Source organism: Halostella limicola, from assembly GCF_003675875.1.
In the GTDB taxonomy this organism is placed as follows: Archaea; Halobacteriota; Halobacteria; order Halobacteriales; family Natronoarchaeaceae; genus Halostella; species Halostella limicola.
In genome coordinates this window covers 948317-1058424 of sequence record NZ_RCDI01000002.1, presented here as the reverse complement: position 1 = coordinate 1058424, position 110108 = coordinate 948317, and the positions used below count along the sequence as shown (strand labels likewise).

Sequence of the window (110108 nt, the reverse complement as noted above, 5' to 3'; positions counted from 1 at the left end):
CGGGCGAAACGGTCAGCGGAAGCGGATTACCGACCAGAAAGCAGCAATCATCACCACCAGTGGAATGCTGTCTGGGGGCCCTGCCATGACCTATATTCCTGAGATTCGATCGAATCCAATGAACAAAGTCACGATGACTGGCTATCAGGTTGAAGGGACTCCCGGGAGGAACCTCATAGAGTCAGGCAGCGCTGAGATCGATGGTCGCGTAATGCCTGTCAGCGCGAAGGTAGAGCAGTATGACTTTTCAGCACACGCTGATCGCAATGGGCTCTTTGAGTTTCTCGACTCGTACGAAAATTCTCGCATCCTGATAAACCACGGCGACCGTTGCGAGCGGTTTGCTACTGAACTTCAGGAGGCCGGCTTTGAGGCAACTGCGCCTGAAGTCGGCTCTGTAGAGACCATGTGAGTAATCAACCTGGGCAAAAATCCGACTTGTATGGGTACATTCGTTGGTGTAGACTGAGGAGGGAAGAGATGGGTTACAGTCGAGGAGCGTGATAGCACACTCAGTTTTGCGACTGAACCGTCTTTTCAGGCAGTGTGCGACAGACATGACGACGCCGACCTACTCCTCGTGGACATCCCGATTGGACTCTCAGATGGTTCGGATATGTAGCTAAGAGGCTGCGACGAAGCAGTTCCGCAAACTTGTCATCAAGTATGTCGTTCACATCTCGAACGAAGTGTCGCCATTTCTCACGAGGAGTGCGAGTATCCGTGAATCAAAAGGAACGGTTGCTAAATACAGAAGTCGAATCCGTCAGGGTTCCTTCTTGGAGGTGTGACCCGCCCTATGCCTCGCCACCGTCCGCGGCGGCCGCTGGGGCGACCTCGATGTGCTGGGCGATCTCCTTCGGGAGGCTTTGCTCGCCCGCCTGCGTCTCGACGGTCACCATCCCGAACGGCGCAATGTCGACTACCGTGAGTTCGACCTCCGGACGGACGCCGGCGTCGGCGAGGTAACGTAGTTCCGCATCTCCTTGGTTGCGAATACGCCGGACGGTTACGTGCTCGCCCTTGTCGGCGTCGGCGAGGCGGGTGGTTTCGCTCTCATCGGGAAAGGACAGGTCGGCGTCGGGAATCGGATCGCCGTGCGGATCGACTGGGGGGTTGCCCAGCGCCTCGGCAATGCGATCGGTCAGTTCCTCGGAGACGTGGTGCTCAAGTCTGTCGGCCTCGTCGTGGACGTCGGCCCAGTCGTAGTCAAGCAGTTCGGTCAAGAACGCTTCGAGAAGACGGTGGTGCCGAAGGATCTCGAGAGCGACGAGTTCGCCCTCGTCTGTGAGCGTCACACCCTTATACTCCTCGCGGTCGATCAGGCCGCGTTCTTCGAGCTTTTTCAGCATGGAGGAGACGGTCGGCGCCGTGACCTCGAGATGGTCGGCGAGGGCTGAGGTCGACACCCGCCCGTCGCTGTCGCTCTCAATGGCGTAGATCGTCTTGATGTAGTCCTCCATGACCGCGCTCAGCATTCCTGTCGATACATTCGGCTGACTTCCCTTGTTGCTTCGGGTGCAACCGTCGTCTGGCGAATCGCCATTGCTGGCTGCGACCATCAGTCATCCCCTCTCCCGGTGCCGACATCGGCGCTGTCGGCCTCAATGCTGCCCATGTCGGGCGTGGCCTGTTCACCACGGATGGACTGGATCTTGCCCAGCACGACGGCGCAGATATAGATCCCCACGGCGACGAGGACAATGACTCCTCCAGCCGTGACACCGCCGTAGTAGGCGACGGCGATACCTAGCAACACCGCGAGTTCCGCGAGAACGACCGAAACAACAAGCGATTCGGAGAAACTTCTGGACACCTGAGTCGCGCCCGCTACTGGAACCACGAGCATCGCCGCGACGAGGATGACGCCCATGATCTGCATCGCGCCGACGACGACCATCGCCGTCAGCATCACCATCACTCGGTTGTACCAGTTGACGGAGAGACCGGAGACAGCGGCCGCGGTCTCGTCGAAGGTTACGTACAGGAGTTGGTTGCGCGTCACGGCCACTGTCCCAACGATGACGGCGAACAGCACCAGGAGGATGGCCGCGCTCTGGGGCGACACCGTGGAAAGGTTGCCAAAGAGAAACTGGTTGACGCCGACGGCGAGCCCGCCCGCGTTGAGGCTGATGAGCGTCGTCCCCAGCGCGAATCCCGTCGACAGGACAATCGCCATCGAGACGTCGTTATAGGCGTCCGTGACCTCAGAGATGAGCTCGATGAATAGCGCGGCGACCATCGCCACAATGACTGCGGTGAGGTAGGGTGACACCCCAAGGTCGATGACGGCATTCAGGAACAGCCCGACGGCTACCCCGGCAAATCCGGTGTGAGCTAGTGCGTCTCCGATGAGCGCGAGCTGTCGGTGAACGAGGAACGTCCCGATGAGCGGCGCCATCACGCCGACGCAGAGCCCGACGAGTATCGCCCGGTGCATGAACCGGTAGCGCGGATTCAGCATCTCCAGACCCGTGAAGTAGTACACCCAGTCCATCAGCCAGTACCACTGCTCCAGAAACCACAAGAGGATGCCGAAGACCAAGTCGCTGACGGCGCCTAGCCCGCTCTGTAGTGGGAGCACGAACGACGGGTCCACGGTGGCAAGAATACTCGCCATGAGCGTGGCTGCCCCGTCTGCGCTCATTCGCCCACCCCCGTGAGAAACCGTGCCTCGGTTCCGAATGCCCGTGCCAGCGCGTCGCTTTCGACGAATTCGTCGGTCGGACCGTCGAAGTAGACCTCGCGGTTCAGGCAGACGACGCGGTCGGCGTGCTCGACGACCGCCCCGAGGTCGTGCTCGATGAGGAGGACGGTGATGCCCTCGGCGTTGAGCGCTGCCAGCAGATCGTAGAAGGCGTCGACCGACTCGGCGTCGACGCCGACGGTTGGCTCATCCAGCACGAGTAGGTCGGCCTCGCTCGCCAGCGCCCGCGCGATGAATGCGCGTTGGCGTTGGCCACCCGAGAGCTGCGTGACGCGCCGATCGGCGAACGCGCTCATCCCGACGGTCGCGAGTGCGTCGTTGACAATGGCCCAGTCCTCGCTCGACAGGCGGCCAAACCCGACGTGCGGGAACCGACCCATCTTCACCACCTCGCGGACGGTGATAGGCATCTCCTTCGCGGCGCTGGCCTGCTGAGCGACGTAGCCGACCCGTTCGCCATCGTCGAAGCGGTCAGCGCGCTCGCCGAACAGATTAGCTGTGCCCGCGTCGGGCTTAAGCAGCCCCAACATCAGCTGCATCAGCGTCGACTTTCCCGATCCATTCGGCCCCACGACGGCGACGTACTCACCTGGCTCGATGGTCAGCGAGATGTCCTCGACCACCGGTGTCGCCGTATAGCCGAAGGTGACGTCCGTGAGGTCGATAACGGGCTCGCTTGCCGTGGTGTCCAGGTTAGTCTCGCTGGATGCCTGCTCGCCGGTGCCAGCCGCCGTCGTGGGGCCAGTGTCCTGCATTCTCATACTGGTTTGAAGTTCCGCCACTGTTCGACCCACCCCTCCGACGGGGCCGCCTCCTGGGGCGTCTCGTTCCCGACGACGATCTCGAACGTCGGCATATTGATCTGGTAGGCGATCTCCTCGTAGCCCCAGTTCTCCTCGACCCACTCTTCGCGGACGCCGGCGTACGGCGTCACGGGGAAGTACGCCTCCACGGCCGTCTCACGGACGAGCTGTTGGGCCGGACGCTGGGATTCGAAGACACCGTTGGCGATGTACTCGATGTCGTTCTCGCGGATGACCGCCTCCGCTTCGCGGATGTCCGCGGGTTTGACGTCGCCGCTCGCCGCGAGGTTCGTCACCAATGGTCTCATCCGAACGCCGTATCTGACGCCGATGTACTGGAAGGCATTGTGCGCAGCCAGTTGAACGATGTCGCGTTCGGCTCGGTCGAAGATGGCCTCGTAATCTGCGTCGATGCGGTCGAGTACCTCTGACTTGTACGTCTCGGCGTTCTCGCGGAACACGTCGGCGTACTCGGGGACAACCTCGGCGAACCCGTCGGCGATGTTGTCGACAGACTGCTTTGCACGCCGGGGGTCCAGCCAGAAGTGCGGATCCTTTCCGCGCTGAGCGCCGACGCCCTCCTCGTCGCGGTCGAGGGTCGCGGCGAGGTCCACTAGGTCGATGTCCTTGCGGGCGTTGATGAGTGCCGTATCGATGTTGTCACTTTTGATTGTTTGAATGGCGCGGTCGGCCCAGGGTTGGAAGTCCTCACCGACATGGACGAACGCGTCTGCCTCGATGATGCGCTGTGTGATACTGGCGTTGGGCTCCCAACCGTGGCCGTGCAGGCCCGCCGGGACGAGGTTCTCCACCGTCAGTGGGGACCCATCGGCGATCTGCCGGCCGAAGTCGGAGAAGCTGAAGAACGAGGCCACGGCAACCGGCCCGTCGTTTTCGTCATCACTGTCACTCCTGGCCTCTACCGGTGGGCTCGGCAGCGCCGTGCACCCAGCCAGCCCCGCCAGCGCCGTCGCACCGCCGGCCCGTAGCGCGTCCCGTCGCGTCACCGGTCGTTCGTTGCGTATATCTGATAACATGGGGGTTCCCAAACTAATTGATTAGGTGCGTCTAATCCATAGTTTTCCCTGGCCACACCTATATCTTGCGTCCTCAAAAACAGTAGTAGGGGAGGCACGACCACCAGAGGGATGCTGTCTTGTCCAGTGCGGCTAGACACCGCTACACAACCGGCGACGACGGCAGGTTCGTGGGGGACTATGCTTCCGCCTCTCTTGACAGTTATCCGGATACTTTGAGGAGACACTCGACAACTACGCGAGATACAGTTGTGACTCCCGGACGTAGCTGGCGAATCGGGTAACAGGGTAGGATCGCGATCGCCGGCAGACTACTTGCACATTTTCGTTTCCGATGCTCTCGGGCGGCCCGGCGATGACGTACGTCCCCGCGGTACGGTCGACCCCGACGAACGCCATCGTGCTCACGGGCTATCAGGTCGAGGGGACGCCGGGCCGCGAGCTGCTCGAATCGGGACGGTGCGAGATAGACGGCCGCGTGATGCGGTGAGCGCGGGCGTCGAGTGGTTCGACTTCTCGGCTCACGCAGACCGCGACGGCCTGCGCTCGCTCCTCGACGACTACCGGGACGCTCGCGTGCTGGTGAACCACGGCGACCGGTGTACGGACTTCGCGGCGGCGCTGGCCGACGACGGGTTCGCCGCGTCGGCGCCCGCCGTCGGCGACGAAGTCGTCGCGTGAGGGTTTCCTCTCGAACGGCCGATAAGTTCTTACGTGTCTTGAAAAAATCACTCCGTAGACGAACGTCGGGAACGATACCGTGATCCAAGTCCTCTACGTCGACGACGACCCGAGCCTCCTCGGTCTCACGAAGGAGTTCCTGGAGACCCGAAACGACGACTTCTCGGTCGACACGGTCCGGGACCCGCGGGAAGCGCTCTCGCGCGTCGAGGGCGACGGGTACGACGCGGTCGTCTCCGACTACCAGATGCCCGAGATGGACGGCCTCGAACTGTTAGACGCCGTCCGGAACGACCTGGGGTCGGCGATCCCCTTCGTCGTCTTCACGGGGAAGGGGCGGGAGGACGTCGCGATGGAGGCGCTCAACCTCGGCGCGGACCGCTACCTCCAGAAGGGCGGCGACCCGTCCTCGCAGTACGGGATGCTGGCCCGGTGCATCGAGCAGGAGGTCGGCCACTACCGGACCCAGCAGCGCCTGCAGGAGCGGGAGGAGAACCTCCGCATCATCCTCGAATCGATCGGCGAGGCGGTCGTCGCCACCGACGCGGACGGGGTGATAACCCGCTTGAACGGCGTCGCCGAGGAACTGACGGGGTGGGACCGGGCGGCCGCGGTCGGAAAGCCGCTGGACGAGGTGTTCACCGTCCGCGACGGCGATTCGGGAGAAGCCATCGAGGGCCCCGCCGGGACGGTGCTCGCGAACGGCGCGACGGTCTCGTTCGCCGAGGAGACGCTGCTCGTGGACCGGGACGGGAACGAGCGCCACGTCGCCGAGAGCGGCACGCCGATGGAGGACGACGAGGGGAACGTCGTCGGCGTCGTCGTGGTGTTCCGGGACGTCACCGAGGAGTACCGCAAGCAGCGCCGACAGGAGCGCCAGCAGGAGGCGCTGATCGAACTCGCCCACGACGAGGACGTTATCAGGGGAAACGTGCCGGCGGCGCTGGAGACGGTCACGGCGCGGGCCGCGGAGACCCTCGACGTCCGGCGCGTCGGCGTGTGGCTGCTGAACGAGGCGGGCACGGAACTCCGGTGCGAAGTTCTCTACGACCGCGCGGCGGGCGAGTATTCGTCGGGGATGACGATCGACGCCGACGAGTACCCCGCCTACTTCGACGCGCTGGAGAGCAACCGCTCCGTGGGCGCGGCGGACGTCCTCGCGGACCCCCGGACGAGCGAACTCGCGGCGTACGCCGAGGAACACGGCGTCGCGTCGTTGCTCGACTCGACCGTGCGCTCGGGCGGCGATACGGTCGGCGTCGTCTGTCACGAGCACGTGGGCGAGCCGCGGGCGTGGCGCGACGACGAGGTCCGCTTCGGCGCGGAGATCGCGGACCAGGTGCTGCACGCGCTGAACAACCGCGACCGGCGCGAGCGAAAGCGCGAACTCGCCCGGGAGAAGCGGTTCCTGACGGCGACGGTCGACGCGCTCGACGACGCGTTCTACGCGCTGGACCGGGACCGGACCGTCCTGCGCTGGAACGACCGGTTCGAGTCGGCGACCGGCTACGACGCCGAGGAGATAGTTGGCCGCACGGTAGTCGATTTCTTCGAGGGGGAGGACGCGGAGCGCGTCGACGCTGCGCTCTCGCGGGTCGTCGAGGGGGGCGAGCGGGTCACCGTGCGGGGCGACCTCGTCGCGAGGTGCGGGGAGACGCGCCCGTACGAGTTCTTCGGCGTCCCCGTCGAGGACGACGACGAGGTCGTCGGCGTCGCGGGGCTGGGACGGTCCCTCGACGGGACGCGCGAGTCGGAGTGAGTCAGGCGTTCGGCGCGTCCTCCTCGTTCCAGCGCTGGACGACGAACTGCTCGTAGTCGCCGTGGGCCGCTTCGAGCGCCCCCATCCACCAGTTCCACCGCTCGGCGGGCGACCCCTCCCGGCAGTCCGCGAGGTTCTCGATGACGACGTCGGCCGTCAGCTCCTCGCCGCGGTCGTCGGCGATCTTCCCCGAGTCCGCCAGGTCCGTGGCGGCGCGGGCGACCGTCCGGCGCTCGGCCGGCGTGCCGCCGAACGCCTGGCGCAGGTGAAGCATCAATACCTCGCGTTCCATACGCCGCCGTACGGACCCCCGGGGCTTGAGTCTCCCGCTCAGACGTGTCAGCGGCCTAACTCCACGCCCTGCGCGGGGACCTCGCGGCGCTCCCGGAGACGCTCCTTTTCGATGTGCTTTTTAGGCGCGACCGACTGGTTCGACGCATGGCAAGCTTCAAAGTCGTCGTCTCGGACCCCGAGTCGGGCGAGACGTACCAGCGCGACGCGGACGACCAGGACGCGAACCGATTCATCGGCCGATCCATCGGCGACGAGGTCGACGGCGGCGCCGTCGGCCTCGACGGCTACACGCTCGAGATCACCGGCGGCTCCGACGACGCCGGCCGCCCGATGCGCGGCGACGTCCCCGGCCCGAACCTGCAGGAGATCCTCTCCGACGGCGGCACCGGTTTCCGCCCCACCCGCGAGGGCGAGCGCAAGCGCGTCACCGTCCGCGGCGCGGAGGTCAGCGAGGCCGTCTCCCAGATCAACGCGAAGATCACCGATCGCGGCGACCAGTCCGTCGAGGACCTGTTCGGCGACGGCGACGAGGAGTAAGCTCCCTTTCTTTCCGCCGGATATACGAACTCCCCAGCCCTTGGTCCGCGTATGGCAGACCGCGTTCCGAGCGACCACGACTCCGTGCACACCGTCCGCGCCGTGCTCGCGACCGCCGGGTCCACGCGCCGTCCCCGCGTCGAGATCCCGGCCGACGAGGCCGACCGCTTCCCCGCCGACGAGGTCGTTCGCCTCGTCGTCGACGGGACGGAGTACCACGCCCGCGTCGAGACGGCGCTGACGGACGACACCCGCGTCGTCGCCGGCGCGTACGACTCCCCCCGGTTCGCCCGGTCCCCCGGCGACGCGACGAACCGCCTGCTGGAGTGGATCGAGAGCGCCGACGTCTCCGTCGGCGGCTCAGTGCTGCTCGACGTGATCGAGGACGAGTTCAAGTACGGCGTCCGCCAGTCCGGCGAGCGCGTCGTGTATGAGGCGACGGAGTCGCCGGACGACAGCCTGGCGTCGATCGCGGAGCAGTTGGAGGGCCGGTGACCGCGCTCGCCTCGCGCCGTCCGCGCTCTAACGCGCCCTTTTTCCCGCTCGCCCGGCAATCGAGCGTATGACCGATTCGAAGCGCGACGCGTTCCTCGCGGGCGAGCGCCCCGAGGACGTCGCTTTCTACCTCGCGGAGGACGCGGTCGACGACCTGGGAAAGCTGGAGGAGTACGGGGAGTCGGTCCCCGGCGGCATCGTCATCGTCGTCGACGGCGATAACGGCCGGAACGCGTTCCAGGCGGCGACGGGCAAGGACCCGATGGCGTTCGCCAAGCAGGCGATGGCCGAAGAGGGCGTCATCAGTACGACGCTCACCGGCGGCGACTGTCCGGAGGGCGAGGGCCCCGAGCACGGCGCGCGGTTCGTCTTCGCGTTCGCCGAGGAGCGAAACGAGGAGGTCGGGGGCCTCTACGCCGAGGGCGACGTCATCCACGCCTACGCCCAGTGCGAGTGCGGGACGGCGTACTCCCAGAAGTGGGTCGCCGGCGAGCGATAGGGCCGGCGGCCCCGCTCCGTTTTGGTCGTTCGCACCCAACCACCGCTATGCTCGACGACTACGAGCGAGTCCCGATAGCGGACTGGGCAGCGGTCGAGGACCACCTCCGGCGGTTCGCCGAGGGCGGCGAGCTCTCCCGCAGCGACGAGGGCGTCGCCGTGACGGTCGGGAGCGCCCGGCTCACGGTCACGCGCGACGGTCGCGTCGAGGCCGGGATGCCGCTCCACGAGTTCGAGGACGGCGGGGTCGAGGCGCTCTACGTCGACCACGACGGGGGAAGGATCAGAATCGAGGGCGGCGACCGCTCCTACGAGTTCCGCAAGCCGCGCTGAGGCGGCCGGCCGCGCGGACCGGGGGTCGTCGCGCCCCTCACTCCGTCGTCTCGATGTCGTCGTCGAGTTCGCCGCTGTCCTCCTCGTCGCCGTCTTCCGGCACCAGCTCGAGGAACGCCTCCAGGATCACCTGCTTCGTCACCGCGCCGCGGGTGGTCCAGTGGTTGGCGTAGTCGAGCATGTCGTCGTAGATGTCGGGCTTGCAGCCAGCCGCCTTCGGGTGACCGCCGCCGTTGACCTGCCTGGCGACCTCGTGGCAGCGCTCGAACGCGTCGGTGCCGCGGATGCTCGCGCTCCCCGCGGGTTTGACGACGACGGAGGCGTCGGCTCCCTGCTCGCGGAGCGCTTCGGCGACCTCGTTCTGCGAGCAGCGACCGTAGGTGACGCCGACCGTCCACGGGCCGACCTCACGCATGTCGGCGCGGTCGACGGCGCGGTCGATGAGCGCCTGCTTCTCGACGCGCTGCTCCTCGACGAACGCCAGCACGTCCTCGGGCAGGTCGGGGCCGTGGCGCATCACGGTGTCGACGTACTCGCCGGCGCCGCTCCAGTAGGAGTAGTCCGCGAGGTCGTCGCTCCGGGGGTCCTCGCGGATCCAGAGGTCGTGGTCGCGGGTGACGGACGCGAGCTCCTTGTAGCGCCGCGGGAAGTCGTGGTCGAGTGAGCGCAGGGCCACGTCGGCCGAGCACTCCTCGTCGCTGTCGCCGACCACGAGGTCGACGCCCGCCTCGCGCACCCGCTCTGCGACCTCGTCGTCCCACTGGTGGTGGTCGAACCACCGGACCGTATCGGCCCGTTCGACGGCGGCCTCCAGTTCGTCCTCGACGTACTCGTAGCGGTCCGGACAGAGGTCGCAGACGAACAGGTCGATCCCCTCCGCGCCGTACTCCGCGACGTACTCGATGCCCTCTTCGAGGTCGTGGGGGCCCGCCGGCACGAGCGCTACGTCGCGCGAGACGCGGTCGGGAACGTCGTCGACGACGTCCACGTCGGCGGCGAGGCCCGCCTCGGAGTCATCGTCGGCGTCCGTTTCGTCGGCGGGTTCGCCCGCTTCGGTCCCTTCGGCGGTCTCCGCCGTCTCTTCTGGCGGATCGTCGCCGTACAGCTCCCTGACGAGCGCGACGCAGGCGAGGCCGTCGGCGTCGGGGTCCGCGACGACGGCGACGCTCGCGCCGTCGAGGGCCTCCGCGGCGGCCTCCTCCTCGTGGCTCTCCTCCAGCGAATCGGGCACGAAAAAGCCCTCGCCCGGGATGACGGACTTGCGTCCGAGCGAGAGGTCCTCCGAGTCGATGAGCGAATCGTCCATACGTGACGGTCCGTCCCGCGAGGCAAGAACCCGCCGATCCGGCGACCGGATCCCTCGCCTACTCGCCCAGCTGCCGCACCGTCAGCACCGGGGTGGGGCAGGAGCGGACGACCCGCTCGGCGACGCTTCCGATGAGAAACCGGTTCTCGCCGTGGCGGCCGCGGGTGCCGGTCGCGACGAGGTCGACGTCGTTCTCCCGGGCGTAGGTACAGATCTCCGCGGCCGGGCGCCCCTCCCGGACGACGGTTTCCACCTCGCCGCCCGCGCGCTCCCGGACGTCGTCGAGCGCCGCCTCACCGCTCTCCTCCAGCGCCTCGCGCATGTCCTCCCGGATCGCCTCGGGCGAGGAGCCGACCTCGCTCTCGTCGACGACGTACAGCGCGTGGACGGCCGCGTCGAACCGCCGAGCGAGATCCAGCGCGACGTCGACGGCCCGCTCGACGCTCTCGGAACCGTCCGTGGCGATGACAACCGTCTCGATCATACCCGTGGTTTCCCCGGGCCGGGGCTTTAAACCTCTGACTGCGCCGCTCCAAAAGAACTATGAACTATTTCTTCCCAAATTCATACGGGTCGTCGCGGCGACCGAGGCCGTCGCCGGCGTTGCGGACCAGCGTGGGCCGTCGCGGCCGAACGCCGGCGCGTCCGCCTCTGTGAGAAGCGGTCGCCGCCGACCGCGACGGCCGGTACTACGCGGTCAGGACCGTCACCGGTCCATCGAACTCCAGCGCGACCCGCTGGGCACGGTCGCCGAACAGGGCCTTTCCGGTCGGCGAGCGCTGCCGCCCCTGTACGAACACGTGGTCGCACTCCCGCTCGGCGGCCGTCGAGAGGATCACGCTCACCTCGTCGCCGATGCGGCCGATCGCCTCGAAGTCGACGCCCTCCGGCAGCGCCTCGCGGCCGATCTCACGGGCGAACTGCGTCGCACCCTCCTCCGCCTGCCCGATACCGTAGGTGGCGTCGAACCCGCTTATCTGGGCGAGGGACTCCTGCCGGTCGGCGAACTCCTCCTCGCTGGTCACGTGTAGCAACAGCAGTTCCGCGTCCACCCCGGCGGCGAGTTCCCCGGCCTCGCGGACGAGTTCCTTCGTCGATTCCTGACCGTCGACGACGACGAGCGCACGTCGCATGTGCGACACGTCCCCGCCGAGGACAATAAACCCCTCTTCGAAGGGAGAGGGTTTTTGCTCCCCGCCTCCGCACGGTGAGGTATGAGCACGGATTCGGTTTCCGAGGGCGACGGGCCGCTGACGGTCGAGACGGTGCTCGTCCCCGTCGACGGGAGCGAGTCGTCGGAGCGGGCCGTCGAGTACGCCGGCGCGGTCGCCGACCGCTACGACGCCGCCGTTCACGCGGTGTACGTCCACGGGCAGGAGATGGTCCGGGCGATAGAGTCCGGCGCGGTCGACGAGGACGAGGCCGCCGCAGAGGCGCGGTCGTTCATCGACGACGTCCGCGACCTCGTGGCCGAACACGGCGTCGAGCTGACGAACTCCTCGGCGTACGGCTTCTCCCCGACGAGCAAGACGACCCACCCGGGAAGCGTCGTCCTCGACACCGCCGACGACGTGAACGCGGACTTCATCGTCGTCCCGCGCGAACCGCTGTCGGGCGAGGAGGGAGAGATACTGTCGAAGGCCGCCGAGTACGTCCTGCTGTACGCGAGCCAGCCCGTCCTCTCAGTGTAGGCGGAGCGACATCTCCAGCTCGAAGCTCTCGGCGTTGCTCGTCTCGAACCCCATCTTCTCGTAGAGGCCGACGGCGGCGCGGTTCCAGCGCTCGACGGTCAGCCACACGCGCTCGACGTCGTTTTCCTCGCCGTGTCCGAGCAGACACTCCATCAACTGACTCCCGATGCCGGCCTCCTGGTACTCCTGCAGGACGAAGATGGCGAGTTCGTACGTCTCGCCGTCGTCGCCGTCCGGGACCAGCGTCGCGTGTCCGGCGGCCCGGTCCCCGTGCCAGGCGACGACGTTCAGCCCCTCGCCGATGAGCGTCTCCAGCCAGGTCTCGATCCGGTCCTCGCCCGTCGGCGGGATGCCCTGCGCGCGGTCGGCGGGGTCGAAGTCGGCGTACATCTCGGTGACGGCGTCGAGCTCGTCCGGCTCGAACGCGCGGATCTCGATATCGCGGCCCTCGCGGTCCTCGAACGACAGCGGCGGCGGCTCGAACCCCCCGGTCGTCTCGTCGGGATAGATCCGGTCGCCGCTCATCGTACCAGCGTCACCGACACCTGCGCGTTCAGCAGGACGAACTCCGTGATCGACCCGAGCTGGATCTTGCCCATCGGGCTCCGCTGGCCGCCCCCGATGACGAGTCGGTCGAATGCCTCGCGCTCGGCGATCTCGACCAGTTCGCTCCCCGGATCCCCGGAGACCCGGCGGATGGTCGCGTCGATCCCCGCGTCGTCGACCATCTCCCGCGCCTGCGACTCCAGGTCGTCCGCCGACCGGTCGTGGTCGGCCCCTTCGAGGATCGCGATCGTCAGGTCGTCGCCCGCCTCGGCCGCTCTGTCGACCGTCTCCCGGAGCGCGTCGTCGCTTTCCTCGCTCCCCGCGATGCCCAGCAGTACGTTCATGACGAGCGTGTTCCGCGCGGTGTTTCAAAACAGTTGGGACCGTTCACACCGCTCTCCCGGCGCGTTCCCCGTTCGACGCGCCGGCTGAACGGCAACGAGCACGATCGCCCGGCGTGGCAATCCTTTTGCCGGCCGCTTGGTAAGTGAGCGGCATGAGCGACGACGCGCCGAAGACGACTCCCGACGGAGACGACGACCGACGCTCGTCGGACCCTCGCTCGCGGGACCGCGAGCGATCGGCCGCGGACGAGGCGTCGACCGAGGACCCCCGGCCGGACGCGCCAGAGGACGACGGCGCGACCGACGACGACCCGCAACCCCGCGTCCCGGACGACGTGCGGAAGTACGACCGCTTCCAGAAGATGGACGGCGCGCAGTACGACCGCGCCAACGAGTTCCTGCGGGACCGCACGTACATCACGGCCCGCGAGTGGGCCATCGCGCGGCTCTGTGCGGACTTCCGAACCGAGACCGGCGTCGAGATGACGAAGATCGGCGAGAACCTGCCGGAGCTCGTGCCGTTCATGACCGACACCTACACCCCGCAGGCGGTCAACCAGGCCCGCGCCTCGTTCGAGGAGAAGGTCCGAAAGGCCGGCGCGACCTTCCTCTACGGCGCGATGAGCGACTTCTTCACCGCGGAGGAACTCGACGAGGTGATGTACGAGACGACCGAGGTCGCGAAGTTCCTGCTCGAAGTCGAGGGCGTCGACCTCTCCGTGGAGGAGGAACTGGAGGCCGAGGACCGCATCTCGGCGGTCATGCGCGAGGTGCGCGAGTCGAGCGAGCAGTTGCGCCACGAGGGGACGGAGTGTCCGCACTGCGGAGAGGAGATCGCTGCCGACGATTAGTCGGTGAGCCCTGTATGGGTGAACAGTGATCGAAGTGGCGGCCCTACCCTCGTGGGCAAGCCGTGATCGCGGCGACGGCACGTACCCTCGTCGGGTTCGTGCTCGCGATCACGACCGCTGCGGGCGTTCTCGCGGGGCCGGCCCTGATGTACGCCCGACGCCGCGCACACGACCGACGATCAGGTGCCGACGCCAAGACCGGCGCGGCGTAGATCGGGACCGCGTTACCCGTCGAGCGCTCCGAGAACCGCGGTCGCACGGAACGACGCGTTTCGGATCCCCGTCCACCTACTCCCCGCTCGGCGGGAACAGCGGCGTCGGGTCGTCCGGTTCGAAGGTGACGACTTCCTCGTTCGACAGCGTCCGCAGGTGGACCGGGAGCGAGCCCCGTTCGCGCGCGCCGTCGATCGTCTCCTGGGCCTCGCGGACGCCGTAGAACGCCGGCACGAGCACGACGCGGCCGGTGGCCTCGTCCCGCACCGCGACGACGAGAAAGACCGTGCCGGCGGTCGCCGCGCGGAACACTTCCACGTCGTCGAACGCCGCTTTCTCGGCCTCCACGGCCTCGCGCACGGTCTCGTACTCGTCGTCGGGCACCAGCACGTCCAGCCCGAACCGCTCGTGGTCCGGCGGGAGCGCCGTCACGTCGCCCGGGTGAAGCTCGATCGGGTTCCAGCCGTTCTCGCGGTACTCCTCGGCCGTCGCCTCCATGTCGTCGACGACCTCGTCCCAGAACTCCAGCACGCTGTCGTCCGTCCCGCTACTCGCCATACCGGTACGGCGACGGCGGACCGCCAAAAACGTTCCCGTCAACTCCCGCCGTTAATCGTGTAGAAAGTTATTTGACGCCACGGGGTGGGAATTGGCAAATAGTGCCAGATCTACTGTCCATCTCAGACTTGCGTACGCAGTTCGCCACGGACCGCGGCCGCGTGAAGGCGGTCGACGGGATCGACCTGACCATCCGCGAAGGGGAGACGGTCGGTCTCGTCGGCGAGAGCGGGTCCGGCAAGAGCGTGACGGCGCTGTCCGCGATGGACCTCGTCGACGACCCCGGCGAGGTCGTCGGCGGGCAGGTCGAGTTCCACGACCCCGATCTCGCGCGCCGCCTCGCCGAGGAGTATCCAGGCCGCGCCGACGAGTTCGTCGACCGGAGCGAGGGCGTCGTCGACCTCACGAGCGCGCCCGAGGCCGCGATGCGGAGCGTCCGCGGCGGCGAGATGAGCATGATCTTCCAGGACCCGATGACGTCGCTCAACCCGGCGCTGACGGTGGGCGAGCAGGTCGCCGAGAGCCTGCAGCTCCACCAGTACGGCGGGCGCAAACCCGACAACTGGTGGAACGCCGTCAGGGAGACGCTCCCCTCGCTCCGGGGCGGCGGCATCAGCGAGGAGGTGCTGAACGCGACGGCGGAGATCCTCGCCGAGGTGGGCATCCCCGAGCCGGAGGCGCGTCTCGACGACTACCCCCACGAGTTCTCCGGCGGGATGCGCCAGCGCGTGCTCATCGCCATCGCGCTCGCCTGCCGGCCCCAACTGCTGATCGCCGACGAGCCGACGACCGCGCTCGACGTGACCATTCAGGCCCAGATCCTCGACCTGATCAACGACCTGCAGGAGGAGTTCGGGATGTCCGTACTCTTCATCACCCACGACCTCGGCGTCGTCGCCGAGACGTGCGACCGCGTCGCGGTGATGTACGCCGGCGAGATCGTCGAGGAGGGCCCCGTCGAGGAGATATTCCACAACCCCAGCCACCCCTACACCTACACGCTTCTGGAGTCGATCCCGAGCGAGGACAAAGACCGCCTGACGCCGATCGAGGGCAACGTCCCGGACCTCATCGACATGCCGCCGGGCTGCAACTTCGCCCCGCGCTGCCCCTGGGCCCAGCCCGAGTGCACCGAGGGGGAGATCCCCTACCTCCAGCACGGCCCCGACGACGTGAACCACCGCGCGAAGTGCGTCCTCGAGGAGTTCGACACGTCCGAGTACGGCGACGACGGGGCGGGCGTCAGCGCCGAGAGCGAGGTGTTCACCGGCGACCCGCTCGTCTCGGTCGACGGCCTGAAAAAGCACTTCTCGCAGGCCGACGACCTGCTCGACAAGTGGCTCGCGGACGAGCCACAGGCGGTCCGGGCGGTCGACGGCGTCGACTTCGACCTCTACGAGGGGGAGACGCTCGGCCTCGTCGGCGAGTCGGGCTGCGGCAAGTCCACGACGGGCCGGGCGCTGCTGCGCCTCGTCGAGCCGACGGACGGCACGGTGCTGTACGCCGGCGACGACCTCGCGACGCTCGACGACGACGCCCTCCGCGAGCGCCGCAAGGACATGCAGATGATCTTCCAGGACCCGCTGTCCTCGCTCGACCCGCGCATGACCGTCGCCCAGACGATCATGGAGCCGCTGAAGATCCACGACCTGCCGGAGGAGAGCGAGCACGGCGACCGATCGGAGCGACGGGCGCGTCAGGAGCGGGTGGACGAGCTCATCGAGGCCGTCGGCCTCGACCCGGACCAGCGGGACCGTTACCCCCACGAGCTCTCGGGGGGCCAGCGCCAGCGCGTCGGCATCGCGCGGGCGCTCGCAGTCGACCCGGACTTCATCGTCGCGGACGAACCGGTCTCGGCGCTCGACGTCTCCGTGCAGGCCCAGATCCTCAACCTGCTCGAGGACCTCCAGGAGGAGTTCGACCTGACCTACCTGTTCATCGCTCACGACCTCTCCGTCGTCCGGCACATCAGCGACCGCGTCGCCGTCATGTACCTCGGGAAGATAGTCGAGGTCGCGGAGACGGACGAGCTGTTCGCCGACCCGAAACACCCCTACACGCGGGCACTGCTCTCCTCCATCCCGGAGCCCGACCCGCTCGCCGACACCGACGACCGGATCATCCTGGAGGGGGACGTGCCGAGCCCCATCGACCCGCCGAGCGGCTGCCGGTTCCGGACGCGGTGTCCCGAGGTCATCCCGCCGGAGGACCTCGACGTCGACCAGGCGACGTACCGCGAAATAATGGACTACCGCGAGCGCGTCGAGGACGAGGCCATCCCCGTCGAGGCCATCGAGGCCTCCTCCGCCGACGTGGCCGACGCCAAGGCGGCGACCGACGGCGGACAGACCCCGGTCGAACCCGCTGAAACCGACGCGACGCGGGCGTCGACCGTCGCCGACCTCCGCGAGCGCCTGTTCGACAGGCCGCCCCGCGGCGAGGCCGGCGACGTGGTAGACGAGTCGCTCCGCCTCGTCGTCGACGAGGAGTGGGACCGGGCCGCGGAACTCCTCTGCGACAACTTCGAGAGCGTTTGCGAGCGCGAGTCGCCCGAACTCGGTCGCGACCGCCACCCGGCGGCCTGCCACTTATACCCCGACAGTTAACTATTCTCGTAGTGAACGCCCGCCCACTTTCTTTTCGCAATTTGTGCCGCAAGTCCGTTATATTTATACGGGGTGTCACCGCATACCTCGTTTATGCCGCGTGACATTGATCGCCGAAGCTTTCTGAAGGCGGCGGGCGCCGCCACGGTAACGACGTCGATGACTGCCGGCTGCATCTCCGGTCTCGTCGGGGAGGGCGACGGCGACGGCAACGGCGGCGGCGAAGGGGGTACGCTCACCTACGGCCGCGGGGCGGCGTCGGACACCCTCGACCCGCAGGGCTCTACTAGCGGCGAGGTCGCCAAGGTGACGAACCAGGTGTACGACCAGCTGATCGGGTTCGAACCGGGCGGGGCCGCGCTCGTCGAGTCGCTCGCGACGAGCTTCGAACTCGACGGGACGACGGCGACCCTGGAGCTCCGCGAGGACGCCACGTTCCACAACGGCGACGACTTCACCGCCGACGACTTCATCGCCACGTACCGCCGGTACCTCGACGAGGACTACGAGTACTACAACGAGGACGGGTCGATCTACGGCCCGTACCTGCTCGGCTACGTCGACGACGTCAGCGCCGATGACGACTACACGCTGACGTTCGAGATCGAGAAGCGCTACGCGCCGTTCCTGGCGAACCTGGCCGTGTTCGCGCTGGCCGTCCTTCCCAAGTCCGAGATCGAGTCCGGGACCGACTTCGCGACGGAGATGGTCGGCACGAGCGCGTTCCAGCTCGACAACATGGACGAGGGGAGCGGCCGCATCCGTCTGGCCGCCTACGACGACTACTACGGTGAGGGCCCGCACGTCGACGAGGTCGTCTTCCGTGTGGTCGGCGAGAACTCGACGCGCGCACAGTCGCTCAACGCGGGCGAACTCGACATCATCGACGGTCTCGACTCCCAGACCGTCCAGCAGGTCGAGGACGGCGACGCCGAGGTTCGCCGGATCGACGGGATGAACGTCGGCTACATGGCGCTGAACGGCGCGCAGTTCGAGCCGTTCCAGGACAAGCGCGTCCGGCAGGCGATGAACTACGCGATAAACACCGAGGAGCTGGCGAACAGCATCTACCAGGGCATCGCCACGCCGGCGAGCCAGCCGATCACGGAGGACATCCTCGGCTACAACGAGGACCTCGACCCCTACCCGCACGACCCCGAGCAGGCGCAGTCGCTACTGGAGGAGGCGGGCTACGGCGACGGGTTCGAGCTCGAACTCGCGACGTTCCAGAACCCGCGGGCGTACAACCCCTCGCCGGTGCAGGCGGCCGAGACCATCCGCTCGTACCTGCAGGAGGTCGGCATCGACGCCACCATCGAGCAGAAGACGTGGGAGACCTACCTCAGCTACACGGGCGAGGGCCGCCACGACGCCTGTTTCCTCGGCTGGATGACCGACAACGGCGACCCGGACAACTTCTACTACGCCCTGCTCCACCCCCAGATCGACGTCCCCGAGGACCAGGACTTCGCCGACTGGGACGCCGAGGGGTACAACACCTCCAACCGCGCGGCCTGGGCCAACAACGAGTTCATGCAGCTCATCGAGGAAGGGCAGGCGACCTACGAAGACAGCGAACGAGCGGAGATCTACCAGCAGGCGGCCGAGATCTTCCACGAAGAGTGTCCCTGGGTGCCGCTCGTCCACGCCGAGGAGATCCGCGGCGTCGGGCCGAACGTCAGCAACTACACCGTCGAACTCGTCGGGGGGCCCTTCCTTGACCAGGTCCAGCTGAGCTAACTCTCCCGATCTCTCTCGATGATTAGCAAGCGCTACGTCTTGAAGCGGCTGCTGCTGTTGATTCCGGTTCTGGTCGGAGTGGCGACGCTGGTGTTCTCGATCCTCCACCTCTCGCCCGGTAACCCCGCGCGCGTGATCGCCGGCGAGCGGGCCAGCAAGGCGGCGGTCCGGGAGATCGAGCGCCAGCTCGGGCTCAACGACCCGATCTGGGTGCAGTACGGCCGGTTCCTCTGGGACCTCCTCCACCTCGACTTCGGCGAATCGTACATCATCCGCCGCGGGCAGCCCGTCTCCAGCGTCCTGCGCTGGAAGTTCCCCATCACGCTGGAACTCGCGGTCTTCGGGCAACTCGCCGGCATCCTCTTCGGCATCCCGATCGGGATCATCAGCGCCGTCAAGCAGGACACGATCACGGACCACCTCGGCCGGTTCGGAGCGCTTACCGGCATCAGCGTCCCGATCTTCTGGAGCGGCCCGCTCGTGATCCTCCTGTTCGCGGTCGAACTGGGCTGGTTCCCGACGAGCGGCCGGATCGGATCTGAGTACGCGGTGCCGCAGCTGACGGGGCTGTTGACGGTCGACGCGCTGCTGCTCGGTCGGTACGGCACGTTCGTCTCGGCGGCGAAGCACCTGTTCCTGCCGTCGCTCGTCATCGGCATCTACTCGATGGCGCTCATCTCCCGGATGATGCGCTCGTCGATGCTCGAGGTCGTCCGGCAGGACTACATCCGGACCGCGCGGGCCAAGGGACAGGGCGCGAAGATCACCCTGATGAAACACGGGTTTCGGAACGCGCTCATCCCCGTCGTCACCGTCATCGGCATCCAGTTCGGGAGCCTGCTCGGCGGCGCGGTGCTGACCGAGACCGTCTTCGCGATCCCCGGCATCGGCCGCCTGCTCGTCGACGCGATCCAGGACGGGGACTACCCGATCGTGCAGGGCACCGTCCTAGTGTTCGCGTTCGTCTTCACGCTGGTGAACCTGCTCGTGGACCTGACCTACTCCTACCTCGACCCGAGGATCCAACAATGAGCACGGAAACCGCCGCCGAGGAGCGTGCGAGTCGCAGCCTGCTGGACCGGCTGCGGGCCTCGCCGTTCCTCACCGAACTCCTGTCGAATCGCCTCGCCGTCTTCGGCCTCGGCATCATCCTCGCGATGGTCGCGATGGCCGTCTACGCCCGTCTGTTCCTCGATCCCGCGGCGCTCGCGACGACGCAGCTCTCGACGAATCCGCGCCTCGCGGGCCCCTGCGGGGACCCGACCGTCCTCGGCGCGCTCGGCAACGTCGGCTCCTGCCAGTTCCCGTTCGGCACCGACATCCAGGCGCGGAACATCTTCCTCCGGACCGTCTACGGGGCCTGGCTGGCGATAAAGTACGGCACCATCATCGTCACCGCCTCGACGGTGCTCGGCGTCGGCCTCGGCATCGTCGCGGCGTACTACGGCGGGTGGCAGGACAACGTCATCATGCGCACGATGGACGTCCTGCTCGCGTTCCCGTCGCTGCTGCTGGCGCTCGCGCTGGTGGCCATCTTCGGCGTCGGACTCTGGAAGGCGGTCATCGCGCTGACGCTCGTCTACACGCCGCGGTTCGCCCGCGTCGTCCGCGGCGCGGCGCTGAAAGTGCTGGAGGACGAGTACATCGACGCCACACAGGCGCTCGGCGCGCGGGACGCCCGCGTGCTCGTCCGCCACGTGTTGCCGAACTCGCTCGCTCCCATCACCGTCCAGAGCACGCTGAACTTCGGGCTGGCGATCATCGACCTCGCCGCCCTCTCCTTTCTGGGCTTCGGCGCGCAGGCCGGCACCCCGTCGTGGGGGCTGATGCTGACCAACGGCGTCGACAACGGCCTGCTCACCGGGCAGTGGTGGTGGTCGTTCTTCCCCGGACTGTTCCTCGCGGTGACCGTCCTCGGGTTCAACCTCCTCGGCGACGGCATGCGCGACGCGCTGGACCCGCGGATGCGGGAAGCGGTCGACTGACGTGGCGCCCGACCGCCTCGTCGCGGCGACCCGTCGCTTCGTCGTCGCCGGCGCGGTCGGGGCCGGTCTCGGCGCTGTCGGCGTCGTCGCCTTCACCGCCGACGCCGGCCTGCGGACGGCGACCGAGCGGACATTCGCGCTTGGCGCGCTCGCCTTCGGCGTCGGGCTGCTCGGCTGGTCGGGGTCGGTGATGGCCGGCCGCGGCATCGAGAACATGCAGCGGTACATGGAGACCGGATCGAACTGGACCGAAGCGGACTCCCGGCGGGCGATGAGCAGAGTTACCGGGTTCGGCCTCGGCGCGATGCTCGCGGCGTCGCTGGCGACGGCGTGGCTGTAGGTTTATCAGAGAAGCCGCGGCCACCGTCCGTCGTGATCTGAACGCCGCCCCGCGGCGGTCAGCGGTCGCGCGACGCGTCGCCGCGGGTTCTCCAGCGTCGCCTGCTCGCTACTCGCGCACGTTCTCGCCGACGGCGTCGCCGAACGACTCGCCGTCGCGCGCGTCGTAGACGACCTCGCCCCGAACCAGCGTCAGCTCCGGGAACACGCCGGTCCGGCCCGCGAACGGCGTCCACCCGCACTTCGAGTGGAGGTCCTCGCCGCGGATCTCTCGGGCGTCGTCGGGGTCGAAGAGGACGAGGTCGGCGTCGCGTCCCTCCTCGATCTGACCCTTCGCCGGCAGGTCGAAGATCGCGGCGGGGTTCGCGGCGACCAGATCGCGGACTCGCTCGTAGGAGAGGCGTCCCTGTCGCGCCTCCTCCAGCAGGAGCGGGAGCATCGTCTCGACGCCGGGGACGCCGCTGGGGGCGTCCCAGACGCTCGCGTCCTTCTCCGCGCGCGTGTGAGGCGCGTGGTCAGTCGCTATCACGTCGACGGTGCCGTCCGCGACGCGCTCGTACACCGCCTCGCGGCGCGCTTCGCTCCGGAGCGGCGGGTTCATCCGACCGAAGGTCCCGAGGTCCGGCAGGTCCTCGCGGGAGAGGAAGAGGTGGTGAGGCGTCACCTCGCAGGTGACGCCGGCGTCGCTCGCCGCGTCGATCCCCTCCGGCGTGCTGGTGTGGGCGATGTGCAGGGCGGCGTCAGCGTCCGCGCCGACCTCGACGGCGCGCTCAACCGCCGCGGCCTCGGCCTCGGCGGTCCGGTAGGCGCTCCACGCGTCCGCGTCGTCGCGCTCTCTCGCTCCCTCGTCGAAGAGCGTCGCGTCCTCTGCGTGGACGGTCACGGTCACGTTCTCCGCGCCCGCCCGCACGACAGCGTCGGCGAAGCGGTCGGCGTCGATCCCCATGTCGCCGGTCGAGTCCGCGAGAAACACCTCGCCGAGCGCGAACAGCGGTCGCTCGAACAGCGCGTCGGGGTCCCAGTCCGGCGTGACGCCCCCGTTGACGCCGTAGTCGACGAGCGACGCCTCGGCGAGGGCCGCCTTCTCGTCGAACGCCTCGCCCGTAACCGTCGGCGGGTCGGTGTTGGGTTGGTCGACAACCGTCGTCACGCCGCCCGCGGCGGCGCTCCGACTGCCAGTCTCCCACGTCTCCTTGTGCGGGAAGCCGGGCTGGCGGAAGTGGACGTGAACGTCGATCGCGCCAGGGAACAGCCGCTTTCCGGTCGCGTCCACGTCCGGATCGCCGAGGTCGTCGCCGACCGCCGCGATGGTCCCGTCCTCGATGCGTACGTCTCGCTCGCGACCGTCAGGCAGGGTCGCATCGCCGATGAGCATGTACTGTCGGTCGTACGTCAGAGAAAAGGGTTCTCCGGTACGTTGCGGCGAATCCGCGTAAACAGTTACGACCGACAGTACGCTCACTCGACGCGATCCGGGCGTAAGTGCCCCGATCAGTCCACGCGCTCGACGGCCGCGTCGGCGTCGCCGACGAACGCCCGCTCTATCGCTCGCTGGACCGCTTCGGGGTCGCCGGTGCCGCCAGCGGTGGCCACGCTGCCCACGGAGTCGGGGTCGAACGGGACGCCGAGCGCATCGTACACGTCGTCGAGGACGGCGGCGATCTCGTCGCGTGCGTCGACGATCGCCACGCCGGCAGTGAGCGCGGCGTCCTGCCGGACGCGCTGGGCGATGCCGACGATCTTCCCGTCGCGCTGCAGGGAGTGAGTACCGGGGCAGAACGAGTCGTCGGGTTCGCCGCGTTCGGTCTCGACGCCGACCTCGCGGAGCGCGCGCTCGACGGCCGTCGTCGCGCGCTCGTAGCGCTCGTCGAGGCCCTCGCGCAGGTCGTCGATCGGTTCCGCGAGCGCGAACGCCAGCGTCGTCCCGGCGTACGCGACGGCGCGGCCGCCGACGCTGCGCTCGACCGGCGGGAACCCGCGGTCGCTGGCCGCCTCGCGGGCTGCCTCGTACCCGTCCTCGCGGGCGTCGCGGCGGCCGAAGGCGACCTGCCGGTGGGGCGTCCAGACGCGGACCGCGGCGTCGCCGTCCTCTCCGACTGCGGAAAGCATCTCGGCCGTCACCTCGCGGTCGGCGTCGATCGACGCCGCGCGGCCCCGGAGTACGCGCATACCGGGGCGTGAACCCGAGGCGACTAAACGCCTCGGACCGAAGGCGAGAGCGATGGCCGTCACGCTGCCGGAGTCCGTCGTCGAGCGGTACCCGCGGTTCTCGCTGTACAACTCGCCGTACGACGCCCACGACGAGGGATGCGCGATCGACCTCTACCCCGAGTCGAACGACGCGCCGAGCCCCGTCGCCGGCGAGGTGATCGACACCCGGACCGTCACCGCGCCCGAGAAACCCTACGCCGTCGAGCACGACCACCTGATCCTGATCGACTGCGGGGACCGGATCGCCCGCGTCCTCCACGTCCACCCCGCAGTCTCGGCCGGCGATGAGGTAGCGGTCGGCGACTCGCTGGGCGAGATGGTGCGCTCGGGCTTTTTCGCGCCGTGGGTCGACAACCACGTCCACCTCGGCTTCCGCGACCCGGACGCGAACCCGTACCGGGCGTCGGGGTCACTCCGGATCGAGGTCGACGCCGACCTCCGCGCGCTCCCGTGGGACGGCACCGGTACCGTCGTCGGGACCGGCGAGACGTACGCGGTGCTCGACGCGCCCCGCCACCCCGACCCCGGCGCGTACTTCGCCGGCATCGCTGCGGACGCAGTCGGGCCGGCGGGAGACGACGCCCGGGTCCTCGACGGCGGTCTCCCGCACTACGCGGGCGGCGGACTGCTGGCCGCGAACCGCGGTAGTCCGCCCGATGACGAGCGAGACGTTGCGCTGCTCGGTTCGCGCGTCGGCGTCGCGAACGGACGGACCGTCACCTGGGACGACGTCACCGTGCTGGCGAACGGCGAGCCGATCACCGGCCTCTCGCTGTTTCTCGCGCGGGACGCGGGGTTCGGCGCGAAGCTGATCTGTCCCGACGCATCGTTTCCCGAGGGCGAGCGCGTGACCGTCGCGATCCGGCGCTGAACGGAGCGGCCGTTATCGCTATAGGGTGAGAGCGTCTGGTTTGCCTCATATTGCTGGTAGTTTACTCTCCCGCGGTGGCCGCTCTTCTGGCGGGCACTCTCGCCGCGACGCTCTTGGCGGGTGGTCTCGCGGCGGTCACCTGGAAGCGTCGCGAACGCCGGGGTGGCCGCTACTTCGCCGCGATGATGGCCGTGAACGCGCTGTGGCTCCTCGGGTTCGCGGCCGAAATCACGGCGACGGACCTGGCGGCCGCGCTCTCGTGGTTCCGGTGGCGATCAGCCGTCATCGCGTTCGTCCCGGCACTGTGGACGCTGTTCGCTCTGGAGTACGCGGACTACGAGGATCGGATATCCCCGCTCGTCGTCGCCGCGGTCGCCCTCCCGGCGACTGTCACCGCAACGCTCTCGTTCACTAACCCGATCCACGGGCAGTTCTGGTCGGACGCCGCGCTGGTCACCGAGGGACCGTTTCGGCTTCTTGTCGTCGAGTACGGCGTCGGCTGGTGGGTGAGTGTCGCCGCAAGCTACCTCTTCGTCACCGCCGGTATGATCCTCATCGCGGGGGTCGCCGTCCGGTCGTCCGGGCTCTATCGGAAGCAGTCACTGCTCGTCCTCGGGGCGTCGGTCGCGCCCTGCGTCGCCAACGCCTCGTACCACCTCGGCGTCTCGCCGGTGCCGCACCTCGACCTGACGCCGTTCGGCTTCGTCGTCAACGGCGTCGTGGTGTTCTGGGCGCTGTACGACTACCGGTTGTTCGACCTCTCGCCCGTCGCCCGCTCGGCGGTCGTCGACCGGATGGACGATCCGGTAGTCGCCGTCGACGGCGGCGAGCACGTCGTCGACGTCAACCCCGCGGCGCGCGATCTGTCGGCCCTCACCGCCCCGCTCGGTCGGCAGTTTCTCGAGGCGTTCCCCGAAGTGGCCGCCGCCGTCGACGTCGACGCGGCCACGACGAACGAGGTGGTCGCGTTCGATTCCGGCGGGGGCGTGCGGTACTTCGAACCGCTGGTGACGCCGCTGGACGACGGGCAGGGCGCCGTCGTCATCCTCCGCGACGTTACGCGGCGGCGGAAACGGGAGCAGTCGCTAGAGGCGATACAGTCGGCAAGCCGCGACCTGATGCGGGCGGAGACGCCCGACGCCGTCGCCGAGCACACCGTCGACGCGGTCCGCGACGTCCTCGACCTCGAATACGCGGCGATCCATCTGGCCGAGGACGGCGAACTGCGTCCCGCCGCGTACACCGACGCGGTGCTCGATCTGTACGACCCCGTCCCCGCCTTCGACGTCGGCGAGGGGTTACAGGGATCGGTGTTCGAGACGGGCGAACCGATCGTGTACGGCGACGTTCGGGAGACGAACGCCCTCCGCGACGACGAGACGCCGGTCCGTGGCGTGGCGGTGTTCCCCCTCGGTGACCGCGGCACGCTGGGCGCCGCGTCGACCGAGCCGTTCGAGCCCGACGACGCGCTCGTCCGGCTGACGTCGGTGCTGGCCGACAACGCCGCGGCGGCGCTGACCCGGGCCGAGCGCGAGGCGGAGCTCCGGGAGCGCGAGCGCGAACTGGCGCGCCAGAACGAACAACTGGACGAGTTCGCGAGCGTCGTCAGCCACGACCTCCGTAACCCGATCTCCGTCGCCGACGGCTACCTGGAACTGGCTCGCGAAGAGGGCGACGTCGACGCGCTCGACCAGGTGGCGGACGCGATAGACCGGATGGAACGCCTGACCGACGACCTCCTCGAACTCGCCCGGTCGGGACGCGTCGTCACCGATCCGGCGGCGGTGTCGCTGTCCGACGCGGCCGCGGAAGCGTGGGAGAACGTCGACACCGGCGGCGCCCGCCTCGACGTCCGGGGCGACGCTGCCGTCCGGGCTGACCGCCGCCGCCTCCTGCAGCTGTTCGAGAACCTGTTTCGCAACTCGGTGGAGCACGGCGCGCCGGAAGAGACCGCCGAGGCCATCGGTGAGGACACGTTCTACCGATCCGCGGCGGACGACGCGACGAGCCGGGGGACCGCAGACGGGCCACTCTCGGACGACGCGGCGGCGGAGGGGGCCGTCGGTGACGGCGCGAGCGCCGCCGCCGCCGAGCTTTCGGTCACCGTTGGCGTGCTATCGGGCAAGCGGGCCGTCGATTCACGGTCCTCGGCGGACCGAAGCTCCCCTGTCGGGTTCTACGTCGAGGACGACGGGCCGGGGATCCCGCCGTCGGAGCGGGACGCGGTCTACGAGTGGGGGTACTCCTCGACGAGCGATGGGACGGGATTCGGCCTCGCCATCGTCCGCGAGATCGCGGAGGCGCACGGCTGGTCGGTGCGGATCGCGGACGCCGACGGGGGCGACGAGCCTTCGGCCGGCGGGGACGGTCGGGACCTCTCCGGCGGCGCTCGCTTCGAGATCACCGGCGTCGCCGTCGAGTGATCAGGCGAACTCGATCTCGTCGCGCTCCGCGACCTCGCCGAACAGCCAGTCGGCGTGGTCCAGCGCGTACGCCCGGTGGTCCTCCTCGATGAACCCGACGGCGTCCTCGGCGAGGACCGGCCGGTAGTCCCGAAGCCCGGCGCTGCCGGCGGTGTGGAGGACGCAGACGTTCGCCAGCGTCCCGCAGATCACCAGATCGTCTATCCCGCGGGCCGACAGCCACCCGTCGAGCTCCGTCTCGTAGAACGCGTCGTAGGTGTGCTTCTCGACGACGTGGTCGGCCGTCTCGGTAGGGAGGTCCTCGACGATCTCGGCCTCCCAGGACCCCTCGACGACGTGCTCGCCCCAGCGCTCGAACTCGTCGTAGTAGTGGGCGTCCTCGAACTGTTCCGGCGGGTGGACGTCGCGGGTGAACACGACCGTCGCGCCGGCCTCGCTGCCGCGCCGGACAAGTTCGCCGATCGGTTCGATCGCCTCCTCGCTCGCGGGGGCGTAGAGACTCCCGTCCGGGTGCGCGAAGCCGTTCTGCATGTCTACCACGACTATCGCGGTGGTGTCCGGATCGAGTTCCATGTCCGACGCTACTCGCGGGCGCTCAAAAACGGTTACGTCGCCAACCTGTCCCCGGTGGGATCAGGTTTCCAATCTTTTTTACACGTCGGCGAAAACCCCTAATTACCGCATGCGAACTATCATCACCCTACTGATCACCGGCCTGCTGGTCGCGTCGGCCGCGACCCCCGCCGCGGCCGCCGCGTCGCCCGAGCCGACGACGGCGACCGCGGACGCGTCGCCGGCGCTCGATCAGGAGGACAACGACACCGCCCCCGCCGACCCCGACGAGGACGTGATCGGCTGGGAGAACGGCTACTGGCACAACGAGAGCGTCGACGTCGACCGCAGCGACGGCCTGAACGAGAGCGAGCGGCGGAAGGTCGTCAACAGGTCGATGGCTCGCGTCGAGGAGATCCGCGACCTGGAGTTTCAGGAAGACGTTCCCATCGAGGTGATCTCCCGCGACGAGTACCGGAACGTCTCCATGGAGCGGTTCCGGAACATGACCGCGGACGAGCGCCTCCACCAGAACGTGAAGTGGGAGGCGACGTTCTTCGTCAACGAGAGCACCGACGCGGTCGAGGTACAGTCGGCGAACTTCGGGTCGAGCGTGCTCGGCTTCTACAGCCCCGAAGAGGACCGCATGGTCATCGTCTCCGAGAACCAGACCTCCCCGCGACTGGAGGGCGAACTGACGCTCGGACACGAACTCCACCACGCGCTCCAGGACCAGCAGTACAACCTCTCGTCCATCCGCGCGAACACCACCGACGGGAGCAACGCCAACAGCGGCCTCATCGAGGGCGACGCGAGCTTCGTCGAGTACCGCTACGAGCAGCGCTGCGGCGAGGAGTGGGACTGCCTCGACAGCCGCTCCGGTCAACAGGGCGGCGAACTGGCGAACTTCGGCCTGTATCTCGTCTCCTACCAGCCCTACAGCGACGGCGCCGCGTTCGTCCAGCACCGCTACGAGCAGGGCGGCTGGGAGGCCGTCAACGAGGTGTACGACGCGACGCCGGAGAGCACCGAGCAGGTCATCTACCCAGACCGGTATCTGGAGGACTCGCCGACGAACGTCACCGTCGAGGACCGGAGCTCCGACGAGTGGGGCGTCCTCGAACTGAACGGGAGCATCGACTACGCCTCGTTCGGTGAGGCGGGCATGTTCACGATGTTCATGTACCCGTACTACGAGTCCAACCAGCGCGATCAGCTCATCGACGCGCGCTCGTTCTTCAACTTCCAGGACGGCTCGCAGGAGCTCGACCCCATCGACCCGCTGAACTACACCCACCGGTACACGGAAGGCTGGGACGGCGACCGGCTCGTGCCGTACGTCGCCGACGACTCCGCGGAGACGAACGAGACCGGCTACGTTTGGGCCTCCGTCTGGGACTCTGAGGCCGACGCCGAGCAGTTCGCCACCGGCTACCGCGAGCTGCTGGAGTACCGCGGCGCGGAGTCCGTCGAGGGCTACGAGGGCGTCTACCGGATCCCGGACGACGGGGAGTTCGACGACGCCTTCTACGTCGAGCAGCGCGGCGACCGCGTCGTCGTCGTGAACGCGCCGACGCTCGACGACCTGAGCGCCGTTCACGGCGCCGCGCCCGACGTGAGCGAGTCCGACTGGTCCGCCGGCGACGGCGGCGAGTCGTCCGACGGCGAGACGACGGACGGAGAATCGACCGACGTAGACGGTAACGACACCGACGACGGCGAGTCCGCCGAGGACATGCCCGGCTTCGGCGTCGGCGCGGCGCTCGTCGCGCTGGTCGCCGCGGTGCTGATCGGCCGCCGGGCGTAAGCCCACCTTTATTTTCTCGCGGGCCTCCCGTAGGCACGATGCGTCTCCGAGCGCTGGCCGTCGTCTGCTTGCTCGCTATCGCCGGCTGTACCGCCCCGACCGGAACGACCGGCCCGGCGGCCCCGCCGGACCACGACGAGGACCCCCTCGGCTGGGAGGACGGCTACTGGCACAACAGCAGCGTCGCGGTCGACGCGAGCGACGGCGCGAACCGCTCGGAACTGCGCGCGGTCACTTCGCGCGCGATGGCGCGGATAGAGGTCATCCGCGGCCTGGAGTTCACCGACTCGGTGTCCGTCCAGGTGGTCTCGCGGGAGGAGTTCCGCTCCGGCGGCGGCCTCGGCCGGAGCTACGGCGAGTGGGACGACCAGGTGTGGGAGGCGGCGTTTCTCGTCGGCGAGGAGACGACCGCCGGCGAGGCGTTCGGCGAGGTGTACGGCGGGTCCGTCACCGGGTACTACGCCGGCGGTCAGATCGTCCTCGTCGCCGACGACCCCGACGCGGTGGCGGTCGACCGCGCGACGCTGGTGCACGAACTCGTCCACGCGCTCCAGGCCCAGCAGCTCAACCTCGGGGAGCGTCGGAGCAGTTTCGACGGGCGCAAGGCCGTCACGTCGGTCGTCGAGGGCGACGCGAACTACGTGATGGACCGGTACCAGGAGCGCTGCGAGGCGGAGTGGGACTGCATCGAGCAGGTCCCCCGCACGGCGAGCGACCGGTCGTACAACCGGGGGCTCTTCCTCGTCACGTACCTGCCGTACTCGGAGGGGCCGGAACTGGTCGGCGACCTGCGCGACCGCGGCGGGTGGGACGCCGTCGACGACGCGTTCGAGGACTACCCGGCGAGCACCGAGCAGGTGATCCACCCCGAGCGGTATCCCGACGAGACGCCCGCGAACGTGACGGTTCCCGACCGGTCGTCCGACGACTGGGAGCGCTTCGACCGCGGCGGCGAGACGCTCGGCGAGGGGGCGCTGTACGCGACGTTCTGGCAGAACGGCGTGATCCCCGAGGACCACCTCCGGTCCGACGAGCGGCGGTACAACTACTCCCACCCGATCACCGATGGGTGGGCCGGCGACCGGGTCGTCCCTTACCGGAACGGCGACGACAGGGGGTACGTGTTCCGGACGAAGTGGGACACCGTCGAGGACGCCCGCGAGTTCCGGGCGGCGTACCTCGAACTACTTGACGAGCACGGCGCCGAGGCAGTCGGCGAGAACACCTACCGCGTCCCCGAGGAGAGCGCGTTCGACGACGCGTTCCGGGTCGTCCGCGACGGGCGCACCGTCGAGGTCGTCAACGCGCCGACGGTCGAGGACGTAGACGGCGTCCACGCGAGCCGCAACGAGTAGCTTTTTCGAAGTCGGCGGGCTATCGCCGGTATGACGAACCCGTTCGACACGGTGTCGGCAGAGGCCGTCCTCGACGGCACGGCGACTGACGCCTACTTCGAGCGCACGGAGCGGACGCTCGAACACGCCGACAGGAACCCGCACGTCGTCGCCGAGGTGACGGCCGACCAGTTCCCGACCGGCGAGTTCGAGGTCTTCGGCGGCGTCAAGGACGTCGCGCACCTGTTCGAGGGGCGGGCCGTCGACGTGGACGCGCTGGCCGAGGGACAGCTGTTCGACGGCGGTCCCGTCCTCCGCATCGAGGGGGCGTATCTGGAGTTCGCGCGCTTCGAGACCTCCCTGCTTGGCTTTCTCTCGCAGGCGAGCGCGTTCACGACGAACGCGCTGCGCGCACGGAAGGCCGCGCCGGAGTCGCTCGTCCTCTCGTTCGGCGCGCGCCACGTCCACCCCGCGATCACCCCCGTCGTCGAGCGCGCCGGCCTGATCGCCGGCCTCGACGGCTTCTCCCACGTCGCCGCCGGCGAGGTGTTAGGCCGCGAGGCCGGCGGCACGATGCCCCACGCCCTGATCATCTGCTTCGGCCGCGGCCAGCAGGAGGCGGCGTGGGCGGCGTTCGACGAGGCCGTCGACGAGGACGTCCCCCGCGTCGCGCTCTGTGACACCTTCACCGACGAGAAAGACGAGACGATCCGCGCCGCAGAGACGCTGGGCGACGCCCTCGACAGCGTTCGCCTCGACACGACGGGGTCGCGCCGCGGCGACTTCCGACACATCGTCCGCGAGGTGCGCTGGGAGCTCGACGCCCGCGGCCGCGAGGACGTCGGCATCTTCCTCTCCGGCGGGCTGACGCCCGTCGAACTGCGCAACCTCCGGGACGTGGCCGACGGCTTCGGCATCGGGAGCTACGTCACGGACGCCGACCCGCTCGACTTCGGCCTCGACATCGTGGAGGTCGACGGCGAGCCGATCGCCAAGCGCGGCAAGCTCTCGGGCGTGAAGGACGTGTACCGGACGCCGGACGGTACCCACCACGTCGGCCTCGCGAACCGGGACGGCCCGGAGGACGGCGAGGCGCTCCTGAAGCCGCTCGTCCGCGACGGCGAGATCGTCCGCGAGTTCGACATCGACGAGGCGGCGGCGCGAGCGCAGGCCGACGCCGAGCAGGTCGGTTTCGAGTGAGGAGAGTCCATCACGAGGGCCGGGAGCGCAGGCTGTCCCGCAAGCACTGCACCCGCGAGTGAACGGACGCGGCGCGTAGCGCCGCGAAGAGCGAACGATCGGTCCGACGACTGAACGGAGCGTAGCGAAGTGAAGGAGGAGTGATTCTGGTGGAGCTTTTGCCGACTCTTGCGAACGTGTCCGCCGCTGGCGGACCGTTCGCAAACACGCAGCGTAAAAGGTCGTCTTACAGCTCCTCGATGCTGCCTTCGGGCTCGCGCTCGCGGAAGATCTGGCCCTCGAACAGCGTCACCATCACGTCGTCGTCCTGCCAGGCGGTGGGGTTGAGGCCGGCCTTGCGGCAGACGCGCGCGAGGTACTCGGCCTCGGACCAGTCGTTCTCGACGGGGACCGTCGGGTAGAGCCAGCCGCTGTCGCCGCCGGCGTCGACCGCGACGCCGTGGGTGCCGAGATCCATATCGGCGACGGGGTCGTCGGTCAGCACGACGTTACGGACCGCACAGACGGAGACGGTGAGGTTCGACAGCTCCGCGGGTGTCACCTCCGATCCGCAGGAGTCGTCGCTCGCGGCGCGGATGGCGGAGTCGACGATGACGTGGCCGAGCTGGTCGTCTTCCTGATACCCGCCGGAACACCCTCGAAGGCTCCCCCGCCCCCGCGTCGACTCCAGACGAATGAACGCGCCGGTGCGCGCGTAGAAGGCGTCGCGCATGCTGCCCGGCTGCTCACGTTGTCCGTTGCGAACGTACGATTCGACGGCTTCCCGCGCCAGTTCGACCGCTCGGGCGCCGTCTTCGTACGAGAGATCGACGCTCTGTACCTGAGACATACAACTCCCAAGGGGTAGGACGACCTTCAACCCTTCCCTTCTACCGGTCAGAGATTACATAATTCGACCGATAGAGGGTCCGAAACGAGAACGTTCGGCTTTCCCAACCCGTTTCGGCGGCGGCGCGACGCCGTCGATACACCTCTCTCCGACGCCACCGCATCCGCCAGAGCACCGGCTGGGAAAGCCACCGTTACCCGCGTATCAGGAGAGAAACGCTTCACTACTGCGGGTAATCTCTTGCTACCCGCACTCGGGCGAAGGGGTGACCGATCCACTTAACCACGGGAGCGACCTAGGTAAAACCGGTAGAGAGAGTCCGGCCGCCGCGGCGTTCGGGTCGGAAACGACCCGTTCGCACGACGCGGGATCGCCCCTCGGGGCGACCCGCGCCCGCGAGGAAAGTCCCCCCACCGTCTGGGCAGGTGACCGGACGCAAGTCCGGAGCGGGAGACCGCTGGCTCTGGAACAGAAACGACACGTCTCGGCCCGACCGATGAGGCGCGCGAACCCGACCGCAAGGGAGGGGAGCTAACCCGCCGAGGGCCGCGCGGTCGCAATTGCGACCGCGCTCCGGGCGGCACACGCCGTCCCCTGGGCCGAGGAGCGATGGAACGGCGAAACCTCACCGGTGCAAGTCCGCGCCACAAGGTAGCCCGGACGCGGCGCGGACGCTCAGCCGAATGCCGGACCGAACAGAAGGGGGCTTACTCCTCTCTGCCAGTTTCCGTGCGGAGCGACAAGGTTCATATCGGAGAGCGTTTTATGGCTCGTCAGATGCATCGGGCCTGGGCCCTCGCTCTCGTGATCGTTCTCGCGGGCTGCGTCGCCGGCGTCGGGGACGTGACGGACTTCGAGAGCGAGGGATCGACGGCGGACGCGTGGGGCGACGGACCGATCGTCGTCGCCGTCGACGGCCACGGCGATCGGAACTACACGTCCTTCGTTCGAGAGGCCATCGAGTACTGGGAGGCCAACGGGAGCGAGTACGCGACGTACGACGCGGAGTTCGTCCTGAGGCCCGACGCGGAAGACCCCGACCTCGTCGTCGACTTCGTTCCGGAGGTCGGGGAGTGCGGCGACGTGCAGGGTCCGGCCGGCTGCGCGCCGCGGCTGTCGGCCGACGACCGGGTCGACGCGCCGCTCACGGTCGAGGTGCAGTCGGACCTCTCGAACGACTCGGCGGTGTTCGTGACGAAACACGAGTTCGGCCACGTCCTGGGGCTCACCCACGACGACGACCCGCAGGACGTGATGGCCCACGAGACGACGCTCGCGACGGTTCCGAAACCGAACGCGACCGAACGCGCGCTCCCGTGGAACGACTCGACGCTCACCGTCGCCGTCGACGCCGAGAACGCGTCGGACCCCGACGGCGCGCGCGAGCAGGTCCGCCGCGCCCTCGACTACTACGAGGGCGGCGCCGAGGGCACGGTGCCTGAGAACGTCTCGTTCCGCCTCGTCGAGAACCGGTCGGCGGCGGACGTGGTGATCGACTTCGCCGACGAGTTGCCCTGCGACGACGGCACGGGCTCCTGCGGCACGCGTGGCGGCGTCGACGTGGACGAGGACGGCGAACTGGAGCGCTACGACCGCCTGCGGATCACGGTGTCGGGCGTCGACACCGAGGCGGTCGGCTGGCACGCGGGGTACTGGCTCGGGTACGGCTTCGGCTTCACCGAGGAGGCGGAGTGGCCCTCTCCCTTCCGCGACGCCGAGGGCGACGACCGCCGGGGCGAGTGGTGGCGGTAACACGGCCTTAGAACCAAACGAACGACCCCGTGGACGTTGTACAGCGCGCGTGTCAACCGCTCGCTCCGTCATCGACCTCGCGCGGGATCGGAACCTGACCTATCTGGCGGCGGGGATCGCCTACTACGCGTTCGTATCGATAATTCCGATAGTGTTGTTGGCGGTCGCGGTCGCGTCGTTCGTGGGCGGACAGGCGCTGGCCGAACGCGTGGTCAGCATGCTCAGCCAGCAGCTCTCGTCCGCGGGGCAGGACATCGTGACGCAGGCGCTGACGGCCACGAGCGGCCGAGCCGGAGCGTCGATCGTGGGGTTCGTCGCACTAACCTGGAGCGCCCTGAAGCTCTTCCGCGGCCTCGACCAGGCGTTCGACGAGGTGTACGCGGACGAGATGGAAGCCTCCCTGCTGGACCAGGTTAAAGACGCTCTCGTCGTCGTGGTCGGCATCGCGCTCGCCGTCGGCCTCGTGGTCGCGGTCGGTGCGGCGCTATCGATACTGAACCTCCAGATACCGTTCATCAACGTCCTCGGAACGGTGGTGCTGGTGGCCGTGCTGACGCTCGCCTTCCTGCCCATCTACTACGTGCTTCCGCCGGTCGAGGTGTCGGTGAAGGAGGTGCTGCCCGGGACGGTGGTCGCCGCCGTCGGGTGGGTCCTCCTGCAGATCGGCTTCCGGATCTACGCCGCCAACGCGGGGAGCTACCAGGCGTACGGCGTCATCGGTGCAGTCCTGCTGTTCGTCACGTGGCTCTACTTCGGCAGCATCGTGATACTGCTTGGCGCGGCAGTGAACGCCGTCCGTCGCGGGCCGAAGACGATGTCCGCGTAGTCGTTCGCGCTCGCTCCGCCCGCTCGTCCCTCCTCCGCGGCGCACGCGACGCTCCGCTCAGCCCTCGCTCTCTTCGAACCCGTCTTCCCACCTGAACGTCCCGTTGCGCTGGACCACTTCCCCGTCGACTTCGAGCCGGGAGTCCTCGCTCACGTCGGTGATCATGTCCTCGTGGACGGCGCTGTCGTTGCCGGACTCGCCTTCGGGGAGGTTGCTGTCGTACGCCCGGCCGAGAGCGAGGTGGACCGTGTCGCCCATCTTCTCGTCGAAGAGGATGTTGTCGGTGACGCGGTCGATGCCGCGGTTCATCCCGATGCCGAGTTCGCCCAGCCGACGCGCCCCCTCGTCGGTGTCGAGGATGTCGCCGACGACCGCCTCGCCCTGCTCCGCGGCGTAGTCGACGACCTCGCCGCCCTCGAAGGTGAGGCGCACGCCGCGGACGGCGGACCCCTGGAGCGTCATCGGCACGTCGAAGTAGACGGTGCCCTCCGTGTCGTACGGCGCGGTGAACACCTCGCCGCTGGGGAGGTTGTGGGAGTCGTACGCGACGGAGGCCGCGCTGTTGACCGCGGTACGGCCCTCGATGGACATCGTGAGGTCGGTGTCCTCCTTCACGAGGCGGACCTCGCTCCCCTCGTCGAGGATTTCCTTCATCTTCGCCATCTCCTCCGCCAGTTCCTCCCAGTCGCGGAGCACGGCGTCGTAGACGAAGTCCTGGTACTCCTTGAACGCCATCCCGGCCTGCTGGGCCAGCGACCGCGTGGGGTGGACCGTCGACACCCAGTCGGCGTCCATGTACGCCTCGCGGACGCCCCGCTCCGCCTTCCGACTCGCCTGCCGGCGTTCGCTCGGCACGTCCGCGGTGGCGGCGGTGTTGCGCCCGCCGCCGAGCGAGAGGACGGCGTCGGCGTTCTCCATCAGCGCGAGCTTGTGGTCGGGGTCCTCGTCGAAGTCGCCGCCGTGGGCGCGGAGATACGCCCGCGTCACCTCCCCGGAACTGTACAGCGTGACGGGGTTCGCCCCGCGTTCGCCGAGCTTCTCGGCGACCGCGACGGCGAGGTCGTGGGCGTCCGGGCCGACGTCGACGACGACGTCATCGCCCTCCTCGATGCGCGCGCTCCAGTCGACGAGCACTTCGGCGTGCTCGTGCACTCGGTCGTCCATACCACCGCTGTCGCCGGAGGTGTGAAAAGACCCGGCGATCGACGTCGACCCCGCATCGGCAGAAACACCCAACGAGCGGAATGTTTTATAGACATGCCCCACATGTTCACGATGGACTATGACAAATCTTGTCAGGAACGTCGGCGCGGTAGCGGAGGAGCGGCCGGAGGGGACGGCCGTCCACTTCGACGGGACGGACGTCTCCTACGGGGCGCTCTGGCAGCGCACCGGACAGTTCGCGCAGGCGCTGGCCGACCACGGGATCGAACCCGACGACGCGGTCGGCGTGTACCTGCCGAACCTGCCGCAGTTCGTCACCGCGTTCCACGGGACGCTCCGGGCCGGCGGCGTCGTGGTACCGATGAACCCGCAGTACAAGTCGCGGGAGATCAGTCACCTGCTCGGCGACAGCGGGGCCAAGGCGGTCGTGGCGCTGGCCGACCTCGCGCCGTTCGTCGAGGAGGTCCGCGACGAGACTGAGGTGGAACACCTGATCACGGTCGGCGGCGAGGCGGAGACGGGCACGCCGTTCGAGGAGTTCCTCGCCGAGGGGACCAAGGACGCGGTCGAGCGCGGCGACGACGACCTCGCCGTTCAGCCGTACACGAGCGGGACGACCGGTCAGCCGAAGGGCGTCCAGCTGACCCACAACAACCTCAAGTCGAACGCGGAGGTCGCCGCGGACCTGGTGCCCGAGGGGATCCGTCCGGACGACAAGCAACTCGGCGTCCTCCCGCTGTTTCACATCTACGGGATGACCGTCGTGATGAACGCAACGCTGTTCAGCGGCGGCGCGTACTACCCGCTCCCGGAGTGGGACGCCCAGCAGGCCGTCGGTCTCATCCAGTCCGAGGGGCTGACGCTGATGCACGGCGTGCCGGCGATGTACAACGACATTATCAACCAGCCAGACGCCGAGTCGTTCGACCTCTCGTCGCTGCGGCTCTGCGGCGTCGGCGGCGCCGGCATCCCCGTGGAGGTGCTCCGGCGGTTCGAGGAGCTGTACGACGCGACGATCTACGAGGGGTACGGCCTCACCGAGACCAGCCCGGTCACGCACTTCAACAGCCCCGAGGCGGGCCGCCGCGTCGGCAGCATCGGCAAGACGCTGCCGGGCGTCGACTCGATGGTGGTCGACGTGGACTTCGAGGAGGTGGCGCCGGTCGAGGAGGGTCCCGTCGACGAGGAGTCCGTGAATCTCGACGATATCACCGGCGAGATCGTCGTCAGCGGGCCGAACGTGATGAAAGGCTACTCCGGGCTTCCGGAGGCCAACGAGGAGGCGTTCACGGAGAAAGACGGCAAGCGGTGGTTCCACACCGGCGACATCGGGTACCACGACGAGGACGGCTTCTTCTACGTCATCGACCGCGAGAAGCACATGATCGTCACCGGCGGGTACAACGTCTACCCGCGGGAGGTCGAGGAGTTGCTGTTCGAGCACGACGCCGTCGCCGACGCCGCCGTCGTGGGGATCCCGGACGAGCGCCGCGGCGAGACGGTGAAGGCGTTCATCGTCCCGACGCCGGACGCGGACGTGACCGCCGAGGAGATCAAGGAGTACTGCCTGAGCAACCTCGCGGAGTACAAGCACCCCCGCGAGGTCGAGTTCGTCGACGAACTGCCGCGGACGACCACCGGCAAGGTCCAGAAGTTCGAACTGCGCGAGGCCGAGGAATGAGCGACGAGGCGGTCCACCTCACCTACGAGGACGACGTGGCGCGGATCACGCTGGACCAGCCCGGGACCAGCAACGCGCTCACTCACGAGATATCGAGCGAGCTGATCGACGCCATCGACGAGGTGGAGGACAGCGACGCCCGCTGTCTCGTCGTCGAGGGGGAGGGGAACACCTTCTCCGCCGGGGGCGACATCAACTCGATGATCGAGGGGCTGACCGGCGACGTGCCGACCGACGAGAAGGTGCGGCTGGTCATCGAGCAGACGAGCCGCGCCGTCGCCCGCGTCGCGGAGTGCCCGCTCCCGTCGGTCGCGAAGATAGACGGCGCGGCGTTCGGCGCCGGCGCGAACCTCGCCATCGCCTGCGACCTGCAGGTCGCCAGCGAGTCGTCGTCGCTGAGCTTCGGCTTCCGGCAGGTCGGGCTGGCCGTCGACTCCGGGACGTCGTATCTCCTTCCCCGGATCGTCGGCGAGAACGTGGCGAAGGAACTGGTGTTCACGGGCGAGCGCATCTCCGCCGCGGAGGCGGAGGATATCGGCCTCGTCAACCGGGTCTACCCGGACGACGAGTTCGAGGAGTCGACCGCGGAGTTAGTCGAGGAGATCGCGTCCGGGCCGACGGTCGCGCTCCGCACGTCGAAGCGCCAGATCAACCGCGGCCTCGAACGGTCGCTCCGCGAGGCGATGGAGTGCGAGGCCGACGCCCAGGGCGCGGTGTTCGAGACGCGCGACCACCGCGAGGGCGCGGAGGCGTTCATGGAGGGCCGATCCCCCGAGTTCGAGGGGCGTTAGAGGCGCTGCGCGACGACCTCGGCGGCCTTGACCGCGACCAGCGGCAGGCCGACGAAGACGTTGGCGGCGCCCAGCGCCACGACGACGGCCTGCAACGCGGGGTTCGCGGGCAACACCGCCAGCGCGACGGCGACGGCCGACGCCGCGGCCGCGCCGAACAGCGCGGCGACGAGCGCGGCGGCGACGACGCTGTCCGGCACCGGGGGCGGCCGGCGCTCGGCCAGCGGCGAGCGGGAGTACGCGTCCGCCGCGGCGGCGGACGCGCGTTCGGAAGCCGATGCGACACTGTCGGACCACTCGGCTTCGGCGACCGAGTGGGCGAGTTCTCGTAACATCGTTCTGGGTCTGATCTGTCTGTCGGGAGGCGGTGCGTCTGCGCGGTCGGTCACTGCCGTTCGGCGGGTCGGGGCGCGACGGCGGCGCCGGAGCGGTCGTCGGGTCACGCGGGATCGCGGACCTCGACGACCGACACCTCGCGCACGCCGAAGCCGTCGGCGAGCGCCTCGCGGGTCGCCGCCGCGGGGTCGCCCGCGCCGTCGAGCCGGAGCGTCAGCCGGACGTTCGCGCCGACCTGGAGGTCGTTCAGCGTGGGCGTGACGCCGGTGAGCCCGTCGACCTCCGCGCGGTCGACGGCGTCGAGCCGTTCGAGGACGGTCTCGGCGTCGCGCTCCAGGGCGTCGCCGTCTCGGGGCACCCGGATCTCCACCTCGGCGGTGGCGGTGACCGTGGGCGTTCGTTGTGCTTGCATGAGGCCCCCGGCGCGAGTCGAACGCGCCCGTCGCGCGAGGCGACGGTCCGCCGCGGTCTGGGCCGCGGCGGGGGCGGATCGGTCGTCTGCGATATCGGTAGCGATGCCTCTCTCCGTTGCCGTACCACCCCGCCGGCGCGGAGAACGCCGCCGGGGTCGGGGCGTCAGCGGGACGCGGGCTGCGTCGCGGGGCGTCCCCGCGACGATCATCGCGTGCCCGGGTCTCGCCGGTAAGGTGCCACCGAAAACGACGGATGCGTCGGAGAACCGCGCTCGGCCCCGACACCCGTCGGGGACGGACTCTCCCCCGGCGACGTGGAGTCCCGGAGAAACGGTCCGCCCCTCGGCGACGCCTTACGCGGCGAGGGTGCCGGACCGAGCGCGCGGGCGAGTCACGACGACGCACCCATCACGGCCCGCCTCGCCGTCGCCGGCGACGACCGGGTCGGCATACCCGGCGGGAGTGAACGCGCCGCTCGTCGCGGGAGCGGCCGTCCGTGATGGTAGTGCGATGGTCATCGTGAGTCACCCTGTGTCGCCCGGAGTACCGGGCGTGCGATGTAATTCAACCTGTGAACGGTTGGGAAAGTAAAACTTGTGGTGGCATGAGTGAGACACTCACGCATGATTTATTCGTTGCGGGTATGGTCCTCTCCGCTTACATTACCGAAGCGAACCATCGAACGGAACTTCACGACGATCTTCCCTGCAGGATCGCTTCTGCAGGTCCGGCCGCGCGCTCGGCGCGATGCGGGTTCCGGGCTCGACGGGCGTCCGGCGGTTCGTCGGCCACGGGCGCGGACCCGGATCAGCTCTGCAGGTAGCGGAGGACGCCGCGCACGTCGCCCGCTATCGTCGGGCTTGACGCCCACCGCGACGGCAGGTTCGAGACGACGTCGTCGGGGTCGCCGTGCTCCTCTCGCAGCTCGTCGACCGCGTCGACGAACTCCGGGAGGATCGCCGCGTACTCGTTCAGGGCGTCGATCGCGTCCTCGCGGGCGCCGAAGTGGCCGTACAGCACGGCGTCGGGGTCGCGGTCGCGCAGGCGCTCGGCGGTGTCGACCGCGTCTTCCAGGTCGAAGTCGGGGCCGGGCGTGGTCGGGAACAGTTGCCCGCCCAGCCACGCGCCCGCGGCGTCGCCCGCGAACAGCGTCCCGTCGTCGCCGAGCAACGCGTGCTGGTGGGGCGCGTGTCCCGGCGCGTCGATCGCTTCGAGGCTGCGGTCGCCGAGGTCCACGACGTCGCCGTCCCCCAGCGTCTCGCACCGCTCCGGCGGAACCGGGTCGGGTTCGCCGTACGCCGCCGCGACCTCGCCGACGGCCCGCTTCGCGCTCTCGAACAGGGCGTCGAGCTTCTCGGGATCGATCAGGTACGGCACGCCTCGCTCGTGGACCAGCACGGTCGCGTTCGGGCAGGCGTCGGCGAGCGAGCCCGCCGCGCCGGCGTGGTCGAGGTGGACGTGCGTCGGGATCAGGTACGCGACGCTCTCGGGGTCGATGTCCAGTTCGTCGAGCGCGTCGAGAACGGGACCGGTGGCGGTGGCCGCGCCGGGGTCGACGACGGCGGGTCGCTCCGCGTCGACGACGTAGGCGGCCATCAGCCCCGGGGAGCCGAGGAGTTCGGTGTCGACGGTGTACACGTCGGTGCGCCCGTCGGTCGGTTCGACCATCGAGGTCGCCTTAGATGTAGTCCTCGTCCTTGAGGTTCTCGATGACGTCGTCGACGAACGCCTCGGGCGAGTCGTACGGGAAGTCGCCGCCGGGGAGCTTCGTGTTCAGTTCCATCGCCGTCATCGAGAAGTCGCCGGACTCGAACTTCGTCCCGGGGCCGTTGGGGAGCGCGGGGACGAGGTCCATCGGGCTGGAGATGGGGTAGTCTGCGCCTTCGAACGCGTCGATCATCTGCTGTCGGATCTCTTGTTCGTCTGCCATACGCTCCCCTTCGGGGGCATAAATATTAAATTTTGGTGTAGTTTTTCCGACTGATAATCCTACTCGATCCGCGTCAGCTCCCCGACGCTCGGCAGCTCGGCGTCGCTATCGGCGATCTGTGCCATGCGGTCGGTGTGGCGCTCCGCGGCGTACGTGACGAGTTCGTCCTCGCCGAGTCCGGCCGAGTCATCGTCGGCCGACGCACTGACGATAGACTGGGTGAGCGGGACGAGTTCGCCGACCGTCTCCCAGAGCCGTTCCACCGAGACGCTCCCGTCGCCGACGAGGCCTTTCAGCTTCGCCATCCCGAACCCCACGTGGCGCCCCTCGTCGCTCCGAATGTTCGAGAAGCCCTCCACGAGACCGGGGAGGGTCGGTAGCTCCGCCACGTCGCCGCCGAAGTTCGTCTGCACGCCGTAGTAGCCCGTCTGGGCCAGGATCCCCTCGATGGTGAGGTGGTAGTGGCAGTACGCGTCGGCCCGCGCCTCCGGCGAGTCGTCCGTCAGCAGGCGCGCCATCGCGCGCTCGTTGCGGTCGAACAGCTCCACGTAGGCGTCCGAGAACCACCGCGGGTCCGACGGGTCGCTCCGCTTGACGCCGAGTTCGTCCTCCGCGCGCCGGATCACCCGTCGCCAGTTCCGGTCGAAGAAGTCCGCGTGCTTGGCCTCCTCGTAGATCTGGCTCGCCACGAACGCCTGGTCGTTCGGGTCGTCGAGCGCGGCGGCCAGCGGCGCCAGGTCCTCGGTGACGGATTGCTCGCCGGCGCCGAACAGCGCGAGCGTCCGCCGGAGGTCGGTGAGGCCGCTTTCCGAGAGTTCGGTGACCCGCTCGCGGTCGGTCGAGAGGTCGATCTCGCCGGGGTCCCAATGTCGCTCGACGGCGTTCCGGTAGTACCGGTAGCTCCGGTCGTCCGGGTCCAGGGAGAGCTTCGGGGATCGCGCCATGCGTTACTCGTTACCACCTACCGAAATAAATCCCGATGCAACCCAGCGGCGGCCAGCGCTCGCGACGCGAGGTGCGCCGCCGCTGACCAGCACGCCGCAGCGCCTGAAACAGGCAATCCGGGGAAAGTTTTTACATCGCGCTTCCCATGGCAAGTGCCATGGACTACCACGACCCGGAGCGCGGGCGCGAAGTGGCCGAGCGGACGCGCGAGTTCGTGAACGAGGAAGTGATCCCGGTCGAGCGCGAGCTGCTGGGGAACGGTCCCGTCGACGAGTCGACGGTCGCCGACCTGCGGGAGAGGGCCCGCGAGTACGACGTGTACGGCCCGCAGATCCCCGAGGAGTACGGCGGCCTCGGGCTGGACTTCCGCGAGATGCTCCCCATCTTCGAGGCGGCCGGCCGCAGCCTGCTCGGCGCGACGGCGCTGCGCTGCGACGCCCCAGACGAGGGCAACATGCACACGCTGGAACTCGTCGGCACGGAGGAGCAGAAGGAGCGATGGCTCCGCCCGCTCGCCGAGGGCGAGATCCGGTCGGGCTTCTCGATGACCGAGCCGATGCAGGGCGGCGGCTCGGACCCGAAGATGATCCGGACGACCGCCGAGAGAGACGGCGACGAGTGGGTCATCGACGGTCACAAGTGGTGGACGACGCAGGGCACCGAAGCCGACGTGCTCATCGTGATGGCCCGTACGGACGAGGACGCCCACCCATACGAGGGCTGTTCGATGATCCTCGTCCCCGCCGACGCGGACGGCGTGAACGTCGTGCGCGACATCCCGCACGTCGGCGGCGAGGTGACGGGGACGGGCCACGCCGAGATCAAGTACGAGGGCGTCCGGGTGCCCGAGGAGAACCTGCTCGGTGCGGAGAACGCCGGGTTCGCCATCGCCCAGCAGCGGCTGGGCCCCGCCCGGCTCACCCACTGCATGCGCTTCTCGGGCATGGCCGAGCGGGCCCTCGACGTCGCGAAGGCGTACGCGAGCGAACGGCAGGCGTTCGACGGCCCCATCGCGGAGAAGCAGGCGATCCGCCACCGCGTCGCCGACGTGGAGATGGAACTGCACGCCGCCCGGTCGATGGTGCGCCACGCCGCCCGCTCCATCGCCGAGGGCGAGGAGGCCCGCGTCCCGGTCGCCATGTCGAAGGTGTTCACCGCCAACACCGTCCAGCACGCCATCGACGAGTCGATCCAGCTCTGCGGCGGCAACGGCATCGGGAAGGACCTCCCGCTGGCCGACTTCTACGAGAACGTCCGCGCGTTCCGCATCATCGACGGGGCCGACGAGGTCCACCGCCGGGTGATCGCGCGGGACGCTTTCGCCGACGTCGACGAGTCCGCCATCGAGGGCGTCACGCGCTACGACGGGTAGGCCCGAGCGCCCCGAGGAGAGGCGCCGCCGGATTTTTTCGGATTGCGCGCCTACGAGCGCGCATGAACCAACGGGTCGACGCGGTCGCTCGCGCGCTCGCGGACGCCGACGTCGCCGTCGCGCTGACCGGTGCGGGGGTCAGCACCGCCTCCGGCCTCCCCGACTTCCGCGGGGACGACGACCTCTGGGAGCGCTACGACGCGGACGACTTCCACGTCCGGCGCTTCCTCGCGGAGCCCGGACCGTTCTGGGAGGACTGGCTCGACCTGCACGCCGAGATCCGGGGCGACGTGGCGCCGAACGCCGCCCACGAGGCGCTCGCGGACCTGGAGGCGGCCGGCCACCTCGACGCCGTCGTGACGCAGAACGTCGACGGCCTCCACGGCGACGCGGGGTCGGAGCGGGTGATCGAACTCCACGGCAGCGGCGACCGGACGGTCTGTCGGGACTGCGGCGCGACACAGGACACGGACGCCGTCGTCGAGCGCGTCGCCGACGCCGCCGAGCGGCGCTCATCGGACTCTGACTCGTCCCGCGCGGACGGCGAGACGCCGCCGCGCTGTGACTGCGGCGGCCTCCTGAAGCCCGACACCGTCCTCTTCGGCGAGCGGCTCCCGGAGGCGGCGCACGCGGAGGCGCGGATGCTCGTCGGGAAGGCTGACGCGGTGCTCGTCGCGGGCACGTCGCTCACTGTCGAGCCCGCGGCGAGCCTGCCGCGGCGGGTGGACGACGGCGCGACGCTCGCCGTCGTCAATCACGACCCCACATCGGTCGAGGACCGGGCGGACCACGTCTTCCGCGGGGACGTCACCGAGGTGCTGCCGACGATCCGGGACGCGGTCTGACGCGAGGCGGGGGACGCATAGAGCGCGGTCCGTGCGTCGTCGCCTCGCCGTTGCGCCGCTACTCCAGCGCCGCCGCCAGCTTCTCGACCGGGTGGGCCGGCGCCTCGCCGCCGTCGCGGTCCTTCAACTGCGTCCGGCAGGACGCGCCGGGGGCGACGACTTCCTCGCCGTCGCTGTCCTCGACCTGGTCGAACAGGATGGAACCGATCGCCTGGCTCATCGAGTAGTGCTCGGCCTCGTAGCCGAACGAGCCGGCCATCCCGCAGCAGGTGGAGTCGAGCGGGTCCACGTCGTAGCCCGCGCGCCGGAGGACGCCGACGGCGTGGTGGTCCTTCTTCGTCGCCTTCTGGTGGCAGTGGCCGTGGTAGGTGAGGGCGCCGCCGGCGTCGGCGTCGAGCGCGTCGTCGAGGCGGAACGCGTCGAGGTACTCGCAGACGCCGTGGGCGTTCGCGGCGACCGCCTCGACGGGCGACCGCGGTGCGTCACCGCTCGCGCTCACTGAGGCGCTCTGCCTCCCGCTGCCCGAGAGCAGATCGAGGTAGTCCGACTGGAGCATGACGGCGTCCGAGGGCTCGACGACGACCACGTCCCACCCGTCCGCGACGCGGGGCGCGAGTTCGTCGACGGCGTCGCGCGCGGCCTCGCGCGCGGCGTCGAGGAAGCCCTTCGAGTGGGCCGGCCGCCCGCTGTCGGTGGTCTCCGCCAGATCGACGTGCACGCCGGCGGCTTCGAGCACGCGGACGGCCGCCTTCCCGCGCTCGGGGTAGCTGTAGTTGGTGAACGTGTCCGGCAGGAGGACGGCCGTGCGCTCCGCCTCGGACTCGGGCACCGCCGCCCCGCCGCGTTCGTCGAACCAGTCCCGCAGCGTCTCCCGGCGGAACGTCGGGAGCGAGCGCTCGCGGGCGATGCCGACCGCCTTCTCCATGGCGAAGCGCGCGCCGGGCACCTTCGTGAGCCAGTTCGACACCGGCGCGGTCGCGCTGCCGAGCGCCGAGAGCGCGTCGACGTTCGCGAACGCCCGCTCGCGGAGGCCGGCCCCGTCGCGCTGGTGCTTCTGGTGGGTCACCTCGACTTTCAGCTTCGCCATGTCCACCTCGCTCGGACAGTCCTTCGCGCAGCCCTTGCAGCCGATACAGAGGTCGAGCACCTCGTCGAGGAACTCGTCGGAGAGCTGTTCCGCGGCGTCCGCCTCGTCGTCCTCCTCGGCCGCGAACCTCTCGTTCCGGTCCGACGCGGCGGCGTCGGCCCCGTCGAGGTCGCCGCTCATCGCCTGCCGGAGCGCGTTCGCCCGGCCGCGGGTGCTCAGGATCTCCTCGTCCTCGGCGCGGTAGGTGGGGCACATCACGCCGCCGGTGGTGTCCTGGAACCCGCGACAGCCGCCGCAGCCGTGACAGAGTTCGGTCATCCCCTGGAAACCGTTGTCGTTCTCCCAGTTCAGGTCGGGGTCGAAGCCGGCGTCGAACTCGTAGTCGCCGCCGTAGCGGAGGTGCTCCGTCATGTCGTGGTCGCCGCAGACGTTGCCCGGGTTGAGGAGCCAGTCGGGGTCGAACGCCGACTTCAGGTCGCGGAACGTCTGCCAGAGCGCCTCGCCGTACAGCTTGCGGTTCCACTGGGTGCGGGCGCGGCCGTCGCCGTGCTCGCCGGAGACGCTCCCGCCGTACTCGACGATGAGGTCGGTCACGTCGTCGGCGATGGACTCCATCGTCTCCGCGCCGAGGTCGGTCTTCGTGTTGATGAGCGGCCGGATGTGGAGCACGCCGGGACCGGCGTGGGCGTAGAAGCTGGCGAAGGTGTCGTGGTCCGCCAGTATCTCCTGGAAGTCGGCGACGTACTCCGGCAGGTGTTCCGGCGGCACCGCGCAGTCCTCGATGAAGCTGATGTGCTTCTCGTCGGAGGTCCGCGATAGCAGGATCGGCAGGCCGGACTTGCGGAGCTTCCAGAACCTCGCGCGGTCGGGTTCGTCGTGCGCTTCGAGCGCGTCGACGGCGTAGGGGTCGGCGTCCGTGACGGCCGCGTCGTCGGGGACGGGGGCGCTCGCCTCCGCACCCGGCACGCGGTCCGCCAGCAGACCGGCCACCTTCTCGCGCCCCTCGGCCTCGTCCTCGGCGTAGAACTCCACCAGCAGGACGGCGTTCGTCCCCTCGGGGAGCATCGTCACGACGTCCTCGAACTCCGCCGTGTCCCGCGCCAGATCGATCAGCACGTCGTCGACGAGTTCGACCGCCGCGGGGCCGTGTTCGAGGATGGGCGCGACGTCCTCCATCGCGTCGACGACGCTCCCGTAGGAGAGCAGCGCGAGGCTCTTCGTCTCGGGGATCGGTTCGAGGCTCACCTCGACCTCGGTGACGACCGCCAGCGTCCCCTCGCTCCCGGCGAGCAGTTTCGCGACGTTGACGACGCCCTCCTCCGACTGGTCGGCGAGCACGTTCAGGTTGTACCCCGAGACGTTGCGCTTGAGTTCGGGGTAGCGCGCGTCGATCTCGTCGGCCTCCTCGTCGATGATCCGCAGGACCTCGGCGTAGATCCGCGATTCGAGGTCCCCCTCGCCGGCGAGTTCGCGGGCCCGCTCGACGGTCACCTCGCCGAACCGGGTGACGGTCCCGTCGGCGAGCACGACCTCGGCGGACTCGACGTAGGCGTCGGTCTTGCCGTACTGCAGCGAGTGCGCGCCCGTCGAGTTGTTGCCGACGGCCCCGCCGATGGCGCTCTTGTCGCCCCACGCGGGGTCGGGCGCGAACTTCAGGCCGTGGGGCTCCAGCCGCGCGTTGAGGTCCCCGAGGACCGCGCCGGGCTGGACCCGGGCGTGGCGGGCCTCCGGGTCCGTCTCGATCACGGCGTCCATGTGTTTCGTGAAGTCGAGGACGACCGCCTCGTTGACTGTCTGCCCGGCGAGGCTGGTACCGCCGCCCCGCGGAAGGACCGGGATCTCCCGCATGGCGCAGTACTCGACGACGGCCGACACGTCGGCGGTCGACACCGGGAAGACGACGCCGATCGGCGTCATCTCGTAGGCGCTGGCGTCCGTCGCGTACAGCTGTCGGCTGTACTCGTCGAACCGGACCTCGCCGTCGACGACTTTCTCCAGGTCGTCGACGAGCCCCGGGCGGTCGACCTCGCCGCCCTGATAGTCGTAGTCGGCGCGGCCGTCGCGGCGGGGGTCCGGCCCCGACGCGTCGAGGTCGCCGTGACTCGCCGTCACGCCGCCACACCTCCAGAACTCGTCGCAGGCGTCCCGAACGGTTGCATGACAACGTGTAGCGTCCCCCGGAACGTTAGCGTTCGGATCGCGGCGCGGGCTACCGGGCGCCGGAGCGCGAAGACCGCGTCACCGACCGCCGAACGACGGCCGAACGCCGACCCGCCCGGCGACCACCGCGGCCCCGTAGACGCCGATGGCGGCCAGCACGATGGTGCCGCCCGCGGCCGTCCCGTAGCCGTACGAGACGGTGACGCCGAGTAGGACGGCTATCTCGGCCGCGACGACCGAGAGGACGAGCGACCCCTTGAACGTCCGCGCGACCTGCGCGGCGGCCGCGACGGGCACCACGAGCATCGCGGCGACGAGGATGATCCCCATGATCTGCATCGCCGCGACGACGACGACCGCCGTCAGCGCGACGAGCAGGCGGTTGTACAGCGTCACGTCGATACCCCCGACCCGGGCCGCCGTCTCGTCGAACGTGACGTAGGTGAGCTGTCTGTACGTCACCCCGACGACCGCCGTGACGAGCACGGTCAGCGCGACCAGGAGGCGGACGTTCTCCTCAGTGACGGTGGCGAGGCTGCCGAACAGGTACTGCTTGATCCCGACGGAGATCCCGCCGCCGAGGCTGACGACGACGCTTCCCAGCGCGAACCCGCCCGAGAGGACGATCGCCATCGACACGTCGCCGTAGGCGTCCGTGCGTTCGGCGATCGCCTCGATCAGCAGCGCCGAGAGCACGGCGACCACCAGCGCGGACAGCTCCGGGGAGACGGGGACCGCGAACGCCGAGCCGACGAACAGCCCGATCGCGACGCCGGCGAACGCGGTGTGGGCGAGCGTCTCGCCGATCATCGCCATCTCGCGGTGGACGAGGAAGGTGCCGACCAGCGGCGCGACGACCCCGACGCAGATCCCTGCCAGGAACGCCCGCTGCATGAACCGGAAGCCGAGCATCTCGACGAGGTCAATCATGGTCGTGCTGGAGGAGCCGCTGATTCGCGCCGTACGCACGCGACAGGGCGTCGCTCTCGACGAACCCCTCCGGGTCACCGTGGTACCGCAGCGAGCAGTTGATGCAGGCGACGCTCGTCGCGTGGCCGGTCACCACGCCGATGTCGTGCTCGACGAGGACGATCGTCAGCCCCTCGTCGTTCAGCCCCGCGAGCAGGTCGTAGAACGCCGAGCGCGACTCGGCGTCGACGCCGACGGCCGGCTCGTCGAGCACGAGCAGGTCCGCCTCGCCGGCGAGCGCCCGGGCGATGAACGCCCGCTGTCGTTGACCGCCGGAGAGGTCGGCGATCGGCCGGTCCGCGAGGTCGTCGACGCCGACGGTCGCCATCGCGCGCCGCACCGCCTCGCGGTCGGCGTCCGAGAGGCGACCGACCCCGACGCGCGGGTAGCGACCCATCGTGACGACCTCCCGGACCGTCACCGGCATCCGGGCGGGCGTCCCGCCGACGTTCTGGGCGACGTAGCCGACGCGCTCGCCGTCGCCGAACTCGTGGGCGGGTTCGCCGAACAGGCGGACCGATCCGCTGTCGGGTCGACGCAGGCCGAGCACGAGCGACAGGAGCGTGCTCTTGCCGGAGCCGTTCGGCCCGACCAGCCCGAGGAACTCCCCCGACTCGACGGACAGCGACACGTCCTCCACGACGGGGCGGTCGCCGTAGCCGAACGTGGCGTCCTCGACGTCGACGACCGCCGTCATTCGGCCCCCAGCGCCGTTGCCAGCGACGGCAGGTTCAGGTTCTCCTGCACCTCGACGTAACCCCAGCCGTCCGCCGCCCAGTCCTCGCGCTGCCCCGGCAACGCCGTGACGGGAAGCACCTCGGTCGCGTCGGTCTCCTCGACGAGCTGCTCCGCCGCGCGGTCGGACTCGAACACCGGGGCGAGCACGTGCTCGATCCCGTGGGCGTCCACCACCTCCTGCGCCTCGCGGACGTCGCGCTGCGAGGGCGAGTCGTCCGGCGAGAGACCGGTCAGCGCGTGCACCTCGAACCCGTACCGCCGCGCGAGGTACCCGAACGAGTCGTGGCCCGCGACGAGCACGGCGTCGCGCGATGTCGACGACAGCGTCGACTCGAACCGCTCGTCGAGCGCCGCGAGTTCCTCCCGGTACGCTTCGGCGTTCTCGGCGTACGTCTCCTCGTTGTCCGGGTCGACGGCCGCCATTCCCTCGGCGATGGTCTCGACCGCCGTGGCCGCTCGGGTCGGATCGAGCCAGAAGTGCGGATCGGCGTCGCCGTGGTCGTGGTCGTCCTCGCTCTCGTCGTGTGCGTCTTCGTGGCCTCCCTCGCTCTCGTTGTGGTCCTCCTCGTGGCCGTCTTCGTGGTCAGTATCCCCCTCGTGGTCCCCGTCGACCGGCAGGAGGTCGACGTTCTCCCACGCCGCGATCGGCTCGACGTCGGCGTCGTCGGACTGCACGTTCGCGACGATGTCGTCGGCCCACGGCTGGAACCCCTCGCCCACGTAGACGAAGGCGTCAGCCGTCAGCACGTCGCGCTGGAGCTGCCCCGACGGCTCCCACCCGTGGCCGTGCTGGCCGACCGGCACCAGCGTGTTCGCGTCCGCCGCGTCGCCGGCGACCCTGTCCGCGAAGTCCCCCAGCACGAAGAAGGAGGACTGGACCGCCGTTCCGTCGCTCTCGCTTCCACCCGAGACGGCGCCGAGACAGCCGGCGACGCCAGCCGCGAGGGTTCCGACGCCCGCTCTCAGCGCGTCGCGTCGCGTTAGCTCGTTCGTCATGGTATTAAGACTGGGGTAGAAGTTAATAAATACTGCTATCGAATTGCTATCCGATATTAAACAGCCGTCGCGAGCGCTACCCGGTAGTCTCGGCGTGACGAGCGCGAAAAACCGACGGTACCGACGCTCAGGACTCGATCTTCTCGACTATCTCCTCTGCCTGCTCGCGGGCCTTGTCCTCGCCGGCCTGTTTCTTGATCAGGACGCTCTGGACCTCCCAGTCGTCGCTGCCCTGCCGTTTCCCGGTGCGGACCTCGCTCCCCTCCGAGACGGAGTCGGACGCCTCCTCCGCCCAGTCCGGGGTGCGGATCGTGTCGAAGTCGTCCGGGTCGCGGTACCGGACGTGGTAGTAGTCGTCGCCCTCCTCGACCGTATCGATGCTCGGGGTGTCGGCCATGGGTCGTCCTCCCACGTGAAGCGGCAAAAGGGTCGCAGTCAGTCGCTCGACCGGTCCGAAACCGGACGATTGTGCGGGGTCAGGCGGGCGCGACGCGGTCGCCCTCGCGCTCGCGGACCGCGCCGACGATGGCGTACACGAACGGCGTGTCGACGACGGCGATGGCGAGTTTCAGCAGGTACTGGCCGACCATCAACTGGGCGATGACCGCGAGCGGCAGCGCCTGGCCGACGCCGAGGACGGTCGGCGCGACGAGGAACGCCACGGCGACGAAGATGACCGTGTCGATCGCCTGACTCGACGCCGTGGACGCGACGTTGCGGAGCCACAGCGCGTCGCCGTCGGTGTAGTCGCGGATGCGGTGGAAGACGACCACGTCCCAGTTCTGCGAGACGACGTACGCGAGCAGGCTCCCGAGGACGACGTTCGTGCTCGCGCCGAGCGCCGTCTCGAACACGTCGGGGTCGACGCCCGAGGCGGCGGCCGGCGCGGCGATGGTCGACCACACCAGCGCCAGCACAACGAAGTTCATCGCGAAGGCAACGTTGACCACGATCTGCGCGGCCCGTCGCCCGTACAGTTCGGCGTAGCAGTCGCTCGCGAGGAAGGTCACCGCGTAGGCGAGGGCGGCGCCCGGCAGGACGAGCGTCGCGCCGGTCACCGGCAGCGAGAGGGGGATCTGAAACGCGAGGATCTTCGTGGCCGTCAACTGCGCCGTCACCAGCGCCGTGACGAACAGGGCGATCAACGTCACCTGTCCGACCGTCGGCGTTCCGGGGTGCGTGTCGCTCATAGCGTCGGGGACTCGCGACTCCCCCTTCAGTCTCCCGGATCCGCCGTACGGCGGCTCGGCGGGCGCGCGAACGGCCTCAACTGGTCGCCATCGCCGGCACCTCGACGCGGTCCAGCACGTCGGCGACGACGGCGCCCTTCTCGACGCCGTTGACCGACGCCTCGGTCGTGAGGACGAGGCGGTGGTCGAGCACGGGGTGGGCGACCCGCTTCACGTCGTCCGGCGCGACGTACTCCCGGCCCGAGAGGACGGCGTGGGCGCGGGCCGCCTCGAACAGGCGCTGGACGCCGCGCGGGGAGACGCCCACCTCGACGCGCGGGTCGGTGCGGGTCTCGCGGCAGAGGTCGACGACGTACCCCCGCACCTTGTCCTCGACGGTCACCGTCTCGGGCACCGCCTGCAGGTCCGTCACGTCCGCGTCATCGATCACCCGCGTCACGGAGGGGGCCTGCTCGTGGCGGTTCGCGCGGCGCTTGAGGAGTTGGAGTTCGCCGCCGCGGCCGGGGTAGCCCATCGCCGTCTTCACGACGAAGCGGTCGCGCTGGGCCTCGGGCAGTTCGAACGTCCCCTCCTGCTCGACGGGGTTCTGGGTCGCGATGACGAAGAAGGGGTCGGGGAGGTCGTGGGTGTCGCCGTCGACGGTCACCTGCCCCTCTTCCATCGCTTCCAGCAGGGCGGCCTGGGTCTTCGGCGGCGCGCGGTTGATCTCGTCGGCCAGCACGACGTTCGCGAACACCGGCCCCTCGTTGAACTCGAAGGATCCGTCGGTCTCGTCGTACACGTGCGTGCCGGTGATGTCGCTCGGCAGGAGGTCCGGCGTGAACTGGATGCGGTTGAAGGAGAGGCCGAGCGCCTCCGACATCGAGCGGGCGGTGAGGGTCTTGCCCGTCCCGGGCACGTCCTCGAGCAGGACGTGGCCGCGGGCGAGCACGCCGAGGAGGACGGTGCGGAGGAACTCTCTGTCGGCGATGACGGCGTCGTGGACCGCGTCGAGGACGGCGGCGCACTCCGACGCGGCCTCGTCGACGGTGAGTTGCGGGGCGTCGCTCATCACCTCCCCATAGCGGCGGCCCCTACGTATGTGTTCGGCTTGACCTATCGGGCGACGGCCGACGACCGACGAGCCACAGCCTACGATCGACGAGCGACGGCCGGAGGGCTAGCCGACCGCAGACGCCGACGAGCACGGTCACTCGGCGGGGTCGCCGCCGGGCCGCGGCGGCTCGTCCGCGGTGCGGCGCTCACCACCCGCGAACTCGCGGGTGAGCGACGGCGCGCCGACGGCGGCGATGCCCGCGGCGGCGAGGCCGAACGCGACGACGCCCGCGACGCCGACCGGGCTGGCGACCAGTTCCTCCAGCGCGGCGCCGTCGCCGACCGCGTGGGCGACGACGAGCCCCGCCGACCCGTTGAACACGCCGTGGAGCAGCGCCGCGGCGAGCACCGACTCCGCCTGGAGGACGAGGTAGGTGTACAGCGGCGAGAACGCGACGCAGGCGACCGTCATGGCGGCGACGCCGACCACCGGGAACGAGGGGTAGTTGTAGCCGTCCAGGATTATCGGCGCGTGCCAGAGCCCCCAGACGACGCCGATGACGGTCGACGCCTTCCAGAACCCCAGCGGCGCGAGTTCCCACAGCAGGTAGCCGCGCCACCCGAACTCCTCGCCGAAAGCGAAGACGGCGTTGACGGTCGCGCCCAGCGCAAGTGCGATCCCGAACGTCGCCGCGACGCCGAGCGGCCCCGACGGGAGCGCGACGCCCGGCAGCGGATCGACGCTCGGGTCGAACGCCACGCCGGGCACCGCGACTGCGACCGCGAGGGCGATCGCGACCAGCGGGAGCGCGACCAGCGCCGCGACGGCGAGCCAGCGCGCCCGGCCGACTCGCAGGCCGACGGTCGACAGCGGGACGCCCCGGACGAGACAGACGACCAGCCCGGCGACCATCGGCGTGAACATGTACAGCGCCGCGAGCGTCACCATGCGCACGTCCGCGAGCAGCGAGAATGCGACGAACCCGGCCGCGAGGCTGACCAGGACGCCGAAGAACAGCCCGAGGCGTCCGCGGTCGGGGTCAGCCATCGCTCATCACCGATCGCGGGGGTCGGATCGGACGCGACATGTTCCGGCGTTCTCGTTCTCTAATATAAATAGTTCCGCCGCGTCGTCCCCCTCGCTCCGACCCCGCGCATTTGCGCGTCGCCGTCGTAGTCCGGTGGACATGGCTGAAAGCGACTCGGAACGGGCATCGGACGCCGCAGACGAGGCGGACCTCGGCATCTCCGACGACCGGACCGCGTTCGCGGGGCTGACCGGGGAGTTCTACCGCGGCGAGGTCGACCGGACGGCGTCCTGGCGCGCTCGACTGGACCAGACGACGAACTGGGCCGTGGTAGTCGTCGCGGCGATACTGACGTGGGCCTTCTCCAGCCCGGACAACCCTCACTACGTGATGATCATCGGGATGTTCGGCGTCACCGCGTTCCTGATCATGGAGGCGACCCGTTACCGCGAGTACGACGTCTGGCGGAACCGGGTCCGCATCCTGCAGAAGGACCTGTACGCCGAGATGTACTCGCCGGACCAGACGGTGCTCAGCACGAGCGACCGGGACTGGCGGGAACAGCTCAGCGAAGAGCTCGGCGAACCCACGTTCAACATCTCCTTCCGCGAGGCGCTCACACACCGGCTCCGGCGGTCGTACCTCCCGCTGCTGCTGATCCTGCTCGCCGCGTGGGTCGCCCGGGTCACGGTCTTCGAACCGTCCGAGTCGTGGCAACAGACGGCGTCGATGGTCGTCGTTCCGGGGGAGGTCGTCGTCGCGGTCGTGGGAGTGTTCTACGCGGTCGTCATCCTCGTCACGGCGTGGTCGGCCCGCGGGAAGCGAGTGCGCGAGTTCCAGGAGTGAGCCGACCGCGGTCGGTGCCGGTCGCCGCTCGCCCGGCGGACGGCCGCTCACCGCAACCGCGACAGCAGGAGTAACGTGCCGACGAACGCGGCCGACGCGCCGGCGGCGACGAGCGACGCCTCCGGGACCGTCCGCCGCATGACGCCGAGGAGGGCGAACGCCGCGGCGACGCTCGCCGCGCCGACGGCGACGCTCGCCAGCCCGTGGGCGAGTTCGCCCTGCCTGCTCCGGGCGCGGCGGCCGAGCCCCTCCGCCACGCCGACGCCGTACTCGCCGAGGTCCCAGGCGACCGTCGCGGCGGCGACGCCGCCGAACACGACGAGGGGGCCGTCCCCGACCATGCCGGAGACGGTCCCGGCGAGGAAGAGGCCGGCGCTGGCGAGGGCGACGGGGGCGACCCGGTCGGTCAGGAAGCCCCACCGGCCTAGCAGCGTGAGGACGCCGACGAGCGCGACGAAAAGCACCAGCGTCCCGGCCACGACGAGCAGGGCGACCGGCGTCTCGCCGACGACGCCGACGAGTTCCTCGAGCGCCGGCGCGGCGACGGACGGGATCCGCGACCGAACCCGCCCGAGTACGAGGTCGGTGAACGCCCACACGCCGCCGATGAGCGCGACGCCGGACGCGAAGGGGACGACCCGGGGCGCGACGTCCGACGCGGCGGCGGTTCGCGCCCACAGCACCGCCTCGACGGCGACCGCGGCGACGGATCCGGCGACCGCCGCCGCGACGAGCAGGACCCGGAGGACCTCCGTCTTCGCCACGCCCGCGAGCAGGTCGACCAGCCCGCCGGGGAGCGCGCCGTACGGCCCCGCGCCGGCGAGGTGGAGGACACCGAGCACGAGCCCCGCCGGCGCGCAGACCCGGTAGGTCGTCCGCAGGACGTCGACGGTGCGCTCTACCTGCGCCGCCCGCCGGGCGGTGTCGCGCTTGCTCGCGAGTTCGGCCACGGGCAGGCGCTCAAGCGCCGCGCGAACGGCGAACCCGCCGACCGCGAGCAGGAGGAGGAAGTCGGCGATCCGCGGCGCCGGGGCCGTGGGCGCGACGAGTTCGCGCCACAGCGCGTCGAGGACGGGCCCGCCCGCGGCCGCCGCCGCGTCGGTGCCGACGTTCGACACCATGGCGGCGAGCGCGGCGAGCGACAGCGGTAACAGCGCGTAGCCAAACCGCGAGGCGCCGACGGTCAGCGTTCTGTTCCCGACGATGCCGGTCCAGCACGCGGCGACGCCGAACGACGCGACGACCAGCGCGACCGCCCGGAGCGCCCGCACCGGCGGCCCGCCCGCGATGGCGATCAGGTCGCCGGTGAGCGACGCGGCGGCCGGCGCGAGCAGCAGACTGCCTGCCGCGAGCGACTCGGGGTCGTCGTCGTTCAGCAGCGACAGCGCCGCCGCGACGACCAGCCCGGTCAGCGCGCTCTCTATCACCTGTCCGAGCACGGCCGTCGACGACCCGACGAACAGGACGCCGAGGCCGACGACCGCGGTGACGAGCACCCGGCTCGTTCGCGGGGGCGTCGCGTCGCCGTTCGACGCCGACTCCGGAGTGACGAAGGGGACGCTCATCGCACCCCCTCCAGCGCGTCGGCCAGCGCGGTCGCCAGCGGCGCGTCGGGGTGCCAGTCATTGACGGGGATCCCCCGGTCGCGCACGTCGGCGAGCCGGACCTCCCGCTCGACGGCCGCCATCCGCCTCCCGGTCGTGTCCGCGCCCGTCACGTCCGGGGAGACGACCGTCACCGCGTGACCGTGGGCCGACAGCGTGCGCGTCACCTCGGCCGGGTAGTCGTCCGCGAACGGGCTGACGAACAGCACCTGCGCGTCGCCGCCGAGGCGCTGGCGCAGTTCGGTGAGCGCGTCCGACGCCGCTCCGTCGCCGGGAGCGCCTCCCCCGTCCGCGACGCTTCGCTCCTCGGCCGGCGCGTCAAGCACGCTGTCGAAGAGGCGCTCGGCGCGCGCCCGGAGCTCCGGGCCGCTCGACGGCTCGACCCAGGCGATCCGCGGTCCCGCCTCGCCGTCCTCGACCGTCGCGACGCCGACCTGGTGGTCCGCGTCCGCGAGCGTTCCGACCAGCCGCGCCGCGGCGTAGACACCGAGGTCGACGCCGGTGGGGGAGCCGGACCGCCGCGCCACGTCGCTCGCCGCCCGGGCGTCGAGGACCACCACGATGCGGGCCGCCTGCTGGCGGCGGTAGTCGATGGTCGTCAGCGACCCGCTCTTGGCGAGGTGCCGCCAGTCGATACGGCTCGGCGGGTCGCCGGTCCGGTACTCGCGGGTGGCGTAGAACTCCACGCCGCTGCCGCCGGTGTCGGTCGGCAACTGCCCGGTGACGCCCGTCGTCTGCTCGTGGAGGGGCACCTCGTCGACGCCTACCTCGCAGGTGATCCGCGCGGCGCCCGCGACCGGAATCGCGGTGGTGTCGTACCGGGTCCCGCTCACGTTGCGGGTCCGCACCGACGGGGCGTCGAAGGCGTACTCGCCGCGGCGAGCGACGACCGAGTACGACAGCGTCGTCGACTCGCCCGGCCGGAGCGCGAACCCGCCCCGCGGCGTCCCCGCGACCACGCGGAGGGGGTCGGGGACGCCGTCCACGACGCGCACGTCCGGGAGCGGCCGGTCCGTCGGATTAGTCACGGTCAGGTCGACCCGGACCGTCTCGCCGGGCATCGGCGCGTCGGGGCGGACCGACCGCTCGACGCGGACGCTCTCCGCGGGCGGCGTCGTCGCGAGCGCGCCGTAGCAGACGAACACGAGCGGGACGACCGCCGCCGCGAGCAGGACCTGCTCGCCGCTCGCCACGCCGGCCGTCGCTAGCGCGGCGCTCCCGGCCGCCGGGCCGCCCCACCGTGGGACCGACCGCATCAGCGACGCACCTCCCCGGCGTCACGCGCCTCGTCGCCCGTCCCGTCGCTCGGTCGCCGGTGCCACCGCTGCTCGTGGCGCTCCAGTTCCCGCCCGAGCGCCGCGACGGTCCGCGCCGCCCGGCGCTCGGTCTCTCGCTCCGGAGCCAGCCACGCCCGCAGGCGCTCCCGGAACGTCCACCCCGGCGCCCGCTCGTCGCCGAGGAAGGCCGCGGCGACCCGGTCGTCCGTCCACGCGCCGGCCGCGATCATCCCCTCGACGTCCGCGTCGTCGGGACGGGTCCGCGAGAGCACCGTCCGCGCCGTCTCGCGGAGGCGGGTCGCCGGCTCCCCGCGCTCGACCGCCCCCGCCGCGAGGTCGCGCTCGCCGACGCGCTCGACCGCGGCGTCGAACTCGCCGCCGGCGACGGTCGTCTCCGCCGTCGCCGCTTCCGGCGGGGTCGCGGTCAGCGGCTCGGCCCCGGCGGCGTCACCGTCCGACGACCGGGCGATCCACAGCGCCGCGGCGAGACCGACCAGCGAGACCGCCGCGGCGGTCAGGTCGTCGCCGAGCGACTCGACCGCGCTCCGCGCCGGTTCGCGCACCGCGCGCGGCACCGCCTCCGGCGCGAACGCGAGGCCGACGCCGACGAGCAGGCCCGCGGCGCCGAGCGCGACGACGGTCCGTCGCCGGTACGTCATCGGTCCTCCGTCCGGTCCCGCAGTCGGTCGAGCGCCCGTCTCGCGGTCGAGAGGCGCTCCTCGTCCGGCGGGTCCTCGCCGTACTCCGAGCGCCGGAACGCCTCCGTCAGCCGGTACACCGGTCCGTCGGGGAACCCCTTGCGGACCGCCGCCCGCGCGACCTCGCCCGGCGTCCGCGTCCGCCAGTCTCCCGGCGAGACGATCCGGACGAACTGCCGCCAGAACCGCCGGAGCGACCGCTGCTCTTCGGTCGCGGGCTCGTCGGTCGTCGCGCGGACGCGGTCGTCACCGCGCCCGTTCGCGGCCGCCTCTCCGGCGGCTCGTCCGCCCGCGCCGACGCCGAACAGCTGGAGGACGCGGCGCACCGCCGCGACCGCCGTCGAAACCGCGTTCACGGCGGCGACGCGGGCCGCCAGCGTCCGGAGGCGCTCGGGCACCCAGTCGAAGCGGGCCAGCGCTCGCCGGGCGAGTCGCGCCGCCTCGTCGAGACCGTCGCTCAGCGCGAGCAGTCCGCCGACCGCGGCGCCGGCGAGCCACCGCAGGCGCACCCGCACGTCGGCGAGCGTCACGTCCCGCCGGCGCGCCAGCGCGGCGACGCCCGCGAGCGCACCGACGGCGACGGCGACGCCGCCGGCCAGCGGGACCAACAGCCAGTCGAGCGCCGTCTCGGTCTCGCGCCCGTCGACCGACGCGACGAGCGTCGCCTCGTTCGAGAGGGGGAGCGAGGCCGTCAGTTCGCCGTTCGCGTCGGCCCGCCCGACCGCCTCGCCGTTAACGGCCACCGAAGCGTTGGGTACGGGCTCGTCGCCGACCGTCACCACGACCGTTGCGGGCCGGCCCGCGACCGCGAGTCCGTCGACGCGCACGTCGAGTTCGCCGAGTTCGACGATCGCCTCGCCGTCCACCGACCCGCGCTCGACCGCCACCCGCATCTCGTCACCCGTGTCCTCGGGTACGGTGACCGTGATCACTCCGTCCTCGTCCGTCTCGCCGACGCGGTCGCCGTCGACGCGCACGGTCGCGTTCCGCATCGGCTCGCCGCCGGCGGTGGCGAGGAGGTCGACCGTCGCGCCGGGCGTGGGCGTCCCCGCGACCTCGACGGAGACGTTCGTGTCGACCTCGTACGTCCGCGTCTCGTTGTCCGCCGCCTGCGCCGGGGGCGCGCCGAACGCGAACCCGTCGGCCGACTCGTTCGCCCGCGGCCTGACGCTCACCTCGAACGTCTCCTCGTAGGGCACCGTCCCCGTCACCTCGCCGTTCTCGTCCGTGACGCCGACGCGTTCGCCGTCGAAGGAGACGACCACGCCCTCGACGGGGGTGTCAGCCTTCGTGACGGTGACGGTCACCTCGCGGCCCGGCGCGGGGTCGGGGGACACCTCGACGTCGTACGGCGGCCCGGCATTCGAGATGCTGTCGTTGCCCGGGTCGAACGTCTCGTTCGGCCCCGTCTGTACCTCGTGGGCGTACGTCTCGCTCTCGTTCGTCTGCTCCTCGAGCGCCTGCTGCTCCGCGGTCTGGCGGTCCGCGGCCGGCGTCGGATCGAACTTCACCCAGCCGACGCCCTCGAAGTACACCTCGACCCAGGCGTGGGCGTTCATCCCCCGCACCTGATAGCGGTTCTCGCCGACGGGCTCGCCCTGGCTGTAGCCGACGACGTACCGCGCCGGGACGTCCTGCGAGCGGAGCATCACCGTCATCGCCGTCGCGAAGTACTCGCAGTAGCCCTGCTCCATCTCGAAGATGAACTCGTCGGCGACGTCGCCGCTCGGGTCGTGCGAGGCGTTCAGCGAGTAGCCGCGGTTCTCCTCTAACCACCGCTCGATGGTCCGCGCCCTGTCGTAGTTCGTCTCGTCGTCGGCCGTCAGCCGGTCGGTGAACTCCCCGACCCGGTCCGGCGTCGAGTCCGGCAGCCGCGTGAACCGCTCGACGGCCGACGGGTAGTTGTCCCCGGCCGCCCGGAGCGTCGACGGATCCGTGTCCTTTCGGTGGCTGGAGACGGTGTACTCGGTTCCGGCCGGCAGCGGGTCCTCCACGGCGAGGCCGAGCCGCTCGGCCCGCACCTCCGCGTCGACCTCGACGTCGTACGGCTGCCAGGCCGCCGGCAGCGCCGTCGCCGGCCGTTCGAGTTCGACGGTCTGTTCGACCTGCCGACCGCCGTCGTACCGCCCCGGGCCGAGTCCGCTCGTCGCGCCGGACTCCCACCCGTCGCCCGTGTAGACGCCGTACGCGCCGGTCCGCCAGTACGCCGGCTCCTCGCTCTCGACGTAGAAGTGCGTGGCCGCGGACTGGTTGCGCAACCCGCCGTCCTGCCCGCCGAGCGACCCGCCGACGCTCGTCCGGTCGCCGGGGTTCAGTGCGCCGAGTCCGCCGCCGGGCCCCTCTCCCCCGCCGGCCTGCCCGCCCGGCGCGCCGCCGGACGGGTCGAAGAGCCCCTCACCGAGGCTCCCGCCGGCAAGCGGCGCCGCGAGCGCCGGCAGCGCCGTCCCGGCGACGGCGAGCCCGAGCGCGCAGCAGATCGCGAGCGCCGCCGTCCGGAGGTCGCGGTCGTCGGTCGCGGCGCTATTCGACGCGTCCTGTCGGTCCTCAGGGGGTGATCCGGCCATTGCTCGGCTCCTCGGCCGGTGCGGGGACGCCGGCCGGTAGTTATTCGATCCAAGCCCGTCGTCGTAATAAGTCTTGGAGTCGCGATAGGACGGGGTGAGGGCGGTGGTCCGTCGCGGTCGGTCGCGGCGGGGATCCGCTCGTCACAGACGTGGGTCCGCTCGGATTCGAACAACGCGAACGCCTCCGGCGTTCTCTCGTTCGAAGCCTCGCGGCGTGAGCGATTTGCTCCTCGCGTCCGTTCGTCGCAGAAGTGGGCCCGCTCGGATTCGAACCGAAGCAAGGCGTACTCGCTCGCGTCGCTCGCTGCGCGCGACTTGCTGGGTGAGAATCCTCGCGGCGTAACACTTGACCGTTTCGCTGTCGCGCGCGGTACTCGTATGGGCCCGCTCGGATTCGAACCAAGGAATCGCCCGGTTATGAGCCGGGCGCTTTACCAGACTTAGCTACGGGCCCTCGGTAGTGGATTGGACGGGGTGCTTTTCAAGTCTTTTGAAGCGACGGCGGACGGCTGTCTACCGAGGTGAGCGTCGGAAGGAAAGCGCCGCCGACAGGGCTCGAACCTGTGACAACCTGGGTAACAACCAGGTGCTCTACCAACTGAGCTACGGCGGCACTGGCGTCACTCATCTGTAGTGGTGGGGTATTTGATAGGGCTTTCGTTTTCGCCGCAGGGCGGCGGCACCGACACCCTTTCGGCGCGACGGCGAGAACCGACCGGCAATGACGGACGACGCGTTCGACGCCGCCGTTCGGGCGGTCAGCGAGGAGATAGACCCGGACCCGGAGGAGCGCGAGCGCCTCTCGGCGGCCGCCGAGGACCTGATCGAACGCGCCGAGGACGCCGTCGCCGACCTGGACGTGGACGCCGACGCGCTGCTGGTCGGCAGCACGGCGCGGGGGACCTGGGTCAGCGGCGACCGCGACATCGACGTGTTCGTCCGGTTCCCTGCCGACCTCGACCGGGAGACGCTGGAGGAGTACGGCCTCCGCGTCGGCGACGCGGTGCTCCCGGAGGGCCGCGAGGAGTACGCCGAGCACCCGTACGTCACCGGCGAGTACGAGGGGTTCGACGTCGACCTCGTCCCCTGCTACGACGTGGCCGACGCGACGCGGATCCAGTCGGCCGTCGACCGGACCCCGTTTCACACGCAGTACCTCCGCGAGCGGCTGGACGACGAGAGCGCCGCCGACGTGCGCCTCGCCAAGCAGTTCCTCAAAGGGATCGGCGCGTACGGGAGCGACCTCCGGACGCGCGGGTTCAGCGGCTACCTCACCGAACTCCTCGTGCTGGAGTACGGCGGCTTCCGCGCGCTCCTCGAGGCCGCCGCCGACTGGCACCCGCCGGTCCGCCTCGACCCCGAGGACCACGGCGCGGCGACGTTCGACGACCCGCTGGTCGTCATCGACCCGACCGACCCCGAGCGCAACGTCGCCGCCGTGCTGTCGCCCGACAACGTCGCCCGCGTCCAGCACTACGCTCGCGAACTGCTCGACGACCCGCGGCCCGACCTGTTCTTTCCCGACTCGCCGGAGCCGCTGTCGGCCGCTGCGGTGCGCGAGCACGTCGCCGAGCGCGGGACGACGCCGCTCGCCGTCCGCTTCGACGCGCCCGACGTCGTCGAGGACCAGCTCTACCCCCAGCTCCGCAAGTCGCTGTCCGGCGTGACCGAGAAGCTCGACCGCCGCGGCTTCGACGTGTTGCGCGCCGCGGCGTTCGCCGACGGCGACGCGGTGCTGTTCGTCGAACTCGCCGTCGCGGAGCTCCCGACGGTCGAGCGCCACGACGGCCCGCCGGTCCACGTCCGCGGGCACGCGACCGGCTTCTACGAGAAGTACGCCGACACCGACGACTACGGCCCGTTCGTCGACGGCGACCGGTACGTCGTCGAGCGCGACCGGGCGTTCACGAGCGCCGCCGACCTCCTCTCGAGCGACGCGCTGTTCGGCGTGGGGCTCGGCGCGGCCGTCGAGGAGACGCTCCGCGACGGCTACGAGGTGCTGGTCGGCGAGGCGGTCGGAGAGCTAGCCGGCGAGTTCGGCGCGGAGCTCGCGCGCTACTTCTCGCCGAGGCCGTGATTCTCGCGTAGCTCGGCGATCCGCTCCCGGACGTCGTCGTCGACGTCGTCGTCGGTCTCCATCGGCTTCCGCCCGTCGAACACCTCGTGGACCATCCGAACGCCCTCCGCGAGCACGTCGAGACCGTACCCGCCTTCGAGGACGAACGCCAGCGGCGCGTCCGTCTCGTCTGCCATCGACCGGACGCGGTCCGTGAGGACGCCGTACCCTTCTGTGGAGACGCGCAGGCGGGAGATGGGGTCGTGCCGGTGGGCGTCGAACCCCGCGGAGACGAGCAGGAGGTCGGGGTCGAACTCCGCCAGCGCCGGCGCGATCACGTCGTCGAAGACCGCGGCGAACTCCGCGTCGCCGGAGCCGGCGGGGAGCGGGGCGTTCAGCGTATACCCCTCGCCGTCGCCCTCGCCGGTCTCGTCGACCTCGCCGGTGCCGGGGTAGATCCCCTCCTCGTGGGTCGAGACGAAGTAGACGTCGTCGCGGTCGTAGAATATCTCCTCCGTGCCGTTGCCGTGGTGGACGTCCCAGTCGACGACGCCGACGCGGTCGACCTCGTCGTGCTCGTCGAGCGCGGTCTGGGCGGCGACGGCGACGTTGTTCACGAAGCAGAACCCCATCGCGTCGTCGGTGACGGCGTGGTGGCCCGGCGGCCGACCGATCGAGAACGGCGTGTCCCTGCCGTCGGCTCCAGCGAGCGCCTCTTCGGCCGCCCACTGCGCCAGCCCGGCGCTCTGGAGGGCGGCGTCCCAGGTCCGCTCGACGGCGACCGTGTCGGGGTCCCAGTTCCCGCCCCCGTCGGCGCAGAACTGACGGAACTCATCGACGTAGTCGGGGTCGTGCACCGCCTCGATCGCCGCCTCGTCCGCGGGCGCGGGGTCGACATACTGCACGCCGTACTCCCGCTTCAGTCCCTCTCGGATCGCCCGCAGGCGGTCGGGGATCTCGGGGTGGCGCTCGCCCGTGTCGTGTTCGAGGCAGACCTCGCTGTAGCCGAACTTCATCAATCGAAGAGCTTGAAGTACGTCTCGATGTCCTCGTCCTTAATGGTTCGCCGGTCGGCGTGCCGCGCGAGCGTCGCGGCGGCGGCCGCGACGTTGTCGGCGTAGTCCTCGAGGATGTCCGCGAGCGCGATCCGCGCGTCCATCGAGACCCGGTAGCTGTCGTCGATCTCGATTCGCGCGATGCGGTCCACGGGGGCGACCGGCAGCTCCAGCGAGTCCTTGTCGACGACCTGCTCGACGCCGAAGTCGGCGGCCATCAGCGTCTTGCGGCCCTCCTCGGTGGCGCGTTCGGCCGCGTCGATGGCCAGCGTCGCCCCGTGGTTCTGGATGCGTCGCGCGAGTTCCTCCGCCGCGTCGGCGCTCACCCGCAGGTCCCCGGCGTTCCGTCGAATAATGGTGTCGACCGGGGCGAACGGTAACTCAACGCTCATACCAAAACCCGGGTCGGTCGCGCCCTTAACCTTTTTCGTAGCGGCGTTTCGCCTATCTGCGGGGGTTTCAGTCCGGAATTATCCGTTTCAGAACACGTCGTCCGCGTCGATCCGCCCGTCGGTGACGGTCCCGCGCACCGTCACTTCCTGGCCCAGTCGGACGTCCTCGTCGGTGTCGACGCTCATCGTCTCCTCGCCGTCGTCCAGTACGACGGGTTCGCCCGCCTGCACGACGGTGCCCGTGAACTCCACCTCCTCGCCGTCGGCCGTGACCGCCGCGGCGGCACCGCCGGACGCGGCCCCGCCGGCAGCGTCGTCGCCGCGGTCGGACGAGCCACTGCTCGTCGCGCTCGCGTCGTCGCTCGACGCGTCGTCGGAACTCCCGCCGAACGAGTCGAGGTCGGCGGACCCGTCGCCGCCGTCGCCGCTTCCACCGGCGGCGTCGCCCTCGTCCAGCACCGTCACCGTCGACTGCCATCCGGCCGAGGCCTCGATGTCGTCCTGCCAGCCGTCCTGTATCTCCACGTCGGCCACCGCGACCTCGTCGCCCGGCGCGATGTCCTTGTCCGCCTTGTCGCCCCACAGCGCCACGCGCACGTCGCCGGTGTCGTCCTGCACGCGGATGTTTCGGACCTGCCCCTCGCTGCCGTCGTCGCGGTCGAACGTCCGCTTCGGGTCGGCCGAGCGGACGACGCCGCCGATGTCGACCGTCTGGCCGATCTCCAGCGTCTCGATGGGCGTGCTCTCGGGGGCGTACTCGATCTCTTCGTCGATCTCCTCGATCGCGCCGCGCTCGCCCACGTGGAGTTCGAGCGAGCCGTCGCGCTCGCGCACGTAACCGTCGACGACCTCGACGGAGAGTCCCGATGAGAGCTCCTCGGCGCGGTCGGCCATGCCGTCCCACATCGTCACGCGGACCTTGCCCGTCGGGTCGCCGAGCACGAGGTTCGACACCTTCCCCTCGCTGCCGTCGTCGCGGTCGAAGGTGCGCACGGACTCCGTGTCGAGCACCTTGCCCGCGAGGTTCACGTTCGAGAGGCCGAGCGAGAGGTCCTCGACGCGGTAGGTGTCCTGCACCTGCACGTCGATCTCCTCGTCGGCGTCCGGGTCGACGTCGCTGACGTTGACCTCGACGCCGTTGTACCCCTCCTTCGGGCGGCCCTTGATCGCGATGACGTCGCCGACGGTGAGCTGTTCGACCGCGCCCTCGGCCATCTTGTCCCAGAAGGTGACGCGGATCGACCCCGTTTCGTCGGCCAGTTCGACGTTGACGACGCGGCCGTCCTCCTCGTCCTCCCCGTCGCGCTCGAACGTGCGAACGTCGCCGACGCCGACCACCTTCGCGGTGAACTCGACGTCCTCCATCCCGGGTTCGACGTCAGCGACGCCGTCGACCTCGCTCTCGTCGAGCTCGTGGGCGATGAGCATCGCCGCCGTCTCCTCGTCGGCCAGCCCGCCCATCTGATCGACCTTCTCCTCGACGGCCTCCCGGAACTCCTCCAGAGAAACGTCGGCGTCGAGGTCCGCATAGATATCCTCTATCTCGCCCATGAATATACGGACAGGCAGGGTTGGGCCGCGCTTAAGCGTTGTCCTTGCCGGTTCGCCCCGCCGCGGTCTCTCGATCGTCGGCCGTCGGTCGCCACCATCTCGCCCCCCGTTTGCCCCCCGGTACGGCTTAAACCCTTGCTACGGCGAGGCAGTGGTGATCGTCCGCGTCTCGCCCGTCGTCTCGTGTTCGACCCGCACCGACGACGGGATTCCCTCGTCGAAGCCGATGCGGATCAGGTACTCCGCGATCGCCGTGCACTGCGTGCACATCTCCGCGTCGTCCCCGCTCGAAGCGCCGACGGTCACGACTAACGCGTCGCCGTCGTACTCGGCGGCCGCGAGCGTCGGCTCGTGACAGGGGTCCGGAAGGGTGACCGCCCCCTCGACGTCGATCCGGTGGTCGTCGAACGCCACGCTCGCCCGCTCCTCGTCCTCCGCGGAGAGGCACTCGGCCTCGTACGTCCCTATCCCCCGGTCCCGGATGGTCGGCGTCTCGCTCCCCGTCGAGTCGGTGGAAGTCTCCGTCTCGGAGTCCGTCGTCTCGTCGGCCCTCGTCCCCGGGTCCGCGGTCGTTTCTGTGTCCGTTGAGGTCTCCGTGTCACCGTCCGCTTCGTCGGTCGTCTCTCCGTCGCCGGCGCTCCCGTCGCCCTCGGAGAGACAGCCCGCGGCCGCGCCGACGGCGAGCGCGGCGGTCGTGCGGCGAAGCAGGTCCCGTCGTTTCATACTTCCGAGTGTACCACGCGGCGGAAAAACCCTTGCGTACGGTCAAACCGCTGTTTCACCGTCGCCGTCGGGCGGGACGCGCTCGCGGACGATCGGCTCCTCCGCCCCGTGTGATCCCGGCGCACTGCGGGGGAATACCGTAACCGCTTTACGTATCACCCGGGTACGTAGAAGTGAGTCCGGGTAGGGTAGTGGACTATCCTCTTGGCTTGCGGAGCCAGGGACCGGAGTTCAAATCTCCGTCCGGACGCTTCTTCCGATTTCAGCCTCTTCGAGCACCCGCTCTACCGTCTCGGAGCCTGTGTCCCCGATAGCCGCTTCTCCCGAACGAAACGCGTTTTGCCCGCTCGGCCGAACGCCGGGTATGCGCGACCACCTCCGGGCGGGGATCGCGGTGTACAACGCGGGCGAGTACCACGCCGCGCACGACGCCTGGGAGGACTACTGGCTGGACCTCGACCGCGGGACCGACGACGAGCGGCTGCTCCACGGTCTCATCCAGTTCACGGCGGCCGTCCACCACGCCGCGGAGCGCAACTGGGCGGGCGCGGCCGGCCTCGTCGAGAGCGCGAGCGGCTACCTCGCCGGCCTGCCGGACGAGTACCGCGGCGTCGACGTCGCGGCCGTCCGGACCCACCTCTCGGAGCTCGGGGCCGACCCGGAGCGGATCGAGCGCGGCCCCGCACCGCGGCTCACCCACGAGGGCGAGGCGCTCTCGCTCGGCGACCTCCGGTTCGAGCCGGCGGCCGTCGCGGCGGCAGTGCTCGCCGAGGAGTACGAGCGGTACGACGCGGACGTGTTACGGAGAGCGGCGGCGTACGGTCGAGAAGACCTGGCGGACGGGCAGGGGACCAGCGAGTTCGTCACGCTCGTGATGGACTTCGCGCGGGACGCGGAGAACCGCGCCATCATCTACCAGCGCCTCGCCGACCACGTGTCGCGGCGCGACCGGCGAGCGGCGGACGTGAACGGGCTGTTCGAGTAGCGAAAGTCAGTCGTCGCTGTGGTGCGCGGAGTTGTCCTGCGGCTCGTACCCGAGGACCTCACGAGCGCGGTCGAGCGAGTAGTACTTGCGGTCGTTGTCGCTGATCCCGTAGACGATCTCGTAGTCGTAGTCGGCCCGGAGCGTGCGGTCGAAGAGGTGGGCGCAGTCGCGGTAGGAGAGCCACATGGCCTGGCCGCGCTCGTAGTCGATCGGGGGGTGGTTCTCCGTGAGGTTGCCGATGCGGACGCAGCAGACGGAGACGTCGTGGTGGTCGTGGTAGTAGCGACCGAGCACCTCGCCGGTCGCCTTCGAGACGCCGTAGAGGTTGCTCGGTCGGGGGAGCTCCGAGCCGTCGAGCAGGAAGTCGTCCGCCGGCCGGTACATGTCGGGGGTCCGCTCGTCGGTCTCGTACGCGCCGACGGCGTGGTTCGAGGAGGCGAAGACGACGCGGTCGACGCCGGCGTCGACCGCCGCGTCGAACACCGTCTTCGTCCCGTCGATGTTGTTGGTGAGTACGCTGTCCCACGGGGCCTCGGGGCGGGGATCCCCGGCGAGGTGGATGACTGCCCCGACACCGCCCATCGCGTCGCGGACCGTCTCCTCGTCGGTCACGTCCGCGACGACGAACTCGCCCGGGGGGTCGCTCCGGGGCGGGTCCCGGTCGAGGAGCCGCCACTCGTACGCGTCCGCCAGCTCGCCCAGGATCGCCTGCCCGACACGGCCCTCCGCGCCCGTGAGCAAGACAGGGTCGTCCATTCGTGTGAGTCCAGAGCGTTCCGGGATAAGTAACGTGCGATTCACGTCGTCGGCGCGGCGCGAACGCGCGGTCGCGAGGCGCTCGGCGACCGGCGGTGGTCCGGGCGTCGAACGCGTCGCGGACCCGAACGGAACGCACTTGCCCCGGGCGCGTCTCGGGTCGCCCATGACCCCGACAGAGCGCGAGGAGGCCTGCTTCGAGGCCGGCATCAAGTTCGGCACGCTCTACCACCAGTTCGCCGGGACGCCCGTCAGCCCCGACAGCGCCCGGAGTCTGGAGCGGGCGATGGCCGAGGCCATCGAGAACCAGCCGTTCTGCGAGTCGGTGACCGTCGAGATACTCGACGAGGCGCTCGAAGCGGAACTCGCGGAGTCGTCGTCCGACTACACCGAACTCACCGGCCGGTTCATGGAGGTCGAGATGCGCATCGAGTACGAGGGCCGCGTCGTCCGGACGCGGATGGAGATGGAGGACGGCTACCCGCTGATGAAGCTCGTCGACGTCGAGGGGTAACGACTCACGTTCGCGGACCGCCGGTATCGCTGATCCCCTGTCTCGGGCGTGATATCCCCACGTTTCACTTTCGCTTTCGGGCCACTCTTTAAAGTCGACCGGGTGGAATTTGTCAGTATGAGTCAATCCAGCCTGGACGACGACGAGCTGTTCGGCGAAGCGGCCTCCGAGATGCGGGCGGACGTCGAGGAGTCACTGGACGCCGTCCGGTCCGAACTCCCCGACGCCGACGACGTCTGGGAGACGGACGCCGACAACGTCCTCGGGGTCCTCAACGGGCTCCGATCGGCGCTCGACACCGGCGACGCCGAGGAGGAGCTCCGCGACGCGAAGAAGTGGTTCACCATGGGCCAGCGCGCGGACGCGTTCGACGACGCCGAGGACCTGGAGGAGGCCATCGAGGAGCTGGACGAGCTTCTCGCGGGGATGGAGGACGCCGCCGAACAGGTGGGGGACCTCACGGCCACCGTCCCGGAGCTCCGCGGGACGCTACAGGACGCCGAGGCGGCCGCCGACGGGGACTCGGACGCGGCGGACGAAGACGCGGACGACGAGGGAGCGGACGACGCCGAGGACGAGGAAGACGAGGAGTAACTACCGGTCGGGCGGTCGGCTCACGTCCCGCTTTTCGACCGCGTCGAGCAACTCCGCCAGCGCCGCGGCTGCCAGGTCGAGCAGTTCCTCGCCGCGCTCCGCGTCGCCCTCGCCGGGGTCGCCGACGACGCCGTTCTCGGTGAACTCCGCGGAGTCGAACGCGAGGTTCGTCCCGCTCACCCAGTCCCCCCAGCCGTCGCTCGCCCCCTCCCTCGCCTCGTCGACCCGGTCCTCCTCGACCAGATCCGGACGGACGTGACGCAGGAGCGCGGTTTCGAGCGGGCCGCCGTGGCCCATGTCAGCGGCGTGCTCGCCGACGGCGTCGAACCAGGTGAACGGGACCGCGTAGGCGTCGTCTCGTCGGGTGATCGTCCCCGCGACCTCGCGGAGCGCGGTGACGTTGCCGCCGTGGCCGTTGACGAGCACGACCCGGTCCCAGCCGTGGTACGCGAGGCTGTCGACGGTCTCGCGGACGTACCGACGGAAGGTGTCCTCGCTCACCCACAGCGTCCCCGGGAACTGGCGGTGCTCCTCCGCCACCCCCACCGTCACCGGCGGGGCGACGACGACCTCGCCGTCGTACGCCTCGACGCCCGCCGCCGCGACGGCCTCGGCGGTGATCGCGTCGGTACCGAGCGACGCGTGAGGGCCGTGCTGTTCCGTGCTGCCGACGGGCACCACGGCGAGGTCCGTCTCGGCGGCCGCGGCGTCCGTCCAGGTGACGTCGGTCAGGTGCACGTACCGACGCTGCACCTCGGTTGATTTATAGGTGGGGCAAACGGTTTGAGTTCGCTTCTCGTCGTTTCAGGCGGGGAAATTCCTATGACAGACGACGAAACGGAGATGGGTGTGGACTTCGGCGACCTCGAAGAGGACATCGAGAACCACGACTATCCTGCCGACACGGAGGAACTGCTCGACGCGTACGGGGACGAGACCGTCACGTTCTCGGAGGGGGAGGCCACATTCCGCGAACTCCTCGAACCGATGGGCGACCAGTCGTACGAATCGGCCGAGGGCGTCCGCACGGCCGTGTTCAATATGGTCGGCGATGAGGCCATCGGCCGGAAGAACTACAGCGACCGGACGCCGCCCGCGCCCGGCGAGGACCGCCAGGACGAGGACGAGGACGAGTCCGGGCAGGAGGCCTCCAGAGACCAGGAGTCGTTCTAGGCCGCCATTATGGCAACGATCTAAAACTACAGCCGGGATCCGCTTTCGTAAGGCAGCGTTTCCGCCCCGGTAACGATACGCTATCTCCTGAATCTCCCGAAACTGTCTCGGCATATTAACCGTTCGGTTGGGCTATCGGGACGTACATCCACATGCACCCCGAGAGTAGCGTACGGCGGTCGATCTACAGCAACCGTTTCCGGGCGGACCGGGTACGCGGACCGGGCATCCGTGCGCGTCGCTCCGCGGAGGGTGATCGTCGTGGCCGGCGATAACGTCTCCGAGGCGGTGCGCGCGGCGTCGCTGCTCGACGGTGACGGCGCGCCGATCGTCGTCTCGAACCGCCAGCCCTACAGCCACGAGTACGAGGACGGGGAGGTGACCGTCGACCGCCCCGCGGGCGGACTGACGGCGGCGCTCGATCCCGTCATGCAGACGGTCAACGGGACCTGGGTCGCCTGGGGGAGCGGCGACGCCGACCGCGACGTGAGCGAGGACGGCGCCGTGCGCGTCCCGCCGGACGACCCCTCCTACGACCTCCAGCGTGTCTGGCTCGACGACGAGCAGCTGGAGGGTTACTACTACGGCTTCAGCAACCAGACCCTGTGGCCGCTGTGTCACAGCGACACGGCGCGAGTCCACTTCTCCACGTCGGACTGGGAGCAGTATCAGGCGGTCAACCGCCAGTTCGCCGAAGCGGTGACGACGGCCGCCGACGGCCCGGAACCAGTCGTCTGGTTCCAGGACTACCACCTCTCGCTGGCGCCCCGAATCGTCCGCGAGCGCCTCCTGCCCGACGCGTTCTGCATGCACTTCTGGCACCTGCCGTGGCCCGGGTGGGACTCGTTCAAGATCTGTCCGCGGGCGGTCGCGGTGCTCGACGGCCTGCTCGCCAACGACCTCCTCGGGTTCCATACGCCCGATTACTGCCGGAACTTCTTCGACTGCGTCGACCGGACGCTCGACGCCTCCGTCGACCGCGACACGGGGTCGGTCCGCTACCGGGGCGAGACCACCACCGTCCGCCCGTTCCGCCTCGGTATCGACGCCGACGCACAGGCGGAACAGGCCCGGTCGTCCGAGGCCGAGGCGTTCTCGACCGCGTTCCGCGACGAGTGGGACATCGGCGAGGACACGCGCGTCGCCGTCGGCGTCGACCGCCTCGACTACACCAAGGGGATCGAGCGCCGCCTCGACGCGCTGGAGCGCGTCTGGGAGCGCTCGCCCGAGTGGCGCGGTGACCTCACGTTCGTCCAGAAGGGGGCCGAGAGCCGGAGCTCCATCCCGGCGTACAGCCGCCTGCAGGACCGGATCGACGACCGGGTGACCGAGATCAACGAGCGGTTCGGCACCGACGACTGGCAGCCGATCGTCTACACCACCGAGATGCTCTCCCAGGACCACCTCGCGGGGCTGTACCGCGGCGCCGACCTGGCGCTCGTCACGCCGGTCCGCGACGGGATGAACCTCGTGGCCAAGGAGTACGTCGCCGCGAAGGTCGGGGAACCGGGCACGCTCGTCCTGAGCGAGTTCGCCGGCGCGGCGGAGGAACTGGGGGACGGTGCCGAACTGATCAACCCCTACGATGTCGACGCCGTCGCCGACGCGATAGAGCGGGGCCTCCGCACGCCCGACGACGAGCGCCGGCGGCGGATGCAGACCCTCGGGGATCAGGTCCACGAGAACGACGTGTACGCCTGGATCGCCCGCCAGTTCCGTGCGGCGCGCTCGGTACAGACCGGACAACAGTACGAACCGCCGCAGCGCCGCCAGTTCCACTGATGGCCGCCGATACCGGCGAGAACGGAGCTGACGCCGCTGCCGAAGCCCTGACCGACCGCGCGGCGGACGCCGACGGTCTCGCCCTTTTCACCGACTTCGACGGCACGCTCGCGCCCATCGTCGACCGCCCCGACGCGGCGGCGATGGATCCCGCCGCGGAGGACGCGCTCGAACTGCTTCGGGAGGTCCCCGACGCGGCGGTCGCGGCGGTCAGCGGCCGCGCGCTGGACGACCTGCGCGAGCGCCTCACCGTCGACGACATCGCCTACGCCGGCAACCACGGCCTCGAACTCCACGCCGACGGGGAGACGACCGTCCACCCCGCCGCCGAGGAAGCCGAGGACACGCTGCGCGCGGTCACGAAGCACCTGCGCGAGACGCTGGGCGTCGAGGGCGCGATCGTCGAGAACAAGCGGGTGACGGCGACGGTCCACTACCGCATGGTCGACGACGACGAGGTGCCGATAGTCGAGAAGCGGGTCCGCGAGGCCGCCGCGGACACGCCGCTCCGCGTGACGGAGGGCAAGGAGATCCTCGAACTCCGCCCCGACGTCGACTGGGACAAGGGCCGCGCCGTCGAGTGGCTGCGCGACCGCCTCGTCCCGGACGACGAGACGTGGGTCCCGGCGTACGTCGGCGACGACGTCACGGACGAGGCGGCCTTCCGCGCGCTTCCGGACGGCGGCGTCGGCGTGAAGGTCGGCGAGGGAGAGACGGCAGCGGACTACCGCGTCGCCGACGTGGACGAGGTCCGGCGGTTCCTCGAACGCGTCGCCGCGTCGCCCGCGCTGGCGGAACCCGAGCCGGACTCCGATCCCGACGCGGACGGGTAAGCCGGCGCCTCGGCACCACTCAGCGCCGGTCAGTCGTCGACTGCGAACGACGACCGCGGTGCCTCGGCACCACTCAGCGCCGGTCAGTCGTCGACGCTCTCGGTCCGCGCCTGCCGCTTCGCCGCGCGCTCGACGAACTCCTCCGGCAGCTCGTCGATCTCGCCCGCCTGCACGCCCCAGAGGTGGGCGTAGAGGCCGTCGTTCTCCAGCAGCTCCTCGTGCGCGCCGCGCTCGACGATCCGCCCCTCCTCCAGGACGACGATCTGGTCGGCGTCCTTGATCGTGGAGAGCCGGTGCGCGATGGCGAACGTGGTGCGGTCCTCGGTGAGCTGGTCCAGGCTCTTCTGGATGAGCATCTCCGTCTCCGTGTCCACGTCGCTGGTCGCCTCGTCGAGGATCAGGATCTCGGGGTCTTTGAGGATCGCCCGGGCGATGGAGATGCGCTGGCGCTGGCCGCCGGAGAGCTTCACGCCGCGCTCGCCGATGTCCGTGTCGTAGCCGTCCGGGAGGTTCGTGATGAACTCGTGGGCCTCGGCCATCTTCGCGGCCTCCACGATCTCCTCCTCGTCCGCGTCGAACGTGCCGTAGGTGATGTTCTCCTTCACGGTACCGTAGAAGAGGAACGTCTCCTGACTGACGTAGCCTATCGACCGCCGGAGGCTGGGGATCGTCACATCGCGGAGGTCGGTGCCGTCGATACGGATCGCCCCGTCGTCGACGTCGTACATGCGCAGGAGGAGCTTCAGGACGGTCGACTTGCCGGCGCCGGTCGGCCCCACCAGCGCGAGCGTCTCGCCGCCTTCGACGTCGAAGGAGACGTCCTCGATGATCGTCTCGCCGTCGTCGTAGCCGAAGCTGACGCCGTCGTACTCGACGTCGCCGTCCCCGACGGTGAGTTCCTCCGCGGCGGGGTCCTCCTCGATCCGGCTCGGCTCGTCCATCAGGCCGAAGATGCGCTCGCTGGAGGCGCGGGCGCGCTGGTACATGTTGATTATCTGTCCGAACTGCGCCATCGGCCAGATGAACCGCTGCGTGAGCAGGATGAACGTGACGAACTCCCCCTCGCTGAGTGTGCCGGTCAGCGGCCCGGGGCCGCCGGCCGCGGAGGGCATGAGCACCCAGTAGCCGCCGACGAGGAAGGTCGTCACGAAGCTCACGCCGGCGAGCAGGCGCAGGCCGGGGAAGAACTTGATCCGCGTCGCGATGGCGTCCCAGTTGGCGTCGAAGTAGTCCCGCGAGACGTCCTCGACGCGGTCCGACTCGTACTCCTCCGTGTTGCTCGTCTTGATCACCTGGATGCCGCCGAGGTTGTTCTCCAGCCGGGAGTTGACCTTGCCGACGCTGGAGCGCACGTCCGCGTACTTCGGCTGGATCGTCTGGATGAACTTGTAGGTGAACAGGCCGATGAGCGGCACCGCGACGAGCGCGACCAGCGCGAGCTGCCAGTTGTAGTAAAAGAGGATGCCGGCGATGCCGAGTACCATCACCGACAGGCGGAACATGGAGTTCATCCCGTCGTTGAGGAACCGCTCCAGGCGGTTCACGTCGTTCGAGAGGATCGACATCATCTCGCCGGTCTGCTTGTCGGCGAAGAAGTCCATGTTCAGCCGCTGCATCTTGTCGTAGGTGTCCGTCCGCACCGCGTGCTGGATGTTCTGCGCGAAGGAGTTCCAGCCCCAGTTGCGGATCCAGTGAAACGCCGCCCCGAAGAGGAACGCGCCGCCGATCACGCCGACGGAGAACAGCAACTGGTCCTGCGGGTCCGCCGGGAGCCACGCGTCCGGGACCAGCCACAGCGCCGTGAACGACTTCTCGTCCCGAAAGATGGAGTCGAGCGCGAACCCGAGTAGCACCGGCGGAACGAGGTCGAGCAGCCGCGCGAAGATGCTCGCGACGAGCCCCACGACGAACTGGAGCGCGTTCTCGCGACCGTACTCCCCGAACAGCCGCCCCATCGGGTTCTCGGCGCTCTCGCGCTGCTCCTCGAAGGGGTCGTCGTCCTCCTCGTGGATTCCCATTAGCTAAGGGCAACGGCTACTCGGTGAAAAGCCATTCTTTCGAATCGAAACACTCAGAGCGAGCGCCCCTCGATTTGGGGGTCGACGCCCGCGTCGGCGAGGTCCTCCCGAATGCGGTCCCGCAACGGGTCCGGCACCGTCTCGCGGCCGACCGGCACCGCGGTCTCGCCGTCCCCTTTCACCTTCCAGTACAGCACGCAGCCGCTCGGCGCGTAGTACTCGACGCTGTACCGGTCGCCGGCGCCCTCGTAGTGGACCCTCGCGGCGAAGTCCTCGGCGCGCCAGCCCCGCTGGTCCGCGAGCGCCGCCACCCGCTCGTTCACGGCGACCACCCGTTGACGAAGCGGCGCTCGGACTCGTTGATCCGCACGGTCGCGTTCTCGCTCGCGTTGGCCGTCCCGTTTCCGTACTCGATCTCGATCCGGTCGCCCTCCTCGATGCCCTGCGCGTCGGTGTACCCCTTCGGCACTTCGAGCACCCACTTCGCGACGCCGCCGTACCGCTGCTGCTCGCCGTCCTCGTTCGGCCCGGGTTTCGGCGCCTCGTGGATGGTCGTAATCGTCCGGTTCGCCGCGACGAAGACGATGTCGATGCCGAAGTCCATCTCGCGCATCACGTACGTCCGGTCGTTCTCGTCGTCGTGGACGAACAGCATCCCGGACCCGTTCTCCAGCGACTCGTGGTCGCTCAGTCCGGTGTACCGCTCCTGGTTCGTGTCCGCCACCTCCGCCTCCACGACGGCCAGCGTCCCGTTGCCCCCGTCGCCGTCAGTGACCGTCACCGTCGCCCGGTCGCGGTCGTCGACGAAGGGGTTCGCCACGAGTCCCGCCTGAACGGCGGCGCCGCCTACCAGCGCGAGGACGACGAACACGCCCGCCACGTTCAGCACCTTCCAGCGCTCCATGTTTCTTCCATCGGGCTCTCTCCCCTAATCGATTCCGACGAGGAAAGTAACAGTTATTCCTCCCGAGAGACTTCCTTCGGATACGGGTTCGTGGTCTAGCTGGTCATGACGCGGCCTTTACAAGGCCGAAATCGGCGGTTCGAAACCGCCCGAACCCATTTTTCCTGACATTTCAGTCACCGATCGGCCTCGCTCAGATCGGCTCCGCACTCCGGACACTCGCCGTCGACGATGGTCGCCTGCGCGTCGCACTCCGGGCAGTAGTCGCGGTAACAGGCCGGGTCGCCCATGCGGCAACGTCGCACGCCGAGCGGCAAAACGCCTTCCCTCGCTCTCACCCGGGCTTTTCACGCGGGCGGTCGAACGCGTCCGTATGACGGTGGAGGTCCGAAGGGCCACGCTCGACGACGTCGACGGTATCCGCCGCGTCGCCGAGGCCGGGTGGGAGGCGGCGTACGGCGACATCCTGGCCCCGGAGACGCGGGCGCAGTGTCTCGCCCGGTGGTACTCGCCGGAGGCGGTCGAACGAGCAGTGACGGAACCCTCGGTTGGACACTTCGTCGCGGCGGCCGACGGCGTAGTCGGCTACGCCAGCGGCGACGTCCCCCGCACGGAGTCGGTCGGCCGCCTGTCCAGCATCTACGTCCATCCGGACCGGTGGGGCGACGGCATCGGTACGCGCCTGCTCGACGCGGTGGAGGCGTACCTCGCCGATCGCGGGGCGTCCGAGATCCAGATACTGGTGCTCGCCGACAACTCCGTCGGCGTCGAGTTCTACCGAGCCCGCGGGTTCGAGCGCGTCGAGACGCGACCGACGACGCTCGCGGGGGAGACACTCGAAGAGTACGTCTTCCGCGGCGAGGTCTGACCCGCATTATCGACTGCCGTAATCGGCCGCCGTGTTTCGAAATCCTTTTTGCCCGCATCGACCGAGAGGTGAATGCGTTCGACGGACGAGCCGCCTTAGCTCAGACTGGGAGAGCACTCGACTGAAGATCGAGCTGTCCCCGGTTCAAATCCGGGAGGCGGCACTTCTCTGAATCCGACTGCCGAGCGAAGCGAGCGCGGCGGATTCTGAAAACGATATCCGGACGGATTGGAAGTAGAGAACGCCGAGCGTAGCGAGGCGTTCGCGTAGTTCGAATCCGGGAGGCGGTATACTTTTTCAGGAGGCTGTCACGCCGAGCGGAAAGCACGTGACCCGATCAGCTACTGAACTAGACGAGACATCGCTGAGCGGGTTTCCTCGACTGTCGTCGCGCGCTTACGCCTCCAGGCAGTCGTCGTGAACGATCTCGTCGTTCTCGTTCGGCCCGCGGCTCTGTCCGGGCACGATCGGCTCACCGCAGGCCGCACAGCGGAGTTGGCTCCTGTCGTCGGTGTCGGCCGCGGACGTTGCACTCTCGCCCGGGGTGACGCTCTCTAGCGTTTCCTCCAGGTCGCCGGACCCGGACGTCGCCTGGTAGCCGAGCGCGGCCGCGCCGGCGGCCGCGAGGGCACCCCGCAATCGCTTCCCCTTTCGAAGCGAACTGACAGCGACGAGCGCCAGAACTGCAGTGAGAGTTTTGCGGGCGAGTCGACCGCGGCCGCCGTCGTCTTGACTGGACTCCATACCCGAAAATCGACCTCCGCGTCCTTGTAGTTCATCCCCGGCGATGCGGAACGTTCCGGGAGCGGTGCGACACCACGCTGGGTTCGATCCCGCACGCCGCACCCGGACGCCGTCGCGTCACGGTCTCGGTTCGGGACGGCCGCTCGCTGGGCTCGCTGCCCGTGATGGACTGTGTGAGATAGTTTGGTGATATCGGAAAATTAATTTTCGATATAAATAAAATGAATGCTCATGAACGTAGTCAATATCCTCAAAGAGATGATCGAGGAGTACCGAGAGGGAGGCGCCGAAGAGGCGCTCGCGGAAGGCGTCGAGGAGACGGCAGAGGAAGCCCCCGGACGAGATCTCTAGCGACTCTCGCTTCTACGGGCGGCTTACGACCCTTCGAAAATACCTCTCTCCGAGATCATGCGGCACAAGCCCATTAAACGCACGCGTCGTACGTTATTCCGACGTGGCGGAAGGAGAGCAAACTAACGGCGACAGTGGGGGAGAGAGCGACGGTGAAACGGGGGCGCGCCTGAGCCGCCGCCGACTGCTACGGACCGGGATCAACCTCGGCGTGAGCGGCGCGCTCGTCTTGGGCTACGGGGCGGAGTACGTCTCGTCGGACGACCTCGACACGATCACCTACGCGATGGCGCGGCCGTCGCCGGACGCGGAGACGCTCGAACCGCGGACCAAGGACGTGCCGGTCGCCTGGCACGAGAGCGTGCGGCTGGCCTTCGGCGTTCAGGAGAAGATCCGAGAGGCGGGACTCTCTCCGCTGCTCGGATCGTTCATCGTCCCGGGGAGCTACAGCGACCCCGAGGCGTCGATATCCGTCGACGCGACCGACGAGAGCGTCTCGGAGACGCTCGAGAACCTGACCGAGGGGGTCGAAGTGGAGGTGAACGTCGTCGACGAGATTCCGCCGAAGGCCGAGGAGGACCTCGAACTGGCGGACGCGCACCAGGTGGCGGACCTGAACCCGGACGGCGTCCCCGGCGGGATCATCTGCGAGGGCGGCGAGAAGTTCGGCACGCTCACGCCGGCGCTGTACGACGCCGAGACCGGGGAGCGGTTCTTCGCGACGTCGAACCACGTGTACGGCGCGTCCGGGACCAAGGAGACGGAACACGAGGGGGAACCGCTGGCGGTGCTGTACGACGACGATCCGTACCACGTCGGCGACGTCGTCCGGGGATACCCGGAGGCCGACGTGGTACGGGTCGCGCCCGTCTCGGAGTACCGGCCATCGTCGGAGATCGAGCGGGCGTCGCCTTCGACGGTCATCGGCCAGTACACGAAGATGGGACTGGCGGACCTCACGGCGCGGGACGAGCCGCTGACGAAGCTCGGCGCGATGACGGACCGGACATCGGGGCGGATAAAAGGGGTCGACGGGATGACCTGCTACGCCGGTGAGGCGTGCAAGTCCGGCCAGCTCAAGTGGGGCGACGAGGGGACGCTGCAGGACGGCGACAGCGGCTCGGTCAACTTCCACGCCGACCCGGAGAACCCGGACGACTACGTCCTCGTCGGCGGCATCAACAACGCTCGCACCTGGTGGCCGGGGGCGAACTTCGCGTGGGGGACCGCCGGGTACCACCTGCTGGACGCGTACGGCCTGCACTTCTGAGGCGCGCCTTTACCACTCCGCGCGTGGACGGTATGGCCATGGACTCCGAGTCCCGTGGCCCGCTCGCTTCCGCTCGATCGGCGGTCGCCGCCGTCCCCTGGCAGTCCCTCGCGGTCGATATCGTCCTCGTCGTCGCGTGGGTCGCCGCGACGTCGTTCGCCTTCCGGGCGATGGGCTGGCCGAACTGGCTGTACTACGTCACCGTGTTCGGCGGCGTGCTCGCGTACTCGCTAGCGGTCAGTCGGTGACGGTGCCGAGGGAGAGCCGCCGCGGACCGAGGTGGGCGATCGAGTGTAGAGGCTGCGGGAGCAGCGCCTGCACGTGGTCGCGGCTTATCTACCGTTGCCGCGGCCCTTCCCACGTCCGTTCCCGCGGCCGTTTCCGTTCCCGCGCCCGTTGCCGTTGTCGCGTCCGCCTCCGTTCCCGTTTCCGCGGCCGGGTCCGCCGTCCTCGTCCTCGTCGCGGTCGTCGTCCTCGTCCTCGTCGCGGTCGTCGTCATCGCGGTCGTCGTCCTCGTCCTCGTCACGGTCATCGTCGGCGTCACGATCGTCGTCCTCGTCGCGGTCGTCGTCACCACGGTCATGGTCATCGTCGTCATCGCGGTCCCGATCATCGTCGTCCTCGTCGTCTCCACCGTTCCCGACGATGGTCACCTCGTCCGTCCCGAAGAACTCCCTCTCGTCGGTCTCGCCGGTGAGGACGGCGACGGTGTCGCCGTGCTCGAACTCGGCCTCGTGCGCGGGGAAGTGGACGACGAGGCGGTTGCGGTCGTCGCCGTCGATCGGCTCGCCGTGGCCGCCGTGAGCGGGGGAAGCGCCGTCGCCGTCGATCTCTCGTTCTCCCTCGCCGTCGCTCGGACCGAACTCGAGTTCGTCCGTCTCGATCTCGTCCAGGTCGACCTCGTCACCGCCGCGTATCGCGACCGGGATCACGCCTCGGCTCCGCGGGTTGATCGGGTTGTGGTCGCTCCCCGGTTTCACGTCGATTTCGACCCGAGCCCTTTCGCCGTCGTCCGACGCCGCGCTCTCGTCCTCGCTCTTGACGCCCGCGTCGCACGCGCCGGCCCCGATCGCGATCGGTCGGTCGAGGTCGAGCGACGTCCGCTTGGGGGAGTCCCGGCCGTCCGGGAACGACAGGACCTGCCAGTCGGTGATCGGGTCCTCGGCGTAGTGCTCGCCCCAGAGCGCGGACTCTTCGTTGAACGCCGGAACGATGGTGATCGTCGCTTCGCCGAGCCCCCGGAGCGCGCCGCCGTCGGTGCCGGCGCTGCCCCACGTCCAGTCGATCTGGTGGGTGGTTCCGCCCACGTCCCAGCGGTCGTAGTTGTTCTGGTCGGGTTCGCCGCCGTCCAGGTACAGGTCGTCTTTGACCGCCCACTCCGCGTCCTCAGGGGCGTCCCGGACCGTCCAGCTCACCGCGCCGCCCGCCTCGTCGCCCGGCCTGTCGTGGACGACGACGAGGCTCAGACCGTCCGGCCCGTCGTAGAGGAAGGTTATCGTCGCGTTCACCGCCTGGAGGTCCTTCGTCCCGTTCGACTGGAAGTACGGCCCGCCGTCGTCGCTCGCCCCGTTGTCGCCCCCGTACTTGTCCGGGATCTGGAGGTCGTACAGGTCCTCGACCGGTTCGTCGCCGGACAGCGGGACGACGGGGACGCAGGCGTCCCCCTGCGCGACCGCGTAGGCGGCCCCCTCGCCGTCGTCGTCGCCGGCGGCCCCCGTCGCGAACGCGCCGACCGCGGCGGCGCCGCCGACCGCCCGGATGACGGTCCGTCGATCGATCCCTGTCGCCTCGTCGCCGGACTCCCCTGTCGGTGGCATCGTGTCCGCTCTCACCGCACGGCCGCCCATTGTTATGAACCGCTTGTCCGCGATAGCGTCGTTAGCGAGCGGTTTCGCCGATCCCGTCGACGTCGGCGAGGTGGGGCATCGGGCGGTCGTTACGTCCCGTTTACGGGTCGTCGGGGCCGCCGACGCCGGCCAGCGCGTCCCGGGCGTACCGCTCGTGGTCGAAGAACCACCCGTCGACCTCGCCCGGCCGGCGCCAGTCGAGCGCCTCGCCCTCGCGGGAGAGTTCGAGGTCGCCGCCGACGCGCTCGCAGCGGTAGAGGAGCGTCACCGCGCCGTGCGGGTCGTAGTCAGTCCCGGGCGGCAACTCGTAGGCGTCGACGAGTTCGACCGGCTCGACGTCGAGGCCGGTCTCCTCCCGGACCTCGCGGACGACGGTCTCCTCGGGGTCCTCCCCGGGGTCTGCGTTGCCCCCCGGCAGACACCAGTCGCCGCAGGGTCGCCGCATCGTCAGTACGCGCCCGTCGTCGACGACCGCGGCCGTCGCCCCGACTTTCGGCGTGACGTGGCCGAGTTCGCCGGCGAGTCGCTCCCGGACCATCTCGTCGGGCAGGTCGAGCGCCCGGCCGTAGTGCTCCGCGACGAGTTCGCGGACCCGCCGGTACCGCTCCTCGTCGTACGGGTCGTCGGCGTACTCCAGTCCGTTCTCGGCGATCACGCGCAACTCGTCGAGGAGAGCGAGCAGGTCCGCCGCGGCGTCGTCGCTCTGCGTCATGGAGGCGGATTCCGCGGGTCGAGACTACAGGGTTGCCCGGTCACCGCGCCGTCGTCGGCCTCGCCGCCGTCGGACCCGTCCCCGTTCTCACTGTCGTCACGTCCGTCCCCGTTCTCCTCCCGCTCCGCGCGACCGAACCGCAGCGTCAGCGGCGTCGCGGTCGCGCCGTGTGCGACGACGGAACCGGCGACGAGCAGGCTGGCGACGACCCACACCCGGCGGTCGCCGGTGCGGCGGGCGGCGAGCGTCGCGTAGAACACCGCCGCGAGACCGATCGGGCCGAACCACCCGACGAACAGCGTGTCGCGCGTGCGCTCTATCGGCCCGAGCGCGCTCCGGAGGGCGAGGACCACGGGTATGCGGCGGAGCAGCAACACCCCGACGACCAGCGCCGCGCCGGACCATCCCAGCGCGAACCACGCCGACCACGGGAGCGCCATCCCGAAGACGACGAAGCCCGGGACGGTGAACAGCCGATTGACGACCTCCTGGAACCGCTGCTCCTGCACCTCGTGGGCCGGGTCGACCAGCACGCTGTACGCGAACCCCGCCGCGAAGACCGCGAGGACGCCGTCGCTGGAGAGCAGCTTTACGGCCCCGAGGACGGTGAACGTGAGCGCGACGGTGACGGTGAGCACCGAGGTCTCGTCGAGGAACTCCTGGCGGTCCGTCCAGCGCTCGGCGTAGCCGGCGGCGGCCCCGACCACCGCGCCGATCGCGACCGCGCCGAGGACCTCCCAGAGCAGCGTTTCCGTCACCCACTCGACCGCCGCCGTTTCGAGGGGGTGTGAGAGGACGAGTATCGCGAGGAAGACGAAGGGGTACGCCCCACCGTCGTTCGCGCCCGCCTCAGCCGAAATGAGGTTCCGGAGGCGCGTCGGGATGTTCTCCGCGGCGGTGCCACCCGTGACGATGGTGTTCGCGATGACCGGGTCGGTCGGGGTGACGACCGCGCCGACGAGCAGTCCGACCCAGACGGGCACGTCGAGGATCAGGTGCGCGAGCAGGCCGCTCGCGAGCCACATCCCCGTCATCCCGGCGAGGAGCAGCGCCGACAGCGCCCGCCGCTGCCGCCAGAAGTACTCGTCGGGGAGGCGCAGGGCGATGCTCATCACCGCGATGGCGACGGTGAGGCGGGCGACCTGTTCGAGCACTGCGAGGGGGTCGCCGACCCAGGAAAGCCGCAGTACGGCGAGGCCGTACGGCCCGACGGCGACGCCGACCAGCGTGGCGACCATCGGGTCCGAGAGGACGTACGCGCGGCTCTGCAACAGCCCCGCGAACAGGCCGAGGACGAGCGTCAGTCCGCCGACGACGGCGAGCCACAGGTTGAGCGCCTCCATCGTTCGCCCGACGACGCCCGCTCACAAAACGGCCGCGGCGCCGTCGCGGACCAGTACTCGTTTTTACCCCCTCGTCGAAACGGGTCGTATGGACGAGACGCTGCTCGACCTTCTGGAGGGGAACCGCTCGCACGTCGAGAGCCTGCCCGAAGACTACTTCGACGAGGTGCAGGAGGAACAGCGCCCGTCGGTCGTCTCGGTCTGCTGTTCGGACTCGCGGGTGTCCCAGGAGGGGATGTGGGACGTCGACGAGCCGGGCTGGATCTTCACGCCGAGCAACGTCGGCAACCAGACGTGGGACGACCACGAGGGCGAGCAGGTCGTCAACGGTAACCTGCTCTACCCCATCGCGCACACGGAGACCCGCACCGTCGCCGTCGTCGGTCACACTGGCTGCGGGGCGGTGACGGCGGCGTACCGGGCGGTCACCGGCGAGGCCGGCGAGGAGCCGCCGGGCATCATGAAGTGGGTCGGGTCGCTCGTCCCGGTCGTCGAGGACGGGCTAGCGAGCGACGCGGTCGACGAGGACGCATCCGAAGCCGACGTCATAAATCAGCTCGTCGAGTACAACGTCGACCGGCAGGTCGCGTTCCTCCGCGAGGCCGACGACGTGCCCGAGGACGCGAACGTCTACGGGTTCGTCTACGACTTCCAGGAGGTGTACGGCGACGTCCGCGGCCGGACGTACCTCGTCAACGTGGACGGCGAGACGGACACGGACGTCATCGCGGGCGAGCTCCCGGAGGCGTTCGGCGACGCGGTGAAGCGCCTGACCGACTGATCACGCGCCGAGCCACGACCCCGTCGAGACGGAGCGGCCGCTCTCCCTGACCACGTCCGCGCCCTTCTGACGCACCTCCCTCGCGCGCGGCAGTTCGCCGTCGTCGCGGATGCGCGCCTCGATCCAGTCTGCGAGCGCCCGCGCCTCGTCGTTGCCGGCGGTCCCGCGGACCTCGCGGATCGCCTTCTTGTACGCCTGTCGACGGCGGTCGTACTCCGACTCGCGCTTCCGGCTCTCGCTGAGCGACTCGTCTCTCGCCGCGTCGATCGACTTGATGACCTCGTTCACGTCCATGCCTCGGTGTACCACACCCGCTGGCAAAAACGTCGGTCGCCTCGGGGACCGAGCTGTTCCTCATCTCGGCGACGTCTGGCCGGTCGGTGCGGGCTCGTTCCCCGGTCGCAACACCCATCCCGACGGGGCTCCTACCTGTGAGTATGTCGAACGACACCGCGACCGACGACCTGCCGGACTCCGAGGCGGAGTGGCGCGAGCGCCTGACGGACGAGGAGTACCGGATGCTCCGCGAGGGCGGCACCGAACCGCGCAGGAGCGGCGAGTACCTCGACAAGAAGGAGGACGGCACCTACGTCTGCGCCGGCTGCGGCGCGCCGCTGTTCGACTCCGAGACGAAGTACGAGTCGGGCTCCGGGTGGCCGAGCTTCTGGGACGCCGTCGACCCCGACCGGATCGAGACGCGCCGCGACGACAGCCTCGGGATGACGCGGACCGAGATCGTCTGCGCGCGCTGCGAGGGCCACCTCGGCCACGTGTTCGACGACGGCCCCGACCCGACCGGCAAGCGCTACTGCGTCAACTCCGCGTCGCTCGACTTCGATCCGGAGGAGTGACGCCTTCTCGCCGCGAGGGACCGAGCCGGCGTCCCTGACGGTGGCGATCGTCGCCCCGACGCGCTACCCCGTCTCGAAGTACCGGTCGTAGTGGTCCGCACAGCCCGGGTTGAATCCCGCGCCGCAGCGGGGACAGGCGTCGGCGGCGTCGAGGTACTCCCGGACCGAAAGCTCGGCACCGCAGACGCCGCAGAGCACTCCCGGCTCCTCGAACGCCGAGCGGGGGCGCACCTCGGCGTCGTGGTCGGTGACCGCGGCGTGACACCGGAAGCAGGGGTAGTACGTCCCGCAGCACGCGAACCGGACGGCGATGACGTCCCGCGGACGGTCGTAGTGGGCACAGCGCGTCTCGGGACCGACGCCGACGCCGCGGACCCGCACGCCGTGGACGTCGACCGCGGTCTCCTCCCCGGTCATCGTCACTCGGCGTCGTCCGCCCGCGGGCAGTCGTAGGTGTCCCGCACGGTGTTCGCCAGCAGGCCGCCTTTCTCGATGACGAGGTAGACGATGACGAACGGCTCGGCCGCCGGCCGGATGACGAACACCTCGAACGGCGGCTCCTCGCCCTCCGCGAGGCGGGCGATGAGCGGGTCGAGCGGCCGGACGCCGTCGCGGAACTCGGCGAACAGGTCGCGCTCGCCGCCCTGCTCGGCGAAGGTGTAGACGACGCCGTTCGCGTCGCCGTCCGTCCCGTAGGTCACGTCCGCGTTCATCCCCGCGTTGTCGGCGCGCGCGTTCAGCCAGGTCTCCTCCGCGGCCTCGAAGACGGTATCGGTCCCGTCGACGAACTCGAACAGCGTCCCGTCGCGGACGTCGAGGTCGACCACCACCGGGTCGTCGTCGCGCCACTCGACCGCGGCGTCCACGCGGTAACCGGGTTCGAGATCGGCGACCCCGGCGGCGTCGTGGCCGCTCCTCGGCAGGTAGGTCGGGTCGGCCGACTCGACGTCGAGAAACAGCCACTCCCCGTCGTCCCGGCCCGGTAACACCCGGAAGGTCCCGCTCATCGTCGGTTGCATACGCGAGAGTGTCTGTTCCGGAGTCAAGTAGTCGTCGTCCTTGCGAGCGTAGCGAGCGAGGGTTCGCCGAACAGAGATCGGCGGTATCCTTGCGAGCGGAGCGAGCAAGGGCTCGTGGCTCTTGCCTATCGAGATCCTCGCGAATGAAACCACAGAGACGCGAGAGGAGATCCAACCGCCGGAACGTAACTGCCTGACTGCGAGCACGGAAACTCCGTACACGTTTCCCTCTATTTATGATATATCACCCAACAGTATGGCCATATCCCCCATACCTTCGAGTCATATAATCACATGGGGTCACTCAGGAGTATATTATTTGTATGCACCATAGACTCTTATACCGGAACGCGGAATTTAGAGACGAGACAACATGAGCCCGCAACAGGCCCTCACGACCGAATCCGACGCCGCACCGACGCTGCCGACAGAACTGAACTCGCCGTGCGCGAAGCTCGTCTACCTCTACGTCTCGGTCACCGGCGAGACGACCGTCGACGACGTCCAGGACGCGCTAGACCTGCAGAAGATCACGCTGTTCGGCGTCCTCGACACGCTGACCTCGCAGGGCGTCGTCGAGAAGACCGGCGACCGCGTCGCGGCCGCCTGAAGCGCCGGACCTGTTGCCCGCTGACGCCGATACGTCGTTCGTTTTTCTCCACCGGTCGCCGCCCGTCGAGCCGCGGGACCCCGCCGCGGTCGGCGAGCGCGCTGGCAGTACTGCTTCGAAGGGTTTATTCGCGCGGTGAGCCTCAGTACCCTGTAATAACCATGTCAGACAAGCCCGCCTCGATGTATCGGAACATCGACAAGCCGCCGTACACGCGCCGAGAGTACATCACCGGTATCCCCGGGTCCAAGATCGCACAGCACAAGATGGGGAACGTCGATACGGAGCCCGACGACTACCCCGTCCAGATCAGTCTGATCACCGAGGAGGAGGTCCAGCTCCGCCACGGGTCGCTCGAAGCCGCGCGCCTGTCGGCCAACCGCCACATGCTCAAGGAGGTCGGCCAGGAGAACTACAAGATGATCCTCCGGAAGTTCCCCCACCACGTCATCCGGGAGAACAAGCAGGCGACCGGGGCGGGCGCGGACCGCGTCTCCGACGGGATGCGTCAGGCGTTCGGGAAGGTCGTCGGTACGGCCGCGCGGATCCCGGCCAACGACCGCCTCTTCACCGTCTGGTGCTCGGTCGAGGACGCCGACGTCGCGAAGGAGGCGTTCCGCCGCGCGTACAACAAGATCTCGCCGCCGTGTCGCGTCGTCGTCGAACGCGGCGAGGAACTCCTCGTCGCCTGATAGCAGGCGCACTCACTTTCACGCGGTTTTTTCGTCCCTCCAGCCGCAGGTACGGCCATGCTCAGACTGGCGGTCGCCAACCGCGAGGAGACGTTCGAGCGGATGGCCGACCCGCTCGCCGAGCGCGGGATCGAGGTCGCGCACGTCCCCGCCCGCGAGCGGGCGATCCCCCTCACCGGCGATGTCCCGTTCGACCCCGACGAGTTCGACGCGGGGTTCGTGTTCCCCGGCAGGCTGATGGAGGGCGCGGCGGTCGACGCCCTGCTCGGCGTGCCGTGGCTGAACGGCCGCGAGGCCGTCGCGACCTCGCGGAACAAGGGCGGCGTGATAGCGGAACTGGGGCGGGCCGGCCTCCCCGTGCCCGAGACGGTGATGGTGTCGAACCCGGCCGACCAGGAGGCGCTCGTCGAGACGTTCGAGCGGTTCGACCCGCCGGTGGTCGTCAAGCCGAACTCGGCGACGCGCGGTGTCGGGGTGGCGAAGGCCCACGACCTCGACTCCTTCCTCGGCGTCGTCGATTACCTCGACCTGGTCCACGACTACCGGGCGACCGGCGACAAGTCGTTTCTCGTCCAGGAGTACCTGCCCGGCGCGACCGACTACCGCGCGATGGTGATCGACGGCGAGTACGTCGGCGCGGTCGAGCGCCGCCTCCCCGAGGACGCGCTGGCGGCGGGCCAGTGGAAGCACAACGTCCACCGCGGGGCGGTCGCCGAGGGCGTCGAACTGGACGAGGAACGGCGAGCGCTCGTCGAGCGGACGGCCGAGACGCTCGGCGTTCGGTTTCTCGGCGTCGACCTGCTGGTGACGGAGGAAAGGACGGTAGTCAACGAGACGAACGCCCGGCCGACCATCGACGCGGCGACGAAGTACCGGCCGGACTTCTACGACCGCCTGGCGGGGGCCGTGCGCGACCTCGTCAGTTGACGTCGATGTCGGCGGAGCCGTCGTCGGCGCGGTCGAACGTCACTTCGAGGACGCCGTTGTTGTACGTCGCCGCGGCGGTGTGTTCGTCGACGCGCGCGGGCAGGGAGACGCGCTCGTCGTACTCCCGGCGCTCGCTGGCGGCGCTGATGGTGAGCACCTTGCCGTCGCACTTGAGGTCGATGTCGTCTTTCTCGACGCCGGGGAGGTCGGCGACGACGCGGACCTCGTCGCCGGTCTCGTGGATGTCGACGTGCGTGTCGGATCCGAACCCGGCCGAACTCTCGAAGTGCATGTCGGCGCTGCCGGATCCCGCCCCCATCATCTCGTTCATCATGCGCTCTATCTCCCGGAACAGGTCGTCGAAGGGCTCGTCGCGGTCGTCGCGTCGCATGGGCGTGGGTAAGGATCGCGCGGGCAAAAGCCTTCTGTCAGACGCAGGCGCGCGGGGTCGTATCAGATACCGACGCCGAGGGTCTCGTTCGTCCGTTCGATGCTCTCCTCGGCGTCCGCGAGCTCGGCGACGGCCCGCAGGGCGTCGACGTTCTCCGGGACGACGTCGCTCTCCTGGTGGATCGCCTGGAACAGGTGGAGCTCGGTACCGTCGGTCGTGATCGACTCCTCCCAGACGCAGTTCTCCCAGACGTCGCCCCGGGGACGGCCGGCGTCGCGGGCGAACTCCTTGAGCGCGCCCGCGCCGTCGATGCCCATCCCCTCCGGGACGAGGAAGAGGCGGTCCTCGTCGGCGAACAGGTCCCTGACCTCCGCCTCGCTCGGTTCGGCGTCGAGCGTGATGCTGAGGCTGTGGACGTGCATCAGCGTCGTCGGCACCTTCAGGCCGGCTGTGTGGATCGAGAGGTCCGGGAAGACCGTCTGGACGTCGGGACCGTGGTGCGAGGGGAGCGACACGGGGTCCGGCAGAGTGTCGTTGATCGGCCCGCGACAGGACTGGTCGGGGTCGCCGCCGCGGCGGACCAGCGTCGCGTTGACGTGCTCGACGCCGTACGTCTCGTACAGCGGCGCGAGCAGCCGGGACAGGCCGGTCGTGTTACAGGAGACGACCCGGACGTACTCCTCGCCCAGCGCCTCCGAGTAGTTGGCGCGCGCGTTGAAGCTGACGTCGGCCACGTCCGGCGACTCCGCCCCCTGAAACAGCGCCGGGGTGTCGTGGTCCTCGTACAGCGGCTTGTTCTCGGCGCCGATCCCGCCCGGGGTCGCGTCGACGACGACGTCGCTTTCGGCGACGAGTTCGTCGACGGTCCCCGCTACGTCAAGGCCCGCGCTCTTGAACTCTCCCGTCCCGTCGGCACCCGCTACGTACAGCGGATAGCCGTGGCGGTTGGCACTCTCGGCGACGTGGTCCGGCGACGTCTTGGCCACGCCGCGGATCTCCATGTCGGGCTGCGCCCGAACCGCGTCCGCGACGCGCTTGCCAATCGTGCCGTACCCGTTGACGCCCACCTGGAGCATACACTGGTATCCCACGTTGACGGGGATAACCTTTTCGTGTCTTTTTGATAGATTTTAACTCGTAATCGAGTAGTGCCAGTGAATTTCGCATGACGTGACGGCTATCGTATCGGAATGTGGTAATCCTTCACTATGTAGAATATATTATTGTTCGACCGGATCCGTGGGGGGGGGGAGCACGCTGTCGGGCGGGCGAGGAATATACCATAATCTTTCGATAAATTAAATAGTTCCGAACATAGGGAGCTTTTTGGATAAATACTTTACCCCCACAGATCCATTATTCAGATATGAGTAAAGGTTCGAACGCAGCCAGCGCCGTCGCCGACGAGACCGACCCGATCCGCGTCGGCCTGAACGGCTTCGGTCGCATCGGCCGCAACGTCTTCCGCGCGGCGATGGACACGGCGGGCGTCGAGATCGTCGGGATCAACGACGTGATGGACAGCGAGGACATGGCGTACCTGCTGGAGTACGACACCGTCCACGGCACGCTCGACGGTGTCGACCTCGACGGCGAGGAGCTCACCGTCGGCGACCTCTCGGTGCCGCTCTTCTCCGAGAAGAACCCCGCCGAGCTCCCGTGGGACGACCTCGACGTCGACGTCGCCTTCGAGTGCACCGGCCTGTTCCGCAACTACGACGACGCCTACAAGCACGTCGAGGCCGGTGCGGACAAGTGCGTCATCTCCGCGCCGCCGAAAGGCGAGAAGGAAGTCAAGACCATCGTCTACGGCGTCAACGACGACGAGTACGAGGGAGAGGACGTCGTCTCGAACGCCTCCTGTACGACGAACTCCATCTCGCCGGTCGCCAAGGTGCTCGACGAGGAGTTCGGCATCGAGTCCGGCATGCTGACGACGGTCCACGCCTACACCGGCTCGCAGAACCTCATCGACGGGCCGATGGCCAAGACCCGCCGCGGCCGCGCCGCCGCCGAGAACATCGTCCCGACCTCGACCGGCGCCGCGCAGGCGACGACCGAGGTCCTGCCCGAACTCGAGGGCAAGCTCGACGGGATGGCGATGCGCGTCCCCGTCCCGGACGGCTCCATCACTGACTTCACCGTCGACTTGGCGGAAGACGTCACCGCCGAGGAGGTCAACGAGGCGATCAAGGAGGCCGCCCACGGCGACCTCGAAGGCGTCCTCGGCTACACGGAGGACGAGGTCGTCTCCCGCGACATCGTCGGCGTCCCCTTCTCTTCGCTGGTCGATCTCAACTCCACGATGGAGGTCGAGGCCGAGGACGGCCTCGTGAAGATCCTCGCCTGGTACGACAACGAGTACGGCTTCGCGAACCGCATGCTGGACATGGCCGGTCTCGTGGCCGAGACGGAAACGGACAAGTCCGCAGAGGTCGAGCCTTCGGCCTAACCCATGTTCGACACTCTCGACGACCTCGACCCCGAACAGCGGCTGCTGGTCCGACTCGACCTGAACGCGCCCATCGAGGACGGGCGCGCGCAGGACAACCGCCGCTTCGAGCGCCACGCCGAGACGGTGCAGGAGCTGCTCGACGACGGCCACGCGGTCGTCATGATGGCCCATCAGGGCCGCCCCGGGCGCGACTCGTTCGTCTCGCTGGAGTCCCACGCCGAGGTGCTCGCCTCCCACCTCGACCGCGACGTGGCGTTCGTCGACGACGTGTACGGCGAGGACGCGCTGGCCGCCATCGACGACACCGAGGGCGGCGAGGCGCTCCTGCTCGAGAACGTCCGCTTCCTCGAAGACGAGGAGCTCGGCGACCGCTCCCCCGAGGAGCACGCCGAGAGCGACTTCGTGCGGACGCTCGCGCCCGAGTTCGACGCCTACGTCAACGACGCCTACTCCGCGGCCCACCGCGCGCACGCCTCCATCGTCGGCTTCCCGCAGGTGATGGACGCCTACGCGGGCCGCGTGATGGTCGACGAGTACGAGTACAACACCAGCGTCGAGCGCCGCGAGTTCGACGGCAAGGTGACGATGGCGCTCGGCGGCACCAAGGCCGAGGACGTCATCGCCGCGATGGAGCATCTCGACGAGAAGGTCGACCAGTTCCTGCTCGGCGGCGTCGTCGGCGAGCTGTTCCTCCGCGCCGCGGGCTACCCGGTCGGCCGCGACCTGCCCGACGGTCCCGACCTCTACGACGACAACTACGAGAAGAACGCGGAGACCATCGAACGCGTGTTGGAGGAGTACGGCGACCGCATCGCGCTCGCCGAGGACATGGCCTACGAAGACGAGAACGGCGAGCGCGCCGAGCACGACGTCGACGACATCGACGAGAAGTCCGTCTCCTACATGGACGTCGGCCACGACACCGTCGAGAAGTACGTCCCGCACGTCGAGGAGAGCGAGGCCGTCCTGGTCAAGGGCGCGCTCGGCGTCTTCGAGGACGAGCGGTTCAGCTACGGCACCGTCGAGGTGCTCCGCGCGGTCGCCGAGAGCGACTGCTTCTCGGTTGTCGGCGGCGGCGACACCTCCCGCACCGTCGAGATGTACGACCTCGGGCGCGAGAACTTCGACCACCTCTCGATCGCCGGCGGCGCGTACCTCCGCGCACTCACCGGCGAACCGCTCGCCGCCGTCGAGGCGCTCCGCCGGGACTGACCGGCGCCGACCGCGGCGCACCGTTTTCCGGTCTCGCCGCGACCGCCTACGCTTATCCCGAGTGTCGCCGTACCGCCGCACATGCGTATCGGCATCGTCTCGGACACGCACGACAACGTCGACCTTGTGGAGCGGGCGGTCGAACACTTCGAGAACGAGGGCGTCGACGCCGTCGTCCACTGCGGCGACGTGGTCGCGCCGTTCTCGGCGACGCCGTTCGAGTCCGACGAGTGGGAGTTCCACGTCGTTCGGGGCAACAACGACGGCGAGTGGAACCTGCAGGCGGCGGTCGAGGCGTTCGGCACGTACCACGGCGAGATGGCCGAGCTGACGCTCGACGGCACCGAGTTCGCGGTGTACCACGGCACCAGCATGCCCATCGTACAGGCGCTGGTCGAGCGCGGCGAGTACGACTACGTCCTCCACGGCCACACCCACCAGCGCGCCCACGAGGAGGGTGACACCGCCCGGATCAACCCCGGCGGTATCGCCATCCCGCCCGCTCCCGACCCGCTCCACGTCGCCGTACTCGATACGGACTCCGGCGAGGTCGCGTTCGAGCGGATCGAAGACAAGGACTAACCCCCCGCCGCGCGCACGTGCTCCCATGACCGACCTTCGGGAACCCGCCGAGACTGCGGTCGAACAGTGTCTGAACCTCGGGGCCGACGAGTCCTGCGCCGTCGTCACCGACGACAAGCGCGAGCCGATCGGCGAGGCGCTGTACGAGGTGGCGAGCGAGATCACCGACGACGCGACGATCGTTCGGTACCCGCCGGGCGACCAGCACGGCGAGGAGCCGCCGGCCCCCGTCGCGGCGGCGATGCGGGAGGCCGACGTGTTCCTCGCGCCGACGACGAAGAGCCTGAGCCACACTCGCGCACGCGGCGACGCCTGCGAGGCCGGCGCTCGCGGCGCGACGCTGCCCGGCATCACGGAGGAGGTGTTCACCACGGGCCTGGACGCCGACTACGAGTCCATCGCCGCCGAGTGCGAGGCGATGCTGGAGCAGGTCGCCGACGCCGAGGAGGTCCGCGTGACGACGGAACGGGGCACCGACATCACGTTCTACCCCGGGGACCGCGAGTGGCTCTCGGACACCGGCATGGTCCGCGAGCCCGGGGACTTCTCGAACCTGCCCGCGGGCGAGGTGTTCGTCAGCCCCGAGAGCGCCGACGGGACGTACGTCGTCGACGGGACGATGATGCCCCACGGCCTGCTCGGCGACGGCGAGACGCTCTCGTTCGAGGTGGAGGACGGGACCGTCACGTCGATCAGCGATGACGAGGTCCGCGAACAGGTCGAGACCGCCGCCGAGGAGGTCGGCGACGCGGCCTACAACCTTGCCGAGCTCGGCATCGGCACGAACGTCGCCGTCACCGAACTCGTCGGCTCCGTCCTCCTCGACGAGAAGGCCGGCGGCACGGTCCACGTCGCGATCGGCGACGACGCGGGCATCGGCGGCGACACCGACGCCCCCGTCCACCTCGACGGGATCATCCGCGACCCGACCGTGTACGCCGACGGCGAGGAAGTCGCCCTGCCCGAGGGCGTCCGCTAGGTCAGCGCGTCCGATAGGTTCGAACGCGCCGAACGAACACCCGGGTTTTTCGGCGGCGTCGCCCCTACAACAGCCTATGTTCACCCGACGTGCGGGCGTCTGGATCCTGGCGACGACGGCGCTCCTGACGACGATCGCCGGACGGGCGCGGGCCCACGTCCGGTACGTCACCGAGGGGTCCGGCGATCCCGTCGACGCGATCCGTTTCGTGATCGACGTACTGAGCGACCCGCTCAACGCCGCGCTGTTCGCCGGCGGCGGGCTGGCCGTCGCCGTGGCGGTGGCCGGCTACCTCCGCTACAGACCCGCGGCGTACGACCTGGCGGTGCTCCGGAACACGCTCCACGAGTACGTCGACCTCGTCCCGTGGATGCTCCGGCTGAGCATCGGCCTCCCGCTCGTGGGCGCCGGGTTCGCCGGCTACTTCTTCAGCCCCGCGGTGCCAGCGGTAACGCGCCTGTTTCAGGTCGGCATCGGCTTCCTCCTGCTGTTCGGGTTCGCGACGCGGTTCGTCGCCGCCCTCGGGCTTCTCGCCTACCTCGCGCGGCTCCCCTTCGAGCCCCAACTCCTGCTCGCAAGCGAGTACGTCGGCGCGCTCCTCGGCATCGTCCTCGTCGGGAGCGGCCGCCCCAGCGCGGACCAGATGTTCAAGGAGGTGGCCGACGACGACCGGACGCTGTACTCCTCTATCGACCCGGTCCGGAACGTCTCGCGGCGCTTCGACGCCGTCGTCTCGCCCTACGAGGACTACGCGGCGACGGCAGTCCGCATTGCGCTCGGGTTCAACTTCGTCTACCTCGGCTTCGTCGAGAAGCTGCTGAATCCCGGCCGCGCCCTTCAGGTCGTCGAGAAGTACGACCTGACCGCGGTCGTCCCGGTCGAGCCCGGGATGTGGGTCGTCGGCGCCGGCCTCACCGAGATGGCGCTCGGGACAGTCCTGATCCTCGGCCTGTTCACCCGCGCGAGCTGCGGGGTCGCGTTCGTCCTGTTCACCACGACGCTGTTCGGCCTGCCCGACGACCCCGTCATCGCCCACATCTCGCTGTTCGGCCTCGCGTCCATGCTGTTCATCACCGGGAGCGGCCCCCTCGCCCTCGACAACTGGCTCCACGGCCGGACGTCGACGGTCGACACGTCGACCGCCGGCACCGAGGAGTCGGACGAGACCGTCGACGAGACGTCGGGCGTAGAGGAGCCGAGTCCGGGGTGATCGAGGGCCCCCCGCTGGGGGTCGCGGGACTGCGCTCCGAAAGGCGTTTTAGGCCCGCCTAACAACGTCGTCCCCATGCGTGAAGGGAACCGCGTTTCGGTCGAGGCCGAGGGAGGGGAGGAGACCGCCCGGATCCACGACGACGAGGGCGAGGTGAGCGCCGGCGACGCGATGTTCCGGTTCAGCGTGAGCAGTTCCGGCGGGACCGACGACAGCGCGTCGAACGCCGACCCGACGGACGAGGACGGCGAGTCCCGCTTCGTCGCGCCCGTAGCGGACGTCCCCCGCGAGAGCACGCTCCGGTGCGAAGCGCTCGACGGGCGGCGCGGAACGGAGTTCATCCTCCAGCGCTCCGGCGACGACGTGCTGGCGTGGCGCAACTCCTGCCCACACAAGCCGAAGGTGCGTCTGGACCCGGGCGACGGCGCCATCGTCAGCGACGGGCAGGTAGTCTGCCACGAACACGGCGCTCGGTTCGAGTGCGGCGACGGGTTCTGTACCGCGGGCCCCTGCCGCGGCGACTCGCTCGACGCGGTGACCATCGAGGTCCGAGACGGCGACGTCTATCTAACCGACGACCGATTCGACGCCTGCCGACGGCTCGACCGGTGAGCGGGCGCGGCGTCCCGAGACGCCGCTTTCGACGTAACGCGCGGCTCCCGCACCCGAGCGCGCAACTCCGATCGCTTTTACGCGCACGGCCAGTAGTGTCGGTCATGACTGACGTTTCCGAACGGGTCGCGGCCACCTGCCCGTCCTGTTCGCCGGACATCGAGACCGTCCACGAGGTGCTCAAGCCCGGTGGACAGGCCACGGTGCGTTGCACCGAGTGCAGCCACGTTCACAAGACTAGCATCGAGGAGGACGAGGAAGTGAGCCGCGACGTCGTTGTCTCTCAGGACGGCGAGTCGTTCACCGCGACCGCCGAGGCGCCGCCCGAGGAGACCGTCGCCGTCGGTGAGGAGTTCGTGCTCGACACCGAGGAGGCGATCATGACGGTGCGGATCACCGGCCTCGAACTCGACGAGCAGCGCCGCGTCGAGGAGGCGACCGTCGAGGACGTCGACACGTTCTGGACGCGCGCCGTCGACAACGTGAGCGTCAACGCGACCATCCACCCCAAGGAGGGGACCGGGAACCGCGAGGACACCCGCAGCGTCGAGGTGTTCGTCCCCGGCGACTACGAGTTCACCGTCGGCGAGGTCGAGGAGCACGGTGACGAGGAGTTCGAGATCGAGGGCATCGTCATCCGCGACGACGCCGAGGGGTACCAGTTCGACAAGCTGGACTACGACGGCGACGCCGCCATCGCGAAGGACATCAAGCGGCTGTACGGCCGGGACCAGACGACGAGCGCCTGGTCGGCCTGGTAGCCATGTTCGGGGGTGGGGAGGACTACGAGGAGCGCCGCGGGAAACTCGTCGACCGGCTCGCGAAGCGCGTCGACGACGAGGCGACGCTTGCGGCGATGCGGGCGGTCCCGCGCCACGAGTTCGTCCCGGAGTCCCGCCGCGACCGCGCGTACGAGGACCACCCGCTGCCCATCGGCGACGACCAGACGATCAGCGCGCCGCACATGGTCGCCATCATGACCGACCTCCTGCGGCTCTCGCCCGGCGATCGGGTGCTGGAGATCGGCACGGGCTGTGGCTACCACGCCGCCGTCACCGCCGAGGTGGTCGGCCCCGAGAACGTCTACTCCGTCGAGTACGGCGAGCGACTCACCGAGCGGGCCCGCGAGACGCTTGCGGACCTCGGCTACGGCGAGATATCGATCCGGCGGGGCGACGGTCGCGAGGGCTGGCCCGAGCACGCGCCATACGACGCGGCGTATCTCACCTGTGCGACGGCCTCGGTCCCCGACGCCGTGATCGACCAGGTGCGGACCGGCGGGCGGGTGCTCGCCCCCGTCGGCACGCGCCACCAGTCGCTCCAGCTGATCCGCAAGACCGAGGACGGCCTCGAACGCGAGGACCACGGCGGGGTCCGATTCGTCCAGATGCGCGGCGGCGACTGATAGGGACGGACTGTGTACCGCTATCGCCGTCCCCGCGTCGGCGAAATACGGAACTGACCGACAACCGACTCTATGACCGTTTTTGTCGGTCGCGACCGAAGGCGGTCGCATGCCGACACGAGAGCGCGGCGCGGCGTCCGTCGAGACGCTCGCGCTGCTGTGGGCCGCCCGCGAGACCGGCGTGCTGGACGCGCTGTTGACCAGCGCGGGCGATCCCGCCGATATCGCCGCCGAGACCGACACCACCGAGCGAGCCGTGCGCGCGACGATCGACGCCCTCGCGACCGAGGGATTTCTCGAACGCGTCGGCGAGTCCCACGAGCCGACCAACCGTGCGCTCGGCCTGCTCGCCAAGACCGACGTGCGCTCGATCGGTCGTCTCCCGCACGCCCTCGACCGGTTCGACGCGCTGGCGTCGCTCCCGGAGACGATGCGGACGGGCGACCCGCCTGACCGGTCTGACGACTGGACGCGGAACCGCCTCGGCGCGGTCGCGGCGACCGACGAGTCGACCGTCCGCGCCTGCGTGACCGCCGCGGTCCGCGAGCGGCCGGCCGCCGACCGCGTACTCGACGTCGGCGGCGCGCCCGGGACCTACGCCAAGGAGTTCGTCGCCCGCGGCTTCGACGTGACGCTGGTCGACCGCTCCGAGGCCGTCGAGGTCTCCCGACCGTTCCTCGCGCACGAACCGGTCGACCTCGTCACCGACGACGAGCCGCTCCCCGAAGCGGACCTCGCGTTCGTCCCCGCCGCGGACCGCCGGCGGCCCGCGGACGGAACCCGCGATCTTATCGACCGCCTCTCCGACGCGCTCGCTCCCGACGGTACCGTCGTGGTCGTGGACCGTCTCGCGGACCGGTCGCCCGGCGCGACGGCCGACGCGATCGCGGCGCTCGCGACCGGCGAGAGCGGTCCGCGCTCCGCGGCGGCGTACCGCGAGTGGCTCGACGCCGGGTTCGAGTCGGTCGACGTGCGCGACGTTCCGGGGACGGATCGGCAGGCGGTAACCGGGTCCAAGCGCGCGATTGATTAGCGTCGAGTCGGTAGATCGGCTATGGAACCCGCCGTACTGCGCGACGACATGGTCGACAGCCTCGAACACGAGGCGAAGGGGGTCGTCCGGAGCGACCGCCTCAGCGTCGCGATGCGGGCGGTCCCCCGCCACGAGTTCGTCACCGACGAGCGCGCCGCCTACGCCGACACCTCCCACGAACGGCTCGGGACGCGCGTCCTCGCGCCGAGCACCGCGGCCCGTCTGCTCGAAGCCCTCGACGCCGAGTCCGGCGACTCCGTGCTCGTCGTCGGCGCGGGCGTCGGCTACACAGCGGCCGTCCTCGCCGAGATCGCCGGCGAAGCCAACGTCCACGCCGTCGACATCACCCGCCGGGTCGTGCTCGACGCCCGCGAGAACCTCGCCGACGCCGGTTACGAGGGCGTCCTGGTGGACTGCCGCGACGGGGCCGACGGCCTGCCGGAGTACGCGCCGTTCGACCGCATCCTGCTCGAAGCCGCCGCCGTCCAGCCGCCGCCCGCGCTGTTCGACCAGCTCGACGACGACGGCCGCCTGGTGATGCCCGTCGGCGCGAAACAGCAGACGCTGACCGCCTTCGAGGACGACGAGCCGACGCCGCTGGGGTCGGTCGCGTTCTCCCCGCTTCTGGTCGAGGGCGAGCAGGCCGGCGCCATCGAGCGCAACCGGACCGCCCGCGAGGACCGCGAGTTCGCCGAGCGCGAGGCGCAGTCCCGCCGCGGTTGGGAGCAGGACTGGATCGACTGGGACGGCTGACGGCGCGGCGTCCGGGAACGCGGTAGCAGAGGTCGGGGCGTCTCGTGTTCCGGCGGCTGACCTGGCGTCGTTTCGCGCCCGCGACGGCAGCCCCGGGCCGTCCACTGTCCCGTCCGTCGCCCGCTCCGCGCGGACTCCGCCCGCTTTGTGGCGTCGCTACTCTTCTACCACCAGCACCGCCGTGTTCGCCCGCCGGTCGACGTACTCGTCGCCGCTCGGCGGTTTGATGTCTATCTCCAGTTCGCCCTCGTCCTGATTCGGCCCGAGCGCGGGGTCGACAGTCACCGTCGCCCGCCCGTCCGTCCCCGTCGTCGCCGTCTTCGTCCCGTCGAGATCCGCCGTGTCGCCGCGGACGACGACGGTCGCCTCGGCGACCGGGTCGCCGTCGTCGTCGACGACGAGTACCTCCACGTCCTGCTGACCCGGCGTGACCACGTCGGGGGACGGCTGCGCGTCGAGTTCGCTCACCGCGAGGCTCCCGACGCCGGAGAGCATGTTCATCATCACGCTCAGGCTGGCGACGCCGACGACTAGCGCGATGACCAGTCGGATCGGCAGTCCCTCGATGGCGCGCTCGTCGGCCGCGAATCGGTCGAACGTTCGCATGCGGGGTCTGCCCCCGTTTTCGCACTTAAACCCTCAGTCGCCGGTCAGGTCCTTCCGGAACTCGACGACCGACCCCTCGACCTCGCCGCCGAACTCGTGGGTTCGCTCCGCGACCCGCTCGTACTCGTTGCGCTCGTAGAACGGCACGGCGTTGCGCGACGCCCAGAGACCGACCGTCTGGAAGCCGCTCTCCCGCGCGTCGCGCTCCAGTTCCGCGAGGAGCGCGGACCCGACCCCTCGCCGTACCGCTGCGGGATGAACGTACACGGCCTTCACCTCGGCGTCGGCCGCCGGATCGAGGTAGTCGCCCGCCTCGTAGGCCAGTTCGCCGAACCCGCGGACCTCGCCGTCGATCTCCGCGACGACGAAGCGGTTGTCGCCGCCGGCGAGGTCGTAGTCGGACGGGTCCGAACTCCCCCACGCGGCGACCTGCGCCTCGTCGTACGCCTCGGGTCCGAGTTCGGCGACGGCGTCGAGGTGGACGCGGTTCACCGCCGCGGCGTCCGCGGGTCGCGCGTCGCGAACGTCCATGCGCTGCGATCGGTTCCGAGGGTGATAGGCGTCGCCGTCCTGCAGCCCGAGGTGTCGCACTGCTCGATCGACGAGACCGGTCGACCGGCCCCTCGACGAGCCCTCGGTCGTCGACGGCCGTCTGCAGGTTCAAGTACGACCCCGCGGCCACCGTCGCTATGGCTCACGTGCTCGGCCGCGACGACGACCGCGGGCCGGCGGCGGACCTCGGGTCGTTTCGCGCCCGCGACGGCAGCCCCGGCGCGCCGTGTCGGCTCGACGTCGACCGTCCCCACGCCGCGCTCGTCGTCGGCAAGCGCGGCTACGGAAAGTCGTACACGCTGGGCGTCCTCGCGGAGGAGCTCGCCCGCGCGTCCGGCGTCGCCCCCGTCGTCGTCGACCCGATGGGCGTCTTCCGCGGACTCGCGTCGGGCGCGGACGACGTGGACGCGTCCGTCCCGGCGTCGCCGACGGTGCGGGCGGACGCAGTACCGCCGCGGGCGTGGTGCGGGCTGCTCGACCTCTCGCCGTCGTCAGGCCCGGGCGCACTCGTGTGGCGGGCAGCCGCCGACGCGGCGTCGCTGTCGGAGATGCAAGCGACCGTCGAGGAAGCCGATGCGGCGGCGGAACACCGCCTCGCCGCGCGCAATCACCTCGGGCTCGCCGCGACGTGGGGCGTCTTCTCCCCCGACGGACTGGCCCCCGCGGACCTCCTCGACGGGGGAGCGACCGTGCTCGACCTCTCCGGGCTCTCGGCCGCCGCGATGAACGCGATCGTCCGCGCGGTCGCCCTCGGCCTGTACGACGCCTGCGTCGCCGACGCCGTCGACCGCCTCCCGTGGCTCCTCGTCGACGAAGCCCACGCGTTCTTCGAGGGAATCGCCGGGCCGGCGCTGCGACGGGTCCTGACCCGCGGGCGACAGCCGGGGGTCAGCCTCGTCGCCGCGACGCAGCGCCCCAGCGCGCTCCCCGGAGTCGCCGTCTCGCAGGCCGACCTCGTACTCGCACACCGTCTCACCTCCCGCGCCGACCGCGAGGCGCTCGAAGCGGCCCGCCCGACCTACATGGGCGCCTCCTTCGGCGAGCGGACCCCGACAGAGCCTGGCGAAGTGACGCTCGTCGACGACGCGACGGAGGCCGTCCGCGCCGTGCGGGTCCGCAAGCGCGACACGCCCCACGGTGGGGCGAGTCCGCGGGCGAGCGAGACGCGGTAGCGGGCGCTCGCCAGTCGGAAGAATCGTCGCTCAGCATCGAGACGAGGCGCTGGAGAACTGAAAGTCGGAAGAAGCGCCCGAGGCGGGATTTGAACCCGCGTCACGACCGTGACAGGGTCGTATGATGGGCCACTACACCACCCGGGCTTTCGAACGCATTTCCTCATTGCTGCCGGCATTATTAAGCGGTGTCGATCTCTCCGCTCAGTGGTAGGCGTTGGCGCGCGGCGCGACCGGGAGACGCCGACCCGGTCCGCCAGCAGTTATCTGACGCCCATCGGCTCCGGACCTGCAGTGGGCGTGTAGCGGTTGCGCCGAACGGTACCGTTCACCCAGCGGTATCGCACCGGACGCGGTGGCGACTCCGGCCGTCGTCTGCGATCAGGGCCGTACCGGTCGCTGTCCTCGAACGGGACGGCGACTGTTACGCAGGGATCCACTAGCCGGGCGAGTACGGAGGCCTCAGTCTCGTCGCCATTTCGCGGGTTGTTCATCGACGACCGGTGGCTCCGCTATCGTACTCGAACGTTCGCGCAGTTGGCAACCACGAGGATCGACGACGAGACGCCTCACTAGAGAATTGGAAATCGGAAGAAGCGCCCGAGGCGGGATTTGAACCCGCGTCACGACCGTGACAGGGTCATATGATGGGCCACTACACCACCCGGGCTGAACGCATCCTACCATTTCCGGGTTGTAAACTTAAGACTTTCTAAAGCGCCCGCCTCCGGAGCCGTCACCGGACCGCTCCCGTCCCGCGAATCCGTGTCACCTCCCCACAAACGATTTATAGCACAACGTCATCATACCGGATACCTGACCAGGAATCCATCCGCCTCCCGCCGCCGTCGTGCTCGCCCTCTCCTCCCGTAGCCGCGCATGCCAATCAACTTGGCAAGCCTTAAATCCTCCCCGCGTGTAACAGCCTGTAGTATCTCGTGACAGCAGCTTCTCCCCTGGTCAGACACACATGGTAGATGTAAGCCAACACAACCTGGTACCCGAGCACACCGTCCTCGACGAGGACGCCGTCGAGGACGTGCTAGAAGAGTACAACATCGACCGGACGGACTTACCGAAGATCAAGCGCGCCGACCCCGCGCTGCCCGACGACGCCGAGGTCGGGAACGTGATCAAGATCGTCCGAGACTCCCGAACGACAGACGAAGCAGTCGTCTACCGACTAGTCGTAGAATAACATGGAACGACAAGACCGACGCGCGATCTCGAAGGAGTACTTCTCGAAAGAACGGCTCGCCGAACACCACTACCGCTCGTTCAACGCCTTCCTGAACCGCGGCATGCAGCAGGTGGTCGACGAGAAGGAGACGATCGACACCGACATCGGCGACAAGGAGGGAGAGGAGCCGGTTCACGTGGAGCTGGGCGACGTCCGCGTCGTCACGCCGCGGGTCCGCGAGGCCGACGGCAGCGAGGAGCTGCTGTACCCGCAGGAGGCCCGCCTGCGGAACATCACCTACGCCGCCCCGGTGTTCATGGAGATGAGCATCGTGAAAGGCGACCCCGAGGAGGGCGAGGACCGGGTCGTCGACAGCACGGAGACGAAGATCGGCCGGATGCCGATCATGGTCGGTTCCGAGAAGTGTAACATCGCCGGCTTCTCCGACGAGGAGCTCATCGAGATCGGCGAGGACCCGGCCGACCCCGGCGGCTACTTCCTCGTCAACGGCTCCGAGCGCGTGCTGATGACCAGCGAGGACCTCGCGCCGAACAAGATTCTCGCGGAGTACGACACGAAGTACGGCGACGAGATCCAGGTCGCCAAGACGTTCTCCCAGCGCCGGGGCTACCGCGCGCTGGTGCTGGTCGAGCGGACCCGCGACGGCCTGCTCGAAGTGTCGTTCCCGTCCGTGTCGGGCAGCATCAACTTCGTCACGCTCGTCCGCGCGCTCGGTCTGGAGTCCGACGAGGAGATCGTCCACCGCGTCTCGGACGACCCCGAGATCGTGAAGTTCATGCTGGAGAACCTGGAGGCCGCCGAGGTCCAGTCCGAGGAGGAGGCCATCGAGGCGCTGGGCAAGCGCGTCGCCTCCGGCCAGGGGAAGAACTACCAGCTGAAACGCGCCAACTACGTCATCGACCGCTACCTCCTGCCGCACCTCCACGAGGAGGGCGTCGAGGAGGAGGACGTCCGCATCAACAAGGCGTACTACCTCTGCCGGATGGCCGAGGCCTGTTTCGAGCTCGCGCTCGGCCGCCGCGAGTCCGACGACAAGGACCACTACGCGAACAAGCGCCTGAAGGTCAGCGGCGACCTGATGAAGGACCTGTTCCGGACGGCGCTGAACAAGCTCGCCCGGGACGTGAAGTACCAGCTCGAGCGCGCCAACATGCGCAACCGACAGCTCTCGGTCAACACCGTCGTCCGCTCCGACGTGCTGACCGAGCGGCTGGAACACCCGATCGCGACGGGCAACTGGGTGGGCGGCCGCTCCGGCGTCTCCCAGCTGGTCGACCGGACGAACTTCATGGGCGTGCTGTCGCACCTGCGCCGCCTGCGCTCGCCGCTCAGCCGGTCGCAGCCGCACTTCGAGGCGCGCGACCTGCACGCCACCCAGTGGGGGCGTATCGGTCCCTCCGAGACGCCGGAGGGTCCGAACTGCGGTCTGGTGAAGAACTTCGCGCAGGCCATGGAGCTGTCACAGAACGTCGAGGACGAACAGGGACTGAAACGCGAACTGGCGTCGATGGGTGTCGAGGGCATCCCCGGCATCGAGGGCGTCGACCGACGAGCGGAGGGAGACTAACACATGAGTCAGCAACAACAGCGAGAAGCCAAGGTGTACGTCAACGGGAGCCTGGTCGGGACCCACCCGGACCCCCACCAGCTCGCCGAGCAGATCCGCGAAGCGCGCCGGCGCGGCGACGTGAGCGAGATGGTCAACGTCTCGGTCAAGGACCGCACTCGCGAGGTCATCGTCAACGCGGACGCCGGGCGGGCGCGCCGCCCGCTGCTGGTCGTCGAGGACGGCGAGACGCTCATCTCCGACGAGGAGATAGAGGCCGTCAAGGAGGGCACCCTCGACTTCGAGGACCTCGTCGAGCACGGCTACGTCGAGTTCATCGACGCCGAGGAGGAGGAGGACATCTACGTCGCCGTCGAGCGCGAGGACATCACCGAGGACCACACCCATCTGGAGATCGACCCGCAGCTCATCTTCAGCATCGGGTCGGGGATGATCCCCTACCCCGAGCACAACGCCTCGCCGCGCATCACGATGGGCGCGGGGATGATCAAGCAGTCGCTCGGCCTGCCGGCGGCGAACTACCGCATCCGCCCCGACACGCGCCAGCACCTCCTGCACTACCCGCAGCTCTCGATGGTCAAGACCCAGACCACCGAGCAGATCGGCTACGACGAGCGCCCCGCGGCGCAGAACTTCGTCGTCGCCGTCATGTCCTACGAGGGGTTCAACATCGAGGACGCGCTGGTGCTGAACGGCGGGTCGGTCGACCGCGCGCTCGCCCGCTCGCACTTCCTGCGCACCTACGAGGGCGAGGAGCGCCGCTACCCCGGCGGCCAGGAGGACCGCTTCGAGATCCCGAGCCAGGACGTCCGCGGCGCCCGCGGCGAGGACGCGTACAACCACTTAGACGAGGACGGGCTGGTCAACCCCGAGACGCAGGTCGACGAGAACAGCGTCCTGCTGGGCAAGACGAGTCCGCCCCGGTTCCTCGAAGAGCCGGACGACATGGGCGGGCTCTCCCCCCAGAAGCGCCGTGAGACCTCCGTCACCATGCGCTCGGGCGAGAGCGGCGTCGTCGACACGGTGACGCTGATGGAGGGCGAGGACGGCTCCAAGCTCTCGAAGGTGTCGGTGCGCGACGAGCGCATCCCCGAACTCGGCGACAAGTTCGCTTCCCGGCACGGTCAGAAGGGCGTCGTCGGCCACATCGCGCCCCAGGAGGACATGCCGTTCACCGAGGAGGGCCTCGTTCCGGACCTCATCCTGAACCCGCACGCGCTCCCGTCGCGCATGACGGTCGGCCACGTGCTGGAGATGATCGGCGGCAAGGTCGGCTCGCTCGAAGGCCGCCGCGTCGACGGGACCGCCTTCACCGGCGAGGACGAGGACGAGCTCCGCGGCGCGCTGACGGAGAAGGGCTTCAAGTCAAGCGGGAAGGAGATCATGTACTCCGGCGTCACCGGCGAGAAGATCGAGGCCGAGATCTTCGTCGGGACGATCTTCTACCAGAAGCTGTACCACATGGTCTCGAACAAGCTCCACGCCCGCTCGCGCGGTCCGGTGCAGGTGCTGACCCGCCAGCCCACCGAGGGCCGCGCCCGCGAGGGCGGCCTGCGCGTCGGGGAGATGGAGCGCGACGTGCTCATCGGGCACGGCGCCGCGATGGCGCTGAAAGAACGGCTCCTCGACGAGTCCGACCGCGAGTTCATCCACGTCTGCGGTAACTGCGGGATGAGCGCGGTCGAGAACGTCGAGCAGAACCGCGTCTACTGTCCGAACTGCGGCGAGGAGACGGACGTCCACGAGATCGAGATGAGCTACGCGTTCAAGCTCCTGCTCGACGAGATGAAGGCGCTCGGTATCGCGCCGCGACTGGAACTGGAGGACGCAGTCTAACATGGCAACGAACCAGACACCCAAAGAGATCGGCGAAATCAGCTTCGGGCTGATGGACCCCGAGGAGTATCGGGACATGAGCGCGACGAAGATCATCACGGCCGACACCTACGACGACGACGGGTTCCCCATCGACATGGGGCTGATGGACCCGCGTCTCGGGGTCATCGACCCCGGTCTGGAGTGCAAGACCTGCGGCCAGCACTCCGGCTCCTGTAACGGCCACTTCGGGCACATCGAGCTCGCGGCGCCCGTCATCCACGTCGGCTTCACGAAGCTCATCCGCCGCCTGCTTCGCGGCACCTGTCGGGACTGCTCGCGGCTCACGCTCACCGAGGACGAGAAGGCGGAGTTCAGCGAGCAGCTCCAGACGACGGTCGATCTCGGCAACGACATCAGCGACGTGACGAAGGCCGCCATCCGGCAGGCACGCAAGAAGGACCGCTGCCCGCACTGCGGCGAGGTCCAGTTCGACATCAACCACGAGAAGCCGACCACGTACTACGAGGTCCAGCAGGTCCTCTCCAGCGAGTACCCGCAGATGATCGCCGCCGCGATGCAGGGCGACGAGGACGAGGACGAGGAGCCGACGAGCCCGAACGAGCTCGCCGACGAGACCGGCATCGCCCTCTCGCGGGTCAACGAGATCCTCTCGGGCGAGTTCCGCCCGCGCGAGGACGACCGCAAGGCCATCGAGAAGGCGCTCGACGTGGACCTCACCGAGGAGGACATGAACAAGCTGATGCCGAGCGACATCCGGGACTGGTTCGAGGACATCCCGGACGAGGACATCGAGGTGCTCGGCATCAACCCCGAGCGCTCGCGGCCCGAGTGGATGATCCTGACGGTGCTGCCGGTGCCGCCGGTCACCGCGCGACCCTCGATCACGCTGGACAACGGCCAGCGCAGCGAGGACGACCTCACGCACAAGCTGGTCGACATCATCCGCATCAACCAGCGGTTCATGGAGAACCGCGAGGCCGGCGCGCCCCAGCTCATCATCGAGGACCTCTGGGAGCTGCTCCAGTACCACGTCACCACCTTCATGGACAACGAGATCAGCGGCACGCCGCCGGCGCGCCACCGCTCCGGCCGGCCGCTGAAGACGCTCAGCCAGCGCCTGAAGGGCAAGGAGGGCCGCTTCCGCGGCTCGCTGTCCGGGAAGCGCGTGAACTTCTCGGCCCGGACCGTCATCTCGCCCGACCCGACGCTCTCGCTCAACGAGGTCGGCGTGCCCGACCGCGTCGCCAAGGAGATGACCCAGACGATGAACGTCAACGAGCGGAACCTCCGGGACGCGCGCCGCTACGTCTCCAACGGTCCCGAGGGTCATCCGGGCGCGAACTACGTCCGCCGACCGGACGGCCGCCGCCTGAAGGTGACCGAGAAGAACTGCGAGGAGCTCGCCGAGAAGGTCGAGCCCGGCTGGGAGGTGAACCGCCACCTCATCGACGGCGACATCGTCGTGTTCAACCGCCAGCCGTCGCTGCACCGGATGTCCATCATGGCCCACGAGGTGGTCGTGATGCCGTACAAGACGTTCCGGCTCAACACCGTCGTCTGCCCGCCGTACAACGCGGACTTCGACGGCGACGAGATGAACATGCACGCCCTCCAGAACGAGGAGGCCCGCGCCGAGGCGCGCGTGCTGATGCGCGTCCAGGAGCAGATCCTCTCGCCGCGCTTCGGCGAGAACATCATCGGCGCGATCCAGGACCACATCAGCGGGACCTACCTGCTGACCCACACCAACCCGCAGTTCAACGAGACCCAGGCGCTCGACCTGCTGCGCGCGACGCGCATCGACGAGCTGCCCGAGCCGAGCGGCACCGACGAGGAGGGACTGCCCTACTGGACGGGCCACGACATCTTCTCGGAGCTGCTGCCGGACGACCTGAACCTGGAGTTCACCAGCGAAGCCGGCGACACGGTCGTCGTCGAGGACGGCCAGCTCGTCGAGGGCACCATCGACGAGGGCGGCGTCGGCGCGTTCGGCGGCGAGGTCGTCGACACCATCGCGAAGGTGTACGGCAAGACCCGCGCCCGCCAGTTCATCAACGAGGTCGCCTCGCTGGCGATGCGTTCTATCATGCACTTCGGCTTCTCCATCGGCATCGACGACGAGACGGTGCCCCAGGAGGCCGAGGAGCGCATCAACGAGACCATCACCGACGCGAACGACCGCGTCGAGGAGCTCATCGAGACCTACGAGAACGGGGACCTGGAGTCCCTGCCGGGCCGCACCGTCGACGAGACGCTGGAGATGAAGATCATGCAGACGCTCGGTCGCGCGCGTGACAACGCAGGCGACATCGCGGAGGAGCACTTCGACGACGACAACCCCGCGGTCGTCATGGCCGAGTCCGGGGCGCGCGGGTCGCTGCTGAACCTGACCCAGATGGCCGGCTGCGTCGGCCAGCAGGCGGTTCGCGGCGAGCGGATCAACCGCGGCTACGAGGACCGCACGCTGAGCCACTACAAGCCCGACGACCTGTCGGCCGACGCCCACGGCTTCGTGCAGAACTCCTACACGAACGGCCTCACCCCGCGGGAGTTCTTCTTCCACGCGATGGGCGGCCGCGAGGGCCTGGTCGACACGGCGGTCCGGACGTCGAAGTCCGGCTACCTGCAGCGCCGCCTCATCAACGCGCTCTCCGAGCTGGAGACGCAGTACGACGGCACCGTCCGCGACACGAGCGACACCGTCGTCCAGTTCGAGTTCGGCGAGGACGGCACCAGCCCGGTGAAGGTGTCCTCCGACGCCGACAACGAGATCGACGTCGACCGCATCGCCGACCGCGTCCTCGAAGCGGAGTTCGACGACGACGCCTCGCTGCAGGAGTTCCTGGGCGAGAAGCGTCCGCCGACGAACCTCTCCGAGCACGCCGACTCCCGGCGCGCCGACGAGCTCCCGGAGCCCAGCGAGCCGACCGCACCCTCGGAACCCCCGATGAACGATGACTGAGATCACAGCCGACATCGAAGCCGTCGTGGAGGACACGGACCTCCCCAAGCGGCTCAAGGACGAAGTGTACAGCACGATCGAGGAGCGCGACGGCGTCACCGTCGAGCAGGCGGACCAGATATCGAAGGCGGTCGAGAACCGCTACCTCGACACGCGCGTCGACCCGCTCGACCCCGTCGGGACCGTCTCCGCGCAGTCGATCGGCGAGCCGGGGACGCAGATGACGATGAACACGTTCCACTACGCGGGCGTCGCGGAGATCGACGTCACGCAGGGCCTCCCACGGCTCATCGAGCTGGTGGACGCCCGGAAGACCCCGGACACGCCGATGATGACGGTGTTCCTCGAGGACGAGTTCGCGGACGACCGCGAGCGCGCCCACGAGGTCGTCTGGGAGATCGAGGCGACGAAGATCCTCGCGCTGGGCGACATCTCGACGAATGTCGCCGACATGCGCGTCCAGATCAGCCTCAACGAGGACACGCTTCAGGAGCGCTGGCCCCGCGTCGACAGTACCGACGAGATCGCCGCGGAGATCGCGGGCATCATCGAGGACTCGCTAGGCGTCGACACCGTCCAGCAGGGGTCGGCCATCGAGTTCGGCCCCGAGGAGCCCAGCTACCGCGACCTCCTGCAACTGGTCGAGGAGCTGCGCGACATCACGTTCAAGGGGATCGAGGAGGTCACCCGCGTCGTCATCCGCAAGGAGGAGACCGACGAGGGCGAGGAGTTCGTCCTCTACACCGAGGGGTCCGCCTTCGGCGACGTGCTCTCGATCGAGGGCGTCGACGCCTCCCGGACGACGTGTAACAACATCCACGAGATCTACCGGAACCTCGGCGTCGAGGCCGCCCGCGAGGCGATCATCGAGGAGACGATGGACACGCTGGAGGAGCAGGGCCTCGACGACGTGAACATCCGACACCTGATGCTGGTCGCCGACATCATGACGAATCAGGGGACCATCGAGTCCATCGGCCGCCACGGCATCTCCGGTTCGAAGGACTCCGTGCTGGCCCGCGCCGCGTTCGAGGTGACGGTCAACCACCTGCTCGACGCGGCGATCCACGGCGAGGTCGACGACCTGGACGGCGTCACCGAGAACGTCATCGTCGGCAAGCCGATCAAGCTCGGCACCGGCGACGTCGACCTCAAGATGGGGTCGTTCAACCGGCAGCAAGCCGACTGATGCCGACGCGAACCCTGTCCGACGCCGCGCGCCAGTTCATCGCCGCGTTCGAGGAGGAGACCGAGGCGACCGCCCGGGACTGCGTGGTCGAGGACGACCGCGTGCTCATCCTCGTGACCGCGGGCGACATGGGCGACGCGATCGGGCCGGGCGGCCGGCACGTCCGCCGCGTCGAGGAGACGATCGGCAGGGACGTCAAACTCGTCGAGGACGCGGACACGGCCGAGGCGTTCGTCGCCA

110 protein-coding genes, 7 tRNA genes, 1 other RNA gene and 2 pseudogenes (2 of these 120 running past the window's edge) are annotated in these 110108 nt (G+C 69.4%); 63 read left to right on the top strand and 57 right to left on the bottom strand.

Going from position 1 to position 110108, the window contains the following annotated elements; genetic code table 11:
• A protein-coding gene (locus tag D8670_RS13235) for an MBL fold metallo-hydrolase (protein ID WP_121818551.1) crosses the window boundary here: on the top strand, positions 1-412 show its end. 821 nt of this gene lie to the left of the window's left edge; 412 of the gene's 1233 nt are visible here — the last part of the coding sequence; its start codon lies off the left edge, out of view; it ends in the stop codon at positions 410-412.
• A 78-nt stretch (positions 413-490) separates the two neighbouring features.
• A pseudogene (locus D8670_RS21845) lies at positions 491-622 on the top strand (hypothetical protein); the annotation flags it as partial.
• 175 nt (positions 623-797) lie between these two features.
• Here the strand turns inward: D8670_RS21845 and D8670_RS13225 are convergent.
• From D8670_RS13225 to D8670_RS13210, 4 genes are all read right to left on the bottom strand, one after another.
• Positions 798-1478, bottom strand: coding sequence for a metal-dependent transcriptional regulator (locus tag D8670_RS13225; protein ID WP_121818550.1), 681 nt, complete (start codon positions 1476-1478; stop codon positions 798-800).
• An 83-nt stretch (positions 1479-1561) separates the two neighbouring features.
• The gene (locus D8670_RS13220; protein WP_121818549.1) at positions 1562-2647 is read right to left on the bottom strand and encodes a metal ABC transporter permease; all 1086 of its coding nucleotides are present in this window, start codon (positions 2645-2647) and stop codon (positions 1562-1564) included.
• A complete protein-coding gene (locus D8670_RS13215) occupies positions 2644-3468 on the bottom strand; it encodes a metal ABC transporter ATP-binding protein (protein ID WP_121818548.1) in 825 nt (274 codons plus the stop codon). Before D8670_RS13215 ends, D8670_RS13220 begins: the two co-directional genes overlap by 4 nt.
• Positions 3465-4517, bottom strand: coding sequence for a metal ABC transporter substrate-binding protein (locus D8670_RS13210; protein WP_121818547.1), 1053 nt, complete (start codon positions 4515-4517; stop codon positions 3465-3467). The genes D8670_RS13215 and D8670_RS13210 overlap by 4 nt, the downstream gene beginning before the upstream one ends.
• Before the next feature lie 364 nt (positions 4518-4881).
• On the opposite strand from D8670_RS13210, the pseudogene D8670_RS13205 reads away from it, so the two are divergent.
• A pseudogene (locus tag D8670_RS13205) lies at positions 4882-5228 on the top strand (MBL fold metallo-hydrolase RNA specificity domain-containing protein); the annotation flags it as partial.
• 79 nt (positions 5229-5307) lie between these two features.
• A complete protein-coding gene (locus tag D8670_RS13200; protein WP_121818546.1) occupies positions 5308-6987 on the top strand; it encodes a PAS domain-containing protein in 1680 nt (559 codons plus the stop codon).
• A gap of 1 nt (position 6988) precedes the next feature.
• Here the strand turns inward: D8670_RS13200 and D8670_RS13195 are convergent, their stop codons facing one another.
• Complete coding sequence (locus D8670_RS13195) at positions 6989-7279, bottom strand: WNWW family protein (RefSeq protein ID WP_121818545.1); 291 nt, start codon at positions 7277-7279, stop codon at positions 6989-6991.
• A 146-nt stretch (positions 7280-7425) separates the two neighbouring features.
• On the opposite strand from D8670_RS13195, the gene D8670_RS13190 reads away from it, so the two are divergent.
• The 4 genes from D8670_RS13190 (at position 7426) to D8670_RS13175 (ending at position 9144) form a co-directional block, all read left to right on the top strand.
• The gene (locus tag D8670_RS13190) at positions 7426-7818 is read left to right on the top strand and encodes a 30S ribosomal protein S6e (RefSeq protein WP_121818544.1); all 393 of its coding nucleotides are present in this window, start codon (positions 7426-7428) and stop codon (positions 7816-7818) included.
• A 51-nt stretch (positions 7819-7869) separates the two neighbouring features.
• A complete protein-coding gene (locus D8670_RS13185; RefSeq protein WP_121818543.1) occupies positions 7870-8313 on the top strand; it encodes a DUF7112 family protein in 444 nt (147 codons plus the stop codon).
• A gap of 67 nt (positions 8314-8380) precedes the next feature.
• A complete protein-coding gene (locus D8670_RS13180) occupies positions 8381-8812 on the top strand; it encodes a DUF5807 family protein (protein ID WP_121818542.1) in 432 nt (143 codons plus the stop codon).
• Positions 8813-8859: 47 nt separating this feature from the next.
• On the top strand, positions 8860-9144 hold the full coding sequence (locus D8670_RS13175; protein WP_121818541.1) for a hypothetical protein: 285 nt from the start codon (positions 8860-8862) through the stop codon (positions 9142-9144).
• Between the two features lie 37 nt (positions 9145-9181).
• Here D8670_RS13175 and D8670_RS13170 read toward each other — a convergent pair whose 3' ends face one another.
• The 3 genes from D8670_RS13170 to D8670_RS13160 all read right to left on the bottom strand — a co-directional run bounded on the left by D8670_RS13170 (position 9182) and on the right by D8670_RS13160 (position 11583).
• The gene (locus D8670_RS13170; RefSeq protein WP_121818540.1) at positions 9182-10450 is read right to left on the bottom strand and encodes a DHH family phosphoesterase; all 1269 of its coding nucleotides are present in this window, start codon (positions 10448-10450) and stop codon (positions 9182-9184) included.
• 58 nt (positions 10451-10508) lie between these two features.
• Positions 10509-10934, bottom strand: a complete 426-nt coding sequence (locus D8670_RS13165; protein ID WP_121818539.1) for a universal stress protein — start codon at positions 10932-10934, stop codon at positions 10509-10511.
• A gap of 205 nt (positions 10935-11139) precedes the next feature.
• Positions 11140-11583 (bottom strand): universal stress protein, encoded by a 444-nt coding sequence (locus D8670_RS13160; RefSeq protein ID WP_121818538.1) that lies wholly within the window; start codon positions 11581-11583, stop codon positions 11140-11142.
• An 81-nt stretch (positions 11584-11664) separates the two neighbouring features.
• Between D8670_RS13160 and D8670_RS13155 the strand changes: the two genes are divergently transcribed.
• Positions 11665-12141 (top strand): universal stress protein, encoded by a 477-nt coding sequence (locus D8670_RS13155; RefSeq protein ID WP_121818537.1) that lies wholly within the window; start codon positions 11665-11667, stop codon positions 12139-12141.
• Here D8670_RS13155 and D8670_RS13150 read toward each other — a convergent pair.
• A complete protein-coding gene (locus tag D8670_RS13150) occupies positions 12133-12666 on the bottom strand; it encodes a GNAT family N-acetyltransferase (RefSeq protein WP_121818536.1) in 534 nt (177 codons plus the stop codon). The two genes, D8670_RS13155 and D8670_RS13150, sit on opposite strands and share 9 nt — an antisense overlap.
• Positions 12663-13031 carry a universal stress protein gene (locus tag D8670_RS13145; protein WP_121818535.1) on the bottom strand — a complete coding sequence of 123 codons (369 nt, stop codon included), beginning with the start codon at positions 13029-13031 and terminating at the stop codon, positions 12663-12665. The genes D8670_RS13150 and D8670_RS13145 overlap by 4 nt, the downstream gene beginning before the upstream one ends.
• 152 nt (positions 13032-13183) lie before the next feature.
• Between D8670_RS13145 and D8670_RS13140 the strand changes: the two genes are divergently transcribed.
• Positions 13184-13882, top strand: coding sequence for a DUF5806 family protein (locus D8670_RS13140; RefSeq protein ID WP_121818534.1), 699 nt, complete (start codon positions 13184-13186; stop codon positions 13880-13882).
• 288 nt (positions 13883-14170) lie between these two features.
• Here the strand turns inward: D8670_RS13140 and D8670_RS13135 are convergent, their stop codons facing one another.
• Positions 14171-14653, bottom strand: coding sequence for a DUF7529 family protein (locus D8670_RS13135; RefSeq protein WP_121818533.1), 483 nt, complete (start codon positions 14651-14653; stop codon positions 14171-14173).
• A gap of 101 nt (positions 14654-14754) precedes the next feature.
• On the opposite strand from D8670_RS13135, the gene D8670_RS21740 reads away from it, so the two are divergent.
• The 5 genes from D8670_RS21740 to D8670_RS13110 all read left to right on the top strand — a co-directional run bounded on the left by D8670_RS21740 (position 14755) and on the right by D8670_RS13110 (position 21324).
• Complete coding sequence (locus D8670_RS21740; RefSeq protein ID WP_121818532.1) at positions 14755-17259, top strand: ABC transporter ATP-binding protein; 2505 nt, start codon at positions 14755-14757, stop codon at positions 17257-17259.
• Between the two features lie 93 nt (positions 17260-17352).
• Complete coding sequence (locus D8670_RS13125; protein WP_121818531.1) at positions 17353-18999, top strand: ABC transporter substrate-binding protein; 1647 nt, start codon at positions 17353-17355, stop codon at positions 18997-18999.
• Positions 19000-19017: 18 nt separating this feature from the next.
• Entirely contained in the window at positions 19018-20031 is a 1014-nt protein-coding gene (locus D8670_RS13120; RefSeq protein WP_121818530.1) for an ABC transporter permease, read from the top strand.
• The gene (locus D8670_RS13115) at positions 20028-20984 is read left to right on the top strand and encodes an ABC transporter permease (protein ID WP_121818529.1); all 957 of its coding nucleotides are present in this window, start codon (positions 20028-20030) and stop codon (positions 20982-20984) included. Before D8670_RS13120 ends, D8670_RS13115 begins: the two co-directional genes overlap by 4 nt.
• A gap of 1 nt (position 20985) precedes the next feature.
• The gene (locus tag D8670_RS13110) at positions 20986-21324 is read left to right on the top strand and encodes a DUF7268 family protein (protein ID WP_121818528.1); all 339 of its coding nucleotides are present in this window, start codon (positions 20986-20988) and stop codon (positions 21322-21324) included.
• A 108-nt stretch (positions 21325-21432) separates the two neighbouring features.
• On the opposite strand, the gene D8670_RS13105 is transcribed toward D8670_RS13110, so the two are convergent.
• Complete coding sequence (locus tag D8670_RS13105) at positions 21433-22698, bottom strand: dihydroorotase (RefSeq protein ID WP_121818527.1); 1266 nt, start codon at positions 22696-22698, stop codon at positions 21433-21435.
• 116 nt (positions 22699-22814) lie between these two features.
• Entirely contained in the window at positions 22815-23492 is a 678-nt protein-coding gene (locus tag D8670_RS13100) for a lipoate--protein ligase family protein (RefSeq protein ID WP_121818526.1), read from the bottom strand.
• Between the two features lie 52 nt (positions 23493-23544).
• Here D8670_RS13100 and D8670_RS13095 point away from each other — a divergent pair, with 52 nt between their 5' ends.
• Both D8670_RS13095 and D8670_RS13090 read left to right on the top strand, forming a co-directional pair.
• Positions 23545-24405 (top strand): DUF8155 domain-containing protein, encoded by an 861-nt coding sequence (locus tag D8670_RS13095; RefSeq protein ID WP_121818525.1) that lies wholly within the window; start codon positions 23545-23547, stop codon positions 24403-24405.
• Between the two features lie 74 nt (positions 24406-24479).
• The gene (locus D8670_RS13090; protein ID WP_162994293.1) at positions 24480-26828 is read left to right on the top strand and encodes a histidine kinase N-terminal 7TM domain-containing protein; all 2349 of its coding nucleotides are present in this window, start codon (positions 24480-24482) and stop codon (positions 26826-26828) included.
• Here D8670_RS13090 and D8670_RS13085 read toward each other — a convergent pair whose 3' ends face one another.
• On the bottom strand, positions 26829-27401 hold the full coding sequence (locus D8670_RS13085; protein ID WP_121818523.1) for a cysteine hydrolase family protein: 573 nt from the start codon (positions 27399-27401) through the stop codon (positions 26829-26831).
• A 109-nt stretch (positions 27402-27510) separates the two neighbouring features.
• On the opposite strand from D8670_RS13085, the gene D8670_RS13080 reads away from it, so the two are divergent.
• Genes D8670_RS13080 through D8670_RS13070 form a run of 3 tightly spaced genes read left to right on the top strand, consistent with a single transcriptional unit; the run spans position 27511 to position 31721 of the window.
• Positions 27511-29187 carry an Hvo_1808 family surface protein gene (locus tag D8670_RS13080; protein ID WP_121818522.1) on the top strand — a complete coding sequence of 559 codons (1677 nt, stop codon included), beginning with the start codon at positions 27511-27513 and terminating at the stop codon, positions 29185-29187.
• 38 nt (positions 29188-29225) lie between these two features.
• Positions 29226-30542, top strand: coding sequence for an Hvo_1808 family surface protein (locus D8670_RS13075; RefSeq protein ID WP_121818521.1), 1317 nt, complete (start codon positions 29226-29228; stop codon positions 30540-30542).
• Between the two features lie 30 nt (positions 30543-30572).
• Positions 30573-31721 (top strand): nicotinate phosphoribosyltransferase, encoded by a 1149-nt coding sequence (locus D8670_RS13070; RefSeq protein ID WP_121818520.1) that lies wholly within the window; start codon positions 30573-30575, stop codon positions 31719-31721.
• 226 nt (positions 31722-31947) lie between these two features.
• On the opposite strand, the gene D8670_RS13065 is transcribed toward D8670_RS13070, so the two are convergent.
• Positions 31948-32550 carry a TIGR00296 family protein gene (locus D8670_RS13065; protein ID WP_121818519.1) on the bottom strand — a complete coding sequence of 201 codons (603 nt, stop codon included), beginning with the start codon at positions 32548-32550 and terminating at the stop codon, positions 31948-31950.
• Between the two features lie 307 nt (positions 32551-32857).
• Between D8670_RS13065 and rnpB the strand changes: the two genes are divergently transcribed.
• The 3 genes from rnpB (at position 32858) to D8670_RS13050 (ending at position 35128) form a co-directional block, all read left to right on the top strand.
• Positions 32858-33272: RNase P RNA component (rnpB, locus tag D8670_RS13060), an RNA gene on the top strand.
• Between the two features lie 55 nt (positions 33273-33327).
• Entirely contained in the window at positions 33328-34302 is a 975-nt protein-coding gene (locus D8670_RS13055) for a matrixin family metalloprotease (RefSeq protein ID WP_205254081.1), read from the top strand.
• A gap of 49 nt (positions 34303-34351) precedes the next feature.
• A complete protein-coding gene (locus tag D8670_RS13050) occupies positions 34352-35128 on the top strand; it encodes a YihY/virulence factor BrkB family protein (protein ID WP_121818517.1) in 777 nt (258 codons plus the stop codon).
• A 57-nt stretch (positions 35129-35185) separates the two neighbouring features.
• On the opposite strand, the gene D8670_RS13045 is transcribed toward D8670_RS13050, so the two are convergent.
• Positions 35186-36292 carry an aminopeptidase gene (locus D8670_RS13045; RefSeq protein WP_121818516.1) on the bottom strand — a complete coding sequence of 369 codons (1107 nt, stop codon included), beginning with the start codon at positions 36290-36292 and terminating at the stop codon, positions 35186-35188.
• Between the two features lie 118 nt (positions 36293-36410).
• On the opposite strand from D8670_RS13045, the gene D8670_RS13040 reads away from it, so the two are divergent.
• On the top strand, positions 36411-37973 hold the full coding sequence (locus D8670_RS13040) for a long-chain-fatty-acid--CoA ligase (RefSeq protein ID WP_121818515.1): 1563 nt from the start codon (positions 36411-36413) through the stop codon (positions 37971-37973).
• The gene (locus D8670_RS13035; RefSeq protein WP_121818514.1) at positions 37970-38764 is read left to right on the top strand and encodes an enoyl-CoA hydratase/isomerase family protein; all 795 of its coding nucleotides are present in this window, start codon (positions 37970-37972) and stop codon (positions 38762-38764) included. Before D8670_RS13040 ends, D8670_RS13035 begins: the two co-directional genes overlap by 4 nt.
• Here D8670_RS13035 and D8670_RS13030 read toward each other — a convergent pair.
• From D8670_RS13030 to D8670_RS13010, 5 genes are all read right to left on the bottom strand, one after another.
• Entirely contained in the window at positions 38761-39099 is a 339-nt protein-coding gene (locus tag D8670_RS13030; protein WP_121818513.1) for a hypothetical protein, read from the bottom strand. The two genes, D8670_RS13035 and D8670_RS13030, sit on opposite strands and share 4 nt — an antisense overlap.
• Positions 39100-39203: 104 nt before the next feature.
• Positions 39204-39512, bottom strand: a complete 309-nt coding sequence (locus tag D8670_RS13025; RefSeq protein WP_121818512.1) for a hypothetical protein — start codon at positions 39510-39512, stop codon at positions 39204-39206.
• Between the two features lie 808 nt (positions 39513-40320).
• A complete protein-coding gene (locus D8670_RS13020) occupies positions 40321-41181 on the bottom strand; it encodes an MBL fold metallo-hydrolase (RefSeq protein ID WP_121818511.1) in 861 nt (286 codons plus the stop codon).
• Positions 41182-41191: 10 nt separating this feature from the next.
• On the bottom strand, positions 41192-41443 hold the full coding sequence (locus tag D8670_RS13015; RefSeq protein ID WP_121818510.1) for an MTH865 family protein: 252 nt from the start codon (positions 41441-41443) through the stop codon (positions 41192-41194).
• A gap of 59 nt (positions 41444-41502) precedes the next feature.
• The gene (locus D8670_RS13010) at positions 41503-42387 is read right to left on the bottom strand and encodes a ribonucleotide-diphosphate reductase subunit beta (RefSeq protein ID WP_121818509.1); all 885 of its coding nucleotides are present in this window, start codon (positions 42385-42387) and stop codon (positions 41503-41505) included.
• 158 nt (positions 42388-42545) lie between these two features.
• On the opposite strand from D8670_RS13010, the gene D8670_RS13005 reads away from it, so the two are divergent.
• Positions 42546-43760 (top strand): acyl-CoA dehydrogenase family protein, encoded by a 1215-nt coding sequence (locus D8670_RS13005; protein WP_121818508.1) that lies wholly within the window; start codon positions 42546-42548, stop codon positions 43758-43760.
• A gap of 62 nt (positions 43761-43822) precedes the next feature.
• Positions 43823-44605, top strand: a complete 783-nt coding sequence (locus D8670_RS13000; protein WP_121818507.1) for an SIR2 family NAD-dependent protein deacylase — start codon at positions 43823-43825, stop codon at positions 44603-44605.
• 58 nt (positions 44606-44663) lie between these two features.
• On the opposite strand, the gene D8670_RS12995 is transcribed toward D8670_RS13000, so the two are convergent.
• The 8 genes from D8670_RS12995 to D8670_RS12960 all read right to left on the bottom strand — a co-directional run bounded on the left by D8670_RS12995 (position 44664) and on the right by D8670_RS12960 (position 53828).
• Positions 44664-47804, bottom strand: coding sequence for an FAD-binding and (Fe-S)-binding domain-containing protein (locus D8670_RS12995; protein ID WP_121818506.1), 3141 nt, complete (start codon positions 47802-47804; stop codon positions 44664-44666).
• Between the two features lie 126 nt (positions 47805-47930).
• Positions 47931-48782, bottom strand: a complete 852-nt coding sequence (locus D8670_RS12990; protein WP_121818505.1) for a metal ABC transporter permease — start codon at positions 48780-48782, stop codon at positions 47931-47933.
• The gene (locus D8670_RS12985; protein WP_121818504.1) at positions 48775-49518 is read right to left on the bottom strand and encodes a metal ABC transporter ATP-binding protein; all 744 of its coding nucleotides are present in this window, start codon (positions 49516-49518) and stop codon (positions 48775-48777) included. Before D8670_RS12985 ends, D8670_RS12990 begins: the two co-directional genes overlap by 8 nt.
• Positions 49515-50555, bottom strand: coding sequence for a metal ABC transporter substrate-binding protein (locus D8670_RS12980; protein WP_121818503.1), 1041 nt, complete (start codon positions 50553-50555; stop codon positions 49515-49517). The genes D8670_RS12985 and D8670_RS12980 overlap by 4 nt, the downstream gene beginning before the upstream one ends.
• Positions 50556-50682: 127 nt before the next feature.
• A complete protein-coding gene (locus D8670_RS12975; RefSeq protein ID WP_121818502.1) occupies positions 50683-50952 on the bottom strand; it encodes a hypothetical protein in 270 nt (89 codons plus the stop codon).
• A gap of 79 nt (positions 50953-51031) precedes the next feature.
• Positions 51032-51745 carry a queuosine precursor transporter gene (locus D8670_RS12970; protein ID WP_121818501.1) on the bottom strand — a complete coding sequence of 238 codons (714 nt, stop codon included), beginning with the start codon at positions 51743-51745 and terminating at the stop codon, positions 51032-51034.
• 76 nt (positions 51746-51821) lie between these two features.
• Positions 51822-52796 carry an AAA family ATPase gene (locus D8670_RS12965; RefSeq protein ID WP_121818500.1) on the bottom strand — a complete coding sequence of 325 codons (975 nt, stop codon included), beginning with the start codon at positions 52794-52796 and terminating at the stop codon, positions 51822-51824.
• A 138-nt stretch (positions 52797-52934) separates the two neighbouring features.
• On the bottom strand, positions 52935-53828 hold the full coding sequence (locus D8670_RS12960) for a CPBP family intramembrane glutamic endopeptidase (protein WP_121818499.1): 894 nt from the start codon (positions 53826-53828) through the stop codon (positions 52935-52937).
• Positions 53829-53967: 139 nt separating this feature from the next.
• Here D8670_RS12960 and D8670_RS12955 point away from each other — a divergent pair, with 139 nt between their 5' ends.
• Positions 53968-54654 carry a DUF2270 domain-containing protein gene (locus D8670_RS12955; protein ID WP_121818498.1) on the top strand — a complete coding sequence of 229 codons (687 nt, stop codon included), beginning with the start codon at positions 53968-53970 and terminating at the stop codon, positions 54652-54654.
• Between the two features lie 47 nt (positions 54655-54701).
• Here D8670_RS12955 and D8670_RS12950 read toward each other — a convergent pair whose 3' ends face one another.
• From D8670_RS12950 to D8670_RS12925, 6 genes are all read right to left on the bottom strand, one after another.
• Positions 54702-56219 (bottom strand): DUF7519 family protein, encoded by a 1518-nt coding sequence (locus D8670_RS12950; RefSeq protein ID WP_121818497.1) that lies wholly within the window; start codon positions 56217-56219, stop codon positions 54702-54704.
• Positions 56216-57514: a DUF58 domain-containing protein gene (locus D8670_RS12945; RefSeq protein WP_121818496.1), complete on the bottom strand. Its 1299-nt coding sequence runs from the start codon at positions 57512-57514 to the stop codon at positions 56216-56218. Before D8670_RS12945 ends, D8670_RS12950 begins: the two co-directional genes overlap by 4 nt.
• Positions 57514-58194: a DUF7269 family protein gene (locus D8670_RS12940; protein WP_121818495.1), complete on the bottom strand. Its 681-nt coding sequence runs from the start codon at positions 58192-58194 to the stop codon at positions 57514-57516. Before D8670_RS12940 ends, D8670_RS12945 begins: the two co-directional genes overlap by 1 nt.
• A complete protein-coding gene (locus tag D8670_RS12935) occupies positions 58191-60797 on the bottom strand; it encodes a transglutaminase TgpA family protein (RefSeq protein WP_121818494.1) in 2607 nt (868 codons plus the stop codon). The genes D8670_RS12940 and D8670_RS12935 overlap by 4 nt, the downstream gene beginning before the upstream one ends.
• Positions 60798-61176: 379 nt before the next feature.
• Positions 61177-61251 (bottom strand) — tRNA-Ile (locus D8670_RS12930).
• Positions 61252-61337: 86 nt separating this feature from the next.
• Positions 61338-61410 (bottom strand) — tRNA-Asn (locus D8670_RS12925).
• 108 nt (positions 61411-61518) lie between these two features.
• Between D8670_RS12925 and cca the strand changes: the two genes are divergently transcribed.
• Complete coding sequence (gene cca, locus D8670_RS12920; RefSeq protein WP_121818493.1) at positions 61519-62874, top strand: CCA tRNA nucleotidyltransferase; 1356 nt, start codon at positions 61519-61521, stop codon at positions 62872-62874.
• Here cca and D8670_RS12915 read toward each other — a convergent pair.
• From D8670_RS12915 to D8670_RS12900, 4 genes are all read right to left on the bottom strand, one after another.
• On the bottom strand, positions 62853-63869 hold the full coding sequence (locus tag D8670_RS12915) for a histone deacetylase family protein (protein WP_121818492.1): 1017 nt from the start codon (positions 63867-63869) through the stop codon (positions 62853-62855). The genes cca and D8670_RS12915 overlap by 22 nt on opposite strands.
• On the bottom strand, positions 63869-64300 hold the full coding sequence (locus D8670_RS12910) for a histone family protein (RefSeq protein ID WP_121818491.1): 432 nt from the start codon (positions 64298-64300) through the stop codon (positions 63869-63871). Before D8670_RS12910 ends, D8670_RS12915 begins: the two co-directional genes overlap by 1 nt.
• A gap of 87 nt (positions 64301-64387) precedes the next feature.
• A complete protein-coding gene (locus D8670_RS12905; RefSeq protein WP_121818490.1) occupies positions 64388-65851 on the bottom strand; it encodes a single-stranded DNA binding protein in 1464 nt (487 codons plus the stop codon).
• Between the two features lie 138 nt (positions 65852-65989).
• The gene (locus D8670_RS12900; RefSeq protein WP_121818489.1) at positions 65990-66574 is read right to left on the bottom strand and encodes a hypothetical protein; all 585 of its coding nucleotides are present in this window, start codon (positions 66572-66574) and stop codon (positions 65990-65992) included.
• A 177-nt stretch (positions 66575-66751) separates the two neighbouring features.
• Here D8670_RS12900 and D8670_RS12895 point away from each other — a divergent pair.
• Together D8670_RS12895 and D8670_RS12890 are read left to right on the top strand one after the other, a co-directional pair.
• A tRNA-Arg gene (locus tag D8670_RS12895) sits at positions 66752-66824 on the top strand.
• Between the two features lie 114 nt (positions 66825-66938).
• Entirely contained in the window at positions 66939-67559 is a 621-nt protein-coding gene (locus tag D8670_RS12890) for a DUF309 domain-containing protein (protein WP_121818488.1), read from the top strand.
• A 6-nt stretch (positions 67560-67565) separates the two neighbouring features.
• Here the strand turns inward: D8670_RS12890 and azf are convergent, their stop codons facing one another.
• Positions 67566-68315, bottom strand: coding sequence for an NAD-dependent glucose-6-phosphate dehydrogenase Azf (gene azf, locus D8670_RS12885; protein WP_121818487.1), 750 nt, complete (start codon positions 68313-68315; stop codon positions 67566-67568).
• Between the two features lie 166 nt (positions 68316-68481).
• Between azf and D8670_RS12880 the strand changes: the two genes are divergently transcribed.
• Both D8670_RS12880 and D8670_RS12875 read left to right on the top strand, forming a co-directional pair.
• On the top strand, positions 68482-68829 hold the full coding sequence (locus tag D8670_RS12880; RefSeq protein ID WP_121818617.1) for a dihydroneopterin aldolase family protein: 348 nt from the start codon (positions 68482-68484) through the stop codon (positions 68827-68829).
• Between the two features lie 117 nt (positions 68830-68946).
• The gene (locus D8670_RS12875; RefSeq protein ID WP_121818486.1) at positions 68947-69423 is read left to right on the top strand and encodes a DUF5790 family protein; all 477 of its coding nucleotides are present in this window, start codon (positions 68947-68949) and stop codon (positions 69421-69423) included.
• Here the strand turns inward: D8670_RS12875 and D8670_RS12870 are convergent, their stop codons facing one another.
• A complete protein-coding gene (locus tag D8670_RS12870) occupies positions 69424-70161 on the bottom strand; it encodes a creatininase family protein (RefSeq protein ID WP_121818485.1) in 738 nt (245 codons plus the stop codon). It lies immediately after the preceding gene.
• Between the two features lie 84 nt (positions 70162-70245).
• On the opposite strand from D8670_RS12870, the gene D8670_RS12865 reads away from it, so the two are divergent.
• The 3 genes from D8670_RS12865 (at position 70246) to otsB (ending at position 73211) form a co-directional block, all read left to right on the top strand.
• The gene (locus tag D8670_RS12865) at positions 70246-70596 is read left to right on the top strand and encodes a DUF5789 family protein (protein ID WP_121818484.1); all 351 of its coding nucleotides are present in this window, start codon (positions 70246-70248) and stop codon (positions 70594-70596) included.
• 261 nt (positions 70597-70857) lie between these two features.
• Positions 70858-72378 (top strand): alpha,alpha-trehalose-phosphate synthase (UDP-forming), encoded by a 1521-nt coding sequence (locus D8670_RS12860; RefSeq protein WP_233752239.1) that lies wholly within the window; start codon positions 70858-70860, stop codon positions 72376-72378.
• Complete coding sequence (otsB, locus tag D8670_RS12855; RefSeq protein WP_121818483.1) at positions 72378-73211, top strand: trehalose-phosphatase; 834 nt, start codon at positions 72378-72380, stop codon at positions 73209-73211. Before D8670_RS12860 ends, otsB begins: the two co-directional genes overlap by 1 nt.
• 83 nt (positions 73212-73294) lie before the next feature.
• On the opposite strand, the gene D8670_RS12850 is transcribed toward otsB, so the two are convergent.
• From D8670_RS12850 to D8670_RS12840, 3 genes are read right to left on the bottom strand one after another with little or no spacing between them, the layout of a single operon-like run.
• A complete protein-coding gene (locus tag D8670_RS12850) occupies positions 73295-75229 on the bottom strand; it encodes an ABC transporter ATP-binding protein (RefSeq protein WP_121818482.1) in 1935 nt (644 codons plus the stop codon).
• 53 nt (positions 75230-75282) lie between these two features.
• Positions 75283-75552 carry a DUF7538 family protein gene (locus tag D8670_RS12845; protein ID WP_121818615.1) on the bottom strand — a complete coding sequence of 90 codons (270 nt, stop codon included), beginning with the start codon at positions 75550-75552 and terminating at the stop codon, positions 75283-75285.
• On the bottom strand, positions 75549-76133 hold the full coding sequence (locus D8670_RS12840) for a DUF192 domain-containing protein (protein WP_121818481.1): 585 nt from the start codon (positions 76131-76133) through the stop codon (positions 75549-75551). Before D8670_RS12840 ends, D8670_RS12845 begins: the two co-directional genes overlap by 4 nt.
• 84 nt (positions 76134-76217) lie before the next feature.
• Here D8670_RS12840 and D8670_RS12835 point away from each other — a divergent pair.
• The 3 genes from D8670_RS12835 (at position 76218) to D8670_RS12825 (ending at position 77164) form a co-directional block, all read left to right on the top strand.
• A tRNA-Val gene (locus D8670_RS12835) sits at positions 76218-76291 on the top strand.
• A 215-nt stretch (positions 76292-76506) separates the two neighbouring features.
• The gene (locus D8670_RS12830) at positions 76507-77001 is read left to right on the top strand and encodes a GNAT family N-acetyltransferase (protein WP_121818480.1); all 495 of its coding nucleotides are present in this window, start codon (positions 76507-76509) and stop codon (positions 76999-77001) included.
• A gap of 89 nt (positions 77002-77090) precedes the next feature.
• Positions 77091-77164: transfer RNA gene (locus tag D8670_RS12825), tRNA-Phe, on the top strand.
• A 233-nt stretch (positions 77165-77397) separates the two neighbouring features.
• On the opposite strand, the gene D8670_RS12820 is transcribed toward D8670_RS12825, so the two are convergent.
• The gene (locus D8670_RS12820; protein WP_121818479.1) at positions 77398-77745 is read right to left on the bottom strand and encodes a DUF2892 domain-containing protein; all 348 of its coding nucleotides are present in this window, start codon (positions 77743-77745) and stop codon (positions 77398-77400) included.
• Between the two features lie 454 nt (positions 77746-78199).
• On the opposite strand from D8670_RS12820, the gene D8670_RS12815 reads away from it, so the two are divergent.
• Together D8670_RS12815 and D8670_RS12810 are read left to right on the top strand one after the other, a co-directional pair.
• Positions 78200-79366 (top strand): hypothetical protein, encoded by a 1167-nt coding sequence (locus D8670_RS12815; protein WP_121818478.1) that lies wholly within the window; start codon positions 78200-78202, stop codon positions 79364-79366.
• A gap of 38 nt (positions 79367-79404) precedes the next feature.
• On the top strand, positions 79405-79614 hold the full coding sequence (locus D8670_RS12810; protein WP_121818477.1) for a DUF8119 family protein: 210 nt from the start codon (positions 79405-79407) through the stop codon (positions 79612-79614).
• Positions 79615-79698: 84 nt separating this feature from the next.
• Here D8670_RS12810 and D8670_RS20990 read toward each other — a convergent pair whose 3' ends face one another.
• The 3 genes from D8670_RS20990 to D8670_RS12795 all read right to left on the bottom strand — a co-directional run bounded on the left by D8670_RS20990 (position 79699) and on the right by D8670_RS12795 (position 83268).
• Positions 79699-81183, bottom strand: coding sequence for a hypothetical protein (locus D8670_RS20990; RefSeq protein ID WP_162994292.1), 1485 nt, complete (start codon positions 81181-81183; stop codon positions 79699-79701).
• A gap of 130 nt (positions 81184-81313) precedes the next feature.
• Positions 81314-81925 carry an NUDIX hydrolase N-terminal domain-containing protein gene (locus tag D8670_RS12800; RefSeq protein ID WP_121818476.1) on the bottom strand — a complete coding sequence of 204 codons (612 nt, stop codon included), beginning with the start codon at positions 81923-81925 and terminating at the stop codon, positions 81314-81316.
• Positions 81922-83268 (bottom strand): cation:proton antiporter domain-containing protein, encoded by a 1347-nt coding sequence (locus D8670_RS12795; RefSeq protein ID WP_121818475.1) that lies wholly within the window; start codon positions 83266-83268, stop codon positions 81922-81924. The genes D8670_RS12800 and D8670_RS12795 overlap by 4 nt, the downstream gene beginning before the upstream one ends.
• Positions 83269-83356: 88 nt before the next feature.
• Here D8670_RS12795 and D8670_RS12790 point away from each other — a divergent pair, with 88 nt between their 5' ends.
• Positions 83357-84049 carry a carbonic anhydrase gene (locus D8670_RS12790; protein ID WP_121818474.1) on the top strand — a complete coding sequence of 231 codons (693 nt, stop codon included), beginning with the start codon at positions 83357-83359 and terminating at the stop codon, positions 84047-84049.
• Here D8670_RS12790 and D8670_RS12785 read toward each other — a convergent pair whose 3' ends face one another.
• On the bottom strand, positions 84050-84343 hold the full coding sequence (locus tag D8670_RS12785) for a hypothetical protein (protein WP_162994291.1): 294 nt from the start codon (positions 84341-84343) through the stop codon (positions 84050-84052).
• Between the two features lie 143 nt (positions 84344-84486).
• Between D8670_RS12785 and msrB the strand changes: the two genes are divergently transcribed.
• Complete coding sequence (gene msrB / locus D8670_RS12780) at positions 84487-84900, top strand: peptide-methionine (R)-S-oxide reductase MsrB (RefSeq protein ID WP_121818473.1); 414 nt, start codon at positions 84487-84489, stop codon at positions 84898-84900.
• A gap of 63 nt (positions 84901-84963) precedes the next feature.
• Here the strand turns inward: msrB and D8670_RS12775 are convergent, their stop codons facing one another.
• Positions 84964-85317 (bottom strand): CHY zinc finger protein, encoded by a 354-nt coding sequence (locus D8670_RS12775; protein ID WP_121818472.1) that lies wholly within the window; start codon positions 85315-85317, stop codon positions 84964-84966.
• 2 nt (positions 85318-85319) lie between these two features.
• The gene (locus D8670_RS12770) at positions 85320-85919 is read right to left on the bottom strand and encodes a DUF6663 family protein (protein ID WP_121818471.1); all 600 of its coding nucleotides are present in this window, start codon (positions 85917-85919) and stop codon (positions 85320-85322) included.
• 373 nt (positions 85920-86292) lie between these two features.
• Between D8670_RS12770 and D8670_RS12765 the strand changes: the two genes are divergently transcribed.
• From D8670_RS12765 to D8670_RS12755, 3 genes are all read left to right on the top strand, one after another.
• A complete protein-coding gene (locus D8670_RS12765; protein WP_121818470.1) occupies positions 86293-86529 on the top strand; it encodes a TrmB family transcriptional regulator in 237 nt (78 codons plus the stop codon).
• Between the two features lie 161 nt (positions 86530-86690).
• Entirely contained in the window at positions 86691-87221 is a 531-nt protein-coding gene (locus D8670_RS12760) for a 50S ribosomal protein L16 (RefSeq protein ID WP_121818469.1), read from the top strand.
• Positions 87222-87278: 57 nt separating this feature from the next.
• Positions 87279-88148: an ATP-grasp domain-containing protein gene (locus D8670_RS12755; protein ID WP_121818468.1), complete on the top strand. Its 870-nt coding sequence runs from the start codon at positions 87279-87281 to the stop codon at positions 88146-88148.
• Here D8670_RS12755 and D8670_RS12750 read toward each other — a convergent pair.
• Both D8670_RS12750 and D8670_RS12745 read right to left on the bottom strand, forming a co-directional pair.
• On the bottom strand, positions 88141-88539 hold the full coding sequence (locus tag D8670_RS12750) for an Hsp20/alpha crystallin family protein (RefSeq protein WP_121818467.1): 399 nt from the start codon (positions 88537-88539) through the stop codon (positions 88141-88143). The two genes, D8670_RS12755 and D8670_RS12750, sit on opposite strands and share 8 nt — an antisense overlap.
• Before the next feature lie 62 nt (positions 88540-88601).
• Positions 88602-89615 (bottom strand): type II glyceraldehyde-3-phosphate dehydrogenase, encoded by a 1014-nt coding sequence (locus D8670_RS12745; RefSeq protein ID WP_121818466.1) that lies wholly within the window; start codon positions 89613-89615, stop codon positions 88602-88604.
• A 290-nt stretch (positions 89616-89905) separates the two neighbouring features.
• Here D8670_RS12745 and gap point away from each other — a divergent pair, with 290 nt between their 5' ends.
• The 10 genes from gap to D8670_RS12695 all read left to right on the top strand — a co-directional run bounded on the left by gap (position 89906) and on the right by D8670_RS12695 (position 98780).
• Complete coding sequence (gene gap / locus D8670_RS12740) at positions 89906-90991, top strand: type I glyceraldehyde-3-phosphate dehydrogenase (protein WP_121818465.1); 1086 nt, start codon at positions 89906-89908, stop codon at positions 90989-90991.
• Between the two features lie 3 nt (positions 90992-90994).
• A complete protein-coding gene (locus D8670_RS12735) occupies positions 90995-92206 on the top strand; it encodes a phosphoglycerate kinase (RefSeq protein WP_121818464.1) in 1212 nt (403 codons plus the stop codon).
• 81 nt (positions 92207-92287) lie between these two features.
• Entirely contained in the window at positions 92288-92788 is a 501-nt protein-coding gene (locus tag D8670_RS12730) for a metallophosphoesterase (RefSeq protein WP_121818463.1), read from the top strand.
• Positions 92789-92813: 25 nt separating this feature from the next.
• Complete coding sequence (locus D8670_RS12725; RefSeq protein ID WP_121818462.1) at positions 92814-93767, top strand: aminopeptidase; 954 nt, start codon at positions 92814-92816, stop codon at positions 93765-93767.
• A 76-nt stretch (positions 93768-93843) separates the two neighbouring features.
• Positions 93844-94977: a DoxX family protein gene (locus D8670_RS12720; RefSeq protein WP_121818461.1), complete on the top strand. Its 1134-nt coding sequence runs from the start codon at positions 93844-93846 to the stop codon at positions 94975-94977.
• Between the two features lie 75 nt (positions 94978-95052).
• Entirely contained in the window at positions 95053-95589 is a 537-nt protein-coding gene (locus D8670_RS12715; protein WP_121818460.1) for a Rieske (2Fe-2S) protein, read from the top strand.
• 104 nt (positions 95590-95693) lie between these two features.
• Complete coding sequence (locus D8670_RS12710) at positions 95694-96350, top strand: HVO_0476 family zinc finger protein (protein ID WP_121818459.1); 657 nt, start codon at positions 95694-95696, stop codon at positions 96348-96350.
• Positions 96351-96352: 2 nt separating this feature from the next.
• The gene (locus D8670_RS12705) at positions 96353-96994 is read left to right on the top strand and encodes a protein-L-isoaspartate(D-aspartate) O-methyltransferase (protein WP_121818458.1); all 642 of its coding nucleotides are present in this window, start codon (positions 96353-96355) and stop codon (positions 96992-96994) included.
• A 109-nt stretch (positions 96995-97103) separates the two neighbouring features.
• Positions 97104-98027, top strand: coding sequence for a class I SAM-dependent methyltransferase (locus tag D8670_RS12700; protein ID WP_121818457.1), 924 nt, complete (start codon positions 97104-97106; stop codon positions 98025-98027).
• A gap of 21 nt (positions 98028-98048) precedes the next feature.
• Complete coding sequence (locus D8670_RS12695; protein ID WP_121818456.1) at positions 98049-98780, top strand: protein-L-isoaspartate O-methyltransferase family protein; 732 nt, start codon at positions 98049-98051, stop codon at positions 98778-98780.
• Between the two features lie 156 nt (positions 98781-98936).
• On the opposite strand, the gene D8670_RS12690 is transcribed toward D8670_RS12695, so the two are convergent.
• Both D8670_RS12690 and D8670_RS12685 read right to left on the bottom strand, forming a co-directional pair.
• Positions 98937-99386 (bottom strand): DUF7382 domain-containing protein, encoded by a 450-nt coding sequence (locus D8670_RS12690; protein ID WP_121818455.1) that lies wholly within the window; start codon positions 99384-99386, stop codon positions 98937-98939.
• Between the two features lie 33 nt (positions 99387-99419).
• Complete coding sequence (locus D8670_RS12685; protein WP_121818454.1) at positions 99420-99917, bottom strand: GNAT family N-acetyltransferase; 498 nt, start codon at positions 99915-99917, stop codon at positions 99420-99422.
• A gap of 158 nt (positions 99918-100075) precedes the next feature.
• On the opposite strand from D8670_RS12685, the gene D8670_RS12680 reads away from it, so the two are divergent.
• Positions 100076-101110: an ATP-binding protein gene (locus tag D8670_RS12680; RefSeq protein WP_121818453.1), complete on the top strand. Its 1035-nt coding sequence runs from the start codon at positions 100076-100078 to the stop codon at positions 101108-101110.
• Between the two features lie 74 nt (positions 101111-101184).
• Here the strand turns inward: D8670_RS12680 and D8670_RS12675 are convergent.
• Positions 101185-101257, bottom strand: a tRNA-Asp gene (locus D8670_RS12675).
• 450 nt (positions 101258-101707) lie between these two features.
• Positions 101708-101780: transfer RNA gene (locus D8670_RS12670), tRNA-Asp, on the bottom strand.
• 300 nt (positions 101781-102080) lie between these two features.
• On the opposite strand from D8670_RS12670, the gene D8670_RS12665 reads away from it, so the two are divergent.
• The 6 genes in view from D8670_RS12665 to D8670_RS12640 are tightly spaced (at most 3 nt apart) and all read left to right on the top strand, a layout consistent with a single transcriptional unit that may run on beyond the window.
• Complete coding sequence (locus D8670_RS12665) at positions 102081-102308, top strand: DNA-directed RNA polymerase subunit H (protein WP_121818452.1); 228 nt, start codon at positions 102081-102083, stop codon at positions 102306-102308.
• Between the two features lies 1 nt (position 102309).
• Positions 102310-103878, top strand: coding sequence for a DNA-directed RNA polymerase subunit B'' (locus D8670_RS12660; RefSeq protein WP_121818451.1), 1569 nt, complete (start codon positions 102310-102312; stop codon positions 103876-103878).
• 3 nt (positions 103879-103881) lie between these two features.
• Positions 103882-105714 (top strand): DNA-directed RNA polymerase subunit B, encoded by a 1833-nt coding sequence (gene rpoB, locus D8670_RS12655; RefSeq protein WP_121818450.1) that lies wholly within the window; start codon positions 103882-103884, stop codon positions 105712-105714.
• Between the two features lies 1 nt (position 105715).
• On the top strand, positions 105716-108679 hold the full coding sequence (locus D8670_RS12650; protein WP_121818449.1) for a DNA-directed RNA polymerase subunit A': 2964 nt from the start codon (positions 105716-105718) through the stop codon (positions 108677-108679).
• On the top strand, positions 108672-109868 hold the full coding sequence (gene rpoA2 / locus D8670_RS12645) for a DNA-directed RNA polymerase subunit A'' (RefSeq protein WP_121818448.1): 1197 nt from the start codon (positions 108672-108674) through the stop codon (positions 109866-109868). The genes D8670_RS12650 and rpoA2 overlap by 8 nt, the downstream gene beginning before the upstream one ends.
• Positions 109868-110108: the 5' portion of a NusA-like transcription termination signal-binding factor gene (locus D8670_RS12640; RefSeq protein WP_121818447.1), read on the top strand. Its footprint extends 182 nt past the window's final position; 241 of the gene's 423 nt are visible here — the first part of the coding sequence; it begins with the start codon at positions 109868-109870; its stop codon lies off the right edge, out of view. The genes rpoA2 and D8670_RS12640 overlap by 1 nt, the downstream gene beginning before the upstream one ends.

What these genes read in the sequence shown, in the direction of transcription:
- D8670_RS12710 (WP_121818459.1), top strand. Translation starts at nt 95,694, where the DNA reads ATGACTGACGTTTCCGAACGGGTCGCGGCCACCTGCCCGTCCTGTTCG.
- D8670_RS13135 (WP_121818533.1), bottom strand. Translation starts at nt 14,653, where the DNA reads ATGGCGAGTAGCGGGACGGACGACAGCGTGCTGGAGTTCTGGGACGAG.
- D8670_RS12850 (WP_121818482.1), bottom strand. Translation starts at nt 75,229, where the DNA reads ATGGGAATCCACGAGGAGGACGACGACCCCTTCGAGGAGCAGCGCGAG.
- D8670_RS12820 (WP_121818479.1), bottom strand. Translation starts at nt 77,745, where the DNA reads ATGGAGTCCAGTCAAGACGACGGCGGCCGCGGTCGACTCGCCCGCAAA.
- gap (WP_121818465.1), top strand. Translation starts at nt 89,906, where the DNA reads ATGAGTAAAGGTTCGAACGCAGCCAGCGCCGTCGCCGACGAGACCGAC.
- azf (WP_121818487.1), bottom strand. Translation starts at nt 68,315, where the DNA reads ATGGACGACCCTGTCTTGCTCACGGGCGCGGAGGGCCGTGTCGGGCAG.
- D8670_RS13025 (WP_121818512.1), bottom strand. Translation starts at nt 39,512, where the DNA reads ATGCAAGCACAACGAACGCCCACGGTCACCGCCACCGCCGAGGTGGAG.
- otsB (WP_121818483.1), top strand. Translation starts at nt 72,378, where the DNA reads ATGGCCGCCGATACCGGCGAGAACGGAGCTGACGCCGCTGCCGAAGCC.
- D8670_RS13185 (WP_121818543.1), top strand. Translation starts at nt 7,870, where the DNA reads ATGGCAGACCGCGTTCCGAGCGACCACGACTCCGTGCACACCGTCCGC.
- D8670_RS12720 (WP_121818461.1), top strand. Translation starts at nt 93,844, where the DNA reads ATGTTCACCCGACGTGCGGGCGTCTGGATCCTGGCGACGACGGCGCTC.
- D8670_RS13095 (WP_121818525.1), top strand. Translation starts at nt 23,545, where the DNA reads ATGGCCGTCACGCTGCCGGAGTCCGTCGTCGAGCGGTACCCGCGGTTC.
- D8670_RS12790 (WP_121818474.1), top strand. Translation starts at nt 83,357, where the DNA reads ATGGACGAGACGCTGCTCGACCTTCTGGAGGGGAACCGCTCGCACGTC.
- D8670_RS13055 (WP_205254081.1), top strand. Translation starts at nt 33,328, where the DNA reads ATGCATCGGGCCTGGGCCCTCGCTCTCGTGATCGTTCTCGCGGGCTGC.
- D8670_RS12915 (WP_121818492.1), bottom strand. Translation starts at nt 63,869, where the DNA reads ATGAAGTTCGGCTACAGCGAGGTCTGCCTCGAACACGACACGGGCGAG.
- msrB (WP_121818473.1), top strand. Translation starts at nt 84,487, where the DNA reads ATGTCGAACGACACCGCGACCGACGACCTGCCGGACTCCGAGGCGGAG.
- D8670_RS12685 (WP_121818454.1), bottom strand. Translation starts at nt 99,917, where the DNA reads ATGGACGTTCGCGACGCGCGACCCGCGGACGCCGCGGCGGTGAACCGC.
- D8670_RS12935 (WP_121818494.1), bottom strand. Translation starts at nt 60,797, where the DNA reads ATGGCCGGATCACCCCCTGAGGACCGACAGGACGCGTCGAATAGCGCC.
- D8670_RS12980 (WP_121818503.1), bottom strand. Translation starts at nt 50,555, where the DNA reads ATGACGAACGAGCTAACGCGACGCGACGCGCTGAGAGCGGGCGTCGGA.
- D8670_RS12900 (WP_121818489.1), bottom strand. Translation starts at nt 66,574, where the DNA reads ATGAAACGACGGGACCTGCTTCGCCGCACGACCGCCGCGCTCGCCGTC.
- D8670_RS13005 (WP_121818508.1), top strand. Translation starts at nt 42,546, where the DNA reads ATGGACTACCACGACCCGGAGCGCGGGCGCGAAGTGGCCGAGCGGACG.
- D8670_RS12735 (WP_121818464.1), top strand. Translation starts at nt 90,995, where the DNA reads ATGTTCGACACTCTCGACGACCTCGACCCCGAACAGCGGCTGCTGGTC.
- D8670_RS13175 (WP_121818541.1), top strand. Translation starts at nt 8,860, where the DNA reads ATGCTCGACGACTACGAGCGAGTCCCGATAGCGGACTGGGCAGCGGTC.
- D8670_RS13215 (WP_121818548.1), bottom strand. Translation starts at nt 3,468, where the DNA reads ATGAGAATGCAGGACACTGGCCCCACGACGGCGGCTGGCACCGGCGAG.
- D8670_RS13125 (WP_121818531.1), top strand. Translation starts at nt 17,353, where the DNA reads ATGCCGCGTGACATTGATCGCCGAAGCTTTCTGAAGGCGGCGGGCGCC.
- D8670_RS13105 (WP_121818527.1), bottom strand. Translation starts at nt 22,698, where the DNA reads ATGCTCATCGGCGATGCGACCCTGCCTGACGGTCGCGAGCGAGACGTA.
- D8670_RS12715 (WP_121818460.1), top strand. Translation starts at nt 95,053, where the DNA reads ATGCGTGAAGGGAACCGCGTTTCGGTCGAGGCCGAGGGAGGGGAGGAG.
- D8670_RS12910 (WP_121818491.1), bottom strand. Translation starts at nt 64,300, where the DNA reads ATGAGCGTTGAGTTACCGTTCGCCCCGGTCGACACCATTATTCGACGG.
- D8670_RS13100 (WP_121818526.1), bottom strand. Translation starts at nt 23,492, where the DNA reads ATGCGCGTACTCCGGGGCCGCGCGGCGTCGATCGACGCCGACCGCGAG.
- D8670_RS13165 (WP_121818539.1), bottom strand. Translation starts at nt 10,934, where the DNA reads ATGATCGAGACGGTTGTCATCGCCACGGACGGTTCCGAGAGCGTCGAG.
- D8670_RS13190 (WP_121818544.1), top strand. Translation starts at nt 7,426, where the DNA reads ATGGCAAGCTTCAAAGTCGTCGTCTCGGACCCCGAGTCGGGCGAGACG.
- D8670_RS12940 (WP_121818495.1), bottom strand. Translation starts at nt 58,194, where the DNA reads ATGACGTACCGGCGACGGACCGTCGTCGCGCTCGGCGCCGCGGGCCTG.
- D8670_RS13010 (WP_121818509.1), bottom strand. Translation starts at nt 42,387, where the DNA reads ATGGCGCGATCCCCGAAGCTCTCCCTGGACCCGGACGACCGGAGCTAC.
- D8670_RS12775 (WP_121818472.1), bottom strand. Translation starts at nt 85,317, where the DNA reads ATGACCGGGGAGGAGACCGCGGTCGACGTCCACGGCGTGCGGGTCCGC.
- D8670_RS13115 (WP_121818529.1), top strand. Translation starts at nt 20,028, where the DNA reads ATGAGCACGGAAACCGCCGCCGAGGAGCGTGCGAGTCGCAGCCTGCTG.
- D8670_RS13140 (WP_121818534.1), top strand. Translation starts at nt 13,184, where the DNA reads ATGAGCGACGACGCGCCGAAGACGACTCCCGACGGAGACGACGACCGA.
- D8670_RS12955 (WP_121818498.1), top strand. Translation starts at nt 53,968, where the DNA reads ATGGCTGAAAGCGACTCGGAACGGGCATCGGACGCCGCAGACGAGGCG.
- D8670_RS12665 (WP_121818452.1), top strand. Translation starts at nt 102,081, where the DNA reads ATGGTAGATGTAAGCCAACACAACCTGGTACCCGAGCACACCGTCCTC.
- D8670_RS13015 (WP_121818510.1), bottom strand. Translation starts at nt 41,443, where the DNA reads ATGGCAGACGAACAAGAGATCCGACAGCAGATGATCGACGCGTTCGAA.
- D8670_RS12890 (WP_121818488.1), top strand. Translation starts at nt 66,939, where the DNA reads ATGCGCGACCACCTCCGGGCGGGGATCGCGGTGTACAACGCGGGCGAG.
- D8670_RS12965 (WP_121818500.1), bottom strand. Translation starts at nt 52,796, where the DNA reads ATGAGCGACGCCCCGCAACTCACCGTCGACGAGGCCGCGTCGGAGTGC.
- D8670_RS13070 (WP_121818520.1), top strand. Translation starts at nt 30,573, where the DNA reads ATGACGAACCCGTTCGACACGGTGTCGGCAGAGGCCGTCCTCGACGGC.
- D8670_RS13080 (WP_121818522.1), top strand. Translation starts at nt 27,511, where the DNA reads ATGCGAACTATCATCACCCTACTGATCACCGGCCTGCTGGTCGCGTCG.
- D8670_RS12695 (WP_121818456.1), top strand. Translation starts at nt 98,049, where the DNA reads ATGGAACCCGCCGTACTGCGCGACGACATGGTCGACAGCCTCGAACAC.
- D8670_RS12765 (WP_121818470.1), top strand. Translation starts at nt 86,293, where the DNA reads ATGAGCCCGCAACAGGCCCTCACGACCGAATCCGACGCCGCACCGACG.
- D8670_RS13120 (WP_121818530.1), top strand. Translation starts at nt 19,018, where the DNA reads ATGATTAGCAAGCGCTACGTCTTGAAGCGGCTGCTGCTGTTGATTCCG.
- D8670_RS12945 (WP_121818496.1), bottom strand. Translation starts at nt 57,514, where the DNA reads ATGCGGTCGGTCCCACGGTGGGGCGGCCCGGCGGCCGGGAGCGCCGCG.
- cca (WP_121818493.1), top strand. Translation starts at nt 61,519, where the DNA reads ATGACGGACGACGCGTTCGACGCCGCCGTTCGGGCGGTCAGCGAGGAG.
- D8670_RS13155 (WP_121818537.1), top strand. Translation starts at nt 11,665, where the DNA reads ATGAGCACGGATTCGGTTTCCGAGGGCGACGGGCCGCTGACGGTCGAG.
- D8670_RS13040 (WP_121818515.1), top strand. Translation starts at nt 36,411, where the DNA reads ATGACAAATCTTGTCAGGAACGTCGGCGCGGTAGCGGAGGAGCGGCCG.
- D8670_RS13180 (WP_121818542.1), top strand. Translation starts at nt 8,381, where the DNA reads ATGACCGATTCGAAGCGCGACGCGTTCCTCGCGGGCGAGCGCCCCGAG.
- D8670_RS13075 (WP_121818521.1), top strand. Translation starts at nt 29,226, where the DNA reads ATGCGTCTCCGAGCGCTGGCCGTCGTCTGCTTGCTCGCTATCGCCGGC.
- D8670_RS13145 (WP_121818535.1), bottom strand. Translation starts at nt 13,031, where the DNA reads ATGAACGTACTGCTGGGCATCGCGGGGAGCGAGGAAAGCGACGACGCG.
- D8670_RS13085 (WP_121818523.1), bottom strand. Translation starts at nt 27,401, where the DNA reads ATGGAACTCGATCCGGACACCACCGCGATAGTCGTGGTAGACATGCAG.
- D8670_RS13220 (WP_121818549.1), bottom strand. Translation starts at nt 2,647, where the DNA reads ATGAGCGCAGACGGGGCAGCCACGCTCATGGCGAGTATTCTTGCCACC.
- D8670_RS12950 (WP_121818497.1), bottom strand. Translation starts at nt 56,219, where the DNA reads ATGAGCGTCCCCTTCGTCACTCCGGAGTCGGCGTCGAACGGCGACGCG.
- D8670_RS12755 (WP_121818468.1), top strand. Translation starts at nt 87,279, where the DNA reads ATGCTCAGACTGGCGGTCGCCAACCGCGAGGAGACGTTCGAGCGGATG.
- D8670_RS13035 (WP_121818514.1), top strand. Translation starts at nt 37,970, where the DNA reads ATGAGCGACGAGGCGGTCCACCTCACCTACGAGGACGACGTGGCGCGG.
- D8670_RS12700 (WP_121818457.1), top strand. Translation starts at nt 97,104, where the DNA reads ATGCCGACACGAGAGCGCGGCGCGGCGTCCGTCGAGACGCTCGCGCTG.
- D8670_RS13030 (WP_121818513.1), bottom strand. Translation starts at nt 39,099, where the DNA reads ATGTTACGAGAACTCGCCCACTCGGTCGCCGAAGCCGAGTGGTCCGAC.
- D8670_RS12650 (WP_121818449.1), top strand. Translation starts at nt 105,716, where the DNA reads ATGGCAACGAACCAGACACCCAAAGAGATCGGCGAAATCAGCTTCGGG.
- D8670_RS13045 (WP_121818516.1), bottom strand. Translation starts at nt 36,292, where the DNA reads ATGGACGACCGAGTGCACGAGCACGCCGAAGTGCTCGTCGACTGGAGC.
- D8670_RS12795 (WP_121818475.1), bottom strand. Translation starts at nt 83,268, where the DNA reads ATGGAGGCGCTCAACCTGTGGCTCGCCGTCGTCGGCGGACTGACGCTC.
- D8670_RS13160 (WP_121818538.1), bottom strand. Translation starts at nt 11,583, where the DNA reads ATGCGACGTGCGCTCGTCGTCGTCGACGGTCAGGAATCGACGAAGGAA.
- D8670_RS12680 (WP_121818453.1), top strand. Translation starts at nt 100,076, where the DNA reads ATGGCTCACGTGCTCGGCCGCGACGACGACCGCGGGCCGGCGGCGGAC.
- D8670_RS12725 (WP_121818462.1), top strand. Translation starts at nt 92,814, where the DNA reads ATGACCGACCTTCGGGAACCCGCCGAGACTGCGGTCGAACAGTGTCTG.
- D8670_RS12730 (WP_121818463.1), top strand. Translation starts at nt 92,288, where the DNA reads ATGCGTATCGGCATCGTCTCGGACACGCACGACAACGTCGACCTTGTG.
- D8670_RS13225 (WP_121818550.1), bottom strand. Translation starts at nt 1,478, where the DNA reads ATGCTGAGCGCGGTCATGGAGGACTACATCAAGACGATCTACGCCATT.
- D8670_RS12905 (WP_121818490.1), bottom strand. Translation starts at nt 65,851, where the DNA reads ATGGGCGAGATAGAGGATATCTATGCGGACCTCGACGCCGACGTTTCT.
- D8670_RS12785 (WP_162994291.1), bottom strand. Translation starts at nt 84,343, where the DNA reads ATGGACGTGAACGAGGTCATCAAGTCGATCGACGCGGCGAGAGACGAG.
- D8670_RS12865 (WP_121818484.1), top strand. Translation starts at nt 70,246, where the DNA reads ATGACAGACGACGAAACGGAGATGGGTGTGGACTTCGGCGACCTCGAA.
- D8670_RS12770 (WP_121818471.1), bottom strand. Translation starts at nt 85,919, where the DNA reads ATGCAACCGACGATGAGCGGGACCTTCCGGGTGTTACCGGGCCGGGAC.
- D8670_RS12830 (WP_121818480.1), top strand. Translation starts at nt 76,507, where the DNA reads ATGACGGTGGAGGTCCGAAGGGCCACGCTCGACGACGTCGACGGTATC.
- D8670_RS12970 (WP_121818501.1), bottom strand. Translation starts at nt 51,745, where the DNA reads ATGAGCGACACGCACCCCGGAACGCCGACGGTCGGACAGGTGACGTTG.
- D8670_RS12760 (WP_121818469.1), top strand. Translation starts at nt 86,691, where the DNA reads ATGTCAGACAAGCCCGCCTCGATGTATCGGAACATCGACAAGCCGCCG.
- D8670_RS13150 (WP_121818536.1), bottom strand. Translation starts at nt 12,666, where the DNA reads ATGAGCGGCGACCGGATCTATCCCGACGAGACGACCGGGGGGTTCGAG.
- D8670_RS13195 (WP_121818545.1), bottom strand. Translation starts at nt 7,279, where the DNA reads ATGGAACGCGAGGTATTGATGCTTCACCTGCGCCAGGCGTTCGGCGGC.
- D8670_RS13000 (WP_121818507.1), top strand. Translation starts at nt 43,823, where the DNA reads ATGAACCAACGGGTCGACGCGGTCGCTCGCGCGCTCGCGGACGCCGAC.
- rpoA2 (WP_121818448.1), top strand. Translation starts at nt 108,672, where the DNA reads ATGACTGAGATCACAGCCGACATCGAAGCCGTCGTGGAGGACACGGAC.
- D8670_RS12690 (WP_121818455.1), bottom strand. Translation starts at nt 99,386, where the DNA reads ATGCGAACGTTCGACCGATTCGCGGCCGACGAGCGCGCCATCGAGGGA.
- D8670_RS12800 (WP_121818476.1), bottom strand. Translation starts at nt 81,925, where the DNA reads ATGACGCAGAGCGACGACGCCGCGGCGGACCTGCTCGCTCTCCTCGAC.
- D8670_RS12840 (WP_121818481.1), bottom strand. Translation starts at nt 76,133, where the DNA reads ATGGAGCGCTGGAAGGTGCTGAACGTGGCGGGCGTGTTCGTCGTCCTC.
- D8670_RS20990 (WP_162994292.1), bottom strand. Translation starts at nt 81,183, where the DNA reads ATGCCACCGACAGGGGAGTCCGGCGACGAGGCGACAGGGATCGATCGA.
- D8670_RS12810 (WP_121818477.1), top strand. Translation starts at nt 79,405, where the DNA reads ATGGACTCCGAGTCCCGTGGCCCGCTCGCTTCCGCTCGATCGGCGGTC.
- rpoB (WP_121818450.1), top strand. Translation starts at nt 103,882, where the DNA reads ATGAGTCAGCAACAACAGCGAGAAGCCAAGGTGTACGTCAACGGGAGC.
- D8670_RS13020 (WP_121818511.1), bottom strand. Translation starts at nt 41,181, where the DNA reads ATGGTCGAACCGACCGACGGGCGCACCGACGTGTACACCGTCGACACC.
- D8670_RS13170 (WP_121818540.1), bottom strand. Translation starts at nt 10,450, where the DNA reads ATGGACGATTCGCTCATCGACTCGGAGGACCTCTCGCTCGGACGCAAG.
- D8670_RS12880 (WP_121818617.1), top strand. Translation starts at nt 68,482, where the DNA reads ATGACCCCGACAGAGCGCGAGGAGGCCTGCTTCGAGGCCGGCATCAAG.
- D8670_RS12985 (WP_121818504.1), bottom strand. Translation starts at nt 49,518, where the DNA reads ATGACGGCGGTCGTCGACGTCGAGGACGCCACGTTCGGCTACGGCGAC.
- D8670_RS12705 (WP_121818458.1), top strand. Translation starts at nt 96,353, where the DNA reads ATGTTCGGGGGTGGGGAGGACTACGAGGAGCGCCGCGGGAAACTCGTC.
- D8670_RS12990 (WP_121818505.1), bottom strand. Translation starts at nt 48,782, where the DNA reads ATGATTGACCTCGTCGAGATGCTCGGCTTCCGGTTCATGCAGCGGGCG.
- D8670_RS12960 (WP_121818499.1), bottom strand. Translation starts at nt 53,828, where the DNA reads ATGGCTGACCCCGACCGCGGACGCCTCGGGCTGTTCTTCGGCGTCCTG.
- D8670_RS12975 (WP_121818502.1), bottom strand. Translation starts at nt 50,952, where the DNA reads ATGGCCGACACCCCGAGCATCGATACGGTCGAGGAGGGCGACGACTAC.
- D8670_RS12875 (WP_121818486.1), top strand. Translation starts at nt 68,947, where the DNA reads ATGAGTCAATCCAGCCTGGACGACGACGAGCTGTTCGGCGAAGCGGCC.
- D8670_RS12660 (WP_121818451.1), top strand. Translation starts at nt 102,310, where the DNA reads ATGGAACGACAAGACCGACGCGCGATCTCGAAGGAGTACTTCTCGAAA.
- D8670_RS12745 (WP_121818466.1), bottom strand. Translation starts at nt 89,615, where the DNA reads ATGCTCCAGGTGGGCGTCAACGGGTACGGCACGATTGGCAAGCGCGTC.
- D8670_RS12750 (WP_121818467.1), bottom strand. Translation starts at nt 88,539, where the DNA reads ATGCGACGCGACGACCGCGACGAGCCCTTCGACGACCTGTTCCGGGAG.
- D8670_RS13065 (WP_121818519.1), bottom strand. Translation starts at nt 32,550, where the DNA reads ATGTCTCAGGTACAGAGCGTCGATCTCTCGTACGAAGACGGCGCCCGA.